This is a genomic window from Skermanella mucosa (genome assembly GCF_016765655.2).
Taxonomy (GTDB): domain Bacteria; phylum Pseudomonadota; class Alphaproteobacteria; order Azospirillales; family Azospirillaceae; genus Skermanella; species Skermanella mucosa.
Map to the genome: position 1 here is coordinate 1,962,127 of NZ_CP086106.1, position 112,717 is coordinate 2,074,843.

The window sequence follows — 112,717 nt, forward strand, 5'->3', positions numbered from 1 at the left end:
GCGTTCGAGACGCTGGCGCGCCAGGCCGCGGCCTGTCCCAACCGGCTGGCGACTTTGATGCTCTGCATCGGACGCTCGGTCGGGATGCCGTTCGGCATCGTGGCGGGGCAGGCGTGGGAGAGCGAGCCGCGGGTCGATCTCGCCCGCTACCACAGGGCCAAGACCGGCGCGCTGTTCGCGGCCGCGACGGTCGGCGGCGCCGCGGCGGCCGGCGTGGAATCGGCGCCCTGGCGCTCCCTGGGCGAGAAGATCGGCGAGGCGTTCCAGGTCGCGGACGACATCCGCGACGTCGCCGGGAACCCCGACGAGCTGGGCAAGCCGGTGGGGCGGGACGCCGCCCTCGGCCGGATGAGCGCCGCGCGCGAGCTGGGCATCGACGGCGCCCTCGACCGCCTCGACCTGCTGATCGGGGAGGCCGCCGAGTCGATCCCGCGCTGCCCGGGCGCCGCCGAGCTTCGGGCGCTGATCCGCCTGGAAGCCGAGCGCTTCCTGCCCAAGGAACTGGTGAGGGTTGCAGCATGAGCCAAAGCGATATGCATCACGCCGGCCACGCCCGCCGGCTTTCCCAGGTCTGCACGCCGCGGGTCGGCCTGGCCCAGGTCGGCTGGGGGCTGCCCCGGCTGGACCTCTGGATGGACCGCGTCTGGTCGGCGCGCGACCGGCTGATGGCGAGTCCGCGCTTCCGCCACTGGGCCGCGGCCTTTCCGCTGACCCGCCCGATCGCCCGGCGGCGCAGCCGCGACCTGTTCGACCTGTGCGCCGGCTTCGTCTATTCCCAGGTGCTGCTGGCCTGCGTCCGGCTCCGCCTGTTCGAGATCCTGGCGGAGCGGTCGATGACCGCGCATGAACTGGCCCGCCGCCTGGGCATGGCGGACGAGCCGGCCGAACGGCTGCTGCGGGCCGCCGTCTCGCTCCGGCTGCTGGCCCGGCGCGGCGATGACCGTTTCGGCCTCGGCCCCCTGGGGGCGGCGCTGGTCGGCAATCCCGGCCTGACCGCCATGATCGAGCATCACGCGATGCTCTACGACGACCTGCGGGACCCGGTGGCGCTGCTGCGCGGCGAGTGCCGCCGGACCGGACTGTCGGACTATTGGCCCTATGCCGGCGCCGAACGCCCGGCCGACCTGACCGGCACCCAGGTGGCGGCCTACAGCACCCTGATGGCGGCCTCGCAGCCGCTGATCGCAGAGGAGGTGCTGGCGGCGTATCCCCTGGACCGCCACCGCTGCCTGATGGATGTCGGCGGCGGTGACGGCGCCTTCCTGAGCGCCGCGGCTTCCCGCTTCCCCAAGCTGCGGGTGGTCCTGTTCGACCTTCCGGCCGTGACCCAGCGGGCCATGGAGCGGTTCCGGGCCGATGGCCTCGACCTGCGCGCATCGGCGGTGGGTGGCGATTTCCTGTCCGATCCCCTGCCTTCGGGCGCCGACATCGTGTCGCTTGTCCGCGTGCTCCACGACCATGACGACGAGGAGGCGCTGACGATCCTGCGGGCGGTGCGCCAGGCGCTCGGCCCCGACGGGACCCTGATGATCGCCGAGCCCATGGCGGAGGCCACCGGGGCCGAGCCGGTCGGCGACGCCTATTTCGGCTTCTACCTGCTCGCCATGGGCCGGGGCCATGCCCGGACCGCGCGCGAGATCACGGCCCTGCTGCGCCGCGCCGGCTTCGGCGGCGTCCGGCGGCACGCGACGGCGATGCCGTTGCTGACCGGCGTCATTACTGCCCGTCCGGCAGATTGACGTAAGTTTTTATTGACGTTCTATACTGTCAATATAAACTGACAAATAACCAAGGGCACCCAGCGTGCCGAAACAAACCCTTTGCCGGGGACCGGGATGGAAACGCTCGCAGTCGTGATCGAGGAGCCGGAACGGCTTGCTCTCCGGAGGCTCGACCTCACGCCGCCGGAATCCGGCGATGTCACCGTGGATGTCCTGTGGAGCGGCATCAGCACGGGGACGGAACGCCTGCTCTGGCTGGGCCGCATGCCGGTCTTCCCCGGCCTGGGATATCCGCTGGTGCCCGGATACGAGTCCGTGGGCCGCGTCATCCAGGCCGGCGCCGCTTCCGGCCGGCGCGAGGGCGAGCTGGTGTTCGTGCCGGGCGCCCGCTGCTTCGGCCCGGTCCGGGGACTGTTCGGCGGCGCCGCGGCGCGGCTGGTCGTCGCCGGCGACAGGGCCCTGCCGGTGGACGAGGCCCTCGGCGAGCAGGCCGTCCTGCTGGCGCTGGCAGCCACCGCGCACCACGCCATCGACGGCGGCCGCAGGCCCGACCTGATCGTCGGCCACGGCGTGCTGGGCCGGCTGCTCGCCCGCCTCGCCCTGCTGGAGGGCGGCGAGCCGCCCACGGTGTGGGAGCGCAACCCGATCCGCTGCACCGGGGCCGACGGCTACCGGGTGATCCATCCGGAGCAGGACGAGCGGCACGACTACCGCGCCGTCTACGACGTCAGCGGCGACGGAGCCTTGCTCGACTCCCTGATCGGCCGCCTGGCCCGCGGCGGCGAGGTGATCCTGGCCGGCTTCTATGCCGCCCCGCTGTCCTTCGCCTTCCCGCCGGCCTTCATGCGCGAGGCCCGCATCCGGATCGCCGCCGAATGGACCCCGCCGGACCTGCCGGCGGTCAGGGACCTGATCGAAACCGGCCGTCTGTCGCTCGACGGACTGATCACCCACCGCCTCGACGCGGGCCGCGCCGACGAGGCCTACCGGACGGCCTTCGGCGATCCGGCCTGCCTGAAGATGATCCTGGATTGGAGAAGCCGTTCATGACCGAGACGACCCTGATGGAACGCCTGCGGGCCGAGGCCTCGATCGAGCCCGACCCGGTTCCGACGGCGCCGCCCACCAAGGAGACGCAGATCATCGCGATCTACGGCAAGGGCGGCATCGGCAAGAGCTTCACCCTGGCGAACCTGTCCTACATGTTCGCCCAGCAGGGCAAGAAGATCCTTCTGATCGGCTGCGATCCCAAGAGCGACACGACATCCCTGCTGTTCGGCGGCCGGGCCTGCCCGACCATCCTGGAAACCTCGACCCGCAAGAAGCTGAGCGGCGAGCCGGTCCAGGTCGGCGACGTCTGCTTCAAGCGTGACGGGGTCTACGCGATGGAACTGGGCGGGCCGGAGGTCGGGCGCGGCTGCGGCGGCCGGGGCATCATCCACGGCTTCGAGCTGCTGGAGAAGCTGGGCTTCCACGACTGGGGCTTCGACTATGTCCTGCTGGATTTCTTAGGCGACGTGGTGTGCGGCGGCTTCGGCCTGCCGATCGCCCGCGACATGTGCCAGAAGGTGATCGTCGTCGGCTCCAACGACCTGCAATCGCTCTACGTCGCCAACAATGTCTGCTCGGCGGTCGAGTATTTCCGCAAGATGGGCGGCAATGTCGGCGTCGCCGGCATGGTCATCAACAAGGATGACGGCACCGGCGAGGCCCGGGCCTTCGCCGAGGCGGTCGGCATCCAGGTGCTGGCCTCGATCCCCGCCGACGACGACATAAGGCGCAAGAGCGCCAACTACCAGATCGTCGGCCGGCCGGGCGACCGCTGGGGACCGCTGTTCGAGGAACTGGCCCGCAACGTCGCCTGGGCACCGCCCGAATGGCCCAAGCCCCTGACCCAGGACGGACTGCTGGGATTGTTCAAGGGCGACGCGGTCGGCCGCGGCGTGGTGCTGGAGCCGGCGACGCTGGAGGACATGTGCGGCGTCGCGGCGGTCACCAGGCCGTCCCTCGAAGTGATCTACGACGATGTCTAGGAGCGCACCCGCCTGCGAGGGGAACTGGGGTCAGACCACCATTTCCCCCGAACCTCTCCACCGGCAAGACCGGATGGGAAATGGTGGTCTGACCCCAGTTCCCCGGTCCCGGCCGATAGTCTTCAAGGGTACCGCACCATGACCGCCGCTCCGATCGAGGCCGGCTGCCACGGCGGCAAGGCGGAACTCCGCGAGGCCGCCCGCGCCGCCGGGATGAACGAGACCATCGAGCGCTATGCCGCCGACTACCCCCTGGGGCCGCACGACCAGCCGCAGAGCATGTGCCCGGCCTTCGGGTCGCTCCGCGTCGGACTGCGGATGCGCAGGACGGCCACCGTGCTGTCCGGTTCCGCCTGCTGCGTCTACGGCCTGACCTTCACGTCCCATTTCTACGGCGCCCGCCGGACGGTCGGCTACGTGCCGTTCAACTCCGAGACGCTGGTCACCGGCAAGCTGTTCGAGGACATCCGCGAGGCGGTGTTCAAGCTGGCCGATCCCGATCTCTACGACGCCGTCGTGATCATCAACCTGTGCGTCCCGACCGCGTCGGGTGTGCCGCTGCGGCTGCTGCCGAAGGAGATCGACGGCGTCCGGATCATCGGCATCGACGTTCCGGGCTTCGGCGTCCCGACCCATGCCGAGGCCAAGGACGTGCTGGCCGGCGCCATGCTGGCCTACGCCCGTCGCGAAGCGGAGCAGGGACCCGTCCAGGCGCCCCGCGCCGGCAGGACGGAACGGCCGGCGCTGGCGCTGCTGGGCGAGATGTTTCCCGCCGACCCGGTCGGCATCGGCATGATGCTGGAGCCGATGGGCCTCGCGGCCGGCCCGGTCGTGCCGACACGGGAGTGGCGCGAGCTTTACGCCGCCCTGGACTGCCCGGCGGCGGCCGCGATCCACCCGTTCTACACCGCGTCGATCCGCGAGTTCGAGTCGGCGGGCCGCACGATCCTGGGCTCCGCCCCGGTGGGTTACGAGGGCACCGCCGCCTGGCTGGAGGCGGTCGGCTCGGCCTTCGCCGTGCCCCGCGCCATGCTGGACGCCGCCAAGGACAAGGCCCTGCCGCCGATCCGCGGCGCCTTCGAACGCGCGCCCGTCAAGGGCCGCATCACGCTGTCCGGCTACGAGGGCTCCGAGCTTCTGGTCGCCCGCCTGCTGGTCGAGAGCGGCGCCGACGTCCGCTATGTCGGGACCGCCTGTCCGCGCACCCCCTGGTCGGCGGCCGACCGCGACTGGCTGGAATCCCGTGGCGTGATGGTCCAGTACCGCGCCTCGCTGGAGCACGACCTGGCCGCCCTCAAGGAGTTCCGCCCCGACCTGGCGATCGGCACCACGCCGGTCGTCCAGCGCGCCAAGGAGATGGCGATCCCGGCGCTTTACTTCACCAACCTGATCTCGGCCCGCCCGCTGATGGGCGTCGCCGGCGCCGGCGCCCTGGCCCAGGTGGTCAACGCCGCCCTCGCAAACACCGCGCGCTTCGACGAGATGCGGGCCTTCTTCGGGGAGGCCGCCGCATGCTGATCCTGGACCACGACCGGGCCGGCGGCTACTGGGGCGCCGTCTACGCCTTCACCGCGATCAAGGGATTGCAGGTGATCATCGATGGCCCTGTCGGCTGCGAGAACCTGCCCGTCACGGCGGTCCTGCACTACACCGATGCCCTGCCGCCGCATGAGCTGCCGATCGTCGTGACCGGCCTCGCGGAGGAGGAGCTGGGCCGCCACGGCACCGAGGGCGCCATGAAGCGGGCGCACGGCACGCTGGACCCCAAGCGGCCCAGCGTCGTCGTCACCGGCTCGATCGCCGAGATGATCGGCGGCGGCGTGACGCCCGAGGGCACCGGCATCCAGCGCTTCCTGCCCCGCACCATCGACGAGGATCAGTGGCAGAGCGCCGACCGCGCGCTGAACTGGCTGTGGACCGAGTTCGGCCCGAAGCGCGGCGCCGTGCCCAAGCCGAAGCCGCGCAAGCCGGGCGAGAAGCCCCGGGTCAACATCATCGGCCCGATCTACGGCACCTTCAACATGTGGTCCGACCTCGCCGAGATCCGCCGGCTGGTCGAAGGCATCGGGGCCGAGATCAACCTGACCTTCCCGCTCGGCAGCCACCTCGACGACGTGCCCAAGCTGGCCCGGGCCGACGCCAATGTCTGCCTGTACCGCGAGTTCGGCCGCCTGCTGTGCGAGACGCTGGACCGGCCCTATCTCCAGGCGCCGATCGGGCTGCACTCGACCACCCGGTTCCTCCGCAAGCTGGGCGAGATCCTGGAGATCGACCCGGAACCCTTTATCGAGCGGGAGAAGCTGACCACCATCAAGCCGGTCTGGGACCTCTGGCGCTCGGTCACCCAGGACTTCTTCGGCACGGCCAGCTTCGGGATCGTCGCGAACGAGACCTATGCGAGAGGCGTCCGCCATTTCCTGGAAGAGGAGATGGGCCTGCCCTGCACCTTCGCGGTGGCGAGGCGTGCCGGGGCCAAGACCGACAACGAGGAGGTCCGCGACCTGGTCCGGACGCGCCCGCCGCTGATCCTGTTCGGCAGCTACAACGAGCGCATGTATCTCAGCGAGGCCGGGGGCAGGGCGGTCTATATTCCGGCCTCTTTTCCCGGCGCCGTCATCCGCCGCCACACCGGTACGCCCTTCATGGGCTATGCCGGCGCCACCTGGCTGGTGCAGGAGGTCTGCAACGCGCTGTTCGACGCGCTCTTCCACATCCTGCCGCTCGCGGCCGAGATGGACAGGGTGGAGGCGACGCCGTCCAGGCTGGAAGCGGAGCTTCCCTGGGACGACGACGCCAAGGCCGACCTGGACCGCCTGGTTGAGGCGCAGCCCGTGCTGATCCGCATCTCCGCCGCCAAGCGCCTGCGCGACGCCGCCGAACGCAATGCCCGCCGGCGCGCCGAGGACCGCGTCACGGCGGGCCGCGTCGCCGAGGCGGCCCTGGACGAGCAGATCGTCCAGCCGATTTCCCCCTCGATTTCTCCCTCCGCCCGGAGGGAGCCCGAATTCGCCGGCGCCCAAGACGTCCGGCGACCGCCGCGCGGTCCTCGCGCAGAACCGGCCGAACGGCTTTCATCAGGAGGTAGATAAATGTCCGACACCACGATGGGTGAACGACGCACGCCCAGCGAGAGGGGAACCCCCGACGCGTCGCTGTCCGGGTTGACCGACCCGGAGGCGAGGGAGTTCCACAAGATCTTCATGCAGAGCTTCGCCATCTTCGTCGGCGTGGCCGTGCTGGCCCACATCCTCGTCTGGCTGTGGCGTCCCTGGCTGCCCGGAGAGCAGGGCTATTCGTCCCTGATCGACGGGACCCTGCGCGACGGCGTCACCGTCGCGCTCGAATCCTTCAAGACCTTCGTCGCATAGGAGACCGACATGTGGCGCGTATGGTTGCTTTTCGATCCGCGCAGGACGCTGATCGCCCTGTTCACGTTCCTGTTCGCCCTGGCCCTGCTGATCCACTTCATCCTGCTCAGCACTGACCGGTTCAACTGGCTGGACGGCCCCGGCGCCGCCCGCGCCGGCGCCGTGGGCCAGCAGATGGCTCCCCTCCCACGATCCAATTGACGCCCTCGGCGATCGACTGGAGCGGCGCGTGGGACCGGGCTGCCGCCCGGCCCCGCCCGCCGCGGGTGGAGCTGGCGCTTCCTGACCGGGGCGCCTGATAGGGGATCCGACCATGGCCATGCTGAATTTCGAGAAAAAGTACCGCGTCCGCGGCGGGACGCTGATCGGAGGCGATCTTTTCGACTTCTGGGTCGGGCCGTTCTATGTCGGCTTCTTCGGTGTCACGACGATCTTCTTTTCGATCCTCGGCACGGGCCTGATCCTCTACGGGGCGGCCATCGGGCCGACCTGGAACGTCTGGCAGATCAACATAGCGCCGCCGGATCTGAAATACGGGCTGGGAGCGGCACCGCTGCGCGAAGGCGGGTTGTGGCAGATCATCACGATCTGCGCCATCGGCGCCTTCGTCTCGTGGGCGCTGCGCCAGGCCGAGATCGCGCGCAAGCTGGGCATGGGGCTGCATGTCCCGGTCGCCTTCGGCGTCGCGGTGTTCGCCTATATCTCGCTCGTCGTGATCCGCCCCGTCCTGCTGGGCGCCTGGGGGCACGGCTTCCCCTACGGCATCCTGAGCCATTTGGACTGGGTGTCGAACGTGGGTTACCAGTACCTGCATTTCCACTACAACCCGGCGCACATGCTGGCCGTGACCTTTTTCTTCACGACCACCTTCGCGCTGTCGCTCCACGGCTCCCTGGTGCTCGCCGCGGCCAACCCTCCCAAGGGTGACCGCGTAAAGACGGCCGAGCACGAGAACACCTTCTTCCGCGACACCATCGGCTGGTCGATCGGGACGCTGGGCATCCACCGGCTGGGACTGTTCCTGGCGCTCAGCGCCGGGTTCTGGAGCGCCGTGTGCATCATCATCAGCGGCCCCTTCTGGACCCGTGGCTGGCCGGAATGGTGGAGCTGGTGGCTCGACCTGCCGATCTGGCGCTAAGGAGGCCGCGATGGCGGAATATCAGAACATCTTCACCCAGGTGCAGGTCCGCGGCCCGGCCTATGCGGGCGTGCCGCTGACCCGCGGGCCCTGGGTCCGTTCCTGGAAACCACGCTTCGTCCACCTGCTCGGCCGTTTCGGCGACGCGCAGGTCGGCCCGGTCTACCTGGGCTGGACGGGGCTCGCCTCGATCCTGTGCGGCATCATCGCGATCGAGATCATCGGGCTGAACATGTGGGCCTCGGTCAACTGGGACCCGGTGCAGTTCGTCCGGCAGCTGCCCTGGCTGGCGCTGGAGCCGCCGGCCCCGGGCTACGGGCTGCGGATACCGCCGCTGGCCCAGGGCGGCTGGTGGATCATGACCGGCTTCTTCCTGACCACCTCGATCCTGCTGTGGTGGCTCCGGACCTACCGCAGGGCGCGGGCGCTGGGCATGGGGACCCACGTGTCCTGGGCCTTCGCGGCGGCGATCTGGCTGTACCTGGTGCTCGGGCTGATCCGCCCCGTGCTGATGGGAAGCTGGGGAGAGGCGGTACCGTTCGGGATCTTCCCCCACCTGGACTGGACGGCGGCCTTCTCGATCCGCTACGGCAACCTGTTCTACAACCCGTTCCACATGCTCTCGATCGTCTTCCTCTATGGATCGACGCTGCTGTTCGCGATGCACGGCGCCACCGTGCTGGCGATCAGCCGGTTCGGCGGCGAGCGGGAGGTCGAGCAGATCACCGACCGCGGCACGGCCTTTGAACGCGGCGCGCTGTTCTGGCGCTGGACCATGGGCTTCAACGCCACGGCCGAGTCGATTCATCGCTGGGCCTGGTGGTTCGCGGTGCTTTGCCCGCTGACCGGCGGCATCGGCATCCTGCTGACCGGCACCGTCGTCGACAACTGGTACCTGTGGGGCGTCAAGCACGGCCTGGCGCCGATGTATCCGCAGGTCTTCCCGCCGGTGGTAGATCCCGCGCTCGTGACCGGGGGGCAGCCATGAACAAGCTCACCGACAAGGAAGCGTTCTGGGACCTGATCCTGCGCATCGGCCTCGTCGCGGTCGCGGTGTTCGGCGCGGGCATGCTGTTCACCATCGAGTATCCGCCGGTGGACAGCGTGCAGCGGGGCTATCGCGGCGTCGGGCTGGTGCAGACCTTCCAGCCCGAGACCGTCCAGGCCCAGCTCGCCGCCAACCAGGTGCCGGAGCCGCTGGAGCCGGCCGACCCGGACAGCGTTCCGGCGACCGAGATCTACGAGAACGTCCAGGTGCTGCGCGACCTGACCGACGCGCAGTTCATCCGGGTGATGAGCGCGATCACCGAGTGGGTGTCCCCGGAGCAGGGCTGCGCCTACTGTCATGCCGAGGGCGAGCCGCTGTCGTCCGACAGCCTCTACACCAAGGTGGTGGCCCGCCGCATGCTCCAGATGACGCGTGACATCAACGTCAACTGGGAACCCCACGTCGCCCAGACCGGCGTCACCTGCTACACCTGCCACCGCGGCCAGCCGGTGCCCGCCAACGTCTGGTACAATAATCCGGGGCCGCCCCACGCGGCGGGCGTGCTGGGCAACAACGGCGGGCAGAACGGCGTGTCCTATGCCGCCGGCCTGACGTCGCTGCCGTTCGATCCCTTCACGCCGTTCCTGTCGGGCGGCGGCACGGACGCCGACATCCGCGCCCGGGCCGACACGGCGCTGCCGACCGGAAACCGCAGCTCGATCAAGCAGACCGAGTGGACCTACGGCCTGATGATCCACATGTCGGAATCATTGGGGGTCAACTGCACCTACTGCCACAACAGCCGCTCCTTCCGTGACTGGGAGCAGAGCTCGCCGGTCCGCGTGACCGCCTGGCACGGCATCCAGATGGTCCGCGAGCTCAACGACGAGTACATCGATCCCCTTCAGAGCATCTTCCCCAGCCACCGCCTCGGGCCGCTGGGCGACCCGCTGAAGGTGAACTGCACGACCTGCCACGCCGGCGTTTACAAGCCCTTCTTCGGAGCCGGCATGGTCAAGGACTATCCCGAACTCGACGTCGCGGCCGGCATCACCGCCGCGCCGATGGAACCCACCCCGGCGCTGATCCCGGTGCCCGGGACGGACGGCCAACCGGCGCCTGCGCAGTGAGGGTGCTTCTCGAACCCCGGCAGGGCCTTCAAGGCCGTGCCGGGGCTTTTCCCTGTCCGGCGAACAGGGACGTTTGGCGATCCCGTCGCTGAAATCTGCGGTTCCCGATGCGGTCGATGGCCTGTTGCGCCCGGGCAAGGCATCGGCATAGTTTGGCATATGCCTGCATCAGGATCGGAAGGTGAAGGGTGCAAACCGTACCGCGGCATGTCCGCCTTTTCCGCAATGGCCGGAACCAGGCGGTCAGGATCCCGGTCGAATTCGAACTTCCCGGTGACGAAGCGATCATGCGTCGCGCCGGCAACCGGCTGATCATCGAGCCGGTGCCGAGCCAGGGACTTCTCGCCCTTCTCGCCACGTGGGAGCACCTGGACGAAGAGTTTCCCGAGATTGACGACGAACCGGTCAAATCCGAGGATGTGTTCTGACGGCGATGATGGCCGAGGTCTCGATGACCATCAGCGCGGCAATCCATGTTCAACATAGCCAAGGATCTCGTCGGCGCTTCTCGTGTCGAGGTCCGGCAGAGCACTGCAGCGTGCGCCGATCTCCTTCAACTCATCGGCCAGCCTCTTGCCGGACCTTGCGGCAGTCACAGCTTTTCCCGTGACCGCGTCGAGTTCATGAACGTTCTTTTCAGTACCCGGATCCTTGTTGTTCAACGGCATTGCGGAAATCCCGGCTGATTTTATCTTCGCAGATAGCTAAATCGGGTTCGTGGAGAAGGCAACGGCGCATGCGCCGTCGCCCCCCGGTTACTCCGACCGCCAGCCGATCGCCTCGCGCAGGAAGCGGTAGCCCAGCGCCGTGAAGGATGCCCGCTCCGAGTTGTCCTTGCCGTAGCCGTGGCCGCCGGCGGCCGGCTCGTAGAAATGGGCGTCGTAGCCCATGGCCAGCAGCTTCGCCGCCATCTTGCGGGCGTGGCCGGGGTGGACGCGGTCGTCGCGCCGGCTCGTCGCGATCAGGATCGGCGGATAGGGTTTGCCTGGCTCCGCGGTATGGTAGGCCGACAAGGGGCCGAGGAATTCCCAGTCCGCCGGATCGTCGGGGTCGCCGTACTCGGCCACCCAGCTCGCCCCGGCCAGCAGCTTCGAATAGCGCCGCATGTCGATCAGCGGGATCGTGCAGAACAGGGCGCCGAAGCGCTCCGGGTAGCGGGTCAGCATGTTGGTGATCAGGATGCCGCCGTTCGATCCGCCCTCCGCCGCGATGCGGCCCGGCCGGGTAACACCGCGCCGGACCAAGTCTTGCGCGACCGCCGCGAAATCGTCGTGGGACAGCCGCTTGCCCTCGCGCCGCCCGGCCTCGTGCCAGGCCGTGCCGAACTCCCCGCCGCCCCGGATGCAGGCGATCACGCTGGTGCCCCCGCGCTCCAGCCACAGCTTGCCGATGGCGGAATTGTAGGACGGCAGCATGGAGATGGCGAACCCGCCGTACCCGTAGAGATGGACCGGCGCTTCCCCGGTTTGGCCGGCCGGGCCGACCTGGAAATAGGGGATCAGGGTGCCGTCGCCGGACGGAGCCTCGTGGCGGGTCACCACCAGCCCCGCCGGATCGAACGCGCGCGGCGCCCGCTTCAGAAGCTCCGGCGCCTTGTCCGGCCGGATGAGATAGAGGGACTGCGGCGTCAGCGGGTCCTGGGCGTTGGCCAGCAGGTCGCCGTTGGACTCATCCTCCTCCACGTCCAGGGGCCAGACGCTGGCGACGCCCATGTCGGGCAGCCCCGTGATCCGCGTGTGGGTCCATGGGTCCGAAGCGGGCGGGGAAGGGGGCGTCCACACTTCGAACACCGGGCGCAGGTCGTCCAGGATCGACAGCACCAGCCGCCCGGCGGGCATGAAGTATCCCTGGAGCGACCGACGCGGCGCCGGCTTGAACAGGGTCGTGAACTCCCGGCTTCCGCCAAGGAAGTCACTGAGCCGGATCGCAAACACGCTGTCCGCCTCATGCGTGGCGCCGCCGACCTCCCAGGGAACCCGCGGCTTCACCACGAGCCAGCCGCGGTGCCACTGGATCCAGGCGTCGGTCGGCAGGTCGAGCCGCGTTTTCGCGCCGGTGCGGTCGCCCATCCATTGGGTCGCGTTGAAGAAATCGACCTGCTCGGTGAACCAGAGCGTTTCCGTGTCAGCGTCGCGTTCGACGTCGCCCCAGACGCTCATGCGGTCCTCGGTCGTCTCGAAGATCACCGGCGCCGCGAGGGGATCGGTGCCGCGCCGCCACAGCCGCACCGTCCTGCCATAGCCGGAGCGGGTCGCCATGCCCTCGCCCAGGGAGGAGAAGATCAGCAGCGTGTCCCGGTCGAGCCATGCGGCCCCGCTCTTGGCCTCGTCCAGGTGGAAGCCACCGGTCACGAAATCCCGGGTCGCCAGGTCGAACTCCCGCAGCACGGTCGCATCGCCGCCGCCCCGCGACAGGCTGAGGATCGCCAGGTCATGGCTGCCGGGCAGGGTGACCGGCGCGCCCCAGACCCAGTCCTCGCCCTCGGCTTCCGACAGTTCGTCGAGGTCGAGCAGCACGTCCCACTCGGGCTTTTCGGTGCGGTAGCTCTCCAGGCTGGTGGTCCGCCAGAGCCCGCGCGGGTTCGCGGCATCCTTCCAGAAATTGAACAGCCTGTCGCCGCGCCGGGCGACGAACGGGATATTGTCCGGCCGGTCCAGGATCGCCGCCAGCGCGTCGCGGTCCCGCTCGAACGCCGCGTCGCCGAACCGTCCCAGGATCTCGGCGTTCCGCGCCTCCACCCACTCGACCGCGCGGGTGCCGTCGACCTCTTCGAGCCACAGGTACGGATCGTCGTCGGGCGCGTCGAGGGTCGGGCGCGGATCGGGAACAGCCATGGCGGTCACTCTCGCATCGGTTCGTCGGAGGCTGAGAGCGTCCGGCAGGATTGCCAGCGGGTGCAACTGATAAGAATTGGGATAAAACCGTTCTATCTTCTGATGCGAAGGCTTAAGGATCACGGATGAACGGGATAGGCACGGATGGGCACGGATGGCGGGGAAAGTCGATGCAGCCGCGAGCGGGCTGGCTGAACAGATCATCGGCGGGGCTTTTGATGTGTCAAACAATCTGGGGCACGGCTTCCTTGAAGCCGTGTACAGGAACGCCCTGGCCGTCGAACTGGAATTCCGCGGCTTGTCGGTCGCGAAGGAACAGTCTTTTCCCGTTCACTATCGTGAAAAGAGGGTCGGATTCTACATTGCCGATCTTGTCGTCGAGAACATCGTGATCGTCGAACTGAAAGCCGTCGATGCGCTGACCCAGTCCCACACATCACAAGTATTGAACTATTTGAAGGCCAGCAATCTCCCGGTGGGTCTTCTATTCAACTTTGGAAAGCCGAGACTCGAGTTCAAGCGTCTGCTTCCGTAGAATCCGTGTCCATCCGTGGATATCCGTGTTCATCCGTGATCCTGAGCGTCACCAAACCACCCGCTCAAGCCGCCTGCCGAAGCCCGATCTCCGCCCAGATCGCCGACAGCGCGTTGACCAGGTGGTCGATGTCGGCGTCGGTGTGCAGCGGCGACGGGGTGATGCGCAGGCGCTCCGTGCCGCGCGCCACGGTCGGGTAGTTGATCGGCTGGACGTAGATGCCGTACCGGTCCAGCAGCATGTCGCTGATCAGCTTGCACAGGACGGGGTCGCGCACCATCACCGGAACGATGTGGCTCGGGTTGTCCAGCATCGGGATTCCGGCGGCGTCCAGCTTCCGGCGCACCGTCGCGACGCGGTCCTGGTGGCGCCGGCGTTCCGCGACGCTGGCCTTAAGGTGGCGGATGCTGGCGAGCGCCCCCGCCGTCACCGCCGGGGGCAGGGACGTCGTGAAGATGAAGCCGGAGGAGAAGCTGCGGACGAAGTCGCACAGCGAGGCCGACGCGGTGATGTAGCCGCCGACCACGCCGAAGGCCTTGCCGAGCGTTCCCTCGATCACCGTCAGACGGTGCGCGATGCCTTCCCGCTCCGCGATGCCGCCGCCGCGCGGGCCGTACAACCCGACCGCGTGGACCTCGTCCAGGTAGGTCATGGCGCCGTGGGCGTCGGCCACGTCGCACAGTTCGGCGATCGGGGCGATGTCGCCGTCCATGGAGTAGACGGACTCGAACGCCACCAGCTTCGGCACGTCGGGGTCCAGGGCCGACAGCCTGCGGTCCAGGTCTTCCGGATCGTTGTGGGCGAAGATGTGCCGCTCGGCGCGGCTGTGCCGGATGCCCTCGATCATGGAGGCATGATTGCCGGCGTCCGACAGCACGACGCAGCCGGGGATGCGCGACGCCAGCGTTCCCAGGGCCGCCCAGTTGGAGACGTAGCCCGAGGTGAACAGCAGCGCCGATTCCTTCCCGTGAAGGTCGGCCAGTTCGCGCTCCAGCAGCACGTGGTAGTGGGTGGTGCCCGAGATGTTGCGGGTCCCGCCGGCACCCGCCCCGCAGCGGTCGATCGCCTCGTGCATCGCCGCCAGGACGGACGGATGCTGGCCCATGCCGAGATAGTCGTTGGAGCACCAGATCGTCACCGTTCCGGCCCGCTCGCCGTCGACGTAATGCGCCGCCTTGGGAAACTCGCCGGCCCGCCGCTCCAGCTCGGCGAAGATACGATAGCGTCCCTCGTCCCGGAGGCCGTCGAGCTGGTCGCGGAAATAGCCTTCGAATTCGAAACTCATCATTGCCTCCGGTTTGTCGAAATCTGGGTCGGGATCGCTGATGGCAGGGTGACGCCGCCCTCGCGGGCCGACAGGTACCAGGACCACAGCGCCGCCGCGGGCAGCGGCAGCACCAGCAGCCAATGCTCCAGCAGCGCCAGCGCCATCAGGGTCGCGAGGAAGGTGAAACCCGCGGCGGTGAAGCCGTCGGCGTCCGGCGCGCCCGCCGCCTGGATCAGCAGCAGCATGGCGACGGTCGCACCCGTCACCGACACCGGGAAGAAGACGTTCATCGGCCGCTTGCGGAAATACGTCGCCAGGTACTTCAGGTGGTCCGGCAGGAACTCCTGGCCCAGGTTCGGCACGCCCAGGAAGACGTTGACCTTGGCGCTCAGCCGCAGGACCCACAGCAGCAGGAAGGTCCACAGCCCGACCTGGTTCTCGCCGCCCCAGGTCAGGGCCGCGATCAGGGCCGCCGACGCCGCGATGGAGACCTCGTGGTATGCCACCACGGCGACGGCGTTCCGCAGGTGCGGCCAGCCGGTCGCCCCGGGCGGGCTCGCGATCCGGCGCGGTCCCGTGACCAGTCCCATCAGGAAGCTGATCTCGTTCCAGCCCCAGACCGCCAAGGCGCAGGTAAATGCGATGAAGGCGCCGGAAACGCTGGTGTCCGACCGCCCCTCCGCCAGCCCGTACAGTGCCAGCACCGCCAGCGCCCCGGCGCCCGCCAGGCTCCAGCGGAAGGTCCGGGGAGCCAAGCCGTCGAGATAGACGATCAGCCCCGTGCTGAACCACCACAGGAACAGCGTGTAGAGCACCGGGAGCGCATGTTCGGACACGGGCGAGACCTCCGCTCTACCAGGCCGGGGCCAAGTGGATGTCCCGCGGCAGCGTATTGGACCGGGCCGGCAGCATGTAGAGCCGGGCGAAGGTCGCCGCCCCCGCCAGTCCCAGCGCCGCCCGCTTCAGCTTGCCGCCGAGTCCGCCCTGCCGCGCCGCAGCCGCGCGGGCGTTCGATATCTCGATCAGCCGCTCCAGACCCGCGCGGAACTTCGGATTGTCGAGGTCCAGGGTCAGCGGGAAGACCTGCTTGGAAATCTCCGTCGTGATCCGGAACACCGTGAAATCATATTCGGTCGGATCGAGGCCCAGCGCCTTGTGGAATTCCGGCCGCATATGGTCCCGGACGAACATCGTGGCGAAAACCGCCAGCAGGAAGAACTTGATCCACAGCTTGTTGCCGCCGCTCAGCAGCGACGGGTTGGCCCGCATCAGCAGGGCGAAGGCCTCGCCGTGGCGGAACTCGTCGTTGCACCACTTCTCGAAGAACTTGAAGATCGGGTGGAACCGCCGGTCCGGGTTGCGCTCCAGCTGGCGATAGATCGTGATGTAGCGGGCATAGCCGATCTTCTCCGACAGGTACGTGGCGTAGAAGATGAACTTCGGCTTGAAGTAGGTGTATTTCTTGGCCTTGGTCAGGAAGCTCATGTCCACGCCGATGCCGAAATCCTTCAGCGTGTCGTTGATGAATCCGGCGTGCCGGGATTCGTCCCGGGCCATGAAGGCGAACAGCTCCTGGATATCCGGGTTCTTCACCCGCTTCTTGGTCTCGGCGTAGAGCACGCAGCCGGAGAACTCCGCCGTCAGCGAGCTGACCAGGAAATCGACGAACTCCTTCCGCAGCCCCTCCGGCATCTCGTCGAGGTTATTGGTGAACTCCGGCGTCCGGGTGAAGTGCTTCCGGTTGTCGTCGCGGCGCAGCTCGGCCATGACCGTGTCCCACTCGGCGCGGACGGCATCGACGTCCAGCTTGTCCATCGCCTCGTAGTCGGTCGTGTAGAAGCGCGGGCTCAGCATCGTGTCTTCCTGGGCCATGCGCGTGCTGGTATTGGGGGCGCCACCGCCTTCCATGGGGATCATTGCGTCCTGCCTTCGGAAAATCCGACTTCATAGAGTTCGGTCAGTTCGAGATACCCCGCGAGCCGGGCCCGCAGGCGTTCCATCGGGCCGGCGCGCACCACCGTGGCCCGGCGATAGTAGAAATGCTGGGTGCCGAACGGGACCATGGCCGGCGCGTCGTGGACGATCACCTCGTCGCCCGGACCGACCTCGATCCCGTCCAGCTCCACATAGGCGTGGACGCTGTCGGGCGTGATCTCGATATCGACGGTGCAGGGCACTTCGATGGTGCGGGGACTGCCGCTCCAGGCTGTCATCATGGCCTGCTTCCTCCAGCGTTCAGCATATTCGCGAAAGCCTCGGCGTTGGTCGGGCCGAAGGCTTCCAGGTTGATCACCCTGCCGGTCGCGGGATCGTCCAGGGACAGGCGCCCGTCGGCCCAGCGGGTCAGCACGAAGGGCGGCTCGATCCCGACGCCCTGGCGCTTGCGTTCGCGGGCGAGGCCGCGCAGCGCGCCGCGCACGAAGCCGTTGGTGCCGGGTTCCACGACGCCGGCGATCCGGCCGGTCCGCGCGTCGGTGATGGCGATGGAACCGTCAGTCCTGTCCTCGAAGCGGAGCTGCCGGCTTTCGACGGAAGCCGCCTCGGGCATCTGCACGGTTCCCAACCCGCTCACCCGCGCCACGGTCGCCGCCGACACGGTGAAGGCGAGCAGGGCGGCGGCCCCGATCAGCGCTCCGCGCGGGAAGACGGGATCGGCCGGGCCGGTGTCCATGCCCCGGGATCTCATGTCGATGCACTCCCCAGCGCGCCGACCCGCTGGGCCTTGCGGCGCCGGGCGACGGTCGGAAGGGGGGCAGGAAGGGCGGCCGCCGTGTTCGCGGCGGGGACGCCCGCGGTGGCCGAGGTCAGCGCGTCGGCCAGGATGCCGGCCACGCGGGATGCCTCGGGGATCGCGCGCAGCATCGGCTCGGGACGGCTGACCCGCCACGGGCGGGCGTGCGGCCACAGCAGGAGCCAGGCGATCCGGTTGCCCTCGGTCAGCGCCAGCGGGATGTCGCCGCTGCCGTCGGCATGGACCTTCAGCCCGGCGGAGCCGACCAGGCGGAACGGGATGTTCAGCGCCATCGGCAGCGCGATGCCGAACCGCATCACGATCCGCCTGTCGGTCACGGTGTACATCGTGGAGCGCGCCGATCCCCAGGCGAACAGCAGCACCAGCCCCAGCGCGCAGGCCGCCCAAGGCACGAAGCCCAGCGTGGACAGGACGGCATCCAGGGGAGCCACGCCGTCATGGACCTGGACCACGCCGCGCCAGACCAGAAGCACACCGAAATAGGCCGCCAGCTTGTTGACATGGAGCCCCCGGCGGGCCAGCGACTTCCAGTCCGGCCGGCCCTGCCACAGCATCCGTTCCCCCGGTGGCAATGGGGCGGGCAGGCCCGGCACCGGTTCGGTGTCGTATTCCGTGTTCATATCAGCGGCTCCTGGCGCTGGGGCGTGGCGTAGAGATGCCCGCTGGCGTAGTAGGCCGTGATCTTGTCCTCCTCCAGCTTGGTGATCTGGTTCGGGTTCTTGATCGCGGGCACGTCGGCGAACTGGTGGGACAGGATCGACTTGACCTTGACCTTGCGGTTCCAGGTATCGATCCGGCAGAACCGCATGGGTAGCAGGACGATCCTGTGCCCGGTCGCGGAGGGGATCTCGACCTCGAGGTAATGGATCGCCGGCTCCGACCGGTCTACCCAGGCCTCGCGCACGTCGCCGGCGACGTAGCCGTCGGCCGCGACCACTTCCATGCCGATCGGGTTGGGATCGCGGCTCGGGATGAAGAAGTCGGGGGCGACCCGCAGCGGGACGATGCGGTTCTCGTCCTCGGCCGTCAGTTCCGGCTTGTCCTCGCGCATCGCCCAGGCTGCCGGGCCGACGCCGTCGACCATCGGGTTGCCGGTCGGCACCAGGGGCGCTCCCGGCCACAAGCCCGAGGGGAGGGCGGCGATCTCGCGCTCGTCCGGATTGCCCGGAGGCGCCGAATAGGTCGAGCCGTCGCGCATGGTGAAGATCTTGGGCGCCGGGATCGGCGGGTAGCCCTGGACCTTGACGCGCGGCGACCGCTCCGACCGGTCGGACACCAGCGGGTAGCCTTCCCGCTTGTCCTCCTGGTGCAGGTAATAGATCAGGCCGGCGAAGAAGATCCAGAACGCGTACAGGACGACCTGGGCCACGTCGATGTAGCTCGTGATGGCTCCTGTTTCCATCGGTGACCTCCGCACGTTTACGTTGTTGACCGGGACGGGTTAACCGGGGAATTCGGCGAGGCCGAATGCCGCGGGTGGTTGGGGTCTGGCCTGCGCGGTACTGCGGACCAGCGGTCCGATGGCGGCCAGGGTGGCGAACAGCAGGATGATCTCCAGGTAGTAGACGGCGCCGTAGCCGACGGACGGGTCGGTCAGGGCGGGACCCAGCAGCCCCTGGGTGCCGAGGCTCGACACCAGGTCGCGGATGCCGCCCCCCGCCGCGATCGCGACGCCGGCCGCGGTCGCCTGGACCGCTCCCCAGGCGCCCAGCGCCAAGCCGCTCTCGCCCTCGCGCGCCAGCGCCATGGCGGCGGTCAGCGTGCCGACCACGAACAGCCCGCTGCCGAAGCCGATCAGAACGGCGCCGATCCGGACCAGCAGCGGCGATTCCAGGGGGGCGGAGAAGATGATGCAGGAGAAGGCGGCGAGCCCGACCAGCACGCCCAGTGCCGCCAGCCGGTAGGGATCGGCACCCCGGTTCAACCGCCGGGCCGCCAGCGCGAAGCCGCCCAGCGTGCCGCCCGCCAGCAGCGCGGTCAGCGCGGTGGTCTCGCCGACGCTCAGGTTCAGGATCTGACCGCCATAGGGCTCCAGCAGGATGTCCTGCATGCTGAAGGCCGCCGTCCCCAGCCCGACCGCCACCAGCACCCGCCCGGCGCGGCCCGCCTGCCGGAAGGTCCGCCAGGATTCCGCGAAGCCGGGACGGGGGCGGTCCGGCGCCGTGGCCGCCGGGTTGCGCGGCTCCTGTTTCCACAGCGCAATCACGTTAAGGAGCATGGTCGTGACGGCGGCCCCCTGGATCACCTGGATCAGGCGGAGCTGGGAGAATTCCGCCAGCAGCCAGCCGAACACCAGCGCGCTCGCGACCATCCCGGCCAGCAGCATCACGTAGAGCAGGGCCACCACGCGCGGACGGGTCTCGGGAGTGGCGAGGTCGGTCGCCAGCGCCAGCCCGGCGGTCTGTGTCGTGTGCAGCCCCGCACCGACCATCAGGAAAGCCAGCGCCGCCCCGGCATGGCCGGCATAGGTCGGCGTGGTGCTGTCGCCCGACAGGATGATCAGGGCGAAGGGCATGATCGCGAAGCCGCCGAACTGGATCAGCGTGCCGAACCAGATATAGGGCACCCGCCGCCATCCCAGCACGGAGCGATGGTTGTCCGAGCGGAAACCCACCAGCGCCCGCAGCGGCGCGAAGACCAGGGGCAGCGCCACCATGACCGCGACCAGCCAGGTCGCGACGCCCAGCTCCACCACCATGACCCGGTTCAGCGTGCCGTTCAGCAGCACGATCGCCATGCCCACCGACACCTGGAACAGCGACAGCCGCAGCAGCCGCCCCAGCGGCAGTTCCGGCGTCGCGGCGTCCGCGAACGGCAGGAGGCGCGGTGTCAGGAATGTCCAGACGCGGTATTGGCGCTTAATGATCATGGGGCACCAGCTCCAGCGCCTGGGAGGTGTAGAACCCGCAGGCCACCCGCTCGGTCCGCGATGGCCGCCAGCGGCCGACCTCCGACGCCAGCAGGCGCCGCAATCCCGCTTCGCGCACCGGCTCGATCGCCGGCGCCCTGTTTCCCCGGGGAAACAATTTGCCCACCGCGTGCATCGTTGCCAGCGCCGGGGTCCGCGGCGCGAAGGTGAACAGCACCGACGCCCGCGTCCGATCGGCCAGCGCCTTCACCGCCCGCGCCATGTCGGGCGCCCGGTAGTGGATCAGCGAGTCCATCGCCACCACATGGTCGAACCGGCCCAGGCCGGGGTCCAGCATGTCGCCGACCCGGAAATCCACATCAAGCCCGGCCGGCATCCGCTCCCGCGCCAGCCCGACCAGCGTCGGCGACAGGTCGATCGCCACCACCTCGGCGCCCCGCCGGGCCGCCTCCAGCGCCAGCATGCCGGTGCCGCAGCCGGCATCCAGCAGCCGGCACCCCGTCATATCCTCCGGCAGCCAGCCCAGCAGCGTGTTCCGCATGCCGTCGCGGCCCTTCCGCACGGTCGCCCGGATGCGCCCGACCGGCGCGTCGGAGGTCAGGCGGGACCAAGCCTCCACCGCGGTGCGGTCGAAATAGGTTTCCAGCCGGTCGCGGCGTTCGATGTAGGAGACGCTGTGCATCAGTCGAACCCCAGCAGATCGAAGATGTCCCGGTCCTTCATGGGTTTGGGCGCCAGCGGCTCGGTGCCGGTCCAAAGCGTTGCCGCCAGCCGCAGGTACTCCGCCTGGACCGCCTCCAGCTCGGGCGAGGGCTCCATCTCGAACAGGGTCGCCTTCTTCAGGCGGCTGCGCCGGATCACGTCCAGATCGGGGAAGCGGGCCAGGGTCTCCAGCCCGACGACATCGTTGAAGCGGTCGATCTGGTCGGTCCCGGCGCTCCGGTTGGCGATCACGCCGCCCAGGCGGACGTCGTAGTTGCGCGCCTTGGCGTGGATCGCCGCGACGATGCGGTTCATCGCGAAGATGCTGTCGAAATCGTTGGCGGTGACGATCAGCGCCCGGTCGGCATGCTGGAGCGGGGCCGCGAAGCCGCCGCACACCACGTCGCCCAGCACGTCGAAGATCACCACGTCGGTGTCGTCGAGCAGGTGATGCTCCTTCAGGAGCTTGACCGTCTGGCCGACGACGTAGCCGCCGCAGCCGGTTCCCGCCGGCGGCCCGCCGGCCTCGACGCACATCACGCCGTTGTAGCCCTCGAACACGAAATCCTCGGGCCGAAGCTCCTCCGAATGGAAGTTTACCGTCTCCAGGATGTCGATCACCGTCGGGACCAGCCGCTTGGTCAGCGTGAAGGTGCTGTCGTGCTTGGGATCGCAGCCGATCTGGAGCACCCGCTTGCCCAGCTTGGAGAAGGCGACGGACAGGTTGGACGAGGTCGTGCTCTTGCCGATGCCGCCCTTGCCGTAGACCGCGAAGACTTTCGCCCCCTCGATCCTGACGCTCGGGTCCAGCTTGACCTGGACGCTGCCTTCGCCGTCCGGGCGCCTTAGGAGAGTGGTGGTCATGCCGCTGCCTTTTCGCTGATGCCTTCGAGGCGGTCTTCCAGGGTCTCGCCGGCCTGCCGCAGGGCCGCCAGCATGGTTTCGTCCGGCGACCAGTAGCGCCGCTCGTGCGCCTCGATCAGGCGGTTGGCGACCCGCGCCGACGCCTTGGGGTTCAATTCGGCGAGGCGATCGCGCATCTCCTCGTCGAGCAGGTAGGTCTGGGTGAGCTGCTGGTAGACCCACGGCGCTACCTGTCCGGTCGTCGCCGACCAGCCCAGGGTGTTGGTCACGTGGGCCTCGATCTGGCGCACGCCTTCGAAGCCGTGCTTCAGCATGCCCTCGTACCATTTGGGGTTCAGCACGCGGGTCCTGACCTCCAGCGCCACCTGTTCGGACAGGGTGCGCACGGTGCCCTCGCCGCGGGTCTGGTCGCCGATATAGACCGGCACCGTCGTCCCGGTGGCCCGCCCGACCGCCCGGCTGATGCCGCCGAGATTGTCGAAATAGTGGTCGATCGTGGTGACGCCGAGCTCGACCGATTCCAGGTTCTGGTAGGCGAGATCGACCCCGGCCAGCAGCGTCTGCATCAGCTCCGCTTGGCGGACCGGGATGCCCGACCGCCCGTAGGCGAAGCATTTCCGCCGGGTGAAGGCTTCGGCCAGCTCGTCCTCCTCGGTCCAGCAGCCGCTGTCCACCATGTGGTTCAGGTTGGAGCCGTAGGTGCCGTCGGCATTGCTGAAGACCCGGAGCGCCGCCGTCTCGAAGTCGCAGCCGTGGGTCCGCTGATGCTCCAGGGTATGCTTCCGCACGAAGTTCAGGTGCGGCGGCTCGTCGGCGCCGGCCGCCAGGAAGCAGGCTTCGGCCAGCAGCTTGATCTGCAAGGGCAGCAGGTCGCGGAAGATGCCGGACAGGGTCAGCACCACGTCCAACCGGGGCCGGCCCAGTTCGTCGAGCGGGATCAGCTCGGCGGCGCACAGCCGACCGTAGCTGTCGAACCGGGGCCGCGCGCCGATCAGCGCCAGCACCTGGGCGATCGGGCCGCCCTCGCTCTTCAGGTTGTCGGTCCCCCACAGCACGAAGGCGACGGTTTCCGGGAAGCCGTTGCCCTCCGCCTGGTGGCGGGCGAGCAGGCGGCCCGCCTGCCGGGCGCCGTCGGCCACCGCGAAGGCGCTGGGGATGCGGTAGGGGTCGAAGCCGTGGATGTTGCGGCCGGTCGGCAGGATCGCCGGGGTCCGCAGCAGGTCGCCGCCCGGCGTCGGCCGGATGAACCCGCCGTCCAGCGCATGCAGGATCGAGGCGAGCTCGTGGTCTTCCGCCAGCAGCAGGTCGCTCGCCGCCAGGTCGCGGTACAGCGCCAGCGCGGTCTGGTCCTGCGTGATCTCCTCCGGCGGCCGTCCCGCCACCAGCGCGTCGATGTCGGCGCGGGCCGGGCTGGCGCCGTGGGCCGATTCCGCCATGGCGAGCAGCAGGTCCACCCGCTCGGGAGCGGACGGCGGTTCGCCCACCACGTGGAGGCCGTAGGGGATCAGGGTATACTCCATCTCCAGGATCGCGTGGGTCAGCGCCGCGATTTCCCGCTCCGGATCGGTCCAGGCCGGTTCCGCCTGGGCGAGGTCCACGGCGGCGGCCTGCGCCTGGATCACCCCGGCCAGGTGCCCCCGGTCGGCCTGGATCTCCGGAGTCAGCGCCCGCCAGCTTTCGATCGAGGATTTCAGCTCCAGCAGCCCGCGATAGAGGCCGGCCTGGGCGATCGGCGGCGTCAGGTAGCTGATCAGGGTCGCTGCCGTCCTGCGCTTGGCGATCGTGCCTTCCGACGGGTTGTTGGCGGCGTACAGGTAGAAGTTCGGCAGTTCGCCGAGCAGCCGGTCCGGCCAGCACCCGGACGAGAGCGCGGTCTGCTTGCCCGGCATGAACTCCAGCGCGCCGTGGGTCCCGAAATGAAGCACCGCATGGGCCGCGAAATCCTCCCGCAGGTAGCGGTAGAAGGCGGAGAAGGCGTGGGTCGGCGCGAAGCCCTTCTCGAACAGCAGCCGCATCGGGTCGCCCTCGTAGCCGAAGCCCGGCTGCAACCCGACCAGCACGTTGCCGAACCGCTCGCCGAGGACCATCAGGCTGGACCCGTCGGTCTGCTGCCGCCCCGGCGCCGGCCCCCACTGGGCCTCGATCTCGCCCAGCCAGCGTTCCCGCCGGACATGGTCGTCCACGGGGATGCGCGCCTGCACGTTGGCATCGGCGCCGAACCGGGCCGAATTGCCCAGGATGATCCGGTCCCGCAGGGCATCGACCGTCTCCGGCACCTCGACCGTGTAGCCTGCCCGCGCCAGCCCCTTCAGCGTGTTGTGCAGGGATTCGAAGACGCCGAGATAGGCCGCGGTGCCGACCGCCCCGGCGTTGGGCGGGAAGTTGAACAGGACAACCGCGATGCGGCGCTCCGCCGCCGGCGTCCGGCGCAGGGTCACCAGCCGCTCGACCCGGGCGGCAAGCGCCGCGGCGCGCTCCGCATGGACCTGCATGTCGCGCGCCTTCTCCAGCGGTGCCGCGGCCGACCGCCCGCCGAACAGCATGGCGCCGGTGCCGCCGTCCAGTTCCGGGATCGCGACCATCATCGTCGCCTCGACCGGCATCAGCCCCCGGTCCGAGGACTCCCACTGCTCCAGTGTCTGGAACTCCACCGCGTGGGCCGCGACATAGGGCACGTCCAGCCCCGCCAGCATCGTTTCCGCCGCCTTGGCGTCGTTGTAGGCGGGGCCGCCGACCAGGGAGAACCCGGTCATCGACACGACCGCGTCGACCACCGGCTTGCCGTCCTTCAGGAAGAACAGCTCGACCGCCGGCCGGGCGTCGAGCCCGCTGGCGAAGGCGGGGATCACCCGCAGCCCCCGCGCTTCCAGCGCCGCGATCACGCCGTCATAGTGGGCCGTGTTGCCCGGCAGCAGGTAGGAGCGCATCACCAGCAGCCCGACGGTGCCCCGGCAGCCGGCCGGCGCGGCGGGCAGCTTGGCGACGCTGTCCGCCATCTGCGGCCTCATGGCGGGGTGATAGACGCCGACGTCCGGATACTCGACCGGCGGAGCCGCCTTCAGCGTGCCGCGCAGGTGCCGGCGCTCGCCGTCGGCGTAGCGGTCGATCAGGAAGCGCAGCATCTGGGCCACGTTCTCGTCCGACCCGCACAGCCAGTATTGCAGCGTCAGGAAATACGCCCGCACGTCCTGGGCGGCGCCGGGGATGAACCGCAGGATCTTCGGGATCCGCCGGAGCATCGCCATCTGCCTGGCGCCCGAGCTGCCGCCCTCTTTCTTGGCGCCGCGCAGGCGCTTCAGGAAGGCCAGCGGGCCGCGCTCGTTGCCGGTCATGGTGAAGCGGCCGATCCGGGTCAGCCGGATCACCTCTCCCGCCGACATGCAGACCACCATGGCGTCGCATTGGTCGCGGCGGGCCTGAAGGGCGGGGAGGACCGCCTGGATATGGTCCTCCATGAACAGCATGTTGGCGATCACGATGTCGGCTTCGGCGATGTCCGCCCGGCACCGCTCGACCGATCCCGGATCGGTGCCCCACTCCGCCGCGGCGTGCAGGGTCACCTCCAGGCCGGGGACTTCCCGCGCCACGCTTTGCCGCGCTCGCTCGGTCGCTCCCGCCAGGTGGTTGTCCAGCGTGACGATCACGATGCGGACTGGGACGGTGTCAGGAGCTGAAATGGGCTTTGGCATGGTACAGCGTCTCGACGGTGATGAGCGCTATGCCCTGCTCGCGGGCGAAGCGTTCGGTGTTGCGGCGGGCCTTGCCGCGGACGAAGAACGGCACCTTTCGAAGCTCCCGCTCGGCGTCGGGAGCCCAGCCGGAGGATTGCGGGGCGGGTTCCGGTTCCGGCCCCCGATCAGGTGTTGCGGCGGTGCCGAGATGGGACGGCGCCGCCTCGCCATGGAACTCGAAGTCCTCGCGGAACATCGTCAGCAGATGCTCCTCCAGGCCCATCATCAGGGGATGGACCCAGGTGTCGAAGATCACGTTGGCGCCCTCGAACCCCATCTGGGGGGAGTGGCGCGCCGGGAAGTCCTGGACATGGACGGGGGCGGAGATCACGGCGCAGGGGACGCCCAGCCGCTTGGCGATGTGCCGCTCCATCTGGGTGCCCAGCACCAGGTCGGGCTGAAGCTCCGCGACCTTGGCCTCGACCTCCAGGTAGTCGTCGGTCACCAGCGCCTCGACGCCGTACCCCGCCGCCGCCTCGCGCACCTCGCGGGCGAACTCCCGGCTATAGGTGCCCAGACCGGCGACGGCGAAGCCCAGCTCGTCCCGGGCGATCCGGGCCGCCGCGATCGCGTGCGTCGCGTCGCCGAAGACGAAGACCCGCTTGCCGGTCAGGTAGGTGCTGTCCACCGAATGGGAGTACCAGGGCAGCCGCGACGCTCCCGCCGCCACGTCGGGCGGGACGGTGATGCCGGCCACCTTCGCCACCTCGGCGATGAAGTCGCGGGTGGCGCCGACGCCGATCGGCACCGTCGCCACCATCGGCTGGCCGAAACTCTTCCGGAGCCACCGGGCGGCGGTGGAGGCGATCTCGGGATACAGGACGACGTTGAAGTCCGCCTCGCCCAGCCGCGCCAGGTCGGCGGGCGAGGCGCCCAGCGGCGCCACCACCCCGACCTCGACGCCGATCCGGTCGAGCAGGGCGGCGACCTCGGTCACGTCGTCGCGGTGCCGGAAACCCAGCGCCGCCGGACCCAGCAGGTTGCAGCGCGGACGCCCTCCGGCGTGGCGCGGGCAGGCCGGGTCGGCCAGCGCCCGGACCAGCCGGTAGAAGGTCTCCGCGGCGCCCCAGTTCTCCTTCTTCTGGTAGGCCGGCAGCTCCAGCGGGATCACCGGCACCGGCAGGTCCAGCGCGCGGGCGAGGCCGCCCGGATCGTCCTGGATCAGCTCCGCCGTGCAGGAGGCGCCGACGATCAGCGCCTGCGGGCGGAACCGCTCGTAGGCCTCCGCGACCGCCGTCTTGAACAGTTCGGCGGTGTCGCCGCCGAGGTCGCGCGCCTGGAAGGTCGTGTAGGTCACCGGCGGGCGCCTGGCCTGCCGCTCGATCATGGTGAACAGCAGGTCGGCATAGGTGTCGCCCTGCGGCGCGTGGAGCACATAGTGGACGCCCTCCATCGCGGTGGCGATCCGCATGGCACCCACATGGGGGGGAGCCTCGTAGGTCCAGAGCGTCAGCTGCATGCCGCGACTCCTCCGGCTGCCAGGGCTTTTCTGCGGCGCAGCGGCCGGGCGAACAGTCCGGCCAGGTCGGCGGCCTGCTCGTAACCGTGGATCGGGGTGAAGACCAGTTCGATCGACCACTTGGTCGTCAGCCCCTCCGCCTCCAGCGGGTTGGCGAGGCCGAGGCCGCAGACGGTGATGTCCGGCTTGGCCGCCCGGCAGCGGTCGAGCTGGCGTTCCACGTGCTGGCCCTCGCTGAGCATGGTGCCGGGGGGCAGCAGCGCCAGTTCCTCCGCCAGGTGCCGGCGGTGCAGATAGGGGGTGCCGACTTCGACCAGCTCCATGCCCAGCTCGGTCGCGAGGAAGCGGGCGAGCGGCACTTCGAGCTGGCTGTCGGGAAAAAAGAAGACGCGCTTGCCCGCCAGTTCGGCACGATAGCGGGCAAGCGCGTTCCGCGATCTTTCGCGGCAGGGGGAGATCACGTCCCGGAAGCGGCTGGGCTCGACCTGCCACGCGGCGGCGGCCGCGGCGAGCCATCCAGTTGTGCCCTCCGCGCCGAGCGGGAAGGGCGCTTCGAGCCTGGTCGCACCGCGCTCCTCCAGGGTCCGCGCGGTTTCTCCGAGAAAGGGCTGCGCCAGCAGGAACGAGGTGCCCGGCCCGACCGGCGGCAGGTCTTCGGCCCGGCGGGGCGGCAGGAAGCGGACCGGCCCGATGCCCAGATCCTCGAAGATCCGCCTGAACTGGTCCTCGACGACCTCGGCCAGCGCGCCCACCACCAGCAGCGACCGCCCGTCCTCCCGGGGGAGTTCCGGGACCAGGGCGGCGAGGCAGGCATCCTCGCCCTGGGTGAAGGTCGTCTCGATCCCGCTGCCGGAATAGCTGAGGATCCGGACCGCCGGCCGATGCCGGAGCGACAGGCGGGCCGCGGCCCGGCCGAGGTCCAGCTTGATCACCTCCGACGGGCATGACCCGACCAGGAACAGCAGCCTTATGTCCGGTCGCCGCGCCAGGAGCTGGTCCACCACCCGGTCCAGTTCCTCGTTCATATCGGCGAGCCCGGCGAGGTCGCGCTCCTCGATGATGGCGGTCGCGAAGCGCGGCTCGGCGAAGATCATCACCCCGGCGGCGGACTGGATCAGGTGAGCGCAGGTCCGGGACCCGACCACCAGGAAAAAGGCGTCCTGGATCTTGCGGTGCAGCCAGACGATCCCGGTCAGACCGCAGAACACTTCCCGCTGGCCGCGTTCGCGCAGCACGGGGACGGAGTCCGCCACGGCCGCCGTCATGAGGCGGCTCCCGCATGCTCGAACTTCGCGCCCGCCGCCTCGTCGCGCCGGGCGGCGCGGAGCTTCAGCAGGAACTGGGTCGCGTTGATCACGTATGTCGCATAGGCCGCGAGCGCCAGGAACATCTGCCCGCGGACATCGAGCGCCCCGGTCACCAGGGCCGCGAGGTAGGCGGTGTGGAGCGCCAGCACCAGGATGCTGAACACGTCCTCCCAGTAGAAGGCCGGTGCGAACAGGTAGCGCCCGAACACTTCCCGTTCCCAGATCGAGCCGGTGATCATGATCGCGTAGAGCGTCAGCGTCTTGACGACGATGGAGGCGGAGGCCACCCCCTCGCCCTCGCCGGTGGAGAGATAGCGAAGCACCAGGGCCAGGCTGACCAGGAAGACCACGAACTGCACCGGAGCCAGGATGCCCTGGACCAGGGTCCAGGGGGACGCGTCCCGTTTCAGCCGTTCTTCGGCGGTGTAGAGAGGCTGCCCCCGACCGTGCCGGGTTCGAGAGGCAGGCCCAGGATGGTGCCCGGGTTGGTGCATGGCGTTTCTCCCACTGGAACCGGCCGGCTGACGCCCGGAGCGGGTTTTCGCCCGCCCTCGACCTGTTCCCTTGCTTGGATTGAAACGCTAAACCTTATCCTTGACAGCGTCAACACAGATATACGTCAATCTTAATTGACATAAACGACCGGCGGCTTGGCCGGGGGGCGGCTTTCCAACATGTGATCTATATCGAGGATAATAACCTTACCGGAATTGTGGTTGAGGGGTATTAATCATGAGCGTAGGCTCGTCCCAATCCTCAGGGAGCAAAAAATGAATGACTCGCTCGAACGGGTCGTTTCAGGGAGGGCCTGGGAAGAGGTCGAGTGTGTTCCGGTCACCGAGAGCACAGCAATCGACTCTCGGGTCGTCGCGGGGCACGGCCGGTCCGGCCAGCTTATGGCCGGTTTGATTGACACCGTCGAGGCGGAGATTGTTCCGCGCCTGATCCTGGCACGCCGATCGTCCCCGGAACCGCTGATGGTTCCGGCGCCGCTTGCAGCCGCTCCGGAGCAGGCACCGTGCGTCGACGACGTGCTGGAGCTCTCATCGCTCCTGCTCAAGGACCAGTTCCAGACAGCGTCGTCGTTCGTGCGATCCATACAGTCCCGCGGCGTTCCCCTTGAAACGGTCTATCTGGATCTGCTGGCGCCGACAGCCCGGCACCTGGGCGATCTCTGGACCAACGACATCTGTCATTTCGGCGACGTCACCATCGGCCTGTGCCGGCTCCAGCAGGTGCTGCGCGACTTCAGCCCGGCCTTCCTGAACGAGGCATCGACGCGCGACGACGGGCGACGGGCGCTGCTGATGAGCGTTCCGGGCGGCCAGCACACCTTCGGCATCTCCATGGTCGCCGAGTTCTTCCGGCGGGCGCGGTGGGATGTCACGACCGGAGCCCCCGTGGCGCGCGACGAGCTGATCAGGATCGTCCGGAGCCAATGGTTCTCCGTCGTCGGGCTGTCGGTGAGCTGCGAGGTCCAGGTCGAGCTCCTGGTCTCCACCATCCGGCTGATCCGCCGGGCGTCGCGCAATCCCGCGGTCGGCATCCTGGTCGGGGGACCCGTCTTTGTCACACACCCCGAGATGGTGGCCCTGGTCGGAGCCGACGCGACCGCCATCGATGCCCGGCAGGCCCCTGTCCAGGCCGAAAATCTTCTTGCGCTTATCGCAAAACAAAGCTGAAACTGTCTTGATGGTCAGACCGTTAACAAGATGGAGCTGAACCAGATTTCAATGAAGTGCGGGGCGGGATTGTGGTTTCCACTGTCAATAAATTTTTACGTCAACCTTACTTGACAAATTTTGCCGGGATGGCCTAAATGGTGAGATCAAAGGCGTCAGCCGAACTCGCCGGACCGCTTGACAGTCAAGTTGCAAGTCAAGTTGACAGTCAAGCCGGCCTCAAGCCCGCAGGCGCTGACTTCAATCCTTCGGGCCCGAAGGTCTCGCCTCCCGTGAAGCACTTCAAAGCTCCAAAGGAGTCCTTCGATAAGCTGGATGCCGAGGCCGTGGCGGCTCTCGTGGCGTCCGCCGGGGACATCGCGCTGGTCCTTGACTCCAAAGGCGTCATCCGCGACCTGACCTACGACAACGACGACCTGCCGCGCGACTGGGCGGACCAGTGGATCGGCCGTTCCTGGCTCGATACCGTGACCGTCGAGAGCCGCATCAAGGTCGAGGCCATGCTGCGCGACGCCCTGGCCGGCACGCCGCCGCGCTGGCGCCATGTCAACCATCCGGTGCCGCGCAGCGCCGACATCCCGATCCAGTACTCCGTCGTGCGGATCGGGGGCGAGGGCAGGATGGTGGCGGTCGGCCGCGACCTTCGCCCGTCCGCGGCCCTCCAGCAGCGCCTGGTCGAGGCGCAGCAGTCGATGGAGCGGGATTACTCCCGCCTGCGCCATGTCGAGATGCGCTATCGCCTGCTGTTCCAGATGACGCACGAGGCGATCGTCATCGTCGACGCCAATACCTACAAGATCCTCGAGGCGAACCCCGCCGCCGACGCCCTGCTGGGCCATGCCGTCGGCGGCGTCGCCGGACGGACGCTGACCGAAACCCTCGACGCCGCCGACACCCCGGCGCTCCAGCTCCTGCTGGCCGGCGTGCGGGCGACCGGCAGGGCGGACGAGGGGCAGGCCCGCTCCGGCTTCGGCCGGGAACTGCAGGTGACCTGCTCGCTGTTCCGCCAGGATGCCGCGTCGCTCTTCCTCGTGCGCCTGATCCCCCTGACGGCGGAGCGGTCGGAGTCGCCGGTGATCCTGCCGCACCATCTGCAGATCGTCGAAAGCATGCCCGACGGCTTCGTCGTGACCGACGCCGAAGGCCGGATCATCGACGCGAACGCCGCCTTCCTCGACCTGGCCCAGCTGGCCGCGGAGGAGCAGGCGCGTGGCCAGTCGCTGGAGCGCTGGCTGGGCCGGCCGGGCGTCGATCTCGGCGTGCTGATGGCGAACCTGCGCCAGCACGGCTCCGTCCGTCTGTACGCGACCACCTTCCACGGCGAGTACGGCGCCGGAACCGATATCGAGGTCTCGGCCGGCAGCGTGCCCAGCGCCGGGCAGCCCTGCTTCGGCTTCGCCATCCGCGACGTCGGCCGGCGGCTGGCCACCGAGACCCGCAAGAAGGAGCTGCCCCGCGCGGTCGAGCAACTGACCGAGCTGGTCGGCCGCGTGCCGCTCAAGGACTTGGTCCGCGAGACCACCGACGTGATCGAGCGCCTGTGCATCGAGGCCGCCCTGGAGCTGACCGGCGACAACCGCGCGTCCGCCGCCGAGATCCTCGGCCTCAGCCGCCAGAGCCTCTACGTCAAGCTGCGCCGCTACGGGCTGGGAGACCTGGAAAGCGGGGAGTGATCGCCGGAACCCAACCTCGATATTGCCCACTTGGCTGCGGGTGTGGCCAAGTCGGGATCGCCGACGAGCGTCCGGTGAACGTACTCAGGGGATCGATCCATGAGCAGCTTCACACTGTGCATTCCTGAAGACTTGAAGAATGAGGCATCCGCTCAGGCGGAAGCCGCCGGCGTCAGCCTCAACCAGTATATCGCGACGGCGCTGGCGTCGCGGGTCGGGGCTCAAGCAGAGGCAGCGCGTTACTTCGCTGCCCGCGGTTCCCGTGCCGAACGCGGCGGGGCCAAGGAGATCCTGGCTCGCTCCGGTGTCGGAAACCAGCCCCGCGACGATGACAGACTCGATCCTGCTTGATCGAGCCCGGCGCGCCCGATCAGTTCCGTAGGTCGGCCTTCGCCCGTCAGGGCGAACGCCGACGCGCTGCATCAACGCTCCGGCCACACTGTCGGCGTCGGCCTTCGGCCGAGGCCGACCTACGATCATCCGTCATGACTTCTCGCTGTCCATGTGGGCGAGTTGCTCGCTCGGATAGCGCTCGCCCGCCGCGGAGCCGGGTGGCAGGGCTTCCGCCAGGGACTTCAGGTCCTCCGCCGACAGCGCCAAACCCGTGGCGCCCAGCGCTTCCTCCAGCCGGTCGCGCCGCCGGGCGCCGACCAGCGGGACGATGTCCCGGCCCTGGGCCGCGACCCATGCGATCGCGACCTGCGCCACCGAGGCGCCGATCCGTTCCGCGATCGCGCGCAGCCGCTCGACCAGGGCCAGGTTGGCATCCAGGTTTTCTCCTTGGAAACGGGGGCTGATGGCGCGGAAATCCCGCCCCATGGCGCGCGCCTTCGACCAGTGGCCGCTGATCAGGCCGCGCGACAGAACGCCGTAGGCGGTGATTCCGATGCCCAGTTCCCGGCAGGCCGGCAGGATCCTGTCCTCGATCCCGCGCGAGATCAGCGAGTATTCGATCTGAAGGTCGCTGACGGGGTGGACCGCGGCGGCACGCCGGATCGTGTCGGGTCCGACCTCCGACAGCCCGACATGGCGGACGTACCCGGCCTTCACCAGATCGGCGATGGCCCCGACCGTGTCCTCGATCGGAACGTCGGGGTCCAGCCGGGCGGGGCGGTAGATGTCGATATGGTCGGTTCCCAGACGGCGCAGCGAATAGGTCAGGAAGTTCTTCACCGCCTTCGGCCGCGAGTCGTAGCCGGACCATTCCCCCTGCGGTCCGCGCAGCGCGCCGAACTTGACGCTGATCAGCGCCTTGTCGCGGTCGCAGCCCCTCAGCGCCTCGCCGATCAGCATCTCGTTGTCACCCATGCCGTAGAAGTCGCCGGTGTCCAGCAGCGTGATTCCGGCATCCAGCGCCGCGTGGATCGTCGCGATGCTCTCCGCCCGCTCGGCCGGACCGTAGAGGTCGGACATGCCCATGCAGCCGAGGCCGATCATGGCGGTGTCGGGACCGGTCGTCCCCAGGGTGCGGTGTTCCATCCTTCTTTCCTTTCCCGTTTCGGCGGCGCCCGCTGGGCGCCATCCCTGGCCGGAAGATGACTCGCCGCCGCCCATCCGATAAGCTGGATAATCCTGAATGGCTTGTTCGGCAGGGTGAACAATGGACGAGTCCGACCTCCGCGATCTCCACGCCTTCGCCGCCGTGGCGCGCCACCGAAACTTCCGCCGCGCCGCCCTGGAGCAGCGGATTTCCGTCTCCAGCCTCAGCCAGCGCCTGCGCGACCTGGAGGAACGGCTCGGCCTCCGCCTCCTCAACCGCACGACCCGCAGCGTCGCTGCCACCGAGGCGGGCGAAAACCTGCTGCGCCGGATCGGCCCCGCCCTGACGGAGATCGCCGACGCCGTGACCGAGGCGCGGGGTCGGCAGGGGCGCCCCACGGGCCGGCTGCGGATCAACGCGCCCGCTCCCGCCGCCCAGCTCGTCCTCGCCCCCATGGTGGCGCCGTTCCTGAAGCGCCATCCCGGCATCGACCTGGAGATCGTCACCGACACCGCGCTGATCGACATCGTCGCCGAAGGCTTCGACGCCGGCGTCCGGTTCGAGGAGAACCTGGCGCTCGACATGGTCGCGGTCTCGCTCGGCCCGCCGCAGCGCTACGCCGTCGTGGCCGCTCCCGATCTCATCGCCGCCCACGGTGTTCCGGAGAAGCCCGAAGACCTGCTCGGCGCTCCCGCGATCTCGACCCGCTTTCCCAGCGGCATGATGCTGCCGTGGGAGTTCGAGAAGGATGGGCGCGCCGTCAGGATCGCGCCGGACTGCCGTTTCACCTCCTCCCACGTGGGGACCCAGCTCCGGGCCACGCTGGACGGGCTCGGCTTCATGCTGACCTTCGAGGGCTACGTGGAGGAGGCGGTGAAGCAGGGACGGCTGGTCCGGGTGCTGGACGACTGGTGTCCCGACTTCCCCGGGCCTTTCCTCTATTATCCCAGCCGCCGCCGGCCTCCCGCCGCGCTCGAAGCCTTCCTGGCCTTCGTCCGGGAATGGCGGCGTCCGGGAATGGACCCGAACTGACGGAAGGAGCCGGCCTTGGACAACCGGGCGGGAGAGATGCAGGTGTTCGTGCGCGTGGTCGAGGCGGGCAGCTTCTCCGAGGCGGCGCGCCAGCTCATGATGACGCCGTCCACCGTCAGCAAGCTGATCGTCCGCATCGAGGAGCGGCTGGGCGTGCGCCTGCTGGAGCGATCGACCCGCCGCCTGTCCCTGACCGACGAGGGCCGGCTCTACTACGAGCGGAGCGGCGCCCTGCTGGCCGAGCTGGACGATGTCGAGCGCGAACTGGCCCAGGGCGCCGGGAGCGCGCGCGGCACCCTGCGGGTCAACGCCTCGGTCGCCTTCGGCACCCACGGCATCGTGCCGCTGCTCCCGGACTTCTGGGCGGCGCACCCCAACGTCACCGTCGATCTCTCGCTGTCCGACGAGATCGTGGACCTCTATCTCGACCGCACCGACATCGCTTTCCGGGTCGGCGAGCTGGCCAGCTCGACCCTCGTCGCCCGCAAGATCGGCTCCGCCCGGCGCAAGATCGTGGGATCGCCCGGCTACCTGGCCCGCCGCGGCACGCCGGAGACCTTCGACGACCTGGCGCATCACGACTGCCTCAGCTTCAACTTCCGCCGGGCGGCGCCGGTCTGGCCGATCCGGGAGGGCGGAAGGGTCGTGGACCGGGTCGTCCAGGGCAGCCTGATCGCCAACAACGGCGAGACGGTGCGGGAGATGGCGCTCCGCGGCGTCGGCCTCGCCCGGCTCGCCGATTTCCACGTCGATCCCGACATAGCCGCCGGCCGCCTGGTCGAGGTGCTGGGCAACGGCGGGGGCAGCGACCAGCCCGGCGACGCGGAGGATGTCCATGCGCTCTATCTCGGCGGCCGGCGCGTGCCCCAACGGGTCCGCGCCTTCCTGGACTTCATGGTGCCCAGGCTCCAGGCCTTCATGAAGCGCGATCCATGAAATCAATTCACAAGTCCTGAGCGGAACGCCCGGATTATCGCGCCCGTCCCTTCGCCTCATATTCCGGGCCGAAACCTGATCAACCCAGCGCCCGCCCCGCCGCAAGGGGAGGGAAGGGACATGCCATGCCTTTAGCCTTGTTCGCCCTGACGATCGCCGCCTACGCGATCGGCACGACCGAATTCGTGATCGTCGGCCTGCTGCCGACCGTCGCGACCGACCTGGGGATCACCCTGCCGCTCGCCGGCCTGATCGTCAGCGTCTATGCCCTCGGCGTCACCTTCGGCGCCCCGGTCCTGACCGCCCTGACCGGCCGCATCGACCGAAAGCCCCTGCTGCTCGGCCTCATGGGCCTGTTCGTCGTCGGCAATGCCGCGGCGGCGCTCAGCCCCAGCTATGAACTGCTGCTTGCCGCGCGGGTGCTGTCCGCCTTCGCCCACGGGGTCTTCTTCTCCGTCGGCGCCACCATCGCCGCCGACCTGGTGCCGGAGAACCGCCGCGCCTCGGCGATCGCCATGATGTTCGCCGGCCTGACCGTCGCGATCGTGACCGGCGTGCCGCTCGGCACCTTCATCGGCCAGACCTTCGGCTGGCGCGCCACCTTCTGGGGCGTCGCGGGACTGGGCGCCGTCGCCCTCGCCGGCATCGCGGCCCTGCTTCCGTCCAACCTGAGCAAGGCTCCCCCGGCTTCCCTGATGGACCAGGTGCGGGTGCTCGGCAGCGCCCGGCTGCTGATCGTCTTCGCCATGACGGCGCTGGGCTATGGCGGCACCTTCGTGACCTTCACCTACCTCGCCCCCGTCCTTCAGGAAATCTCCGGCTTCGACGCATCGAGCGTCAGCCTGATCCTGATCCTCTACGGCCTCGCCATCGCGGTGGGCAACATCGTCGGCGGCCGGATCGCCGACCGCGATCCGGTCAGGGCGCTGACGGTCCTGTTCGCCCTCCAGGCGGTCGTGCTGGTGCTGTTCAGCTTCACCATGATCTCGCCGGCCTGGGCCCTGGTCACGCTGGCGGCGCTGGGCTTCCTCCAGTTCGCCAACGTTCCGGGCCTCCAGCTCTACGTCGTCCAGCTCGCCCGCCTGCACCGGCCCGGCGCGGTGGACGTGGCGTCGGCCCTGAACATCGCGGCCTTCAACCTGGGCATCGCGGCCGGAGCCTGGATCGGCGGCCTGGTCGTCGAATCGCCCCTCGGCCTGCCCGCGACTCCCCGGGTCGGCGCCGTCCTGGTCGCCGGCGCCCTGGGTCTGACCGTCTGGAGCGGCGCGCTGGACCGGCGCCCCCGGGGGGCTCTCCAGGCGGCATGATCCCAGCGATACCGAACCATGGCTTGAATTTCTTCCGCGGGTCCAACACCCTGGCCGCTTCGGGGGGAAACTCGAACAACGAAACGAAGGAGACTTGCCATGGATCTCGGACTGAGCGGACGGAACGCCGTCGTATGCGCGTCCAGCCAAGGCCTCGGCCGCGCCTGCGCCCTGGAACTGGCGCGCGCCGGATGCACCGTCGTGGTGAACGGGCGCGACCAGGCCGTCCTCGACCGGACCGCCGAGGAGATCCGGAAGGAAACCGGCGCCACCGTCATCGCCGTCGCCGCCGACGTCAGCACCCGCGAGGGGCAGGACGCCCTGCTCGCCGCGGTGCCGACCGTCGATATCCTGGTCAACAACAACGGAGGCCCGCCGCGCCGTGACTTCCGCGAGATCGACCGCGACGCCATGGTCACCGGGGTGGTCGGCAACATGGTGACCCCGATCGAGCTGGTCCAGCGCGTGATCGACGGCATGGTCGAGCGGAAGTTCGGCCGGATCGTCAACATCACCTCCGCGTCGGTCAAGATGCCGCTGACCGGGCTGGACCTGTCGAGCGGCGCCCGCGCCGGCCTGACCGGCTTCCTCGCCGGCGTCGCCCGCTCGGTGGCCCATGCCAACGTGACGATCAACTTCGTCCTGCCGGGCTCGTTCGACACCCGCCGGCTCCGCACCGGGCTGGAAGGCGGGGCGAAGGCCCAGGGCGTCGCGGTGGAGGACTTCGCCGACCAGCGCCGCGCCGAGATCCCGGCCCGCCGGTTCGGCGACCCGTCGGAGTTCGGCAAGGCCTGCGCCTTCCTGTGCTCCGCCCACGCCGGCTACATCACCGGCCAGAGCCTGCTGATCGACGGAGGCGCCTACCCCGGCATCCTGTGATCGCCGATCAGGAAATTTTCATGGGATGAGAACAGGACGCGGTTCGTACGCATTGGAACAGTGCGTAATCGAACCGACAGGGAACTTCCCATGAGAACCGAACCCTTCCCGCCGGGCCCATGACGGTCGTCTGGCTCAAGACCGCCCATATCGCGTCGCTGGTCGTCTGGTGCGGCTGCCTGCTCGTGCTCCCGGGCCTGTTCGCCCAACGCCACGGCGTGACGCACGATCCGACCCGCTTCGACCTCCAGCGGCTGACCCGTTTCCTGTTCGTCACCATCGCCTCCCCGGCGGCGTTCGTGGCGATCGGGACGGGGACGGCGCTGATCTTCGCCCGCGAGGTTTTCACCGCCTGGTTCGCCCTGAAGCTGCTGGTGGTCGGCGGGCTGGCGGCCCTGCATGTCCGCCACGGCTTCGTGGTGCTGCGCGTCTTCGAGCCGTCCGGTTCCTACCGGCCCTTGCGCAAGGTCGTCATGACCGGCCTGACGCTCGGGCTGATCTCGGCGATCCTGTGGCTGGTCCTGGAAAAGCCGGCGGTCGACCTGGCGCTCCTGCCGGACTGGCTGCACCGGCCCGGCGGCCTGCGCATCATGGTCGAGGATCTCATCCGTCGCTGGATATCATGAGGCCGATGCCATGATCGAACACCAGCTTGCCGCCGTGCCAGCCGGCGATGCCGACGAAGACGGCGCTCAGGCCCGACAGCGCCAGGCCGAGCGGCAGGATGACCGTCTCGTCGGCAGACAGGCGAAGTCCCCAGTTCATCCCCAGGATGGACAGCAGCATCATCGCCGCGACGGCGTGGGTCCAGCTTGCCGCCCGGTTGCGGATGCCGGGCACGAACAGCAGTTCCGCCGTGCCGGCGATCCCCGCCGCGATGCCGAGCCAGAACGCCGCCCCGCAGGCCCAGAGGCCGGCCCTCGCCCAGAAAGCGTCCCCGGTCCACCAATAGAAGACGTCGCTGCCCAGCGTCGCCATGGTCAGGGCGATCGGGAAGGCCACCATCATGGCATGGATCGGGTGCCCGGCCACGGCCACCAGGGATTCGGTGCCCTTTTCCGCGACCTGGCTGAGCACGGGGTTGTTCTCTTCGACCGGGTTAGGCATGGGTCGGGATCCGTTTCCGTCATGAAAGCATTGTTTCCGTCACTTAACCCGGCGTTCCGGCCGTTCAAGGGACTTGCCGCCGTCACGGCGCTCGCCGGCTGCGGCGGGCCGTTCTCGACGCTCGATCCCGCCGGACCCGCCGCCCAGTCCATCGCGACGCTGTGGTGGGTGATGCTGGCCGGCTCCGTCGTGCTGTTCGGCCTGGTCATGGTCCTGTTCGGCTTCGCCTTCCTGCGCCGGCATCCGGCCGGCGATCCGGATCGGCCGGTGGGGCAGTCCTTCGTCCTGTGGGGCGGGCTGGTGATGCCCGTGGCCGTGCTCTCGGCATTGCTCGGCTATGGGCTGTTCATGGGCGAGAGGCTGGTCCCGCGCCCGGGCGAGGGCGTGCTCCGCGTCGAGGCCCATGCCCGCCAGTGGCAATGGGACTTCGCCTATCCCGACGCGGCGGGCGCCCCGGGAACGACCGATATCCTGCATATCCCGGCCGGGCGCCCGGTCGATATCCACGTCACCAGCGCCGACGTGATCCACAGCTTCTGGGCGCCCCGGCTAGGCGGCAAGATCGACGCCATCCCGGGCCATACGAACGTGATCCGGCTCTTCGCCGACCGGCCCGGCATCTATCACGGCAAGTGTTCCGAGTTCTGCGGCACCGGCCACGCCGTGATGGGCTTCACCGTGGAGGCGCACGACGCAGCCGCCTATTCCGCCCGCCTCGCGGACCCGCGGGACAGTTCCACAGGACATGGCCAGTGACTGAAATCCGAGAAACCCGGGACTTTCCGGCAAGCCCGGAACGTTCCCCCGACATGTCCGCGGCAGGGGCTCCGTCCTCCGACCTGGCGATGCGGCTGCACCGGGACCTCGACCGGATCTGGGGCACGCCGCCCGGCGTCGGCCGGCTGTCGGCGGTGAACCACACCATCGTCGGGCGCCGCTTCATCATCGCGGCCTTCGTGTTCTTCACCATCGGCGGGCTGCTGGCGATGCTGATCCGCGCCCAGCTGGCGACGCCGCACGGCGCCTTCGTCGGGCCGGAGCTGTACAACCAGATCTTCACCATGCACGGCTCGGTGATGATGTTCCTGTTCGCGATCCCGATGTTCGAAGGGGTCGCGATCTACATGCTGCCGAAGCTGCTGGGCGCGCGCGACCTGGCCTTTCCCCGGCTGACCGCCTACGGCTTCTGGTGCTATATTTTCGGCGGCTCGATCCTGGTGGTGGCGATGTTGCTGGGAGTCGCCCCGGACGGCGGCTGGTTCATGTACACGCCCCTGTCGTCCAATGCCTATTCCCCCGGGATCAACGCCGACGTCTGGCTGCTCGGCATCACCTTCGTCGAGATCTCGGCGATCTGCGCCGCGGTCGAGATCACCGTGACCATCCTGAAGATGCGGGCGCCGGGCATGACCATCGACCGGATGCCGCTGTTCGCCTGGTACATCCTGGTGACCGCCGGCATGATGCTGGCCGGGTTCCCGCCGCTGATCCTGGGCTCGATCCTGCTGGAGGCCGAGCGCGCCTTCGACCTGCCGTTCTTCGACCCGACGCGGGGCGGCGACCCGCTGCTGTGGCAGCACCTGTTCTGGCTGTTCGGCCATCCCGAGGTCTACATCATCTTCCTGCCCGGGGCCGGCATGGTCTCCACCATCCTTCCCGTCATGGCCCGGCGGGAGATCGTCGGCTACACCTGGATCGTGGTCTCGGTCGTGGCGGTGGGGTTCCTCAGCTTCGGCCTGTGGGTCCATCACATGTTCACGACGGGCATCCCTCACCTGGCGCTGGGCTTCTTCTCCGCCGCCAGCACGCTGGTCGCGATCCCGACCGGCGTGCAGATCTTCTCCTGGCTGGCCACGCTGATCGACGGGCGGCCCCAGCTGAAGCTGCCCATGCTGTACCTGTTCGGCTTCTTCGTCGTGTTCGTCGCCGGCGGGCTGACCGGCGTGATGGTCGCGGTGGTGCCGTTCGACTGGCAGGTCCACGACACCCACTTCGTCGTGGCGCACATGCATTACGTGCTGGTCGGCGGCTTCGTCTTCCCGCTGCTGGCCGCGGCATATTACTGGCTGCCGCACGTCAGCGGCAAGGTCGCGCGCTATCCCCTGGGCCACGTGGCCTTCTGGCTGATCTTCATCGGCTTCAATGTCACCTTCTTCATCATGCACCTGACCGGCCTGCTGGGAATGCCGCGCCGCGTCTTCAGCTACGAGCCGGGATGGGGCTGGGACCTGCCGAACCTCATCTCCTCCTTCGGCGGCTTCCTGATGACGATGGGCTTCGCGCTGTTCGTCGTGGACGTCCTGCTGCATGTCCGCTTCGGCCGGACCGCGCCGCGCAACCCTTGGGGGGCGAGCACCCTGGAATGGGCCACGGCCACTCCGCCGGCGTCCTACAACTTCGCTTCGCTGCCGACGGTGTCGGGCCGCCATCCCCTGGGGGACGCGCCGGAACTGCCCAGCGATCTGGCCGGGGGCAGGGGATATCTGGGTTTCGCCCGCGAGGGGCGGCAGGAGACGCTGGGAACCCACATGACGGCGGCGACCCCGGACCAGGTCATCGTCCTGCCGGGGCCGACATACCTGCCGCTCTACACCGCGCTGGCGACGGGCGTCGTGTTCCTGGGCCTGCTGTTCAAGGTCTACTGGCTGGCTCCGGTGGGGGCCGCGCTGATGCTGGCGCTGTTCATGCTGTGGACCCGGGACACCGGCCAGTTCCAGGACCGCGGCCCCCTGCCGATCGGCAGGGGGGCTTCCGCCCCGGCCCATTCGGAAGCCGCCGGGCCGCCGTCCTGGTGGGCCATGGTCTTCACGCTGGTCGCCGACGGGGTGCTGTTCTCCTCCCTGGCATTCGGCGCGCTGTTCCTCTGGGTATCGGCGCCCGGCTGGCCGCCGCCCCAGGTGCTGGAGGCCCCGTGGTGGAAGCCCGCGCTGGCCGGGGCCGGGCTGGTCGCGGCGGCCCTGGCGGGCCGGCGCGCGGTCGCGGTGAACGGAAAGGCCGATGCCTCCCGGTCCGCCGGCCGGGACCCGTGGCTCCTCCTCGCCGCCGCGGGCCATGCCTTCGCCCTGGTCTGGCTGGTCCTGCTCGCCCTGGGAACGCCCGGCCCGACGCTGCACGCCTATGGCGCCGTCACGGTGGCGCTGCTGTCCTATGCCGGTTTCCACGCCGCCCTGGGCTGCGTATTCGCCCTGTTCGGCCTGTGGCGGTCCCGCGCCGGCTATATCTCGGCCGCGCGGAGCCTGGACCTCCGCATCGGCGCCCTGTGGCACGGCTACACCGCGGTCACGGGAGCCGCCGCGCTGCTCCTGGTCGCGACGCTGCCCCGGCTGGTGATGCCATGAGCGAGACGGCAAGGCCCGGCAAGCTGCTGCTCCTCGTCACCGGATTCCTGCTCTGGAGTTCGGCCTTCGTCGTGCTCTACGGGGTCCAGGGTCTCGGCTGCCGCCTCGGCTGGGACGATGTGGGCCTCGGTCCGGTTTCCCTGAACCGCGGCGCCCTGCTGGCGGTCTGGGCCCTCCATGTGGGACTGATCGCGGCCATGGCCGCTATCCAGGTGCGCCGGCGTTCCGCCGATCGGGGGGCCGCCGATCGGGGCACCGCCTTCATCGACCGGGCGGGGCTGGCCCTGACCTTCTGCGCGCTGGTGGCGACCATCTGGACCGGGATACCCATACTCACCGCGGGATCGACCTGCAGCTGAGTCCGGGGCAGGGCTGTTTGACCGACATGAACATCGTCACCGCCTGGTTCCGCCGCACCTTCGCCAACCCGCAGGTGGTGCTTCTCGCCGGCCTGCTGATCGCGGGATTCGGCACCCTGGCCCTGGCGGCGGACGTCCTGGCGCCGCTGATCGCCAGCATCGTCATAGCCTATCTGCTGGACGGCCTGATCACCATGCTGGAGCGCCGCGGGATCCCGCGGGGCATGGCGATGGGTCTGGTCTTCAGCCTGTTCCTCGCCATCCTGCTGGGGATCTTCCTGGTCCTGCTGCCGCTTCTGCTCAGCCAGATCGCCCAGCTCATCCAGCAGCTTCCGGCTATCCTGTCGCGGACCCAGGACCTGATCCTGGGGCTGCCCCAGCGCTATCCCGAGATCTTCGAGGACCAGCAGATCCTCGACTTCCTGGCCAGCCTGCGCAACGACCTGATCCTGATCGGGCAGCGCATCCTGAGCGCCTCGGTCGCCTGGCTGCCGGCCCTGGTCAACCTGGTCGTCTACCTCGTCCTGATGCCGATGCTGGTGTTCTTCTTCCTGAAGGACAAGGAGCGCATCCTGGCCTGGGTGCTCAGCTTCCTGCCGCCGGAACGGCGGCTGGCCGAGCAGGTCTGGCACGAAGTGGATGCCGAGATCGGCGGCTATGTGCGCGGCAAGATCTATGAATTCCTGATCGTCGCCGTGGTCACCTATGCGGCGTTCCTGATGCTCGACCTTCAGTTCAGCGCCCTGCTGGCGATCACCACCGGCCTGTCCACCCTGATCCCCTATATCGGCGTCGTGCTGGCCGCGGTGCCGATCGCCGTGATCGCCTATGCCCAGTGGGGCACCGGGCCCGATTTCCTGTGGGTGATGGGCGCCTACGCGGTGATCCAGCTGCTCGACGGCAACATCCTGGCCCCGCTGCTGCTGTCCGAGGTCGTCAACCTGCATCCGACCGCCGTCATCGTGGCCCTGCTGGTGTTCGGCAGCATCTGGGGATTCTGGGGCATCTTCTTCGCGATCCCCCTGGCGTCCCTGGTCCACGCCGTGCTGAACGCCTGGCCCAGGACGCCGCACGCTCCACGGCCCTGAACCTTACCGGGCCTGTCGCGAATACCACTATTTGTCGGGTTTGTCGCAAAGGACGTTCCCTCTGGCATTGCGGCCGCTCGTCCTGAATACACGAAACCGCTGACATATATAATATTTATCCCCACGGAATGGAATTTGCAAAAAGACCCGGCGCCGGCCTTCGAAATTGTCGCCGTCGGGCTGAAGTCGCCCTTCTGTCATCCAACTGTCAGAATACTTGGGATTCCGTCCGGAGATTTTGACCGAACGGTCGGTATTTATTTGATGGGTGATCTTCACCCGGCTCCAGAAAAAGGAAAAAAGCTTTGGCAAACGTGACCTTCCGGTCTCCGGCGATGGCCAAGGACATCACCCTGTACGCCGTCGCGGGCGACCGTGGAACTCTCCTGACCCTGGCCAAGGATCACAAGATTCCGATTCCGTTCGATTGCGGCGACGGCGAGTGCGGCTCCTGCCTGGTGGAGGTCGAACTCCTGAGCACCAACAAGCCCTACGGCATCGCCCTGACCGAAAAGGAAAAGGAGATGCTGCGGCAGCTCGGCAAGATCACCCCGGCCGAGATCGAGAACGCCGAAACCAACGACATGCCTCCGCGCCACCGGCTGGCCTGCCAGTACTTCGTGCGGAACGAGGACATCGCGGTGATCTTCCCGGGCGACGAGACGTTGCCCAAGGCGAGGCCCGCCCTGTCCACGGCGGTGAAGACCTACAAGGGCGGCCTCGAGATCGCCTCGGTGGAGGAATTCCTCGGCTACGCCATCAAGGTGGAGGAGGACGCCGCCATCCACTTCGAAGAGCTTTCCGCGGAAATGGCCAAGGTCGGCAACACGGAGATCGCCGAGCTGTTCGCGAAGCTGGGCGAATACTCCCGTCTGCACCTGGCGGAAGCCAAGGCGCGGGCCGGCTCGACCGACGTCACCTGCTACATTCCGGGCGACCATGTTTGGCCGACCCTGGAAACCCCGGAGCGCACGGCCCTTTGGGCGGGCGACCCGGCGTTGTCGCGGCTGGACGCGCTGAAGGCGGCGCTCCAGGGCGAGAAGCTCGGCTTCGAGTTCTACCTGACCGTCGCCGGCCACACCAAGAACGCCGACATCGCCGAACTCGCCAACGAGTTCGTCAAGGAGGAGAGCGAGCACGTCGCCATCCTCGAGCGCTGGATCGAGCGGGAAGAAGCCGCCCGCAAGGCCGCCGCCCAGGCGTAAAGCCGGCATAGCCGCAAGCCTGTCAGGCACCGGGCGCCTCGCGCGCCCGGTGCCCTCAGCATGTCCACGGATCGACGACGGTGATTCCGCAATCCAGGAAATCGGCAGTGTTCCTGGTTGCCAGCACAGCGTTTCGTGAGTGGGTTATGGCAGCGATCTGCGCATCGAAAGTGCTGGTTGGCCTGCCTTGTCGGCGTCTTGCCGCCGCGATGGAGGCGAATACGACAGCCGCCGCACCATCGAATGGCAACATCCGATTCACGAAATCCTCCGCGAACATCGACTGCGCTGCCATGAGCAGGTCGCTCCGGCGTCTGCCGTCCGGCAGGAGGGCGAGGCCGAACAGGATCTCCGCCTGTGTGACCGTCGTCGTGTAAAGGCTGCCCGCACTCTGCCCGGCAACCCAGCGGACAACAGCTTCCGAAGGCGACGGGCGCATCAACTCCGAAAGCACGTTGGTGTCCAGCACGAACATCATTCGAAGTCTGGAGGGTCACGCAGAATTTCACGGCCCGGATCAGGCAGTTCGACTCCTCCGAAGGGCTCGAACCGTCGCCGGATCGACTCGCCGAGATGCACCGGCGATTGTCCTTCTTCCGTCAGGGCCGCACGCAGGATGTGCCGGGCCTCTTCCTCCATGGAACGGCCGTGATGAGCCGCGCGCACCCGCAACCTTGCCTTCATGGCGTCTTCCAGGTTCCGGATCGTTATGGTGGCCATGGAGCGCTCCCGTCACTGCCAGCGGGAGCAGGTTAGCATTGATGGCGATGAATGCAATGACAGCGTAATCGGGTCGGCTATCGCGGCCTCGTGAAGAGCCGGTACTCTTCTCCGGGCGGGGGAAGGCGGGACGGGGAGCAACCGCCGCGAAAGCGATCGATCCCCGCAGCCACCCTGCCTCAGCCGAAGGCCTGGATGCCGGTCTGGGCGCGACCCAGGATCAGGGCGTGGATGTCGTGGGTGCCCTCGTAGGTGTTGACCGCCTCCAGGTTCATGACGTGGCGGATCACGTGGTACTCGTCCGAGATGCCGTTGCCGCCCAGCATGTCGCGGGCGACCCGGGCGATGTCCAGCGCCTTGCCGCAGTTGTTGCGCTTCATCAGGCTGATCGCCTCCGGCGGGGCGCGGTGCTCGTCCTTCAGCCGGCCCAGCCGCAGCGCGGCGTGCAGGCCCAGCGTGATCTCCGTCTGCATGTCGGCCAGCTTCTTCTGGATCAGCTGGTTGGCCGCCAGCGGCCGGCCGAACATCTTGCGCTCCAGCACGTAGTCGCGCGCCTGGTGCCAGCAGAACTCCGCCGCCCCCATGGCGCCCCAGGATATCCCGTAGCGCGCGTTGTTCAGGCAGCCGAACGGTCCCTTCAGACCCTTGACGTTGGGCAGCAGGTTATCGTCCGGAACGAACACCTCGTCCATCGCGATGCCGCCGGTGATCGAGGCGCGCAGGCTGAACTTGCCCTCGATCTTGGGGGCGCTCAGCCCCTTCATGCCCTTCTCCAGCACGAAGCCGCGGATGTCGCCGGCATCGTCCTTGGCCCAGACCACGAACACGTCGGCGATCGGCGAGTTGGTGATCCACTGCTTGGAGCCGCTGACCGAGTAGCCGCCGTCGACCTTGCGCGCCCGGGTCTTCATGGAGCCGGGATCGGAGCCGGCGTCCGGCTCGGTCAGGCCGAAGCAGCCCACCCACTCGCCGCTGGCGAGCTTGGGCAGGTATTTCTGCCGCTGCTCCTCGGTGCCGTAGGCGTGGATCGGGTGCATGACCAGCGAGGACTGGACCGACATGGCGGAGCGGTAGCCCGAGTCCACCCGCTCGACCTCGCGGGCGATCAGGCCGTAGCTGACATAGCCGACGCCGGCGCAGCCGTAGCCCTCGATGGTCGGCCCGAGCAGGCCCAGCTCGCCCATCTCGGTCATGATCTCGCGGTGGAAATGCTCGTGCCGGTTCGCTTCCAGCACGCGCGTCATCAGCTTGTCCTGGCAATAGCTCCGCGCGCTGTCGCGGACCATGCGCTCTTCCTCGGAAAGCTCCTCCTCCAGCAGCAACGGGTCTTCCCACTGGAAGGCCGCGGGGCCGGAAGCCTTGGATTTCGTTTCGGCGATGGTGATGGTATCTCCGGTCATATAGGTTACACCCGTTCTAGGACGGCGGCGATTCCCTGGCCGACGCCGATGCACATGGACACGACGGCATAACGGCCGCCGCCGCGGTGGAGTTGCCGGGTCGCAGTCAAGGCGAGCCTCGCGCCGGAAGCGCCGAGCGGATGCCCGACCGCGATGGCGCCGCCATTGACATTGAGCCGGCTGTCGTCGGCCGACAGTCCCAGCCCATGCAAGCAGCCCAGGACCTGGGTCGCGAACGCCTCGTTGATCTCGATCACGTCGACATCGCCCAAGCCCAGCCCGGCGCGTTCCAGGGCCTTCCTGATGGCCGGCACCGGCCCGAGACCCATGACGCGCGGCTCGACCCCGGCGACGGCGCCCGACACGATCCGGGACAGCGGCTTCGCCCCGGCGCGCTCGCCGGCCTCGCGGCTTCCGATCAGCAGCGCCGCGGCCCCGTCGTTGATGCCCGACGCGTTGCCGGCCGTCACCACGCCGTCGCGGAACAGCGGCTTCAGCTTGGCGAGCCGTTCCATCGTGGTCTCGGGCCGGGGATGCTCGTCGGTCGCGACCGTCTCGACGGCGCCCCGCCTGCCCGGAACCCCGACCGGCACCAGTTCGCCGTCGTAATAGCCGTCGGCCAGCGCCGCCGCATATTTCCGCTGGGACTCCAGGGCGAAGCGGTCGCTCGCCTCGCGGGTGATCTGGAGGTCCTGGCCGATATTGTCGGCCGTCTCCGGCATGGAGTGATTGCCGTGCTCCTCGACGATCCGCGGGTTGGTGAAGCGGGCGCCCATGGTGGTGTCGAACGCCTTGATCTCGCGGGAATAGGCCGATTCCGACTTGCCGATCACGAAGGGTGCGCGGCTCATGCTCTCGACGCCGCCGGCCACGATCAGGTCGCCCTGGCCGACCGTCACCGCGCGCGACGCGTCCAGCACCGCCGACAGACCGCTGCCGCACAGGCGATTGACCGTCAGCCCCGGCACCTGGAACGGCAGCCCCGCCAGCAGGCCGGCGTGCCGCGCCACGTTGCGGCTGTCCTCGCCGGCCTGGTTGGTGCAGCCGGCGATGACGTCCTCGATGTCCTCCGGCCTGAACGGCCCGCGCTCGACCACGGCCTTGATGACGCCGGCCAGCAGGTCGTCGGGACGCACGCCCGCCAGCGCTCCCGCATGGCGGCCGAACGGCGTCCGCAGGCCGTCGTAGATATAGGCTTCGAGCATCGGCTCACTCCCCCTCGGATGTTATCGCCCCGCCGCGCAGCTTCGATGTTTCGCTAAGCGGAACTCAATTTTGCATTCTTGACCTGACCATAATACGAGCGTATGGTCCGTGTAAAGCGTGCAAGGGAGATGAAATTCATGGCCGGCGATGTGGAGGACCTGGAAAGCCCGGTATCGGCGCCCGTCGCCGATGTCGAAGCCGCCGATCAGCTGGCATCGGACGAAATAAAGGATCGTCAGTTCGTGGTCGCCCTTGCACGGGGTCTTGAGGTTCTTCGAGCATTTACACAAAAGGACAGCGTACTGGGCAACCAGCATATCGCGGCCATTACCGGATTGCCGAAGCCGACCGTCTCCCGGCTGACCCACACGCTGACGCGCCTGGGCTATCTGTCCTACTCGGAACGGCTCGGCAAGTACCAGCTCGGCACCGCCGTCCTGTCGCTGGGCTACGCGGCGCTGGCCAACGTGGGCGTCCGCCAGATCGCCCGGCCGTTCATGCAGGAACTTGCGGACCATGCCGGGGCGTCCGTCTCGCTCGGCAGCCGCGACCGCCTCAGCATGGTCTATGTGGAGCATTGCCGGTCCGACGCGACGGTGACGCTGCGGCTCGACCTCGGCTCCCGCATCCCGGTGGAGACCACCGCCATGGGCCGCGCCCTGCTGGCGGCCCTGCCGGACAGCGAGCGCCGCTACCTGATGGACCGCGCGGCGAAGCGCGATCCCGGGAACTGGCCGCGCATGGAAGCCGGGATCGAGCAGGCGGTGGAGGACTACCGCACCCGGGGCTTCGTGATCTCCGCCGGGGATTGGCAGTCCGACGTGCATGCCGTGGGCGTGCCGCTGATCCCGCCCGACGGCTCGCCGATCCTCGCCTTCAACTGCGGCGGCCCGGCCTTCCTGTTCGACCGGCGGCGCCTGACCGACGATCTCGGCCCCCGCCTGGTCAATCTCGTCCGGAACGTCGAAGCGGCCCTGCTGCGCCGCTGAACCAAGAAAATTCTTCAAGGGAAACAGCTCAGAATGGCACTGGACCAGGATACCCTCAGCCAGTTGATCGACACCGTCGGCCGCTTCGTGCGCGAACGCCTCGTCCCGAACGAGGAGCGCATCGCCGAGGAGGACTCGATCCCGGCCGACATCGTCACCGAAATGCGCGAGCTGGGCCTGTTCGGCCTCTCCGTCCCGGAGGAATACGGCGGCCTCGGCCTCAACATGACCGAGGAGGTCCAGGTCGCCTTCGAGCTGGGCCAGACCTCGCCGGCCTTCCGCTCGCTGATCGGCACCAACAACGGCATCGGCTCCCAGGGTATCGTGATCGACGGCACCGACGAGCAGAAGCGCAAGTACCTGCCGCGCCTGGCGTCGGGCGAGATCATCGGCTCCTTCGCCCTGACCGAGCCGGGCTCCGGCTCCGACGCCGCCAGTCTGCGCACCTCGGCGCGGCGCGACGGCGACGACTACCTGCTCAACGGCACCAAGCGCTACATCACCAACGCGCCGGAAGCCGGCCTGTTCACCGTGATGGCCCGCACCGACCCGCAGGACAAGGGGGCAGGGGGCATCACCGCCTTCCTGGTCGAGGCGGGGACCCAGGGCCTCCATATCGGCCCGCACGACAGGAAGATGGGCCAGAAGGGCAGCCACACCGCCGACGTGATCTTCGAGGATTGCCGCGTGCCGGCCTCCGCCATCATCGGCGGCCGCGAGGGGCAGGGCTTCAAGACCGCCATGAAGGTGCTCGACCGCGGTCGCCTGCACATCGCCGCCGTCTGCGTCGGCGTTTCCGAGCGGCTGATCCGCGACAGCCTGCGCTACGCCATGGAGCGCCAGCAGTTCGGCAAGCCGATCTCCGACTTCCAGCTGATCCAGGCGATGCTGGCCGACAGCAAGGCGGAATCCTATGCCGCCCGCTGCATGGTCCTCGACGCGGCCCGCCGCAAGGATGCCGGCGAGGTGGTGAGCACCGAGGCGTCGTGCTGCAAGCTGTTCGCCAGCGAGATGGTCGGCCGGGTCGCCGACCGCGCGGTGCAGATCCATGGCGGCGCCGGCTACATCGCCGACTATGGCGTGGAGCGCTTCTACCGCGACGTCCGCCTGTTCCGCCTGTACGAGGGCACCAGCCAGATCCAGCAGATCGTCATCGCCCGCAACATGGTCCGGGAGGCGAGCTGACATGCGTCCCGCCGAGCCTGCCGAGAAGGAGTGGACGCCGGAGCGTGCCGCCCAGGCGCTGTCCCGGATACCCCGGCGGATCAGCCACATCATCCGCCCCTGGGCCGAGACGGCGCCCGACCATCCGGCCCTGGTGGAGGGCGGCACGATCTGGACCTACGGCCAGCTCGCGGCCCACATCGCCTCGACCCGTGCGACGCTCGCCGAACTCGGCGTGCAGCCCGGCGACCGGGTCATGATCGTCAGCGAGAACAGCCTGGCTCAGGCCGTGCTCCTGCTGGCCGCCGCCGAGATGGACGCCTGGGGCGTGATCGTCAATTCCCGCCTGTCCGCCCGGGAGATCGACCAGATCCGCGACCATAGCGGCGCCCGCCGGGTGTTCTACACGGTCGGCGCCTCCGGCCCGGCGGCGGCCCATGCGGAACGCCACGGCGCCAAGCCGGTCGAGATCGCCGGACTGACCGGCGCCGTCGCGGTCGGCCCGCCGATCGCCGAACCGCTGCCCGAACCAGTCCACGCCGACGGTGCCGACCAGGTCGCCGTGCTGATCTACACCTCGGGCACGACCGGGCACCCCAAGGGCGTCATGCTGACCCATCGGAACGTGCTGTACATCGCCGCCATCTCCGGCGGGATGCGCAGGCTGGACTGGGACGACCGCGTCTACGGCGTGCTCCCCATCACCCACGTGTTCGGCTTCGCCTCGGTCTTCCTGGGCACCCTGTTCCACGGTGCCACGCTGTTCCTGAACCCCCGGTTCGATCCCGCCGCCGTGGTGGACTCCCTGGAGAAGGACCGGCTCACGGTCTTGCAGGGCGTCCCGGCCATGTTCGCCCGGCTGATCGAGCATCTGCGGATCACCGGCCAGGAGACCGTGCCCCATCCGGCGCTGCGCTTCCTGTCCGCCGGCGGCTCGCCGCTGGACCCCGCGATCAAGGCCGAGGTGGAAGCGGTGTTCGGTCTGCCGCTCAACAACGGCTACGGCCTGACCGAGTGCGCGCCGACCATCGCCCAGACCCTGATCGAAAAGCCGTGCGCGGATTGCTCGGTCGGCCCGATCCTGACCGGGATCGAGGCGAAGCTGGTCGGCACCGACGGTTCCCCCGTCCAGCCCGGCGGCATCGGCGAGCTGTGGGTCCGCGGCCCGACCGTGATGAAGGGCTATTACCAAGCCCCCGACGAGACCGCCGAGGTGCTGACCCCGGACGGCTGGTTCAACACCCGCGACCTCGCCCGGTTCGAGGACGGCAACCTCCACATGGTAGGCCGTTCGAAGGAGCTGATCATCCGCTCCGGCTTTAACGTCTACCCGCCGGAGGTCGAGGCCGTGCTGAACGCGCACCCGCTGGTCACCCAGTCCGCCGTGGTCGGCCGCAGCGTCGCCGGCAACGAGGAGGTGGTCGCCTTCGTCCAGCTCCAGCCCGGCGCGAAGGTGACCCCGGAAGCCATATCCGCCTTCGCGGCGGAGCGCCTGGCCCCGTACAAGCGCCCGTCCGAGGTCGTGCTGCTCGAAACCCTGCCGGCCAGTGCTACCGGCAAGGTGATGAAGAGCCGCCTCGCGGAGTTGGCGCAGGCCGGAAGCGGGTAACCCGGCGCCGGCGCGCCGGCCACGACAAAGTCCAGGCAAAACTGGCCGAAAAGAACATACCGGAGGAGACCCCATGAACCATCCAGCCCGGCATCTCGCCTGCGCCGCGGCGGCTCTCGCGCTGCTGCTCCCAGCCGCCGACCTGTCCGCCGCCGAGTTCAGGCTCGGCTCCCAGATCGCCATGAGCGGCGCGCTGGCCCGCGTCGGCATGGCGACCAACGAGGGCGTCAACGTCGCGGTCGAGATGTTCAACCGCGTCCACCAGGGCAGGCACACCGCCAGCCTGATCACCGTGGACGACGAGTCCAACCCGGCCAAGGCGGTCGCCGCGATCGAGCAGATGGCCCCCCAGGTCCAGGCCTTCTCCGGCGGCTACGGCTCCAACATCATCGGCCCCGCGTCCGAGACCGCCGAACGCGCCGGCAAGGTCTACATGACCTCGGGCGGCGTCGCGTCCGAACTGGTCAAGCGCGGACTGACCAACTTCTTCCGGATCAACAACGGCGAGGGCTATTCCCGCGCCCTGGTGGGCATGCTCAACGACCTCGACATCAAGTCGGTCGCGATCCTGCATTCCACCAAGGACGCGACCCAGGAGGTCGCCCATCAGGTCGAGGAGGGGCTGGTCGCCAACGGCACCAAGGTCAGCTTCCACGCCTTCGACCCCGCGATCAGCGATTTCAAGCCGATCCTGCACAAGGTCAAGGTCCTGGACAAGCCGGACGCGATCGTGATGGTCGGGTACGAGAACGACTATGTCGGCATCCTGCGCGCCGCCCGCGTCATGCAGCCCGGGATCAAGCTGATCGCCGGCGTGTGGTCGCTCGCCACGGGCAAGATGGCAAACGACTTCCCCGAGCTGATGCAGAACGTCGTCGGCACCTCGACCCTGCCGTATCCGGTCGCCTTCACCGACCCGGAGGCGCAGGAGTTCGCCAAGGTCTACAGGGACCTCTACAAGAAGTCGCCCGACTATCTCGGCGTCTTCGGCTATGTCCAGACCCGGCTGCTGCTCGACGCCATGCTGCGGGCGGAGGAGGCCGGCGCCCTGGACCAGCCCGGCGCCGTCGCGGCCGAACTGCGGAAGTCCCTGAACGACACGCTGATCGGCCCGGTCCGCTTCGACGAGACGGGAGACAACCCGGAATTCACCCACCGCATGGGCCAGCACCAGGGCAAGCAGGTCGTCCTGGTCTGGCCGGAGAAGGCCGCGACCGGCCCGGTGAAGTTCCCCGCGACGCCCTGGACCACGCCCCGGGTCGCCTCCGAGTAAGCAGCCCCAAACACGCGAGCGGAAATCCATGTTCGAACTCGTCCTGCAATCCCTCTACGCGGGATTGCTTGCCGGGGGCTATTACGCCCTGATCGCCCTCGGCCTCACCCTGATCTTCGGCACCATGAAGGTGATCAACCTCGCCCACGGCGAGATGGTGCTGCTGGCCGCCTATATCGCCTATACCGCCGAGAGCGTCTACGGCATGAACCCGGTCATCGCGATCCCCTTCGCGGTCCTGGTGGTCGTGCTCACCTCGGTCGCGGTTTACGGGCTGGTCAGCCGCATCCGCCAGGATCGGGAGCTGAACTCGCTGATCCTGACCTTCGGCATCGGCATCGTGCTGACCAACTTCGTCCTGATGGTCTGGTCGGCCGACATCCGCTCGACCAACGTGCCCTGGTTCAACGAGCCCGTAGTGATCGCGGGCACGCTCTACAGCACCAGCGCGCAGGTGCTGTTCTTCCTGTCGGGCGTGGCCCTGACCGCCGCCCTGTGGTGGTGGCTGAACCGGAGCTGGTACGGCCGCTCCCTCCGCGCCGTCGCGTCCAACCGCAACGCCGCCATGCTGATGGGCGTCAACCCGCGCACGACCGAGGTGATCTCCTTCGTGATCGCCGGCCTGCTGGCGGGCATCGCCGGAATCGCGATCTACACCGTCACGGTGATCCATCCCGACCTGGGCCACCACCTGACCATCAAGGCCTTCGTCATCACCGTGCTTGCCGGCCTGGGCTCGATCCCCGGCGTGCTGCTCGGCGCCATGCTGATCGGCGTCGCGGAGTACCTGACCATCACCCTCGCCAGCTCCGCCCTGCAGGAACTGACCGGCATGGTGCTGTTCCTGCTCGTCCTGTTCATCCGGCCCTCGGGCCTGTTCGGTTCCCGCGGGAGGGTCGGCTGATGCGCGCACTTCCTTACGTCGTCATCGCGGCCTGCTACGCGGTCGTCCCGTTCGCCCTGGGCGGCAACGACTATATCATGAGCCTTGTGGTGGCGGCATTGACCCTGGCCGGCATCGCCCTGTCCTGGGCGCTGCTCGGCAACCTGGGCGGCATGGTCAGCTTCGGGCACGCCGCCTTCTTCGGCGTCGGCGCCTATACCTCGGCCATCCTCGCCAAGGACATGGGGTTGCCGGTCTTCCTGGCGATGCTGGCGGGCGGCATCGGCGCCGCCCTGATCTCCGTCGTGACCATGCCGGCGCTGCGGCTGCGCGGCCCTTACTTCGCGCTGGCGATCCTGGCCTATGCCCAGATCTTCCGGATCCTGGCGAACGAGATGACCTGGCTGACCGGCGGGGCGGGGGGCATCCTCAGCATCCCGCCGCTGCCCACCGTCTTCGGCTTCGACTTCTCCGGCAAGACCGGCGCCTATCTGGTGATCCTGACGCTGCTGGTCCTGGGCGTGCTGGCCTACAAGCTGATCCGCGACAGTTACTGGGGCCTGGCGCTGAAGGCGATGCACGACAGCGAGGACGCGACCCGCGTGATCGGTGTTCCCAGCACCCTGCTGAAGGCGGCGATGCTGGTGGTCTCCGCCTTCATGGCCGGCGTGGTCGGCGCCTTCAACGCCCATGTCATCGGCTTCCTGGAACCCGACTACGCCTTCGCCGGCACCTGGTCGGTCATTCCCGTGGTGGCGGCGATCTTCGGCGGCTACCGCACCCTGTCCGGCCCGATCCTGGGAGCCCTGGTGATCTATCTGCTGGACCAGCTGCTGTTCAAGAACCTGATGCCCCAGGGCCACCAGATCATGTTCGGCGTGCTGCTGGGCGCCATGATCCTGTTCAGCCCGTCCGGCCTGCTGCCGCTCCTGACGCGCCCCTTCGCCCGCTCCCGGCGTGAGGCCACCACCACCCCGACCACGGAGAAGCGCCATGCTGCTGCGGCTTGAGGACATCACCGTCCGCTTCGGCGGCATCACCGCCCTGACCGGGGTCAATCTCCAGGTCGAGGACGACAGCGTCGTCGGCCTGGTCGGCCCCAACGGCGCCGGCAAGACCACCCTGTTCAACGTGATCTCCGGCCTGGTCCGCCCGACCGGGGGGACGGCCCGCTTCGGCGACACCGACCTGGTCAAGGGCAGGATCCACGAGCGCGCCCGCGCCGGCATCGGCCGCACCTTCCAGATCCCGCAGCCGCTGCACGAGTTGACGGTGCGCGAGAACCTGGTGGTCGCCCAGCGCTTCGGCGCCGGCAAGTCCGACCCGGCGCGCATCGCGGAGATCCTGGACTTCCTGAACCTGAGCCACAAGGCCGACGCCCACGCCGCCACCGACTTGGCGCTGAGCGAGCAGAAGGCGCTGGAGGTCGGCAAGGCGCTCGCCACCGAGCCTAAGCTGCTGATGTTGGACGAGGTCCTGGCCGGGCTGGAGACCAGCGGCAAGCGCGCCTTCATGGGGATGCTGGCCCGCCTGCACCGGGAGTGGCGCCTCGCCATGATCGTGATCGAGCACGACATCGAGACGATCTCCCGCCTGTGCCAGCGCTGCGTCGTGCTGAACTTCGGCAAGGTCATCGCCGACGGCACGCCGGACGCCGTGTTCAGCGACCCGGAAGTCCGCCGCAGCTACACCGGAACCGGAGCCGACCATGCCTGAAGCCAATATGCTGGAAGTCGAGAACCTCCGCGCCGGCTACGGCGCCATCAACATCCTGTGGGACCTGTCCCTGACCGTTCCCGAGGGCCGGACCACCGTCATCGTCGGCCCCAACGGCGCCGGCAAGACGACGCTGCTGCGCGCCGTCATGGGCCTGGTGAAGCCGACCAAGGGCGACATCCGCCTCCAGGGCAAATCCACCGCCGGCCGGCCCACCTGGGACATCGTGCATGACGGCGTCGTCATGATCCCGGAGGGCCGGATGGTCTTCCGCGACATGACGGTGGAGGACAACCTGCTGATGGGTGCCTTCCCCCGCCCGTGCCGCGCCCGCGCCAAGCAGAACCTGGCGATGGTGTTCGACCTGTTTCCCCGCCTGGCCGAGCGCCGCGGCCAGCCCGCCGGCTCGCTGTCGGGCGGCGAGGCGCAGATGGTCGCCATGGGCCGCGGCCTGATGGAGGAACCCAAGGTCGTCCTGATCGACGAGCCCTCGCTGGGCCTCGCCCCGGTCATCGTGGACGAGATCTTCAGGATCATCGCCCGCCTCAAGCAGGAAGGCCGGACCATCGTCCTGGTGGAGCAGAACACCCACCGCGCCCTGGCCGTGGCCGACCATGTCCACCTGATGCAGAGCGGCCGCGTCGTCCTGTCGGAGCCGGCCTCCGCCGTGAACCTCGACCGCCTGCACGACCTCTATTTCGCCGCCGAAGCCGCGCCCGCCTGACCGGTGTTCCGGCCATGGGAAGCCGTGCCGGGCGGCCCCTCTTGCAAGGGGCCGCCCTTCCGGAACTGTAGTGGGCCGTCAGGACTTGCCGAGATCGAAGCGGTCCAGCTCCATCACCTTGGTCCACGCCGCGACGAAGTCGTTGACGAAACGCTCCTGCGCGTCGCCGGCACCATAGACTTCGGCGATGGCGCGCAACTCGGAGTTCGCGCCGAAGGCGAGATCGACTCGGGTGGCCGTCCACTTCATCTCGCCCGTGGCGCGGTCCCGCCCTTCGAACAGCATCTCGTCCTCGGAGACGGGCTTCCACACCGTGCCCATGTCGAGCAGGTTGACGAAGAAATCGGTGGTCAGCGCGCCGGGACGCGACGTGAAGACGCCGTGCTTCGCATCGCCATGGTTGGCACCCAGGACGCGCAGGCCGCCGATAAGCACCGTCATCTCCGGCGCGGTGAGCGTCATCAGCTGCGCCTTGTCCACCATCATCTCCTCCGGCGAGACCGGAACCTCGTGCTTGAGGTAGTTCCGGAAGCCGTCGGCGACCGGTTCCATCACCGAGAAGGAATGGACGTCCGTCTGCTCCTGCGTGGCGTCGGTCCGGCCGGGGGTGAACGGAACCTCGACCGCGCTTCCGGCTTGCCTGGCGGCCTGCTCGACCGCGGCCGAGCCGCCGAGGACGATCAGGTCGGCGAGCGAGACCTTCTTGCCGCCCGCTGCCGCCCCGTCAAACTCCGCCTTGATGCCCTCCAGCACGCCCAGCACCCTGGCGAGCTCTGCCGGCTGGTTGGCTTCCCAGTCCTTCTGCGGGCTGAGGCGGATGCGCGCCCCGTTGGCCCCGCCGCGCCGGTCCGAACCGCGGAAGGTGTTGGCCGATGCCCAGGCGGTCCGGATCAGTTCCGCGGGCGAAAGGCCGGACGCGAGGATCTTCGCCTTCAGCCCGGCGATGTCCTGCGCATCGACCAGGGGATGATCGACGGCCGGCACCGGGTCCTGCCAGATCAGGTCCTCGGCCGGAACCTCCGGACCAAGGTAGCGCACGCGGGGTCCCATGTCCCGGTGGGTCAGCTTGAACCAGGCGCGGGCGAAGGCGTCGGCGAATTCCCCGGGGTTCGCATGGAAGCGCCGGGAGATCGGCTCGTAGATCGGGTCCATGCGCATCGCCATGTCGGCGGTCGTCATCATCAGCCGGACCCGCTGGCCCGATCCGTCGACCTGCGGCGCGTGGTCCTTCTCCTCCAGGTCCTTCGCCGCCCACTGCCAGGCGCCGGCCGGGCTCTTCACCAGTTCCCACTCGTAGCCGAACAGGACGTCGAAATAGCCGTTGTCCCAGGTCGTCGGGTTGGGGGTCCACGGCCCCTCGATGCCGCTGGTGATGGTATGGACGCCCTTGCCGCTCTCGAAGGCGCTTTGCCAGCCCAGCCCTGCCAGCTCCATCGAGGCGCCCTCGGGCTCGCGGCCGACATGGGCGGGGTCGCCGGCGCCGTGGGCCTTGCCGAAGGTGTGTCCGCCCGCGACCAGGGCCACCGTCTCCTCGTCGTTCATCGCCATGCGGGAGAAGGTCTCGCGGATGTCACGGCCGGAGGCGACCGGGTCGGGCTCGCCGTTCGGGCCTTGCGGGTTGACGTAGATCAGGCCCATCTGCACCGCGGCCAGCCGGTTTTCCAGCACCCGGTCGCCGGTGTAGCGCATGTCGCCCAGCCACTCGGCCTCGGGACCCCAGAAGATGTCTTCGCCCGGCTCCCAGGTGTCCGCGCGGCCTCCCCCGAAGCCGAAGGTCTTGAAGCCCATCGATTCCAGGGCGCAGTTGCCGGCGAGGATCATCAGGTCGGCCCAGGAGATCCGGCTGCCGTATTTCTGCTTGATCGGCCAGAGCAGCCGCCGCGCCTTGTCCAGGTTGCCGTTGTCCGGCCAGCTGTTCAGCGGGGCGAAGCGCTGCCCGCCGGACGAGGCGCCGCCCCGGCCGTCATAGGTGCGGTAGGTCCCGGCGCTGTGCCACGCCATGCGGATGAACAGCGGGCCGTAATGGCCGTAATCCGCCGGCCACCAATCCTGGCTGTCCGTCATCAGCGCGTAGAGATCCTGCTTCAGCGCCTGCAGGTCCAGTTTCTTGAACTCTTCGGAATAGTCGAACCCTTTCCCCATGGGGTCGCTGAGGGAAGAGTGCTGGCGCAGGATCCGCAGGTTGAGTTGATTGGGCCACCAGTCCCGGTTCGTCCGGAACACGGTGGGGGTGCGCTTCCCGCTTCCTCCCGTGAAGGGGCAGGCGACATCATCCGGCATGCTTTATCCTCCCTAGTGATACGTTTAGCCCGTGCTTCATGATCCATGCCGTTATGCGGCATTCTTGATTGACGGAGATCGGCCGCAGGAAGCTTGGAAGGACGACTGAAGCGGTTGCGTGCCGTTCCGGGGCGACCACGTCGATCCCCATTGGCGGGGCACCCCAGGCATATCCGCTTCGACGTTCTCCCGCTCGGACCTCCGGCCGTCTCCGTACAATGAACCAGAAATGCTGCCGAACGATGCTTCATTCAAGCCTGGAGGAAGCGATGTCCGGCGATGTCGGGGAAGACGGTCGCGACGACGGCGCGCGCGGCCTGTCCGGTTGTACGAAAGTTGCACGCGACTTGATATTTTCCCTCCGGCATGCGAAGTTGCATCCGGTCCGGAGTGAAAGCCGGATGCGTCCGAAGGCCATCGATTATGAGAAACCTGCTCAGCACCGTCTTGTTGGTCAGCGCGATCTTCTTGGCTTCGGGATGCGCAACTACCGGAGAGCCCTATTCATCCGGCAAGAGTGGGTCGGTAGATTGCGATAATTTTCGCATACAAAGTACCCGAAGCGATCTGAAGCCGGCGACGGAGAAAAACTGCTGGTCGGGCAATGTCGACTCGGTCGAATATGTTGCGACCAACTATGCCCGGCATTTCGAAAGCGGCACTGGTTACATGAACGCCTTGCTTCAAGTGGCGGGACATAATACCCTTGTAGTCCACAGGGAGACCCAAGCGCTCTTGAGCGGCTTCGAGCGGGTGAGGAAGGAAGGGACGGGGTGGCAGGAACTTCCGTCCCTGGAGTCGAACGGCCGGAAATACAGGCTATCGAAATTCTCTCTTGCCAGATCTATGCATGATTGCATCGGATATTCCGCTTTTGGCAACTCCTTCGAGCATGGCTACAGAAGTATCTTGTTCGGCTATTCATGCAAGCTGCCGCAACAGGGCAGGATGCAGGTCGAGGATCTCCAGAAGGATCTCGATGGGTTGCAGGTCCGGATGTAGTTCGGGGAAGGCGGTTTGGGCCGGGTCGCCGTCCTCCGAGTGATCTGATTCCAAGCGTTGGGCCACGGCCCAACGCATCGCGACGAGTGGAAGGGCAGGCCGTAAAAATAGGCGTCGTAAAAATAGGGGTCAGAGTCAATAAAGCTGACTTTCGAGGATGGCTCAAATCCTCGGAGATATGGGCTGCCTGTGCTGCAAGCCCGGTGACAGCGCTTCCGAGTCCTGAATTCCTGTTCCATGACACGGTCCGGGCCGACGTGCCGCATGGCGGCGGTGTTCTGGTCAATGTCCAGACAATGACCATTCCTCCTGCTCCCGGCGGCGGGGGAGGCTGCCGCCGGGAGCTTCGAAGGCGGGCTCCTGGGGAGAACCCGAACTCAGGCGCTGCCTTTGAGGGAAAGCCCTGTGCAGCCTTCCCGGCGCGCGTGCGCGAGCCGCGCGCCGCCGGCTCAGTCCGCCGCCCGCTCCTCCGGGCCGCCGTCCGGCCCCATGACCCTGCCGGCCGGCAGCCGGACCGTGACGGAGGTTCCCCGTCCCTCGGCGCTGGAGATCGTAAGCGTCCCGTCGTGGCGCTCGACCAGGGTCTTGGAGATGAACAGGCCCATGCCGCTGCCCTGGTAGCGCCGGGACATCACGTTCTCCACCCGGCTGAACGGCTTGCCCAGGTCCGTCAGGCGGCCTTCCGGGATGCCGATGCCGCTGTCGGAAATGGTGATCTCCAGGTCGCCGCCGGCGGGGTCGCGCCGGACGGCAAGGTCGATGCACCCTTCCTCGGAAGTGAACTTGGCGGCGTTGCCGAGCAGGTTGATCAGCACCTGCTTCAGCGCGCGGCGATCCGCCCGGAGCACCGGCGCCGGGTCCGGCAGCGTTTTCGTCACGGTCTGGCGCGTCTCGCCGGGGGAAAGGCGGGTCAGCCGCAAGGCCTCGTCCACGATCTCGGACAGGGTCACGGCCTCCTCCTGGAACTCCATCTGGCGGGCCTCGATCCGGGCCATGTTCAGCAGGTCGCTGATCAGGTCCAGCAGATGCTGGCCGCTGCGGTGGATGTCGCTGGCATAGTCGCGGTAGCGCTCGCTCAGGGGACCCAGGATCTGCTCCTTCAGGACCTCGCTGAAACCCATGATGGCGTTGAGCGGGGTGCGCAGCTCGTGGCTCATGCTGGCGAGGAATTCCGACTTGGCGCGGCTCGCCGCCTCGGCCGCGTCCTTGGCGGCGCGCAGCATCTCCTCCGTCTTCTTCTGCTCGGTGATGTCCCGGCAGACACCGAACACCTGGGCGACTTCGCCGGACTCGTCCTGGCTGAACTGCCACTGCGCCCAGACATGCCGCTCCTCCCCGTCGGGGCGACTGATGCGGAATTCCATGGCCGAGCGGCTTTTCTCCGCGGCGGAGCGGGTCAGCCTGCCCATCACCGCCTCGCGCTCGTCCGGGTGGACGAAGGAAAACACGTTGTCGAAGTTTGGGACGAAGCTCCGGCGGTCCACGCCGAAGATCCGGTAGGTCTCGTCCGACCATTCGACCCGCCCGCCGTCCACGTGCCACAGCCAGTCGCCCGTCCGGGCGATCCGCTGCGCTTCCGACAGCTCGCGTTCGCGGGTGCGCAGCGCCTCGGCCGAATTGCGCTCGGCGGTGATGTCGGTCCCGGTCCCGCGATAGCCCCGGAACACCCCGTGCTCGTCCAGGATCGGCCGCGACTTGATCCGGAAATGCCGCAGTTCGCCGCCCGGCGGCCGGTGGGAGAACTCGAAGCGGTCGATCGGCCGGCGGGCCTCCAGGTCCTCGTAGTAGCGCCGCCATTTCGGCGTCGCGGTGTTCTCCGAGACCATTTCCCGCAGCTGCCGCCCCATCATGTCCGCCGGGGCGATGCCGAGCGTATCGACGGCCCGGCCGGAAACATAGGTCACCCGGAAATCCGTGTTGCTCTCCCACAGCCAGTCCGACGCCACCTCGGTGAAGTCCCGGAAGCGCTGCTCGCTCCGGCGCAACGCCTCGACCACTTCGATCTTCTCGGTCACGTCCAGGATGCTGCCGGCGATGCGGACCGCCCGGCCGGCGGCGTCCCGCACCGCCTCGGCGCGCGACTGCATCCAGCGGAGCGCCCCGTCGGGCCGGCGGATGCGGAACGTCACGTCATAGGGCGTGCCGTGGGCGAGGTGGGATTCATAGGCCGCCGCGACCGCCGCCAGGTCCTCCGGGAGGATCAGCCGCTCCAGCGTTTCGCCCAGGATCCCGAATCCCGTGTCGGCGACCGGATCGGCGGACGGGTCCAACCCCAGCATCTGCTTGTGGAGAGGGCTCCAATGGACGGTCCCGCCGACCAGGTCGACGTCCCAGATGCCGACATGGCCGCCGCGGACCGCGACGGCGTAGCGTTCCTCGCCGACGCGCAGGGCCTCGTCGGTCCGGCTCCGGATGATCGCGATCGCGGCCAGCTTGGCGAGGCGGCCCGCCGTCTCCAGCTCGTCGCCGTCGGGTCCCCGGGCGACGCCGTAATAGGTGCCGAAGGTGCCCAGGACGACGCCGTCCGCGATGATCGGGAAAGACCAGCAGGCACGCAGCCCGTGGCGCAGGGCGCTGTCGCGATAGTCCTCCCACGACGGGTCCGACGCGATGTCCGGGACGATCACCGGCGTGCCGGTGAAGGCCGCCCTGCCGCACGATCCCGCTCCGACGCCTATGGCGACGCCGTCGATCGCGGCATTATAGTCGTTCGGCAGGCTCGGGGCGGCGGCGACGCCGAGATGGGTGCCGTCGCGGTCGAGCAGCAGGATCGAACAGCGGCTCTGCCGGGTAAGCTCCTCGGACAGCAGGCAGATCCGGGAGAGGACGGAGTCGAGCGGCGCGCCGGCGACGATCGCTTCCAGGATCGCCTGTTCGCCCCGCGTCGCCGCGTCGGCCTGCCTGCGCGCCGTGATCTCCACCATCGAGCCGTAGCTGCCGGTCAGCCGGCCCTCGCCGTCGCGCTCCAGCGTGACGCTCACGTCCACCCAGCAGCGCGATCCGGCGGCGGTCCGGAAGCAGACCTGGTGCCGGTAGCGCGTCTCCCGCCCCCTGGTCAGCCCGGTGAAGCGGATCAGGGAGCCCTGCCGTTCCTCCGGTGCCACGAAGTCAAGGTACGGGCGCCCGATGCAGTCCTCGACCGGCAGGCCGGTCATCCGCGACCACGCCGGGTTCAGGTAGGTCCACCTGCCGTCGGCATCGGCCGCGAACACCACTTCGGGCATCGTGGCGAGGACCTTGACGGGCAGCGGGAGGGATGCGTCCTCGGCCGGTTCCGGCCGCGGCGCGGATGAGGGGGAATACGTCGCGGAGGGCAATGTCGGACCGGTCGGTTGGGTAATCAGCGTTCTGATCAATCATCCGATAACAGTGGTTAAAGGACTCCTTTTCAACATGAAGCGCCTTCTATAAAGGCGCTGTTCATAAGAGATGAAAACCCGGGACGGCGAAGCTTCCGGGTCAGGCGCCCCGGATGCCGCCCTCGCGCGCGATTCCGTCGCGCGGGCCGGTGTCCGGCACGATGCTTTCGGGCATCATCTTCAGGATCGTGCCACCGGGTGCGACGGCGGGAGCGGGGCGCAGGGCGGTGACGTCGGCCGTCGGTCCTGCGGGGGTGTTCAGCAGGAGCGGCATCGCCGGGCAGGAATCGGGGGCGTCGATCGCGGCGCCGATCATCGCGGTCATCCGGCCCAGCGCCTCCTGGGTCAGCGCGAAGCCGTAGAGCACCGCCCCCGCGACCAGGGCGAAGCCGGAAACCAGGACGATCAGCATGCGATGGTCGAGCAGGGCGGACACGAGCCCGTAATTGATCAGCCGGTCGAGACCGCTTCCGGTGCTGAACTCGAGGACGGCGCCGGCGGTGAGGCCGAGAAAGCCGGCGGTGGACAGCAGGAGTCCGGTGATCTTCATTTCAATCCCATTGATGATTGGTCGAGTGCGTCTTCGGGCATTGTAGTAAAAATCCCTGGGTCCCTACCTCGCCCGGTAGGGGTGCCGGCGCGGTACTCCGCCCTACGCCGTTGGATGACTTAGGGGAAAGTCGGGGTGGTGCCTCGGGGCTGGCAGCAAGCGTGGGTTCTTTGTCATTGCTGCCAGCGCCCCGGCGGCTCGATAATGCCGCCATGACGACGATCCTTCGCCCCCGCATGGCCGTTCTGGCCTATCCCGATGTCCAGATCCTCGACGTGGCCGGACCGCTCCAGGTGTTCTGCCATGCCGGATACCCGGTCGAGATCATCGGGCTGGAGGCCGGTCCGCTGCGCACCTCGTCGGGGATGCAACTGGTCGCGGAGCGCGGCTTCGCGGAGGTCTCCGGCGGGATCGACACACTTCTGGTGGCGGGCGGCGTGGGCGTCGGAACGCCTGCCTCGGATCCCCGCGTCCTGGACTGGCTGCGCGGGATGCGCCCGCGCGTGCGGCGACTCGGGTCGGTCTGCTCCGGCGCCTTCGTGCTGGCCGCGGCGGGGGTGCTCGACGGACGCCGGGCGGTGACCCACTGGGCCCGGTGCGACGAATTCCGGGCGGCGTTCCCGCGGGTGCGGCTGGAGCCGGACGCCTTGCATATCCGCGATGGCGACATCTACACCTCCGCCGGGGTGACCGCCGGCATGGACCTGGCGCTGGCCATGGTCGAGGAGGACCGCGGCCACCGGGCGGCGCTGGAGATCGCGCGGCAGCTCGTGCTGTTCCTCAAGCGGCCGGGCGGGCAGTCGCAATTCAGCAGCCACGTGATGGCGGAGGCCGGCGCCGGGTCGCCGGTCCGCGCCGTGCAGGACTGGATTGTCGCGAACCCGTCGGCGGACCTCCGGGTCGAGGCGCTGGCGGACCGCGCCGGCATGAGCCCGCGCAACTTCGCCCGCGTCTTCCAGCGGGAGACCGGCACGACGCCCCAGAAATTCGTCGAGGGCGCCCGCCTCGACGCCGCCCGCGCCCGACTTGAACGCACCCGCGACCCGGTGGAGCGGATCGCGGAGGCGGCGGGCTTCGGCACGGCCGAGACCATGCGCCGGACCTTCCTGCGCCGGCTGGGCGTGACGCCGCAGGATTACCGCAGCCATTTCCGGGCCGAAGCGGCGGTGCCGGCGGCCTGAAACGCATTCATCGAGGGGGAACAGCATGTGGATCCTGCGTGAGGGCCGCGACGCCCTGATTCTCTGCGTCTGCCAGGCGCTTTTCTGGGCCGGCCTGATGATCAGCATCACCCTGACCGGGCTGATCGGCCAGATCATCGCGCCGGCCGCGGCGCTCGCGACCTTTCCCGTGGGCCTGCTGATGGTGTCGAACATCGCGCTGGCCCGGCCGATCTCGCTGCTGATGCAGCGGCACGGGCGCCGGGCGGGCTTTTCCGCCGGGGCGCTGGCCGGGGCGGCCGGGGGCGTGATCTGCGCGATCGGCATCTTCCGCGCCGACTTCCTGATCTTCTGCCTGGGCAACCTCGTCCTGGGAGCGCATCAGGCGGCGGCCCAGTACTACCGGCTGGCGGCGGTGGACCGGGTGGAGCCGGAGCGGCGCGGCCGGGCGGTTTCGCTGGTGCTGGCCGGCGGCATCGCCGCGGCCCTGGTGGCGCCGCCGCTGGCGCTCTGGACCAAGGACCTGTTCGCCCCGGTGCTGTTCGCCGGCTCGTTCCTGGCCCTGTCCGCGCTGAGCGTCCTGACGCTGGTCCCGCTGGCCCTGATGGCGCCCCGCGGGGCGCAGGCCGCCGAGGTGGCGGGGCAGGGGCGGCCGATGGCGGAAATCGCCCGGCAGCCGGTGTTCCTGGCGGCCCTGGCGAGCGCCGCGGTCGGCCATGCCGTGATGGTGCTGGTGATGCACGCCACGCCGCTGGCCATGGTCGCGTGCAACCTCACCGTCGGCGACGCGGCCGGCACGATCCGGGCCCACGTGCTGGGCATGTTCGTGCCGTCCTTCTTCACCGGGCGCCTGATCGACCGCCTGGGGGCGCCGGCAATCTCGGCCCTGGGCGCCGTCATCCTGGGGCTGAGCGCCGCCGTCTCCGCCTGGGACCAGCAACTGCTGCACTTCCAGGCCGGGCTGGTGCTGCTCGGCGTAGGGTGGAACTTCATGTATATCGCCGGAACCACCCTGCTGACCCGGTCCTATCGCCCGGAGGAACGCGGCAGGGTGCAGGGCTTCGCCGAGACCACCATCGCGGCCTGCGCCGCCGTCGCCTCCTTCGGGTCCGCCGGCCTGCTGGGCGCGCTGGGCTGGCAGGCGGTCAATTACGGCGCCCTGCCGTTCCTGGCGGCGGCGCTGGCTGTGACGCTGTGGTACGCCGCCGGTTCCCGGCGGGAGCGGCGGACGGTGCTTCCATAGCTATCTAACCTGTCCATCATGCTGGACGGCTGGACTGGACGGGTTATTGGTCATACCGCTTTTGGCCGGGAGCATGCCGACTTCTTCCAAGCTAGGTTACGGCCGCCGGCGCCTGGAAAACAGGCGCTGCCCGGGAAATCATCATGCCGGGTTTCCCGGAGCAAATAAGAAATGTCCGCACCGCCGCCGATAACCCGTGTGGCATGTGGGTTGCTTGAGGTGGCGGCGCGATGATGCCGGTTGCGAGGGGCTGACGGAATGGGGAAGTCGATGGAACGGATGATCGGGCGGCGGGCCGTGCTGGCGGTGGCTGGAGCCCTGGCGGGCGCGGTGGCCCTGGGGAGCGGCGCCGCCGGCGCCCTGGCGCAGGCGAAGGTCAAGGTCGCGGGCGTTTACACCGTTCCGATCGAGCAGCAGTGGGTCGGCCGCATCCATAAGGCGCTGAAGGAAGCCGAGGGCCGCGGCGAGATCGAGTATGTCTGGGCCGAGTCCGTCGCCGCGACCGACTATGAGCGGGTGCTGAGGCAATATGCCGAGGGCGGCCAGCAGCTGATCGTCGGCGAGGCCTTCGCGGTCGAGCGGCCGGCGCGCGCCGTCGCCAAGGACTATCCCAAGACGGCCTTCCTGATGGGGTCCAGCTTCGGGCCGGTGGCGAACAACTTCTCGGTCTTCGACAACTATATCCAGGAGCCGGCCTACCTGACCGGGATGATCGCGGGCGCCATGTCCAAGTCGGGCATCATCGGCATGGTCGGCGGCTACCCGATCCCCGAGGTCAACCGCCTGATGAACGCCTTCATGGACGGCGCCAAGGAGGTCAAGCCCGACATCAAGTTCATGGTCAGCTTCATCGGCTCCTGGTTCGACCCGCCCAAGGCCAAGGAAGCCGCCTTCGCGATGATCGACCGGGGCGCCGACATCCTTTATGCCGAGCGCTTCGGCGTGTCGGACGCCGCCAAGGAGCGCGGCAAGCTCGCCATCGGCAACGTCATCGACACCCAGCCGCAGTACCCGGAGACTGTGGTCGCCAGCGCCCTGTGGCACATGGAGCCGACCATCTTCCGGGCCATCGCGGCGGTGCGCGAGGGCAAGTTCATCGGCGAGGACTACGGCCAGTTCAGCACCATGAAGTTCATGGGGTCGAGCCTGGCGCCGCTCGGCACCTTCGAGGGCAAGGTCCCGGCGGAGGCGGTGGCGAAGGTCAGGGAGCGCGAGCAGCAGATCCGCGCCGGGACCTTCGCCGTCAAGGTGAACGACGGCGAGCCCAAGTCGTCGATGTAGGCGGTTCTTTGTGTCGCAGTCCACTTCCACCGGCGAGCGGGACGTCGTCCTCCGGCTCGCCGGCATCACCAAGCGTTTCGGGCCGCTGGTCGCCAACGACGATGTCTCGCTGGAGCTTCGCGGCGGCCAGGTGATGGCCCTGCTGGGCGAGAACGGCGCCGGCAAGACCACGCTGATGAACATCCTGTTCGGCCACTACGTGGCCGACGCGGGGCATATCGAGGCGTTCGGCCGGCCGCTGCCGCCGGGCTCGCCCAAGGCGGCCCTGGCCGCCGGCATCTGCATGGTCCATCAGCATTTCACGCTGGCCGACAACCTGTCGGTCCTGGACAACGTGATCCTGGGGACGGAGCCGCTCTGGCGCCTCCGGTCGGACCGCGGCCGGGGCCGGCGCAGGCTGGCGGAGCTGGCGGAGCGGTTCGGCCTCGCGGTTGATCCCGACGCCCGGGTGGGATCGCTGTCGGTCGGCGAGCGCCAGCGGGTCGAGATCCTGAAGGCGCTGTACCGCGACGCCCGCATCCTGATCCTGGACGAGCCGACCGCCGTCCTGACCCCTCAGGAGAGCGACCGGTTGTTCGCGACCCTGAAGCTGCTGACGGCGGAAGGCCTGGCGGTCATCTTCATCAGCCACAAGATGAACGAGGTCATGGCCGCCAGCGACGTGGTCGGCGTGTTGCGCGGCGGGCGCCTGGTGGCGCTCCGGCGCACCGCGGAGACCAGCCGGGGGGAGCTGGCCGAGCTGATGATCGGCCGCACCCTGAAGGCCCCGACCGTCGAGCCCCTGGACGCCGGGGAGCCGGTGCTGGTCCTGTCAGGCGTCACCGTGGCGGCGGGAGGCAAACCCGCGCTGGACGCAGTCGACCTGACCGTCCGCCGGCACCAGATCGTCGGCATCGCCGGTGTCTCGGGCAACGGGCAGTCCGTCCTGGCCGACCTGGTCAGCGGCCTGATCGTCCCCGGCGCCGGGCGGCTCCAGGTGCTGGGCGACGAAGTCCGATCGGCCGCGCCGGGCGACATGATCCGCCGCGGGGTGGCGCGCATCCCGGAGGACCGGCACGCGACCGGGCTGGTCGGCGACATGGCGGTGTGGGAGAACCTGATCGCCGAGCGCTACCGGCTGCCGGAATTCTCCCGCCTGGGATTCCTGAAGCGGGGGGCCGCGCGCGAGCGGGCGGAAAGCGTCATCCGGGACTACGACGTGCGCTGCCCGGGGCCGGACGCGGTGTCGCGCCTGCTGTCGGGCGGCAACATGCAGAAGCTGATCCTGGGCCGGACGCTGAGCTACGGCCCGGGGCTGATCCTGGCCAACCAGCCGACCCGGGGCCTCGACGTCGGCGCCGTGGCCTATGTCCACGAACGGCTGCTGGACGCCCGCGCCGCCGGGGCCGGCGTACTGTTGATCTCGGAGGACCTGGACGAGATCCTGTCGCTGGCCGACCAGGTCGCCGTGATCCACCGCGGCAGGCTGTCTCCCCTCCAGCCGCGCGCCGGAGTTACTATCCGCCGATTGGGGCTGGCGATGGCCGGGCATTGGGAAGAACTGTCGGAAGCGAATTGAATATGCTGCCTGAAAATGCTTTTTGAACCGAGGGCGCATCCGTCCGCGGCCTTGCGAGTGCTGGCCCCGGCCGGGGCGGTCGTCGCGGCGCTGGCGCTGTGCGCGGCGCTGATCGCCTGGACCGGGACCGGCGTGGGGGAGGCGTACGCGCTGCTGTTCCAGGGCGCGCTGGGCAGCCAATTCGCCTTGGCCGAGACGCTGACCCGGGCGACGCCGCTGATGCTGACCGGGCTGGCGGCGGCGGTGGCGTTCCGCGCCAAGCTGTGGAACATCGGCGCCGAGGGGCAGCTCTATGCCGGGGCTTTGGTCGCCGTCATCCTGGGCGGCGGGTTGGTGGACCTGCCGGGCTGGGCGCTGCTGCCGGCCGCGCTGCTGGGCGGCGCGCTGGCCGGCTCGGCCCTGCTGGTCGGCCCGACGGTGCTGAAGACGAGGCTGGGCGTGGACGAGGTGGTGACCACGCTGCTGCTGAACTTCATCGTGCTGCTGTTCGTCTCCATGATGCTGGAAGGGCCGCTGAAGGACCCGATGGGCATGGGCTGGCCGCAGAGCGCCCCGGTCCTTCCGGAAGCGGAGCTGCCGCGCCTGCTGGAGCGGTCGCGGCTGCATGCCGGGCTGGTCCTGGCCTTGGTCGCGGCGGTCGCGCTGTGGATCATGAACACCCGGACGACATGGGGCTACGAGATCAAGGCGGTGGGCGCCAACCCGGCGGCGGCGGGCTTCGCCGGCATCCCGGTCAACCGGGTGATGCTGAAGGTCGCCGTGCTGTCGGGCGGACTGGCCGGGCTGGCCGGCGCCGCCGAGATCGCCGGCCTCCGGGGCTATCTGACCCTCGACCTGTCGCCCGGCTTCGGCTACAGCGGGATCGTGGTCGCGATGCTGGCGCAGCTCCACCCGCTGGGGGTGGTCGCGGCCTCGGTGTTCGTGGCGGCGGTCTTCGTCGGCGCCGACGCCATGAGCCGGACCGTGGCCGTGCCGAACTATATCGCGGAGGTGCTGGTCGCGGTCAGCCTGCTCTGCGTGCTGGTGTCGTCCTTCCTGGTCCGCTATCGCATCCGGCGGTCGCCGTGAACCGCGGATTGGAGAACCGGCCATGATGGGCGAGATCGCCGACCTGCTGCTGTCCGCCACCTTCTGGGCGGCGACGCTGCGCATCGCGACCCCCTATATCCTGGGCACGCTGGGCGAGCTGGTGTGCGAGCGGGCCGGGGTGCTGAACCTCGGCATCGAGGGGATCATGACGCTGGGCGCGCTGGCCGGCTGGATGGCGGTCTACCAGGGCGCCGGCCTGTGGACCGGCGTGCTGGTCGCGGCTCTGGCGGGCGCGCTGCTCGGGCTCCTGCACGCGCTGCTGACGGTGCCGCTCGGGCTGTCGCAGCATGTCACCGGGATCGGCGTGACCCTGCTGGGCACCAGCCTGTCCTATTACGTCTATCGAATGGCGCTGCCCCAGGTCTCGACCCCGCCCACGGTCGAGCCGTTCCAGCCCTTCGCCGTGCCCGTGCTGTCCGACATCCCGGTGATCGGGCCGGCGCTGTTCACCCAGACGCCGCTGACCTACGCGGCGCTGGCGGCGGTGGCACTGGTCGCCTGGGTGCTCTACCGGACCCCGGCGGGGCTGGCGGTGCGCATGGTCGGCGAGAACCCGGCGGCGGCCGAGGCGCAGGGGATCGACGTGACCGCGGTGCGGGTCGGCGCCGTGATGTGCGGAAGCGCGCTGATGGCGGTCGGCGGGGCCTTCCTGACGCTGTCGGCGTTCAACGCCTTCTTCTTCAACATGATCAACGGCCGGGGCTGGATCTGCATCGCGCTGGTGGTATTCGCGTCCTGGCGGCCGGGCAAGGCGCTGCTGGGCGCCGTGCTGTTCGCCGCCTTCGACGCATTCCAGCTTCGGCTCCAGCAAATCGTCGGGCCGGCCCTGCCGTACCAGGTGTTCCTGATGCTGCCTTACCTGCTGAGCATCCTGGCCCTGGTGGTGATGTCCCGGCGCGCGGCCTATCCGCGGGCGCTGATGATCCCGTTCCGCAAAGGGGAGCGACACTGATGTTCGACCTGATCGTCCGCAACGCCAACCTGCCCGACGGCAGGACCGGCATCGATATCGGCGTGGCCGGCGGTCGCATCGCCGCCGTGCAGCCGGCGCTCGACGCCCAGGCCGGGGAGGAGATCGACGCGACCGGACGGCTGGTGACGCCGCCCTTCGTCGATGCCCACTTCCACATGGACGCGACGCTGAGCTACGGCCTGCCGCGGGTCAACCGCTCCGGCACGCTGCTGGAGGGCATCGCCCTGTGGGGCGAGCTGAAGCCGCTGCTGACCCGCGAGGCGCTGGTCGAGCGGGCGCTGGAATACTGCGACTGGGCGGTCGGGCGCGGGCTGCTGGCGATCCGCAGCCACGTGGACATCTGCGACCCGCGCCTGCTGGCGGTGGAGGCGCTGCTGGAGGTCCGGCAGCGGGTGGCGCCCTATATCGACCTTCAGCTCGTGGCCTTCCCGCAGGACGGCTATCTCCGCTACGCGAACGCCCCGGAACTGCTGGAGCGGGCGCTGGACATGGGCGTCGACGTGGTCGGCGGCATCCCGCATTTCGAACGCACCATGGCGGACGGGGCGGCGTCGGTCCGAATGCTGTGCGAGATCGCGGCCGAGCGCGGCCTGCGGGTGGACATGCATTGCGACGAGACCGACGACCCCCTGTCGCGGCATGTCGAGACCCTGGCCTACGAGACCCGGCGGCTCGGCCTCGGCGGCCGGGTGGTGGGCTCGCACCTGACGTCCATGCACTCGATGGACAATTACTATGTCAGCAAGCTGATCCCGCTGATGGCCGAGGCCGGCCTGGGCGTGATCTCCAACCCGCTGATCAACATCACCATCCAGGGCCGCCACGACACCTATCCCCGGCGCCGCGGCATGACCCGGGTGCCGGAGCTGATGGCCGCCGGCCTGACCGTCGCCTTCGGCCATGACTGCGTGATGGATCCCTGGTACTCGCTGGGTTCCGGCGACATGCTGGAAGTCGCCCACATGGGGCTCCACGTCGCGCAGATGACCTCGGTGGACGGCATGAACGCCTGCTTCCGCGCCGTGACCGAGAACCCGGCGCGCCTGATGGGCCTGGAGGGCTACGGGCTGGAAGTGGGCTGCAACGCCGACATGGTGGTGCTCCAGGCCCGCGACCCGGTCGAGGCGATCCGCCTGAAGGCGACCCGGCTGTTCGTGCTGCGGCGCGGCCGTGTGATCAGCCGGACGGCCCCGGCGGAAGCGCTGCTGAGCCTGGACGGCAGGCCGGAGCGGGTGGGGTTCGCGACGGGCGTGCGGTGATGGCAATTTGAGACCAGCTCAGTGGGATTCAACCGTAGGTCGGCTAGAGCGAAGCGGCAGCCGACAAAGCCGACGCGATGGTGTCGGCTGCCGCTTCGCTCTAGCCGACCTACGGGTGCGTGACGCCCTCATCGGTGGTCATCGCCAATTGCCCCTGCCATTACACGAAAAACGGCCCCGGCCCTTGGGAGGGGCCGGGGCCGTTTCGCCGCGACAGTAAGCTGAACGACGTTCAGCGAACCAATCACTTCTTGCCGGTCAGCGCGTCCTTGATGCCGCCGATGACGTTCTGGATCTTGCCTTCGGCCTTGTCGGACTTGCCCTCGGACTGGAGCTTGCTGTCGCCGGTCAGGTTGCCGGCGCCTTCCTTCAGATCGCCCTTCATCTTCTTCATCGAGCCTTCGGTCCGGTCGTCGGTCATACTGATTTCCTTGATCTTGATGTGCCGCGCCCGCAAACGCGATCGTATACAGGACAACAGGTGTCGACGGGATTCGTCCCGCAGGGGGAGGAAACAATCTTGACCGGGTAGCGTTGGGAAGGCGACTTGCCGCCTGTCCCGCCAGATCCGGAGATCGCGACCATGCCCAACGAGAGCGCCCTTACGCCGGGCCGCTTCACCCGCCTGCTGCTGGTAACCGTGCTGGTCGCCGGCCTTGCCCTGATGGCGTGGCAGATCGTCCAGGTGCTGCTGCTTGTGTTCGGCGCGATCCTGCTGGCCGTGCTGCTGAAGCGCTCCGCCGACTGGCTGGCGGCGCATTCCCCGCTGTCGGGCGGCTGGGCGCTGGCGGTGGTGCTGATGGCGATCATAGCCGTCCTGGTGATCTGCGGCTGGCTGTTCGGCGCGCAGGTGTCGAGCCAGGTGGAGCAGCTGACCAGGGTCGTCCCGGAGGCGTGGGGACGGGTCCGGGAACAGCTGGAGGGTTCTTCCTGGGGACGGGCGGCGCTCGACGCCGTCAGTGGGGTCGATCCCGCCAGCGTCTCGGGCGGCATGGTCCGCGAGGCCGGGAGCCTGATCATGACGGTAGTCGGCGGGCTCGGCAACGTGCTGCTGCTGGTCGCGGGCGGCGTCTACCTCGCGGCTCAGCCGGGGCTTTACCGGGAGGGCGTCGTGGCCCTGATGCCGAAGTCGGCGGAAGCGCGGGCGCGCGAGGTCCTGGACGCCATGGGCGAGGCGCTGGGCAAGTGGCTGAAGGGCCAGTTCATCTCGATGCTGATGGTCGGGGCGCTGACCAGCCTGGGCCTGTGGCTGCTCGGCGTGCCGTCGGCCCTGGCGCTGGGCCTGCTGGCCGGCCTCGGCGAGTTCGTGCCGCTGATCGGTGCCTTCGCGACCGCGATCCCCGCCCTGCTGGCCGCCTCCACCGTGGACATGTCCACGGTCGTCTATACCCTGGTGCTGTACGTCGTGATCCAGCAGATCGAAGGCAACCTGATCATGCCCATGGTGGAGCGCCGGATGGTCTCGCTGCCCCCCGCGCTCGCCCTGTTCGCGGTGGTCGCCTTCGGCCTGATGTTCGGCATCCTCGGCGTCATCTTCGCGACGCCGCTGACCGTCGTGGCCTATGTCGCGGTGAAGAAGCTGTACGTGGAGGACGCGCTGGGAAAGCGGGAGCCGGCGTCCTGAGCCGGCCCCGCTCCGGGACTCACGCCCTGAGGCGATCCATGTACTGCTTGCGGACCTTCGAAACCTTCGGCGCGATCACGACCTGGCAATAGGGCTGGGCCGAGTTGCGGGCGTAATAGTCGTCGTGGTACGCCTCCGCCGGGTAGAAGACGGGCAGGGGGGCCAGCTCGGTCACGATCGGGCGGTCCCAGATCCGCCGCTCGCCGAAGGACTTCATCACCTCGCGCGCGGTCTGTGCCTGCTCCGCGTCGTGGTGGAAGACCACCGAGCGGTACTGCGGGCCGACATCGTTGCCCTGGCGGTTCAACGTCGTCGGGTCGTGGGTGGTGAAGAACACTTCCAGCAGGTCGCGGTAGGAGATCACCTCCGGGTCGTAGGTGATCCGGACCACCTCGGCATGCCCGGTCCGGGCGGTGCAGACCTGCTCGTAGGTGGGGTTCTCCACATGCCCGCCGGCATAGCCGGACTGGACCTTCTCCACGCCGCGGAGCTGCTGGAAGACCGCTTCGGTGCACCAGAAGCAGCCGCCGCCGAAAGTCGCCTGTGCCAATTGCCGATCTGCGGCCATCATGCTTCATCCTCTTGAGTCGTCGCTACTCCCGCCATGTGGTGCCTCCGGGCGCCGCCGAACACCCGGGAGGCCATTCACAATGGCGAGAGCGCGGTTCAGGCGGTCTTCGCAGGCTCCAGCTTCAGCTCCTCGACCATCTTCTGCCGCATGATGAATTTCTGGATCTTGCCGGTCACCGTCATGGGGAAGCCGTCCACGAAGCGGATGTAGCGCGGCAGCTTGTAGTGGGCGATGCTGCCCCGGCAGAACTCCAGCACCTCCTCCTCGGTCAGCGTCTCGCCGTCCTGGACATGGATCCAGGCGCAGAGCTGCTCGCCGAACCGCTCGTCGGGGACGCCGAAGACCTGGACGTCCTTGATCCGCGGATGGGTGTAGAGGAATTCCTCGACCTCGCGGGGATAGATGTTCTCGCCGCCCCTGATCACCATGTCCTTGATCCGGCCGACGATGTTGCAATAGCCCTCGGCGTCGATGGTGGCGAGGTCGCCGGTGTGCATCCAACGGCCGGCGTCGATCGCCTCGCGGGTGCGCTCCTCGTCGCCCCAATAGCCCAGCATCACCGAATAGCCGCGGGTCAGCAGTTCGCCGGGCGTGCCGACCGGGACGATCCTGCCCTCGGCGTCCACGACCTTGACCTCCAGGTGCGGCTGGATGCGGCCGACGGTCGAGACGCGCCGCTCCAGCGGATCATCCACCGAGCTCTGGAAGCTGACCGGGCTGGTCTCCGTCATGCCGTAGGCGATGGTGATCTCGCCCATGTTCATCTCATCCGCGACCCGCTTCATCACCTCGGTCGGGCAGGGCGAGCCCGCCATGATGCCGGTGCGCAGCGTGGTCAGGTCGAACTCCCCGAACCGGGGATGGTTGAGGATGGAGATGAACATGGTCGGCACGCCGTGCAGGCCGGTGCAGCGCTCCTCCTGGACCGTGGACAGGACGGCCTCGGCGTCGAAGCCCTCGCCCGGGATCACCATGCAGGCCCGGTGCGTGACGCAGGCGAGGTTGCCCAGCACCATGCCGAAGCAGTGGTAGAACGGCACGGGGATGCACAGCCGGTCCCGCTCGGTCAGCCGCATCGCCTCGCCGATGAAGAAGCCGTTGTTCAGGATGTTGTGGTGGGTCAGCGTGGCGCCCTTGGGATTGCCCGTGGTGCCGCTGGTGAACTGGATGTTGATCGCCTCGTCGAACTGGAGCGCGTCGCGCAGCCGCTCCAGCTCCGCGAAATGCTCGTCCCGGGCGCCGGCCGCGATGTCGGCGAAGTTGAACATGCCGGCAGTGCGCTCGTCCCCCAGCCGGATCACCGTCCGCAGGGCCGGCAGCTTGTGCGAGTCCAGGTGCCCGGGCGCGCAGCGGTCCAGCTCGGGCGCGACCTGCCGCAGCATGCCGAGATAATCGCTGCTCTTGAAGGACGCCGCCAGGATCAGCGCCTTGCAGCCGACCTTGTTCAGCGCGTATTCCAGCTCGTGGGTGCGGTAGGCCGGGTTGATGTTGACCAGCACCAGCCCGGCCTTGGCCGTGGCGAACTGGGTCAGCACCCATTCGGAATTGTTCTGCGACCAGATCCCGATGCGGTCGCCCGGCTTCAGTCCCAGCGCGATCAAGCCAGCGGCCAGCCGGTCGGTCTCCGCCTTGAACTGGGCGTAGGTCAGCCGGACGCCCTGATGCCGGACTACCAGGGCGTCGGCGTCCGGCGACAGCTCCGCCATGCGGTCCAGATGGACGCCGATGGTGTCGCCGATCAGCGGCGTAGGCGACGCGCCGTGGACATAGCTGTGGGTCAGCAGGGGGGTCTGGGTGGGTTCGGCCATCGTTTCCTCCGCACGGCACCGTCGGCCACGGTGCCTTCTTCGTCTTGGTCCTTCTCCGGCGCACTTCGGCGCGCGGGCAGATGACTACAACGATCCAGTCGGAGGGCAAAATGGCGCAAACGAAGGCGCCGGAATTCGAACAACGTTTGATCTGACGGCGAAAGTCAAACGTCGAGATGAAAGGACACGGTCCTCACACCATATAAGTCAGATGACGTGAATGACCGCCTGGCTTGCGGCGCCGACCGTCACGGCAAGGAATACCATGCGGGCTACGAAGCGTTCTGCGGGCGACCAACGCGCCCAGTCCTTAGAAAAGCTGTTCCACATGACAGCACCATCTTGGAGGTTTCGCGAGCTTGGCTGATGACCTCCACCCTGAACGACCGTGGTTATTATCCAGTTAACATTATGGTTAACGGCAGCTGGCGGGTTTTGTTCCGTGATGATGTCACAGATGTCCGGCATTTGGTCGTTTTCCCCGCCTGAGAATCATGATCGTTGAGGCATTCCGATGAGAACTTTGCTAGAACATCCCCATGGAATGGACTGACGAGGCGATCGTGTTGTCCGCCCGGCCGCACGGCGAGGCGGCGGTGGTGGCGACCCTGCTGACCCGCACCCATGGCCGGCATTCCGGCCTGGTGCAGGGCGGCCGTTCGTCCCGGCAGCGGGGCAACCTGCAACCCGGCAATCGGGTGAGCGCGCGTTGGCGCGCCCGGCTGGCCGACCATCTCGGGACCTTCACGATAGAGCCGATCCACAACAACGCCGCCGGCATGCTGGACGACCCGCTACGCCTGGCGGGGCTGGTGTCCGCCTGCACCGTGACGGAAGTCGTCCTGCCCGACCGGGAGCCGCACGAGCCGGTCTTCCACGGGCTGGCGGCGCTGCTGGAGGCGTTCGAGACGCCGTTGTGGGCGCCGGCCTATGTCCGGTGGGAGCTGGGGCTGTTGCAGGAGCTGGGCTTCGGCCTCGACCTCGCGTCCTGCGCCGCCACCGGCAGCAACGACGCGCTGGCCTATGTCAGTCCGCGCACCGGCCGGGCGGTCTCGCTGTCCGCCGGCGAGCCCTACCGCGACAAGCTGCTGCCCCTGCCGGGCTTCCTGGCCGGGCAACCCGGCTGGAGCGAGGCGGAAGTGCTTGCCGGGCTCGACCTGACGGGGCATTTCCTCGAACGCAACGCGCTTGCCCATGCCTCCGCCCAGGCGGTCGCGGCTTTGCCGGCGGCCCGTACCCGTTTTATAGAACGCTATCGCAAAATGGCTACCCTTCCTGGTAGTAGATAAGACATGACCGACCCTGCACTCGACATCCACGACAAGCCGCTCTCCGAGGCGCTCGGCGAGCGGTATCTCTCCTACGCGCTGTCCACCATCATGGCGCGCTCGCTGCCCGACGTGCGCGACGGGCTGAAGCCGGTCCATCGCCGGCTGCTCTACGCCATGAGCCAGCTGAAGCTGGAGCCGGACACGCCGCCCAAGAAATGCGCCCGCGTCGTCGGCGACGTGATCGGTAAGTTCCACCCCCACGGCGACACCGCGGTCTACGACGCGCTGGTCCGGCTGGCGCAGGATTTCGCGGTCCGCTACCCGCTGATCGACGGGCAGGGCAATTTCGGCAACATCGACGGCGACAACGCCGCCGCCATGCGGTACACCGAGGCCCGGCTGACCGACGTGGCCCGCGCCCTGCTCGAAGGGATCGACGAGGACACGGTCGATTTCCGCGGCACATACGACGGCGAGGGCGAGGAGCCGATCGTGCTTCCCGCCGCCTTCCCGAACCTGCTGGCCAACGGCTCGCAGGGCATCGCGGTCGGCATGGCGACCTCCATCCCGCCGCACAACGCGGAAGAGCTGTGCGACGCCCTGAGCCACCTGATCAAGAAGCCCGACGCCACGGTCGAGGATCTGATCAGGTTCATCCCCGGCCCGGATTTCCCGACCGGCGGCACCCTGGTCGAGCCGGTGGCCTCGATCGCCGAGGCCTACCGCACCGGGCGCGGCAGCTTCCGCCTGCGCGCTCGGTGGGAGGTCGAGAAGCTGGGGCAGGGCACCTGGCAGATCGTCGTCACCGAGATCCCCTACCAGGTCCAGAAGAGCCGGCTGATCGAGAAGATCGCCGAGCTGCTGGCGGCGCGGAAGCTGTTCCTGCTGGACGACGTGCGCGACGAATCGGCGGAGGACATCCGTCTCGTCCTGGTGCCGAAGAACCGCAACGTCGATCCCGACGTGCTGATGGAATCCCTGTTCAAGACCACCGACCTGGAAACCCGGTTCGGCTTGAACATGAACGTGCTGGACAAGGACAACGTCCCGCGCGTCATGAACCTGCGCGAGGTCCTGCAAGCCTTCCTGGCGCACCGGATCGAGGTGCTGGAGCGACGCTCGCGCCATCGGCTGGGCAAGATCGACCACCGGCTGGAAGTGCTGGGCGGTTATCTGATCGCCTACCTGAACCTGGACGAGGTGATCCGCATCATCCGCGAGGAGGACGAGCCCAAGCGCTCGCTGATGAAGACCTTCGCGCTGAGCGACGTCCAGGCCGAGGCGATCCTGAACATGCGGCTGCGGTCGCTCCGCAAGCTTGAGGAGTTCGAGATCCGCAAGGAGCATGACAGCCTGTCGGCCGAGCGCGCCGACCTGCTCGACCTGCTGGAGAACGAGCCCCGGCGCTGGAAGGCGATCGCCAAGCAGATCGCGGAGACGCGCAAGCGGTTCGGCAAGGCGACCAAGCTGGGCGCCCGCCGGACGGTGGTGGCCGACGCCCCGTCCGCCGTCATCATCCCGCTGGAGGCCATGGTCGAGCGCGAGCCCGTCACGGTCTTCTGCTCGGAGAAGGGCTGGATCCGGGCGGTCAAGGGACACCAGGCCGATACCTCCGAGATCAAGTACAAGGACGGCGACCGCGAGCGCTTCGTGCTCCGGGTGGAGACCACGGACAAGCTGATCGTGCTGGGCACCAACGGCCGGTTCTACACGCTTGGGGTGGACAAGCTGCCGCGCGGCCGGGGCTTCGGCGAGCCGTTGCGGCTGATGATCGACCTCGCCAACGACGCCGAGCTGGTCACCCTGTTCAAGCACCAGCCGGGGCGCCGGCTGCTGGTGGCGGCGTCCAACGGCCGCGGCTTCCAGGTCGAGGAGGACGAGGTGATCGCCCAGACCCGCGGCGGCAAGCAGGTCATGACCCTTGGTGACGGCATCGAGGCGAAGTTCTGCATCCCGGTGGAGGGCGACACGGTCGCGGCGATCGGCAACAACCGCAAGCTCCTGGTCTTCCCGCTGGAGGAGGTGCCCGTGATGACCCGGGGGCGCGGCGTCATGATCCAGAAATACACCGACGGCAGCCTCGCCGACCTGACGACCTTCAGGTTTTCGGAAGGGCTGTCGTGGAAAAGCGGCGACCGCACCCGGCTGGAGACGGACATGACCCCCTGGAAGGGCAACCGGGGCACGTCGGGCCGGCTGCCGCCCAACGGGTTCCCGAAGAACAACCGCTTCACCTGATCCCGATACCTGCTTCCGATAAAGGCGTCCCGCGGAGGAACACTCCGACCGTCGTTTCGTTCTTCGTCCCACAAAGGCTCGGCATCGACGATGTCGGGACGATAGACGACTGTCGGAGAGTGGGATGCGCAAGAGCTTGATGATGACGACCGCCGCGCTGGCCGCGTGGTCCTGGGCTTCGGCCGCGGGTGCGCAGCAGCCCGACCGCGTGGTGGAGCCGCCGGGGCCGGAGATCAACGTCCAGCAGCCCCCGGCGTCGGTCGACGTGCAGCAGCCGGCACCGGAAGTGACGGTGGAACAGCAGCCGCCGGAGATCATCATCGAGCAGCAGGCGCCACAGATCATCGTCCGGCAGGCACCGCCCCGGATCATCGTGCGCCAGCCGCCGCCCGAGATCACGGTCCGCCAGTTCCAGCCCCAGGTCATCGTGCGGCAGCGCGAGCCCGAGGTGATCATCGAGCAGGCGGATCCGGAAATCCAGGTCGAGCAGCCGGAGCCCCGCGTGACGGTGCAGCAGGCGCAGCCCCAGGTGGACGTGCAGCAGGCCCAGCCGCAGGTGGTCATCGAGCAGCCCGAACCGCAGGTCGAGGTCCAGCCGCTCGTGCCGGCCCCCGTACCGGCTCCCACTCCCGCCCCCGAGCCGGCACCCGCACCCGTCGCCGAGGCGCCCGAGGCGGCGCCCGCCGACGCTCCGGTGGCCGGGGTGGCGCCGGAACAGATGATCGGGCGCCCCGTGGTCAATGCCCAGGGCGAGCAGGTCGGGCAGATCCGGGATTTCCTGCTCGGGCCGGCCGGAACCGTGGAGACCGCCATCGTCGACGTCGGCGGCTATCTCGGCGCACCCAAGGAGATCGCGGTCCCGTGGGGACAGGTTAACGCCGAGCCGCAGGAGGGGCCGGTCACCCTGCCGATGGACCGGCAGCAGCTCGAAGCCGCTCCCGGCCACGACTATGCCGAAGGCGCCAACGCCGTCGTCGGCCCCGCCCGCTGAACCCGCGCCGCAATCAGGAGTAAAACCCATGAAGAGACAGCTTCTCCTGGCGCCGGCCCTGGCGCTTTCCTTGGCCGCTCCGGCTTTCGCCCAGGACCAGGCGGCCCCGGCGCCGCCGCAGCAGCAGGCACCGGCCGGCGCCGTCGTCCGCGGCCAGGGCACGGTCGAGGTCCGGCCGGCCGAACCGGAGATCCGGATCGAATCGGCGCCCGCCGAGGTGCAGGTCGAGACCACCGGGGAGCCTCAGATCCGCGTCGTCGAGGTCCCGACCATCGCGGGCCGCATGCCGGAGGACGTGGTCGGCTGGAACGTCCGCAACGCCGCCGGCGAGGACATCGGCGAAGTCCGCGATTTCGTGACCGAGCCGGGCAGCCCGGCGATAACCAGCCTGGTCATGTCCCGGACGCGCCTGCTCGGCCTGGGGGAAGAGCTGGTCACGCTGCCGTGGGACCGGGTCCAGGTCGATCCGCAGGGGAATGCCCTCATCGCGACCCTGAACGAGGAGGAACTGGATAACGCGCCGGAGTTCGAGTACGGCGCGGAAGCCGGGACGATCATCGGTCCGGAGCGGAACGACCAGTGACGGCCGGCAGTCCACGGGAAGAGCGAAAGAGTTCGGGTAGGAGGCAATGAAGATGTACAGGACGTCCGTTTCCCTCGCGGCCCTGGCGATGCTCGCCTCGACCGCGGGAGCCGCGCAGGCGGAGATCCAGGTCGGCGTCGTGACCGCCGTGACGGGTTCCATGGCATCCTTCGGCGAGCAGATGCGCAGCGGCGTCGAAGCCGCCGCGAAGGAGATCAACGCCAAGGGCGGGATCGACGGCGAGGAGATCAGCGTCAAGGTCTATGACGACGCCTGCGACCCGAAGCAGGGCGTCACGGCCGCCAACCAGATCGTCAACGACGGCATCCAGTTCGTCATCGGCCACATGTGCACCGGGCCGTCGGTGCCGGCCTCCGACGTCTATTCGGAGGAAGGGATCATCATGATCTCGCCGACCGCGACCGCGCCGGTGCTGACCGAGCGCGGCCTGGACAACGTCTTCCGGGTGGCGGGGCGCGACGACCAGCAGGGCCGGGTGGCCGCCGACCATATCGCGGCGCATATCGAGAACCCGAAGGTCGCGATCCTCCACGACAAGCAGGCCTACGGCAGCGGCTTGGCCGAGGCCACGACCAAGCGGCTCGCCGAGAAGGGCATCGAGCCGGTCATGACCGGCTCGGTCAATCCCGGCGAGAGCGACTTCTCCGCCCTGGTCACCAAGATGAAGTCGGAAGGCGTCAACACGGTCTATTTCGGCGGCTACCACGCCGAGGCCGGCCAGATCGTGCGCCAGATGGGCAACGCCGGCATGGACGCCGTCCTGGTCGCGGGCGATGGCCTGTCCAACCCGGACTTCTGGGCGATCACCGGCGAGAACGGGGCCGGCACCCTGTTCACCTTCAGCCCGGACCCGACCGCCAATCCGAACGCCGCTCCCGTGGTCGAGCAGCTCCGCGCCGACGGCATCGATCCGGCTTTCTTCACGCTGTACAGCTACGCGGCCTTGCAGGTGCTGGCCCAGGGCATCGAGGCGGCCGGCGAACCGGAGCCCGACGCGGTGGCCGACGCGCTGCGCGAGGGGACTTTCGAGACGGTGATCGGATCGCTGGACTTCGACGACAAGGGCGACCTGACCGAGCCGGCCTATGTCATGTATTCCTGGCAGGACGGGAAGTACCGGCAGGTTTCGGCGCGATAGCCGGGGAGGGTGCGCGTCCCGCGCACCTTGGGCGGCGGGACGCCGCCCCTCCGCTGGAAGGGCTTCCATGGGATGGTCGGGCGCCGGCGCTGTTGTCATGGGAATCCTATCCAAGACAGAAAGTCCATCCCATGCGCAGCCTGCGGAACTCCACGATCGTCATCACCGGTGCATCGAGCGGCATCGGCCGGGCGACCGCCGTCGCCTTCGCCCGGCAGGGCGCCAACTTGGCCCTGGCCGCCCGGCGCGACGAGGCGCTGTATGAGGTCGCCGCCGAGTGCCGGAGCCATGGCGCCGATGTGATCGCCCTTCCGTCCGACGTGACCGAACTGGACGACATGCGCCTGCTGGCGGAGGAGGCGGCCGAGCGGTTCGGCGAGATCGACGTCTGGATCAACAATGCCGGCATCGGCCTGGTCGGCCCGTTCGCCGACGTGCCCATGGCCTCGCATCGGCAGGTGATCGAGACGAACCTGTTCGGCAGCATGAACGGCACCCATGCCGTGCTGCCCTATTTCCTGGAGCAGGGCCACGGCACGCTGATCACCAACATCTCCTTCGGTGCCTGGATCGCGCCGCCCTTCGCCGCCGCCTATGCCGCGAGCAAGTTCGGCCTGGAGGGCTTTACCCAGAGCCTGCGGCTGGAACTGGAGGAGTGGCCCGACATCCATGTCTGCAACGTGTTCCCCGCCGTGATCGACACGCCGGGGTACCAGCACGGCGGCAACTACATGGGCAAGGAACTGAAGCCCGGATCGCCGCTGGTGCCGCCGGAGCGCGTGGCCGACGCGATGGTCGGGCTGGCGCTGCGTCCCCGGCGCGGCGTCAGCGTCGGCGCCCTGGCGCCGCTGACCAAGCTGGCCCATACCATGGCGCCGGCCCTGACGGAGGCAGTGATGGCGCGCGGCCTGCGCCGTTACTTCAAGCGGGCGGCGCCGTCGCCCTATACCCACGGCTCGCTGTTCCGGCCGGTGCCTCAGGGGACCGCCGCGTCCGGCGGCTACCGGCAGCAGACGAGCGGATCGCCCCTGATGCTCGCGGGGCTGGCCGCGGCCGGACTGGTCGCAGCCGGTGTGTTCGCCGCGCGCCGCTGAGGCGGGTCTCACCAGAGGAGGCCGTAGACCTCGGCCATGCGGTCCATGCGGCGGCGGAAGCTGAACTCGGCCTCGATCCGCCGCCGGGCCGCGCCGGCGAGCCGGTGGCGCAAAGCGGGGTCTCCGGCCAGCCGGCACAGGCCGCCGGCCAGGGCTTCGGCCGAACCGGCTTCGACCGTCAGCATGTCGGAGCCGTCGCGGGCGAAACCGTCGATGCCGCCGCACCGGGTCGCCAGAACCGGGACTTCCATCGCCATCGCCTCCAGCACCACGTTGGGCAGGCCCTCGCGCAGGCTGGACAGGCAGAACAGGTCGAAGCACTCGAACAGGGCGACCGTGTCGGACCGGAAGCCCGTCAGCCGGATGCGGTCGCCGTGTCCCGTGGCGGCAGCCTGCGCCTCCAGGGCAGCCTTCTCCTCGCCCTCGCCGGCGATCCACAGTTCCAGGTCCAGGCCCTCGTCGATCAGCGCCGCAACCGCCCGGATCAGCAGGTCGAACCCCTTCTCCGGGGACAGCCGCCCGACGGCGCCGACCAGAAGGCGCCCGGGGGGCAGACGGCCGCGCTCCGCGGCCAGGGCGGCGGGGCCTGAACGCCGGAAATCCTCGGTGTCGATGGCGTTCTCGATCAGGTGCAGCCGGTCCTCCGGGACGCCGCCGGCGCGGCAGCGCTCGTACAGGTCGGACGACACGACGATCACCTGGTCGTGGCGCGGCAGCGTCCAGCGGTCGATCGCGTAATAGAGCGGCGTCTTGGGCGTGTGCTTGACCCAGCCATGGACCGTCGTCACCAGCTTGAAGCCGAGCAGCGGCTTCAGCAGCACGCCGAACAGGTTCGTCTTGTAGTCGTGGCCGTGCCAGACCTTGACGTCGTTCTCCCGGCATATGGCCGCCAGGCGGCGCAGGCTGGCCGGGCTGAAGGCGGAGGCGTCGTCCACCTCGATCAGGGGGCAGCCCTTGGCGGTGGCCCGTCCGCGCAGCACCTCGAAGCCGGGATCGCCGGGCGGCCGCAGGTAGCAGGCCAGCTCGCGGTAGCCGGTGCCGCGCATGTATCGGGGCGAGTTGAAGATGGTCTTTTCCGGTCCGCCGCCGGTCCCGGTCACGATCCGGGTATGCAGCACCGTGACATCGTCGGCGGGGGTCTCATCAAGGGGGGTGATGATGTTCATGACGATGCGGTGATCCAGCGTTCGAACTGCGCCGCCTTGGCGTCCCAGCCTTCCCCGGCAAGGCGGGTGCGGGCCAGCGCCTGGGCCTGCGGCAGCGAGCGGCGCGCCCGGGCCAGGCAGAGGGAGGCGAACCGGGTCGGATCGGCGGTCAGGTCCATGGCGTCGGCCCAGGCCCGGTTGGCTGGCAGGGGAGTGGCCACCACCGGCAGGCCGGTCGCCAGGTATTCCTTCAGCTTCAAGGGTTGCATGGCGCGGGTGACGGGCAGGTCGGCGTAGGGCATCACCAGGACGTCGGCATCCTCCGCGAGGCCCGGCAGACGGTCGTAAGGGACGGGACCCAGCCAGGTGACCGCCGGGCTGCGGGCCAGCCGCTCGTCCACGTCGTGGTGCCGGCCGGCCATCCTCAGGTCGCAGGTCTCGGTCAGGGTCAGGCAGATGTCGGCGTCCAGCCTGCGGTCGGCGAGTCCCCAGTAGAGCGCGATGGGCCGCCGGCCCGGCCCGCAGAGCGGCCGGCGGCGCACGCCGCTCCAGTGGTCCCGGTCGATCCCGTGGGTCAGGAGCCGGGCGTCGAAGCCCAACCGGGACAGGCGCTGGCGCAGCACTTCGGAAACGCAGATCACGCCGGAGACATGGGGCAGCAGGTCACGTTCCAGCGTTCGCAGCGTTCCGCCGTCCAGTCCCGGCCACTCGGCGAAATCGTCCACGCAGTAGTAGATCCAGTTCAGGCCGGGGAAATCGGCGGCCAGATCGGCGGTTATCGGCACCGTGGTGATGACGGCCGCCGGGGCGGGGTCCCGCTCCAGGACAGGTGCCAGCGCCCTGCGGAGCAGCCGCCGGTTCAGCGCGCGCTCCGCCCGTGTCTTGAAGCCCGGCCAGTGGGCCGGCGCATGGACCCGGGGAGCCGGGCCTTCCGGCACTTCAGGCTTGGCGACGCCGGCGGGCCGGGTCCATGACACCGCCTTCTCCAGCGCCCGCGCCAGATCGGCGCGCGACAGGGTGGGGCGGCGGGTGCCGATCGTGTTGACCCAATCCACGTCGAAGCGCTCCAGGAGATGCCGGACCAGATGCTGTGCGCTGCTGGGATGACGGCCCCAGTCGTCGCTGAAGACGACGAGGCGCGCCCGCGGCGGGATGATCCGCGGCGGCTTGGGTAATGTCGGAGATGGGTCCCGATGCATGGCTGCACCCTGAAATCCCCCAGGGGGGCATGAAGAACGTCAGCTCCGGAATTGCTGATCCCGGACTGCGGGAAGTACGTACCTGAACCGGGACGTACCGCAAGCCTCTCCATAGAGGATTAACACCAACGTATTAGGCGTGCGTGTCAGTGCCGGTGCATCGGGATAGGCGGTTGTCCCTGCGCAGAGTGAATGAATTTTTCCGGTATTCCTTCGCGTTCTTCAGATATCAGGGCTCAGGCGCGATAATCGCGAATGAGCACTTGATTGTGTAAAATCCATTACTCTCTAGGAATGTCTGATGGACGAAAATCCGGTCGTTCTGGTCACCGGCGGCGCCGGCTATATCGGATCCCATGCCGTGCTGGCCTTGAAGGATGCCGGTTTCCCGGTCGTCGTGTTCGACAATCTCTCGACCGGCATCCGGTCGGCCGTGCCCGACGGCGTCCCGCTGATCGAAGGCGACATCGCCGATACCGAGCATGTCGCCGAAGTGATCCGCGGCTTCCAGGTCGGCGCAATCATGCATTTCGCGGGCAGCATCGTCGTCTCGGAGTCGGTCGAGAAGCCGCTGAAATACTACCGCAACAACACGCAGAACAGCCTGGGGCTGATCGAGACCTGCGTGCGCCTGGGCGTCAAGCACTTCATCTTCTCCTCGACGGCCGCCGTCTACGGCGAGCCGGAGGCTTATCCGATCGACGAGGAGTCGCCGACGCGGCCGATCAATCCTTACGGCCAGTCCAAGCTGATGACCGAGCACATGCTGCGCGACGCTTCGGCGGCCCACGGGCTGAACACCGGCATCCTCCGCTACTTCAACGTGGCGGGCGCCGACCCGGCCGGCCGGGCCGGTCAGAACACCCCGGCGGCGACGCACCTGATCAAGGTGGCGGTCCAGGCGGCGCTGGGGCTGCGCCCCGCAATCTCCGTGTTCGGCACCGACTACGACACGCCCGACGGCACCTGCATCCGAGACTATATCCATGTCTCGGACCTCGCCGACGCCCATGTGCTGGCGTTGCGCCACCTGGTCCGGAAGGGCGGAAACCTGCTGGTCAACTGCGCCTATGGCAGGGGCTTCTCGGTGCGCGAGGTGCTGAAGGCGGTGGAGAAGGTGATCGGCCGTCCCCTGCCGGTCAACGACGCGCCGCGCCGTGCCGGCGATCCGCCGGCCCTGGTCGCCAAGGCCGACCGGATCCACCAACTGCTGGGCTGGAAGCCGGCCCACGACAGCCTTGAGGAAATGGTGGAAACAGCCCTCGCCTGGGAACGGCGCATGGCCGAGGACACCAAGGCGCGCCGGGCTTCCTGACATGTCGATCCAGGATTTCGCGTTCGGCGCCCGCGCCGGGCGGTTCGACCTGAGCGACGAGGAAGCCCGCGCGGAGCGCCGCGTGCGGGAGGTCCTGCGCCTGACGCGGGACCTGCGGGAGCTTTTCCCCGGCTCCAGCGGAATCCTGGACATCGCGGTCGGCAATGCGGAGGCGGTGCCCTGGTATCGCAGCCTGTTCCGGGGCGTCCGCCTCGTGTGCCTGGAGCCGGAGCGCCCGGCGCCCGCCCTCGCGCGGTTCGGCGGGTTGGCCCACTACCGGCGCTTCGACGGGATCAAGGTTCCCTATGCCGGCGACAGCTTCGATGTCGTCACCGGCTTCGGCGCCCTGACGCAGGCTTCTTCCGAACACCGGCCGCCCCTCCTGGAAGACCTCCTGAGGGTGCTGAAGCCGGGCGGACTGCTCGTCCTGTTCGAGCCGACCGGCGGGGAGGGGCCGTTCGGCGCGCGGGAGGCCCGCCGAACGGTCAGGGATGCCGGTTTCTGGAACGTGGCGGTCCGGTACGGCGGGGCCGTTCCGTTCCTGCCGTTCGGCCCGGAATACGCCGTGATCGGGTGCAAGCTCTGAAATTCCGGTGATACACCGCGATCCGGCCATCCTCGACGCCGTCCTGCCAGACGCCGCGGACGGCGACTTCTACGATACCGCCGCCTGGTATCGGGTCTTCGCGGAGACGTGCCTGGATCCCGGTGACCGCCTGTCGGTGGAAGCCACCCCGGAAGGTCTTGTCCTGCCGCTGCGCGAGCGGCCGGACGCCATTGGGCCGTTCCGGGGCGTCCAGCTGTCCTGGCTCGGCAACTACTACACCTGCCGTTTCGGGCCGATCCTGTCCGGAACGGCGGATGTGGCCGAGGCATTCGCGGCCTGGGGACGGGAGGTCCGCCGCCGCGATCCGCGCCCCGCGCGGCTGGTGTTCTCGGCGCTGGACGGGGGAACCGCCGCGCTCGATGGACTGCGGCGGGGACTGGGCCGCGCCGGGTACCTGGTCGAGACGGTCGAGGATTTCGGCAACTGGTTCAGTCCCGTCGCGGGCAGTTTCGAGGATTACTGGAAAGGGCGCGGCGCCCGCCTGCGCAACACCGTCGAGCGCAAGGAGCGGGCGCTGCGGCGCGACCATCGGGTCGACCTGGAGATCTTCCGGTCGGCGGCGGACTCGGAACGGGCGACCGCCCTGTACGAGCAGGTGCACGCCCTGTCCTGGAAGGAGCCGGAGCCCTATCCGCTCTTCGTTCCGAGCCTGATCCGCGCTGGGCTGGAAGTGGGCGCCGTCCGGGTCGGCGTGCTGCTGGCGGACGGCGAACCGGTCGCCGCCCAGCTCTGGATCGTCTGGCGGGGTCGCGCCACCATCTTCAAGCTGTCCTATGCCGAGAACCGCCGGAAACTGTCCGCCGGTTCGATCCTGACCCGCCACATGGTGCGCGAGGCGTTCCGGGCCGGCGACATCAAGGAGATCGACTTCGGCTGCGGCGACGACCCTTACAAAAGGGAATGGCTGCCGGAGCGGCGCCAGCGGTGGACCGTCACCGCGTATGATCCGACGACGGCGTGCGGTGCCGCCCATACGCTCCGGCGCTACCTGCCGCGCCTGATCCGCCGCCGGCTGCTGGGGCGGTGATGAGGTTCCGGGAGGGTGGTGGAGGAGCCAGGATTTGAACCTGAAACTGCTGTCCCGGAGGACAGGGCTTTCCCGATTAAGCTACTCCCCCGATGTTCCGGCCGTCAGGCGGCGTAGAGCGCCTCGCCGTAGGTCTTGGCGAACAGCGTCTGAAGCTCCTGGAAAAGCTGCTCGACTTCTTCGTCCCACGCCTGGCCGACGCCGTCGGTCCGCCGGACATTGTAGAGGTCGAGCGCCGTGACCAGCAGCCGCGCGTCGTCGCGGGACAGGTCGAACTTCTTCGTCCGCATGCCCTGCTCCAGCGCTTCGATCAGGGCATCGTACCGGGCGGTGGTGCGCCGCTCCCCGATCGTGGTGACGCGGAACCCGCCGGCATCCGTCCCGTGACCAATTCGGGCCGCCGCATCGAGCGTCCGGATAACCTGTTCGAGCTTCTTGCGGCTTGTCCGCGGGTGGAACATCGTGCCTCCTGACTTGCCGCGACCCTAGCCAAAGAAGAGACGCCGTGACAATCGCCGATCGGGCCGCATCTCCACAGTTCCACCCAAATGTTCCCGAGGTGGTAACCCGCGATCCATCGCATTTATTTCATGTCTTTTCTTCCTTCGAGGTGGGCGGGCAGCAGATACGGTTCGCCAAGATCGTGAATCGCCTGGGGCGCCGATACCGGCATACCATCGTCGCGGTGGACGGCAATACCGATTGCCTGGACCGGCTGGACCCGGGGCTGGACGTGACGGTGCTTCCGGTGGAGGTCGGGAAGGGCAGGGCCTTGAGCCTGGGCAACCTGTTTCGCTTCCGAAGGGTGCTGAAGGACGGGCGGCCCGACCTGCTGCTGACCTATGCCTGGGGAGCCGTCGAATGGGGGCTGGCGAACCGCTTTCCCGCCCGCTGCCCCCACCTGCATTTCGAAGACGGGTTCGGGCCGGACGAGGCGGTCGGGCGGCATTTCCGCCGGCGCATCTGGTTCCGCCGGGTGGCTCTGGCCGGTCCCACGGAGGTGATCGTGCCGAGCCGTCTGCTCGAAGGGATCGCGCTGGAGAGCTGGCGGATCCCGCGCCGGCGCGTCCGCTTCATCCCCAACGGGATCGACTGCGCCCGGTTCGCCGCCGCTCCCGACGGGACGGCGCTGCCGCCGCGCCGTCCCGGCGAGTTGCTGGTCGGGTCGGTCGGGACGCTCCGCCGCGAGAAGAATTTCGGTCGCCTGCTGCGCGTCTTCGCGGCGTTGCCGCCGGAGCCGGCGGCCCGGCTGGTCCTGATCGGCGACGGTCCCGACCGTCCCGCCCTGGAGACGGCCGCCCGTGACCTCGGCATCGGGGACCGGGTCGATTTCGCGGGCAACATGATGAATCCGGAGCGGGCGCTCGGCCTGCTCGATGTCTTCGCGATCTCGTCCGATACCGAGCAGATGCCGCTGAGCCTGCTGGAAGCCATGGCGGCGGCCCGGCCCGTCGTCTCGACGGATGTCGGCGACGTGAAGGCCATGGTGACCGACGAGAACCGCCCGCTCGTGGTGGGCCGGGACGACGAGCCGGCGTTGACCGCGGCGCTCCACCGCCTGCTGACCGACGCGACGCTCCGCCGACGCCTGGGCAACGCCAACCGTGCCCGCGTCGCCCGGGAATATGACGAAAGTGGGATGCTGGAGACCTATGACCGGCTCTTCGAGGACTTCAGCCGTCGAGTGCCGGCGGAACGTGCGGCTTGACGCCCCGGCCTCACCCCTTAAGCTCGGCCCGACAAGGGGAGGATACATGAAAGAGAACAGACTTCGCTCGATCTGGCGCGACGGCGGCAGTGCCTTGAACTGCTGGCTGTCGATCCCGGACGGGTACGCGGCGGAAACCATGGCGCATCAGGGCTGGGACAGCCTGACCATCGACATGCAGCACGGCGTGATCGACTACCGCGCCTCGGTCGCCATGATGACCGCGATCTCGACCACCGCCGTGGCGCCGCTGGTTCGGGTGCCCTGGCTGGACGAGGGCTACATCATGAAGGCGCTGGACGCCGGCGCCGCCGGCATCATCTGTCCCATGGTGAACAGCAGGGCGGAAGCCGAGCGCCTGGTCGGCGCCTGCCGGTATCCGCCGCAGGGCTACAGGAGCTTCGGGCCGAACCGGGCGATGCTGACCTCGGGCGGGGACTATCCCGAGCATGCCAACGCCAGCGTCGTCGTCTTCGCGATGATCGAGACGAAGGAGGCGCTGGAGAACCTGGACGACATCCTCGGCACGCCGGGGCTGGACGCGATCTATATCGGTCCGGCGGATCTCTGCTACGCGCTGACCGGCAAGTTCGGCTTCGACCATACGGAGCCGCCGCTCTACGATGTGATCGTGGACATCCGGGAGCGGGCCGCGGCGCGCGGCGTCATGCCGGGAATCCATTGCGGTTCCGCGGCTTACGCCCGGCGGATGGTCGAACTGGGCTACCGGTTCGTGACCGCCGCCTCCGACGTCCATCTGATGGCGGCCGGCGCCCGAGCGGCGGTGCTGGAAGCGGCCGGGCAGGGGACCTCGTCGGAGGTGCCGTCCGACGGAAAAGCGGTCGGCCTCTACTGAGCCGGGCTCCGGATGGAAAAAAGGCGCCGCCGACCCGGTCGGTCGGCGGCGCCCCTCTTCGTCGGCTAGGTCAGTCCGGCAATCCGCCTCAGGCGTTGCCGGTCTTCTCCTCGGCGCGCTTCTGCATCTGCTCGGCGGTCAGGCCCTGCTTCTGGGCCTCGTCCTGGCCGGCATCGCGAGCGGCTTCCACTCCCGCCTCCGCGGCGGTGCGGACCACGCTGGTGGCACGGTCGACCGCCTCGCTGCCGTACTCGCGGGCACGGTTGTAGAATTCGTCGCTGTATTCGCCCAGCAACTCGTTCTCATAGCGGCTGGCCGGAATGCTGGCGCCCAGCACCGCGCCGACCGCGATGCCCATGATGCCGGCCATCAGCGGATGCTCGTCGACCAGCCCCATGACGCTTCCATAGCCCTGACGGGCACGCCGCGAAGCCTTGTCGCCGTACTGGCGGGCCCGCTCCCGATATTCGGTCTGCCGGCCGGAGCCGCCGCCGGAATAGTCGGAGAAGCCCTGCCCCTGGCCGCCGCTCCGGCTCTGCACGCGGTCACGCATGGACTGGGCGGTGTTTCCGGCCTGGTCGCGCCATTCGGACGCGCGGTTCGTCGCCTCGTCGCGCCACTCGGACGTGCGGCTCGCGGCCTGGTCGCGGAACTCCGAAGCCCGGTTGAGGGCCTGGTCGCGCAGTTCCTCCGCCCGGTGCAGCGCGGTGTTGCCGTACTGGCGGGCGCGCCGGCGGGCGTCGCGGATGCGGGAGTCGACGCCGGGATGGCTGGTGTTGCTCCACACCAGCCATCCCACGCCGAGGCCGATCAGCGCCAGCGGCACCGGGCTGCTGAGGATCGAGCGGTCATCGTCGTCGTGGGGATGGTTGCCGTAGCTCTCGTAATAGGTTCTGTTCATGATGTTCCGCCTGATAGGTTGCGGGCTGCGGCGCCGCCCCGGAATGGGGCAGGCGCGCCCTTGTGGAGTGTTCGGCCAGGCTGTCCCGGCCGGCGGGCCCGTCAGCGGCCCATCTGCGCCTTAGCCCAGTCCTTGTCGTCCTGGAGGGTCGAAATGGTGCGGTGCGGCTGGAGGTTCTTGGCCGCCAGCTTGCTCTTGCCCATCGACACCAGGATGATTCCGATCACCGTCACGACGCCGCCGACGATCAGCGCGGCCAGCCACTGCTCCATCAGCGTCGCCAGATAGTAGGTCAGGGCGAGCAGCAGGAAGATGACGCCCGCGAAGGCGACCATGCCGCCCGCGGCCAGCGAGACCGCTCCGGTCGTGGCCTGGTTGACCTTCTCGGACATCTCGACCTTGGCGAGCTCGACCTCCTTCCGGACCAGGGTGGTGGTCTCGTTGGCAAGCTCGGTCAGCAATCCGGTCAGCGGCCGGTCGCCACCAGCCCGCTGCGGATCATCCTGTCCGCGGAAGCTGTCGTCCGGCCTGCCGGTCATGGCGTGGTCCCCCGCGGCGGGGTCGTCCCCTTGGTTTCGGTATCCGGCTTCACCGTCGAAGCGGTGCTGGGGGAAGAAGGAACCGCGGTGCCGAGGGAGCTGGTCGAGCGCTCATCACGCGCCGAGGTCCCGACGACGCCGGTGTTCCGCTGCATGGCGCCCGCGCCGCCGGCATTGCCGGTTCCGACGCCAAGACCGGAGCTGCCCGCCCCCATGCCCGAAACTCCGGCCGTTCCGGCGGGGGAGCCGGTCGTGGCCGCGCCCGCGGAACCGGACACGGTTCCCGAGGAGCTTCCGGCGGAGGTGCCGCCGACGCCCGACGGCGAGGTGCCGGTGCCCGTCGAATAGCCGCGGCTGCCGGTTTCGCGCCGGGCGAACTCGCTGGCGCTGCCGCCGTATCCGCCGGTCTGCCGGCCATAGCTGCCGCTACCGTAGCTGCCGCCGTAACCGCCCTGGCCGGTGCTGCCGCGGTACTGCGCCGAGCGGCTGCCGGAAGTGCGCAGGAAGCGGGCGATGGCGAAGCCGACCACGACCGCGCCGCCGAGGAACAGCTCCGGCTGGCGGCGCGCGAACTGCTCGGCCTGGCCGATCAGGTCGTCCAGGTCGCGGTCGCGCAGGCTGTCGGCGAATTGCTCGATGCGCTGGGCCGCCGTGTCGGTGTAGCGCGCAACCATGTCCTCGTTCCGCTCGCTGAGCTGGTCCGCGGCCTGGTGAAGCGCCTGCGCCACGCTGCCGATGCTGTCGGCGACGCGATTCTGCTGATGCTCGAATGCCGAGCGGGCGCGGGTGCGGGCGGCGCCGGTGAGCCGGTTGCCCTCTTCCCCGGCCTGCTGCTTAGCCTGTTCGACCGTGTTGGATGCGGTCTCGCGGATCGATCCGCCGGTGGAGGCGCCGCTGCGGGAGGCGCCCAATCCCGACCCGGTGGAACTGCCCGGGGAACCGCCCAGGGACCCATTCGTGTCGCGCGTAGCCATATTCAGGACCTCCTCATGACGCTGTTCTTCATTGCGCTCGTTCACGCATTCTGACTTAAGTTCTCCCAAGGAACAGCGGGCGACGGATTTGAGTTCCAAAGGGGTGCCGGATGGCAGGGGCGCCTTGCCCGGCCCGGAACCTTTCTTCGAACGGGCTAGGTCTGCACCGAATGCGTAAACCTTTGGCGTCTCCCAAGGCTTGACCCGTCCTGTCACTATCGACAGTATAGGACCGTCAAGCGGTGGATTGTTGCGGCGCGGTGCTCACTCCCGCCTCAGGAACCCAGCCGCCTGACCAGCCCGGCGCGCGATGTCGCCGGCCGGGAACGCGGTCGGATATCCCGATGGCAAAGCCTCCGCGGCGTGTCCGACGGATTGGAACGTGCTTTTGCCCATCCGACTGGGAGGCGGCGGGATCGACGGAAGTCGGCCCCGCCGCCTGATTGACGGTGCCGCGCCGCCTTTGCCTGTCGTTTTCCCCAGCGCAATGGTGGTAAGGGTGCCGAATTGGGAAAAATCTTAAGCTTCTATTCACCAGTTTGCCCTTCATTAGTCATACGATGTATACAGCGTGGATGGTGAAGCCAACGCCGAACGTAACGCTGTATAACTTTGGGCGACAAAATGCAGATACGCACAACCTGTACCTCGACAAAAGCATTTGTCGTGCCGGTGTGCTGCATGCCTTGGACTGGACAAGCGGGGGAGTCTCCGCTCGGGGGCATTCATTGCGTATTTTAGCGGCTATTGTCTCGATGTCGGCTATTATGCTGACTGGTTGCGTTGAGCAGGGGAAAACCGTGCCGCTCCTGATCACCCGTGCGGAGCCGCCCGCCGCCGCAGAGGTCTCCCAAACTCCCGTACCCAGGCCCAAGCCGAAGCCGCCGGCTTCGGCCGCCCCGGCCGCCGGCGTTCCCGCCAGCCGCAAGCCGGTGCCCGACGCAGCCGATTCGAGCCGGGGCACCGCTTTCGCGCCCGACCCAGGCGTCTCCGCGGAGCGCCGGGGCGCTCCGGAAGAGTCGGAGGCGAACGGCGGCTCCGTCGTCATGGTGCCGCCCGCGGCCCCCTTGCCCGAGCCGTTGCCGGCGCCCGCCGAGGCCCTGCCGTCCCCGGCCACTCCCGCTTCCCCGGATCCGTCGGCGACCGCCCCGCCTTCCGACCATCCAGGCCCCAAGGCCCTGGTCGGCCTGGACGAACAGGCCACCGTCCGGCTTCTCGGCGAGCCGTCCTGGACCGAGGACGTCCCGCCCGCGAAATACTGGCAATACGCCACTCCCTCCTGCGTCTTGCGCGTCTTCTTCTTCATGGAGATGACCACGCAGAACTTCCGTGCCCTTTCCTATGAACTGACGAGCAGCGACGATGCCCCCAATGTCCATGAACGGTGCTTCGCACAACTCCTCGCCCAGGCTTCAGGCCGTCAGACGGCCCATGGCAACCGTATCAACTAACCCGGCTGCCGGCGCCGTGCCGTCCAAGGTCGCCTTGGTCGATGACGACGACCTTTTCCGGGAGTCGCTGGGCATGAACCTGGCCGACGAGGGATACGAGGTCATCCCCTTCGACCGCGGCGCCCCGGCGCTCGACTATTTCCTGCGCGGCGGCAACGCGGACGTGGTCCTGCTCGACTGGCGCATGCCCAAGATGGACGGCATCGACGTGCTGCGCCAGCTCCGGGCCAGCGGCATCGAGGTTCCGGTGATCTTCCTGACCGTGCTGTCGGACCAGATCTACGAGGAGGCCGCCCTGGCCGGCGGCGCCGTCGATTTCGTCGAGAAATCCCGGTCGCTGCCGATCCTGCTGAAGCGCATGCAACTCATCCTGGGCGGGCGCAAGACCGGCCCGGACGAGGGCGATCCCGCCGCGGCGCCGGGTGCGCAGGCCGGCGCGGCGCCTGCGGGCGGCGGCAACCCCAACCTGTTCAACCGCGGCGAGCTGGAACTGCGTCTGGACGGCAGCCGGGCCTTCTGGAAGGGCACCCGGGTCGACCTGACCCTGACCGAGTTCAACATCGTGCGGCTGATGGCGACCCGGCCGGGCGAGGACATCTCCTACCGCGAGATCTACGACCTGGTGCATGGCAAGGGATTCGTCGCCGGCTACGGTCCGGCCGGGTACCGGGCGAACGTCCGCGCCTTCATCAAGCGCATCCGCCAGAAGTTCAGGATGGTGGACGGCGATTTCGACCTGATCGACAACTATCCCGGGTTCGGCTACCGCTGGAGCGACGATCCGGTCGGCGGCGAGATGGACGGCGACGACGACCTGCGGGGGCATGCGGGAGGCTTGAGTTGACGGGGCGCCCACGGACGGAGACGGGAGCGGAGTCCTGATGGCGCAGCCGCGGGCGAAGACCGGCGGCCGTTGGCTTCTGCGCTCGCTGGCCAGCCGGCTGGTGCTTGTCTCGGTCGTCTTCATCGCCGTGCCCATCCTGATCTACCAGCAGTTCCGGGCGGCCGACGAGGACAAGCAGACGCTGCTCCTCCAGAGCGCCCAGCAGCAAGGCCAGCTGATCGCCCGTGCGCTGGAGCCGCTGCTCGCCAAGGCGGACGCCAGCCTGCTGACGCGCCTAGGGGAGGAACTCGCCCGGTTCGCCGACGAGAACACCCGGCTGAAGCTGCTGCTTCGGCCGAAAGGGGTTCCGGGAGCCCAGGGCTTCTACTATGTCGGCGCGGCGCCGCAGGCCCCCAACGCGAACCTGGACATCGAGCGCCAGCGCCTGCTGGAACAGGGCATCCTGGCCCGCCTGGCGGATACCTGCAGCGGCAACCAGCCGCTGGCGATCCGGCTCCAGACGGCATCGGGCGCGCTGGAGGTGCTGACCTCCATCACCCCGATCAACAGCCCGTTCGGCTGCTGGGCCGTCGTGACGTCCCATTCGACGCCGACATATCTCGGGTCCTCGATCGGCCAGCCCTACTGGCAGACGCCGGAGGTCCAGGCGGCGGCGCTGATCTACCTCGCCATGGCGGCGCTGGTGCTGCTGCTGTTCCTGGGGGTCTGGAGCAACCTGCGGCGCTTCGGCCTGCTGGCTCGCCAGATCGGGAACCATGACGGCAACGGCCGGTCCTCCTTCGCCGAGCAGAATACCGTGCCGGAATTGCGCAGCGTCGCCGAGGACTTCGACCGGCTGGTCGACACCCTGCGCAGCTCGGCCGACAACCTGCGCCGCGCCGCCGAGGACAACGCCCACGCGTTCAAGACGCCGATCGCGGTGATCCGCCAGTCGCTGGAGCCCCTGAAGCGGATCATTCCCGGCAGCGACGGACGGGGGCCGCGGGCCATCGACATGATCGACCGTTCGCTCGACCGGCTGGACGGCCTGGTGTCCTTCGCCCGGCGCATGGACGAGGCAGCGGCCGACCTGCTGGAGCCGCCGCGCCGCAAGGTGGACCTGTCGGAGCTGCTGGAGGACATGCTGAGCGGATATGCCGGCCTGCTTGCGGAACGGCGCCTGCACCTGAGGCTGCTGATCACGCCGCACGTCGTCGTGCGGGCCGGCGAGGACCTGCTGGAAACCGTCGTCGAGAACATCGTGGAGAACGCGATCAGCTTCTCCCCGGTCGACGGCAGCATCCAGGTGCGCCTGGCGCGGTCCGGCACCATGGCGGTGCTGACGGTCGAGGACGAGGGTCCCGGGGTCGATCCCGCCAATATCGAGCGTATCTTCGAGCGGTATTTTTCGCAGCGCGACGCGACCGACGCGGCGGAACACCGGACGCTGGACGCGACGGGCACCGACGGCGGCCGGACGGTCGTTCCCTTCGACCAGCCGGTCCAGCCGGCGGGGACCGGCGACTCCCTCCATTTCGGGATCGGCCTGTGGATCGTCCGGCGGAACATCGAGGCGATCGGCGGCCGGGTCACGGCGAGGAACCGGGACGCCGGAGGATTGTTGATCAGGGTCGACCTGCCGATGGCGCTATAGGGTTGCGCCGGAAGCGGTAACACAGGAGGTGTCTGTGCGCGCCGGCCATATCACAGCTTTGCCACATGACCGCGATGGGGATACCCCTATATCGTGGCAGCTAACGTATACCGAACGGATGGACTGTCATGTCCCTGCCTGATAGCGATGAGACCGGAGTTCAAAAGCCCACGGTATATCAGTACAGCTTCACGCGCGGATCGCGGCAGCCGGCCGAGGGGGGAACGGAAACGGCCGACATGGCCGAGCTCGCCCATTCCCTCGAACTGCTGCGCAGCACGAGCCTGCACCTGTCCCTTTTCAAGATCGTCCTGACCGACGTCGACGCCGAGCAGGGGGCGATGGCCGTGCAGCGGGCCTTCGGCAAAAGCGGCATGTTCGCGTCGCTGGCCACCGGGGGATTCGCGCTGCTGCTGATCGGGACCGACATCGACAGCCGGATCACCAACGCGATGACCGTCCAGTCGATCTATGCGGCACTCGCCGCCCTTGGGTTGCGCTCGCGCCTGGAGGTGGCCGCCATCCACAGCCCGGCACCGGAGATCGGCGATCCGGACGATATCCTGCTGCATCTGGCGAACCTGCCGACCGTCCAGCATCCCTTCGGCCGCGCCGCCTGACGGGGCCCGGTCGCCGGGTCACCGCCGCCGGTTGACCAGCGCTACGCCGCCGACGGCGAGCGCCATCCCGGCCAGCGCCGGGATGCCCAGGCGCTCGTCGAACATCAGGTAGGCGATGACTGCCGTCGCCGGAGGCACGAGGTAGAACAGGCTGGCGACCTGCGCCGCGGCGCCGCGCCGGATCAGTATGTAGAGCAGGAACACCGCGCCGACCGATAGCACCAGCCCGAGCCAGGCGAGGGCGAACAGGAACTCTCCGGTCCAGCGGACCTCCATCGTCTCGAATCGCATCGCCAGGACCAGGAGGACGACGCTCGTGGCGGCGTACTGGAGGGCGGTGCCGCTCCGCAGGTCCATCCCGCCGCAGAACCGCTTCTGGTACAGGGTTCCCACGGAGATCCCGACCAGGGCCGCGACGCACAGCGCCACGCCGGACAGGTAGCCGGCCTGCAGCGACAGGTTCTCCCAGACGACCAGCAGGACGCCGCACAGCCCGAGCGTCAGGCCGAGCCACTGCCTGGCGCTGACGGTTTCGCCCAGCACCCGCCCGGATGCCGCCGCGGTGAGCAGGGGCTGGAGGCCGACGATCAGGGCCGCCACGCCGGCCGGCAGGCCGTTGGCGATGCCGGTGAATACCCCGCCGAGATAGACGCCGTGGACCAGCAGGCCGGCCACCACGATGTGGAGCGCGTCTCTCCAGCGGCGCGGCCAGGGCGCGCGCGTCACCAGCGCTACCGCGGCCAGCACGGCCGCCACCAGCGAGAGGCGGATCAGCAGGAAAGTCAGGGGTTCCGCGTAGGGCAGCCCGAACTTGGCCCCGATGAAGCCCGTGCTCCAGAGGAGGACGAAGACCGCCGGGATCAGCCGCATCCATGCCGGGCGGCCGGTCGGGGCAAGTGAGGCTTGTGCCATTGCGCGTTTCCTGTCGCGGACCGGAACGGGACGCCCGGCGCAGGCAGCAGGGCTAGCGCCCCGCCACGGGTTTGGCAATGGCGGGATGCTCTGCCGGCCGGGGTGCCGGGCGCGGCGCAGGCCGGGGATCAGGCGACGTGGCGGCCCCGGCGCACGACGCGCCACAGCGGCAGCCGGACCGTGACATGGGTGCCCGCATGCTCTTCGCTGCGCAGGACCATGGTGCCGCCGTGCAGGCGGACCAGGGACCGGGTCAGCGGCAGCCCGAGGCCGGTTCCCGAGGTTTCCTGCTGGAGCTTGCCGTCGACCTGCCCGAACGGCTCCATGACCCGGGCAAGGTCCTTCCGGGCTATGCCTATCCCGGTGTCGCTGACGGTGATCGCCACGCGGCCGTCCGGCTCGCATTCCAGCTTCAGATCCACGGAGCCGCCGCGCGGCGTGAACTTGACGGCATTGGACAGCAGGTTGAGCAGCACTTGGCGCAACACCCGCTCGTCGCCGCGCAGGATGGGCAGGTTCGGCGGGATATGGGTGTTGAACTTCAGGCGCTTGTCATGCACCGGCTTCTGGATGAAGCGGCCGGCCGCCAGGGCGATCACGGCCAGGTCGATCTCCTGCTCGTTCAGTTCGTACTTCCGGGCCTCGATCTTCGAGAGGTCGAGCAGGTCGTTGATCAGGTTCAGCAGATGGGTCCCGCTGGCGTGGATGTCGGTGATGTACTCGCGGTACCGCTCGTTGCCCAGCGGGCCGAAGACCTCCTGGTTGATCATCTCGGAGAAGCCGATGACCGCGTTCAGCGGCGTGCGCAGCTCGTGGCTCATGCTGGCCAGGAAGTGCGACTTCGCCTTGTTGGCCTTTTCCGCGGCCTCCTTGGCGACCCGCATGTCCTGCACCGCTTTTTCGCGCCGCCTGGTCTCCACCCTGACACGTTCGAGCACGCGGTTGTACAGCGTGGCGATCTGCCCGGCCTCGGTCTCCGCGTCTACCTGGACCGGGCGGGAGAAGTCGCCGTCGCGCCTCTGCCGGTCCATCTCCACCAGCAGCCGCAGCAGGGCGGTGTTGGCCCCGTGCTCGGCCACGTTGAGGCCGATCCGCTCGTCCTCCTGCGACACCCGAAGCGGATAGAATCGGTTGATCAGCCACAGGAGCGCGAGGCCGCCGCCGAACGAGAAGGCGCCGATCGCGCCGACGCCGCCGAGCTGGATGAGGAACTGCTCCCAGCGGGTATGGCCGTTGTTCCACAGCTCCGGCCGGCCCACCAGGGCCACCGCCAGCGTTCCCCAGATCCCGCACATCAGGTGGACGGGGACCGCCGACACGGCGTCGTCGACGCGGACTTCCTCGAGCACCCGCATGCCGACGAACAGGATGATCCCGGAAACCGCACCGATCGCCAGGGCCCCTCCGGGACCGACCACATGGCAGGGAGCCGTGATGCCCACCAGGCCGGCCAGCACGCCGTTCATGATGATCTCCACCTTCGGCTTGCGGTGGACGCCCCAGGTGATCAGCAGGGCCGCGAGGCCGCCCGCCACGGGCGCCAGGACGGTGTTGATCAGGATGCGGGGGATCTCCGGGCTCAGCCTGAGCGTGCTGCCGGCATTGAATCCGAACCAGCCGACCCACAGCAGGAAGACGCCGAGCACCGCGACCGGCAGGTTGTGTCCCTCGATCTCCTTGATTCCGGAGCCGGGCTCGGGACCGAAGCGGCCGGACCGCGGGCCGATCACCAGGATGGCCGCCAGCGCGATCCAGCCGCCGACGCTGTGAACGACGGTCGATCCGGCGAAATCTATGAAGCCCAGGGACGCGAGCCAGCCGAAGGCCTGGCCCGTCTCCAGGCCCGCCCAGCTCCAGTGTCCGACCACGGGATAGATCAGGGTGGACAGGATCGCGGCGCACAGGAAATAGCCCGCGAAGCGCATCCGCTCCGCCACCGCTCCCGAAACGATCGTCGTGGCGGTGCCGCAGAACATCATCTGGAAGAAGAAGAAGGCTCCCGACCAGGGCGTCTCGCCTCCGTCGAACAGGAATCCGCTGGTGCCGATCAGGCCGGCCCAGCTCGCCCCGAACATCAGGGCGAAGCCGATCAGCCAGAAGCTGAAGGCGGCGATTAGGAAATCGACCAGGTTCTTGATGACGACGTTGATGCTGTTCTTGGCGCGGACGAGGCCCCCTTCGAGGCACGCGAATCCGGCCTGCATCAGGAAGACGAGGATGGCGGCGACGCTGAGCCAGAGCACGTCCATGTATTGACCCGCCGGATCCATGGTCAGGAGTTCCGTCCGCGGCTTCGTGAAAGCATTCTGTCGAAGTATCCTGGATGCTTGGAGGAACGGCTGTCCGGGCCGGCTTGGCCGGGGATGAACCCTGTCGCGGTTCGCTCCCGGACAGATCATGACAGCTTACCCTAAAGATGATTTCCTGTGCCGCAAAATTTTGCCGCACCTGCGAAGAAAAAAACCGACCGGATCATGAAATCACCATTAAAGCAACGTTAACCAATTGTTGGCTAGTGTCGGTCATGCTCCGCATACCTGTGCCACCATTCGTTCTGCTGCTGATCCTACTTGCCGCAACTTGGGGTTCTTCCGTCGCGGCGGCGCCGCTGTCCGAGATGTCCGGGAGCGGCAGCGCGATGGAAGGGGACCTGCTCACGCTGAACGGCACCATGGTGCGCTTGCGCGGGATCGATGCCCCGGATGCCGGGCAGATCTGCCGATCCCTGCGAGGGGTCGAGTACGACTGCTTCGCCGCGGCGCGCGACCAGCTGCAATCCATGCTGGATCTGGGGCCGGTGACCTGCAGGGTCAGCGAGCTGGATCGTTCGCAGCAGCGGGTGGGCGTCTGCAGGGTCCTGGGGAAGGATCTGGCGGCGGCGATGCTCGTGCGCGGCTGGGCCTTCGCCTATAGCCATCTCAGCCATGACTACTATGGGCTCGAAGCCCGGGCGCAGTCGCGCCGCGCGGGCATGTGGGCCGGACGGGTCGAGGCGCCCTGGCTCTGGCGGACGCGCAAGCTCAACGAGAAGGGTGTCTCGGAACGTTAAACAAACTTAACTTGATGACAGGGCTTGCTTCGGTGCCTAATGTGTCCTCCGCTCAGCGGTGGAAGGACCGAGGAAAGCAAGGCCAATGCGTGTCTATGCACGGGAATTGAACGAGCATCTGCCGAGCCTCCGACGCTACGCGCGCGCCTTGACCGGGTCGGTCGAGCGGGGTGACGACCTGGTGACACGCTGCGTCGAGATCGCCGTCATGGCGCCGACCCGCTTCGGCGTGCCGCTGGCTTCCACGGGCGGTCTCTATGCTCTCCTGCACGCGCTGTTCGACCGGGACGGGGAGGGCAGGCCGGACAGGTCGCCGCACCCGATCGAGCGGGCGCTGGCTCGCCGGCCGGAGATCGAACGCCGGCTTTACCTGCTGGTCGCCCTGGAGGATCTCCCGGTGGCCGAGGCCGCCAAGCTGGTCGACCTGACCGTGGCCGAGGCGACGGAGAAGCTGACCGCGATCCGGGAGTTCCTGCGGCTGGCGATGACCGCGAGGGTCCTCGTGGTCGAGGACAATGCCCTCGCCGCGGTGGATCTCAGCGAAATGATCAGCGGCATGGGCCATGTCGTCTGCGGGTTGGCCGCGACGGAGCCCGAGGCCCTGGCGCTGGCCAACGCGGAAAGCCCGACCCTGGCCGTACTCGACATCCGCCTGGCGCGCGGGGGAAGCGGCATATCGGTGGCGCGCATGTTGCGCGAAAGGTTCGCCGTCCCCGTGATCTTCGTGACCGCCTATGCCGGCGATCTGCGCTTTCTCGACGAAGAGGGCCTGGGTCCGGTCATCCGGAAACCCTACACGAGCAACGCGGTCCAGGATGCCATCTCTCAGGCGGTGTTCGCGCCTTTGCCCGAGATGCTGCTGCACTGATTACCAGGGGGTATAACGAAAACGGACCGCTCCGGCCTGGGCCGGAGCGGTCCGATGTCCGTCGCCCGCCGGAAGCGTGCGTCAGGCCGCCCGCGAGCGGCCCGCGATCATGCGGTAGATCGCCAGGATGATGACCGCCCCGACCACGGCGCCGATGAAGCCCGCCCCTTCGCCGGCCCGATACCAGCCGATGGCCTGGCCAAGATAGGTCGCGACGAAAGCTCCGGCGATGCCGAGCAGGATCGTGATGATGAAGCCGCCGGGGTCGCGGCCCGGCATCAGGAATTTGGCGACGATGCCGGCCAACAGGCCGATAATGATTGTACCGATGATGCCCATGATGTCGATCCCTTTGGATTTGCCCCTTCGATGATCCAGTAACGGCTGAACAGGTCGCGGAGTTCAAATCCAGGGCGCATGGCTGCTCCGGCTATGGCGGGGTAACATCGTCGGGAACACCCGGCGGGCGTCGGCGGCGGCACGCGTCGGAACAGTACTTCACCTCCTCCCAGACGGCGGCCCATTTCCGCCGCCAGGCGAACGGCCGGCCGCAGACGGCGCAGGGCTTCGTCGGCAGGTCGCCCTTGCGCCGCATGGGGCCGGTACGCCGGACGGCGGGCATGGCGGTCAGGATCGTCCGGGCGGGAGCGCAATGGGATGCTGCATCTCGTAGGCGCGTGCCGCCCGCAGCACGAGGTCGTCCCGGTGCATCGGCCCCACGATCTGCAGCCCGACCGGCAGGCCCGCCGCGGTCAGGCCGCAGGGGATGGAGGCGGCGGGCTGCTGGGTGAGGTTGAACGGATAGCTGAACGGTGTCCAGTCGATCCAGCCGGTCTCGTCCGGACGGCTGGGTTCGTTCTGGCCGGCCTCGAAGGCCGGGATCGGCATGGCCGGCGTCAGCAGGATGTCGTAGCGCCGGTGGAAGAGGCTCATCTGCATGCCGAGGCGCGCGCGCGCCAGGACTGCCTGCTGGTAATCGAGCAGCGAAAGCGACGCGCCCGCGCTTTCGAACCCGCGGAGATGCGGGTCCATCATCGCCTTCTGCTCTTCGGTGAAGCCGGCCATCACCGTTGCGGCGCCGGCCGACCAGTGGGCGAAGAAGACGTCGGTGGTGCCCGGCAGGTCGAGCATCACCTCCTCGACCTCGGCGCCCAGGTCCGTGAACTCCGTGGCCGCGCGCCGGACGAGGGCGGCGACCTCCGGGTCCACCGGCGCGCCGTTCAGGGTAGGCGCGAAGGCGACCTTCAGTCCGGCGACGCCGCCGTCCAGTCCCGCCAGATAATCCTTGTCGACGGGGGGCAGGGCGTACCAGTCGCGCGGATCGGGACATGCCAGGACCCGGAGCATCAGCGCCGCGTCGGGCACGGTCCGGGTCATCGGACCGACATGGGATACCGTGCCGAAGGGGCTCGCCGGGTAGGCCGGAACCCGGCCGAAGCTCGGCTTCAGCCCGAAGATGCCGGTGAACGACGCGGGAATGCGGATCGATCCGCCGCCGTCGGTGCCGACATGCAGCGCTCCCATGCCGGTGGCCGCCGCCACCGCGGCGCCTCCGCTCGACCCGCCGGGCGTCATGGCCGGATTCCAGGGATTGCGGGTGATGCCGGTCAGCGGGCTGTCGGTCACCCCCTTGTGCCCCAATTCGGGAGTCGTCGTCTTGCCCAGCAGGATCGCACCCTGCTCGCGCAGCCTGGCGGTCGCCGGCGCATCCTCCTCCCACGGCTGGTCGGGGCTGATCGCCTTGCTGCCCCTGAGCGTCGGCCATCCCTTCGTCAGGAGCAGGTCCTTGATGGTCGTCGGAACGCCGTCCACCAGGCCAAGCGGCTTGCCTTTCAGCCAGCGCTCCTCGCTGGCGCGCGCCGACTCCATCGCCGCGTCGCCATCGACCAGGGTAAAGGCATTGAGTTCGGCATCGACGGCAGCGATGAGGTCGAGGCAGGCTTGGGTGACTTCCACGGGGGAAAGCCGGCGGCTTCGATAGAGAACCAGAAGTTCAGTGGCGGAGAGCAGGGCCGGATCATTCTTCATAGTGGAGTATGCCGATATCTGTGCGGAACGGGGGGTGCGTCATTTAGTCTAGTTCCTGGATGCTGATGTCACCAAGCCGTAATCGTTCCGTGCATTGAAGCATTAACAAACCTCGCCTATGCTGCGCTGCACAATCAAAACGCGGGTCGATAAGGAGCCTGAATGTCGCTCATTACCTTGGAAGGCAAGCGCGGCCTTGTGGTCGGCATTGCCAATGACAGCAGCATCGCTTACGGCTGCGCCAAGGCCTTCCGGGCGCTCGGCGCCGAGCTGGCGGTGACATATCTCAACGCCAAGGCCGAACGGCACGTCAAGCCGCTGGCCGACGAGCTGGAAGCCTCGCTGTTCCTGCCGCTCGACGTTCGGGAGGAAGGCGAGCTGGAAGCGGTATTCGCCGCGATCCAGGAGAAATGGGGCAAGCTCGACTTCGTGCTCCATTCCATCGCCTTCGCCCCGAAGGAGGATCTGCACGCCCGTGTCGTCGATGCCTCGCGCGAGGGTTTCCTGCTGGCCATGGACGTCTCCTGCCACTCCTTCGTGCGGATGGCCAAGCTGGCGGAGCCGCTGATGACCGACGGCGGCTGCCTGCAGACGGTGTCCTTCTACGGCGGTGAGAAGGTGGTCGAGCACTACAACCTGATGGGGCCGGTCAAGGCCGCGCTGGAAAGCGTGACCCGGTACATGGCGGCCGAACTGGGAACCAAGGGCATCCGCGTCCATGCCCTGTCGCCCGGCCCGCTGGCGACCCGCGCGGCATCCGGCATCGATCGCTTCGACGAGCTGATGGCCCGTGTCACGGAACGCGCCCCGACCCACCATCTGGTCACCATCGAGGATGTCGGCGCCTACGCGGCGTTCCTGGCGAGCGACGCGGCCAAGTCGCTGACCGGGTCGGTCGCCTTCATCGACGGCGGCTACAACATCGTCGGCTGAACCTCCGGCGGCTGATGATAATCTCCCCTCTTCCCAGCCCGGGGAGAGGGGAGAACCATGACCGCTGAACCGCGCCTCGCGCAGATTCTCGATTTCCTGCTGCTGATCGACCGTTTCAAGACGATCGAGCGGCGGGGCTACATAGCCGACGGCTCGCGGCGCGAGACGGACGCGGAGCATACCTGGCACATGGGGCTGTTCGCCCTGCTGCTTCACAGGGAACTCGGGTTCGAGGTCGACCTGGGGCGCGTCCTCACGCTCGTCCTGGTCCATGACCTGGTCGAGATCCATGCCGGGGATACCTATGCCTACGACGAGGCCGGCTGCGTCGGGCAGGCCGAGCGGGAGATCGCGGCGGCGGAACGCCTGTTCGCCGAACTGCCCCCTGACCTGGGAGCCAGCCTGCATGCGTGGTGGCGCGAATTTGAGGCCGGGGAAACTCCCGAGGCCCGTTTCGCCAAGGCGATCGACCGGCTCCAGGGCTTCGCGCAGAACTACAATTCCGGTGGACGGGCGTGGCGGGAGAACGGGATCGCGCGGGAACGGACCTACCAGCGGACCGACCTGCCGATGGCGATCGATCCGGCGCTTAGAAGCGTCGTGGAGGAATTGTACCGACGCGCCGACCGGGAGGGATTGTGGCCCGGTGAGGCTTCCTCGCCGGAACGGGTGGGTGGGACCGGCCAGGCCGGGACTTGATGCCGCGCGGCCGGTCCGTGGGACCAGCGCTCGGATTCGATGACAGGGCAGGGAGGACCCTGCTTCCTGGATGCTTTCGCGGATGACGGGCAATGCTCGCTCAGCCCCACTTCGCCAAGCCCCGTGATGCCACCGCCACGGCCAGGCCGAAGGCGGCGAAGCCGATGAAGGCGGCGGTGTAGCCGCCGGCGTCGATGATCCAGCCGGACAGCGGGGAGCCCACTGCTTGGCCGATAGTGGTGGCCAAGAGCGGCATGACGGGACCGAAAGCCGGCCGGTCGGCCATGATCCGCACGCCCTGGACCAGATAGAACCCGGTCAGGGTCATGTACGAGGCCCCGAAGGCCGCGGCGGAGATCAGTGCCAGATACAGCACATTGGGCGCCGCGGCAGCCAAGCCCAGGGAACAGGCCATCAGCGCCAGCGCCAGCGCGTGGGTCCGGCTGGAGCCCAGGCGGTCGATCAGATCGCCGGCCGCGCTGCCCGTCAGGCCCATCATTCCGATCGCCAGCCACATCCAAGCGCTGTGCCCCGTGGACAGCCCGCCCTGGCGAACCACCAGGTCGGGGGCGAAAACCCAGTAGATGCTGCTGACCAGTCCCATGCAGCCAGCCAGCGCACTGAGCCGCCCGATTGCCCGCCACTGCTCGCGGCTGACCGCCGGCAGTGGCTCGCCCTTGCCCGGCGCAGCCTCCGTAGCCGGGCGCTGCGGAAGGTATGCCAGTGCTGCCAGCGCCCCTACCGCTGCCAGAAGCGCAAAGACCATGTACGCGGAGCGCCAAGCCCCGAGCAACCAGGCCATGGCCGGCATGCCCAAAGCGACCCCCAGGCTCGTGCCCGCATTGTGGATGGCATTCACCCGCCCGCGAAGGGCAGGGTGCACGGCTTGGTGCACGGCCTGGGCCATGACCGGCGACGACAGCCCGGTGCTGATGCCGCAGATGACGACACCTATGCCCAGCACCATCACGCCAGGGGCATTGGCAATGGCCAACAAGCCTGCCGCAGCCAAGCCCGCAGCCAACCCCGCGGCTCGCCGCGGGCCCAGCCACTGACACACCGCCGGTGCGATAAGAATGGCGCCAATGAAGCTGACGAAGGGCAGGGCACCGATGATCCCGGCGCCGGTGGCGTCGAGCCCGAGATCATCGCGGATTGCCGGCAGGAACAGCCCAAACACGAACCGGGCCAGACCGTAGGTGATGGCGATGATGCCGCTGCCGAGCACAGCGATGCCGAGGGTGGAAGGATGGCGCAAAACGAACTGGCCCTTGCCAAGGGTTTCGGTGATCCGGCGGCCAGAGCCGTCGCCCAGGCTCCGGGTGTGCTGCTGCCGGAAGTCGGCATCGATCAGCGTTTCACTAGCGAACTGACGCAGTCAACCCGGGGTCATTACCGCCCTGTGACCGCAGCGTCGCGTCATCGTCACTTTTTTCCTTGCGCCATGAGGCCGGGATGTATGAGGCAGCCGCCGGGGCCAAGCGAGCGCAGTTGCGCTTCCGTCATAAACACACGTTGGATAAGGTGCTTTCCACGGCGTTTGTTCCGGGATCGGGCTAACGGCAGTTTAGAGCGTTCACCGGTCAGCTTGACCCGCCCGGAACAGGCGATTCGATGCGTTGGGCCACGGCCCAACCTACGGTTTACGCGGAGCGAAGGTTGCGCGGACCGTCGATCGTAGGTTGGGCCGTGGCCCAACGCATCGCGACGAGTGGAGCGGCAGGTCGTGTGGAACGGGTCAACCTGGTCAGAAACCGCTCCGCCGGAACTATCCAGCCGCTCCCAATCTCTGCCTGAACCTTGTCAACGCAAGCAGGTTCGATGATCTATGACTGCCGCATCTCAATAATACGCCACGCGCTGCCGCCGGCCTTCGGCATGCTCCCACGACCACTCCACCAAGGCCGATACGAAACGCTCCAATACGGGCCGAACTGACGCGGCAAGGTCGCTGCGGTACCGGAAAGGCGGCGTTTCATCCATGTAGGTGCCCTGGTTTATCTCGAGCTGGATGACATGGATGTTGTCTTCCGGCCGGCCGTAGTGGCGGGCGATGTAGCCGCCCGCCGATCGCGGGTCGAACAGGGACGTGAAATTGTCCGTACAGGCGAGGACGTTGGACAGGCGCCTGGAGAGATGGGGGCTGGCGCTGGTGTCGTCGACCGTGGCCAGGCTGAAGTCGTTCCGGCCGAGACGCCGGGCATCGCCGGAGGCCCTGGCCGAGTGAGCGTCCAGAAGGACCGCGATGCCGAAGCGATCCTTCAGGGCGGCCAGTTCAGCCTGAAGCTGGCGATGGTAGGGTTGCCAGTAGGTCGCGATGCGGCGCCTGACCTCCACCGCGTCGGGCTGGCAACCGTCCAGGTAAAGGGGAAGGTCGTCGGCCGTGCCGATAGGGCACAATCCGGTGAAGCCGCGACCGCCGGAAAGCCCGTTCCGTGACGGATCGCGGTTGAGGTCTATGACGTAGCGCGACTGGGTCGCCGCGAGAAAGCCAGCGCCGAGGGCCGGGGCGAAATTATAAAGGCGATCCAGATGCCAATCCGTATCCGGCACCTGATGCGCCCAGTCGGTCATGCCGACGGCGATCTCCCGGGGAAGGTCGGTGCCCACGTGGGGCAGGCTGATAAGTACCGGAGTCTCTCCGGGCTGGAATCGGTAACTCTCCATCGGTTCCTCACATCCCCGCGATCCCCCGGGTCGGGGCGGGGCGGTCAGAAGGCTTGCCGGGTCGTCGGCAGCGGCCATGCAGATCCGCTATCCGGCTATGACAAAAGCACTATCGATGAAGATCGTTCGGGGGTCAAACGATATGTAGATTTTGTTGCGCGGTTGCGGGACTTCCCGGAGGGCCATGCCGCCGCGTTCAGGCCTCCAGATCCGGTTCGCTTTCGGCGACGTGGTCGACCATATCGGACAACACCCGGCGGATATGCTCGTCGGTGATCAGGTAGAAGACGCGGTTGCCGCGCCGCTCGGCCTGGATCAGGCGCCCGGCCCGCAGGAGACGCAGGTGATGGCTGACCAGCGACGCCGAAAGCCCGAGCTGGCTCGCCATGTCGCCGACCGATGCGGGGGTCTCCAGGCAGGCAAGGATGATCCGCAGCCGGCTCGGGTCGCTCATCAAGCGGAACATGTCCGCCAGTTCGGTGGTCTGGTCCTCCGAAAGGCGCAGGTGGGCGGGAAGATCCTTGGCGGAGGTATGCTTCAGCATGGAATGGGTCCGATCCGGCGGTTCAATAGTTAGAAATCATGTTTCCGCCGCCCGGTATCAAGGCCGGCGTCGCAGGCATCAGTCGACCAGGAGAGACCAGGTGCGGTCGCTCAAAGGCATCGCCCCGGCTACGGCGGCTACGGTTTCGCCGGCCGCCGCCATCTTCATCTGCGTTCGCGACCACAAAAGACCGGAGGTGCGGCTGACCAGGGGAGTGCGCGCCGCCTGCGGATCTTCCGCCGTCGGGTCGACGATTTCGGCGACCACCTCGCCGTTCCTGACGAAATCACCGATTTCCCGCCGGAAGGCGACGATCCCCGGCAGAGGCGCGATCAGGCGGTCGACGCCCGACAAAGGCGTCGCCGCACAGCGTGCCGGCGGGACCGGGCCGGGAGTTCCGGCGACCAGGCCTCGGCGCTGGAGGAAACGGAGGATGTTATCCGCGTCGGAAGCGGCGATCCCATCCTGCACGTCGGACTTCCCGCGCAGCTCCACCGTCGCGGAGAGGCAGGCGGACGGTATCGGGAACCGCTCGCCGAAGCGGAGCCTGAGCTTCCACCAAGGCATGGAACACGCCTCGTCGAACGGATCGCCGCCGCTGTCGCCGGCCAGCATCACCGCCCGGCAGCCCAACTGGGCCGCGAGGTCGGCGGCCGCCGGCCAGAGATCGTCGGACACATACATGTGCATCAACGAGTCGAGGTCGCAGTGCAGGTCCAGGACGATGTCGGCGTCGATCGCCAGGGTCAGCAGCGTCCGGCGCAGTTCCTGGACGTCGCTCCCGGTGCGGATTTCCCCGAGCGCCTCGAGCAGCGCCGCGCGGATGGCGGCGACGTTGTCCGCCGAGTCGGTGCCGAGTCTGTCTTCGAGCCGTGGCGCCACCGTCTCGACCAGATCCGCGAAGCCGCGATTGAAATTCTGTCCATGCTCCAGGGAGCTGCGGCCGTGGAGGCGGCCGGCCAGGTACTGGTCCAGCCCGATCGGGTTCGCGACCGGGACGACGATGATCTCGCCCCGGATGGCGCCGCTCCGGTCGGCCTCGTCGAGTCGCGCGATCAGATGGTGCGCGACCAGCATGCCGGGGATTTCGTCAGCATGCAGCCCCGCCTGGATATAAGCCTTGGGCCGCGCGCCGGGTGTGCCGTACCGATGCACGGTGACGTGTCTTGCCGTTCCGAGATGCTGTGCGGGCAGCGGGAGGGCGACGGTGGTCTTGGCCATGGATCATCCGATACGGGTTCTTCTATCCCGGCAATCTAAGCGGTGCCGCTCGTCCGGGCACAAGGAGGATTTTTGGACAATGGCGGATGAGGACGGGGCGGTCTGATCCGAATGTCCTGCTCGGAACCATCTGGCCAACGAAAACGATGGTCTGAGCGTAAGGGAAATCATCACGGCCCGCGGCGGTGACGACACGATCGCGGGAGGTGACGGGAACGACATCATCGACGGTGGCGAGGGCGCCGGCTTCGATCCGCTCGCCCGCCTGAGGCAGGAGGCGTCCGGAACTTCCCTGGAGCCTGGGCGGAGGTCACGAGATCCTGTTCGTCGGCCTGCTCGACTTCGAGTTCGATGCGGCCAATTTCTGCACTGCGTAACGGCGCCCGCGACGGCGTGGTCGGAGACGCGCAGTTCGAACCGGGCGTCGTCTAAGGCGAAAATGACTCGAGTGCCCGACGGGACGCCTCGAACAGCACCTCGACCTCCCGAAGTCTGGCATTGACCTGTTCTGTATCGACGTCGCCCGCTCCGGTATCTTCGGCCTCCTCCCTCAGGCCCGAGGCGACCGCTGCGAGCCGGGCGAGTCCCAGGTTGGAGGCGGCTCCCTTGAGCTGATGGGCATGACGGTCGAGGCTCTCGGAGTCGCCGCTCTCCGCCGCTTCGCGAAGCGCACCGAGGGTTGCCGCATGGCTGCTGAAGAACTGGCCGGCGAGCCCGCGGTAATCCTCCACCCCGATCACCGAAAGCAGTTCCCGGATCCCATCCTCGTCCAGCAGGTCCGGCGGCGGCTCGGCGCCGTCGCCCCCCGGGGCGGACCGGTCGTCGGCATGCGATGTGGCGAAGCCGATCGACCCCCATTTCTCGATCATGTCCACCAGGATCTGCTGGTGGACCGGCTTGGCGATATAGTCGTCCATGCCGGCGGCCAGGCAGCGTTCGCAATCGGACGGAAGCGCGTTCGCGGTCATGGCGATGATCGGGATCCGCCGCTTCTCACCGGGCAGGCTGCGAATCGCGGCGGTCGCCTCGAAGCCGTCCATCTCGGGCATCTGCACGTCCATCAGGACGATGTCGTAGGTGTTCGACCGCACCATCTCCACCGCCTCGGCACCATTGTTCGCGATGTCCACCGCGTGGCCCATCTTGCGGAGCCGCCGCGCCGCGACCTGCTGGTTGATCAGGTTGTCCTCCGCCAGAAGGATGGCGAGGAGCCGCTTCGGCGTGCCGGGCGCCGCGGTTGCCGGGCTGTCCGCCTTCGGGGAGGAGGCCACGGCCGCCGGTCCCGCCGGCGGGGGATGGGCGCCCCGGGACATCTGGTCGAACAGGTAGTGGCACCGGATAGGCTTCATCACCGTCGCCGCGGCTCCCGCCGCCTGGGCGAGGACGCGCAGTTCCTCCGAACCGTCGCTCGACGCC

General features: G+C 68.4%; 108 protein-coding genes and 1 tRNA gene (2 of these 109 running past the window's edge). 63 read left to right on the forward strand and 46 right to left on the reverse strand.

What is annotated here, in order from left to right:
* From JL100_RS08875 to JL100_RS08930, 12 genes are all read left to right on the forward strand, one after another.
* Positions 1–522: the 3' portion of a polyprenyl synthetase family protein gene (locus JL100_RS08875; protein WP_202683450.1), read on the forward strand. 348 nt of this gene lie to the left of the window's left edge; the window shows 522 of its 870 coding nt (coding positions 349–870); the start codon falls outside the window, past its left edge; its stop codon occupies positions 520–522.
* Positions 519–1,739 (forward strand): acetylserotonin O-methyltransferase, encoded by a 1,221-nt coding sequence (locus JL100_RS08880; RefSeq protein WP_228421155.1) that lies wholly within the window; start codon positions 519–521, stop codon positions 1,737–1,739. The genes JL100_RS08875 and JL100_RS08880 overlap by 4 nt, the downstream gene beginning before the upstream one ends.
* A gap of 96 nt (positions 1,740–1,835) precedes the next feature.
* Positions 1,836–2,771 carry a chlorophyll synthesis pathway protein BchC gene (bchC, locus tag JL100_RS08885; protein ID WP_202683449.1) on the forward strand — a complete coding sequence of 312 codons (936 nt, stop codon included), beginning with the start codon at positions 1,836–1,838 and terminating at the stop codon, positions 2,769–2,771.
* Positions 2,768–3,754 carry a chlorophyllide a reductase iron protein subunit X gene (locus tag JL100_RS08890; protein ID WP_202683448.1) on the forward strand — a complete coding sequence of 329 codons (987 nt, stop codon included), beginning with the start codon at positions 2,768–2,770 and terminating at the stop codon, positions 3,752–3,754. The genes bchC and JL100_RS08890 overlap by 4 nt, the downstream gene beginning before the upstream one ends.
* A gap of 138 nt (positions 3,755–3,892) precedes the next feature.
* Positions 3,893–5,272 carry a chlorophyllide a reductase subunit Y gene (bchY, locus tag JL100_RS08895; RefSeq protein WP_202683447.1) on the forward strand — a complete coding sequence of 460 codons (1,380 nt, stop codon included), beginning with the start codon at positions 3,893–3,895 and terminating at the stop codon, positions 5,270–5,272.
* The gene (bchZ, locus tag JL100_RS08900) at positions 5,266–6,843 is read left to right on the forward strand and encodes a chlorophyllide a reductase subunit Z (protein ID WP_202683446.1); all 1,578 of its coding nucleotides are present in this window, start codon (positions 5,266–5,268) and stop codon (positions 6,841–6,843) included. The genes bchY and bchZ overlap by 7 nt, the downstream gene beginning before the upstream one ends.
* Positions 6,844–7,122, forward strand: coding sequence for a light-harvesting antenna LH1, beta subunit (gene pufB / locus JL100_RS08905; RefSeq protein WP_323378454.1), 279 nt, complete (start codon positions 6,844–6,846; stop codon positions 7,120–7,122).
* A gap of 9 nt (positions 7,123–7,131) precedes the next feature.
* Positions 7,132–7,323: a light-harvesting antenna LH1, alpha subunit gene (pufA, locus tag JL100_RS08910; RefSeq protein ID WP_158044755.1), complete on the forward strand. Its 192-nt coding sequence runs from the start codon at positions 7,132–7,134 to the stop codon at positions 7,321–7,323.
* A gap of 112 nt (positions 7,324–7,435) precedes the next feature.
* On the forward strand, positions 7,436–8,260 hold the full coding sequence (pufL, locus tag JL100_RS08915) for a photosynthetic reaction center subunit L (protein ID WP_202683445.1): 825 nt from the start codon (positions 7,436–7,438) through the stop codon (positions 8,258–8,260).
* Between the two features lie 10 nt (positions 8,261–8,270).
* Positions 8,271–9,248 carry a photosynthetic reaction center subunit M gene (pufM, locus tag JL100_RS08920; RefSeq protein WP_202683444.1) on the forward strand — a complete coding sequence of 326 codons (978 nt, stop codon included), beginning with the start codon at positions 8,271–8,273 and terminating at the stop codon, positions 9,246–9,248.
* The gene (gene pufC, locus JL100_RS08925; RefSeq protein ID WP_202683443.1) at positions 9,245–10,378 is read left to right on the forward strand and encodes a photosynthetic reaction center cytochrome PufC; all 1,134 of its coding nucleotides are present in this window, start codon (positions 9,245–9,247) and stop codon (positions 10,376–10,378) included. The genes pufM and pufC overlap by 4 nt, the downstream gene beginning before the upstream one ends.
* Before the next feature lie 188 nt (positions 10,379–10,566).
* Positions 10,567–10,806, forward strand: a complete 240-nt coding sequence (locus JL100_RS08930; RefSeq protein ID WP_202683442.1) for an antitoxin — start codon at positions 10,567–10,569, stop codon at positions 10,804–10,806.
* A 30-nt stretch (positions 10,807–10,836) separates the two neighbouring features.
* Here JL100_RS08930 and JL100_RS36665 read toward each other — a convergent pair whose 3' ends face one another.
* Both JL100_RS36665 and JL100_RS08940 read right to left on the reverse strand, forming a co-directional pair.
* Positions 10,837–11,046 (reverse strand): type II toxin-antitoxin system VapB family antitoxin, encoded by a 210-nt coding sequence (locus JL100_RS36665; protein WP_202683441.1) that lies wholly within the window; start codon positions 11,044–11,046, stop codon positions 10,837–10,839.
* A gap of 87 nt (positions 11,047–11,133) precedes the next feature.
* Positions 11,134–13,212 (reverse strand): prolyl oligopeptidase family serine peptidase, encoded by a 2,079-nt coding sequence (locus JL100_RS08940; protein WP_202683440.1) that lies wholly within the window; start codon positions 13,210–13,212, stop codon positions 11,134–11,136.
* 154 nt (positions 13,213–13,366) lie between these two features.
* Between JL100_RS08940 and JL100_RS08945 the strand changes: the two genes are divergently transcribed.
* Entirely contained in the window at positions 13,367–13,747 is a 381-nt protein-coding gene (locus JL100_RS08945; protein ID WP_202683439.1) for a GxxExxY protein, read from the forward strand.
* A 64-nt stretch (positions 13,748–13,811) separates the two neighbouring features.
* Here the strand turns inward: JL100_RS08945 and hemA are convergent, their stop codons facing one another.
* Genes hemA through bchF form a run of 14 tightly spaced genes read right to left on the reverse strand, consistent with a single transcriptional unit; the run spans position 13,812 to position 29,192 of the window.
* Positions 13,812–15,032, reverse strand: a complete 1,221-nt coding sequence (hemA, locus tag JL100_RS08950; protein WP_202683438.1) for a 5-aminolevulinate synthase — start codon at positions 15,030–15,032, stop codon at positions 13,812–13,814.
* Positions 15,032–15,850 (reverse strand): putative photosynthetic complex assembly protein PuhE, encoded by an 819-nt coding sequence (gene puhE / locus JL100_RS08955; protein WP_202683437.1) that lies wholly within the window; start codon positions 15,848–15,850, stop codon positions 15,032–15,034. Before puhE ends, hemA begins: the two co-directional genes overlap by 1 nt.
* 16 nt (positions 15,851–15,866) lie before the next feature.
* Positions 15,867–16,931, reverse strand: coding sequence for a magnesium-protoporphyrin IX monomethyl ester (oxidative) cyclase (acsF, locus tag JL100_RS08960; RefSeq protein ID WP_228421156.1), 1,065 nt, complete (start codon positions 16,929–16,931; stop codon positions 15,867–15,869).
* Positions 16,928–17,230: a hypothetical protein gene (locus tag JL100_RS08965; protein WP_202683436.1), complete on the reverse strand. Its 303-nt coding sequence runs from the start codon at positions 17,228–17,230 to the stop codon at positions 16,928–16,930. The genes acsF and JL100_RS08965 overlap by 4 nt, the downstream gene beginning before the upstream one ends.
* Complete coding sequence (puhC, locus tag JL100_RS08970) at positions 17,227–17,700, reverse strand: photosynthetic complex assembly protein PuhC (protein WP_202683435.1); 474 nt, start codon at positions 17,698–17,700, stop codon at positions 17,227–17,229. The genes JL100_RS08965 and puhC overlap by 4 nt, the downstream gene beginning before the upstream one ends.
* A complete protein-coding gene (puhB, locus tag JL100_RS08975; RefSeq protein WP_202683434.1) occupies positions 17,697–18,386 on the reverse strand; it encodes a photosynthetic complex putative assembly protein PuhB in 690 nt (229 codons plus the stop codon). The genes puhC and puhB overlap by 4 nt, the downstream gene beginning before the upstream one ends.
* Positions 18,383–19,168, reverse strand: a complete 786-nt coding sequence (puhA, locus tag JL100_RS08980; RefSeq protein WP_202683433.1) for a photosynthetic reaction center subunit H — start codon at positions 19,166–19,168, stop codon at positions 18,383–18,385. Before puhA ends, puhB begins: the two co-directional genes overlap by 4 nt.
* 39 nt (positions 19,169–19,207) lie before the next feature.
* Positions 19,208–20,635, reverse strand: a complete 1,428-nt coding sequence (locus tag JL100_RS08985; RefSeq protein ID WP_202683432.1) for a BCD family MFS transporter — start codon at positions 20,633–20,635, stop codon at positions 19,208–19,210.
* On the reverse strand, positions 20,625–21,317 hold the full coding sequence (gene bchM / locus JL100_RS08990; protein WP_202683431.1) for a magnesium protoporphyrin IX methyltransferase: 693 nt from the start codon (positions 21,315–21,317) through the stop codon (positions 20,625–20,627). Before bchM ends, JL100_RS08985 begins: the two co-directional genes overlap by 11 nt.
* Positions 21,317–22,201, reverse strand: a complete 885-nt coding sequence (gene bchL, locus JL100_RS08995) for a ferredoxin:protochlorophyllide reductase (ATP-dependent) iron-sulfur ATP-binding protein (protein ID WP_202683430.1) — start codon at positions 22,199–22,201, stop codon at positions 21,317–21,319. The genes bchM and bchL overlap by 1 nt, the downstream gene beginning before the upstream one ends.
* Positions 22,198–25,890 carry a magnesium chelatase subunit H gene (locus tag JL100_RS09000; protein ID WP_202683429.1) on the reverse strand — a complete coding sequence of 1,231 codons (3,693 nt, stop codon included), beginning with the start codon at positions 25,888–25,890 and terminating at the stop codon, positions 22,198–22,200. The genes bchL and JL100_RS09000 overlap by 4 nt, the downstream gene beginning before the upstream one ends.
* The gene (gene bchB / locus JL100_RS09005; RefSeq protein ID WP_202683428.1) at positions 25,865–27,391 is read right to left on the reverse strand and encodes a ferredoxin:protochlorophyllide reductase (ATP-dependent) subunit B; all 1,527 of its coding nucleotides are present in this window, start codon (positions 27,389–27,391) and stop codon (positions 25,865–25,867) included. The genes JL100_RS09000 and bchB overlap by 26 nt, the downstream gene beginning before the upstream one ends.
* The gene (locus JL100_RS09010) at positions 27,382–28,656 is read right to left on the reverse strand and encodes a ferredoxin:protochlorophyllide reductase (ATP-dependent) subunit N (RefSeq protein WP_202683427.1); all 1,275 of its coding nucleotides are present in this window, start codon (positions 28,654–28,656) and stop codon (positions 27,382–27,384) included. The genes bchB and JL100_RS09010 overlap by 10 nt, the downstream gene beginning before the upstream one ends.
* The gene (gene bchF / locus JL100_RS09015) at positions 28,653–29,192 is read right to left on the reverse strand and encodes a 2-vinyl bacteriochlorophyllide hydratase (RefSeq protein ID WP_202683426.1); all 540 of its coding nucleotides are present in this window, start codon (positions 29,190–29,192) and stop codon (positions 28,653–28,655) included. Before bchF ends, JL100_RS09010 begins: the two co-directional genes overlap by 4 nt.
* Before the next feature lie 276 nt (positions 29,193–29,468).
* Between bchF and JL100_RS09020 the strand changes: the two genes are divergently transcribed.
* The 3 genes from JL100_RS09020 to JL100_RS09030 all read left to right on the forward strand — a co-directional run bounded on the left by JL100_RS09020 (position 29,469) and on the right by JL100_RS09030 (position 32,404).
* Positions 29,469–30,380: a cobalamin B12-binding domain-containing protein gene (locus JL100_RS09020; protein WP_202683425.1), complete on the forward strand. Its 912-nt coding sequence runs from the start codon at positions 29,469–29,471 to the stop codon at positions 30,378–30,380.
* Between the two features lie 272 nt (positions 30,381–30,652).
* On the forward strand, positions 30,653–32,053 hold the full coding sequence (ppsR, locus tag JL100_RS09025; protein WP_202683424.1) for a transcriptional regulator PpsR: 1,401 nt from the start codon (positions 30,653–30,655) through the stop codon (positions 32,051–32,053).
* A gap of 99 nt (positions 32,054–32,152) precedes the next feature.
* Positions 32,153–32,404: a toxin-antitoxin system HicB family antitoxin gene (locus tag JL100_RS09030; protein ID WP_202683423.1), complete on the forward strand. Its 252-nt coding sequence runs from the start codon at positions 32,153–32,155 to the stop codon at positions 32,402–32,404.
* Between the two features lie 132 nt (positions 32,405–32,536).
* Here JL100_RS09030 and JL100_RS09035 read toward each other — a convergent pair whose 3' ends face one another.
* Positions 32,537–33,532, reverse strand: a complete 996-nt coding sequence (locus tag JL100_RS09035; protein ID WP_202683422.1) for an aldo/keto reductase — start codon at positions 33,530–33,532, stop codon at positions 32,537–32,539.
* Between the two features lie 121 nt (positions 33,533–33,653).
* On the opposite strand from JL100_RS09035, the gene JL100_RS09040 reads away from it, so the two are divergent.
* From JL100_RS09040 to JL100_RS09060, 5 genes are all read left to right on the forward strand, one after another.
* The gene (locus JL100_RS09040; protein ID WP_202683421.1) at positions 33,654–34,565 is read left to right on the forward strand and encodes a LysR family transcriptional regulator; all 912 of its coding nucleotides are present in this window, start codon (positions 33,654–33,656) and stop codon (positions 34,563–34,565) included.
* 15 nt (positions 34,566–34,580) lie between these two features.
* Positions 34,581–35,501 carry a LysR family transcriptional regulator gene (locus tag JL100_RS09045; RefSeq protein WP_202683420.1) on the forward strand — a complete coding sequence of 307 codons (921 nt, stop codon included), beginning with the start codon at positions 34,581–34,583 and terminating at the stop codon, positions 35,499–35,501.
* A 125-nt stretch (positions 35,502–35,626) separates the two neighbouring features.
* Positions 35,627–36,808 carry an MFS transporter gene (locus JL100_RS09050; protein ID WP_202683419.1) on the forward strand — a complete coding sequence of 394 codons (1,182 nt, stop codon included), beginning with the start codon at positions 35,627–35,629 and terminating at the stop codon, positions 36,806–36,808.
* A 99-nt stretch (positions 36,809–36,907) separates the two neighbouring features.
* The gene (locus JL100_RS09055) at positions 36,908–37,687 is read left to right on the forward strand and encodes an SDR family oxidoreductase (RefSeq protein WP_202683418.1); all 780 of its coding nucleotides are present in this window, start codon (positions 36,908–36,910) and stop codon (positions 37,685–37,687) included.
* A 119-nt stretch (positions 37,688–37,806) separates the two neighbouring features.
* Positions 37,807–38,313 (forward strand): CopD family protein, encoded by a 507-nt coding sequence (locus tag JL100_RS09060; protein WP_202683417.1) that lies wholly within the window; start codon positions 37,807–37,809, stop codon positions 38,311–38,313.
* On the opposite strand, the gene JL100_RS09065 is transcribed toward JL100_RS09060, so the two are convergent.
* Positions 38,291–38,794, reverse strand: coding sequence for a DUF2231 domain-containing protein (locus JL100_RS09065; RefSeq protein WP_202683416.1), 504 nt, complete (start codon positions 38,792–38,794; stop codon positions 38,291–38,293). The genes JL100_RS09060 and JL100_RS09065 overlap by 23 nt on opposite strands.
* Before the next feature lie 21 nt (positions 38,795–38,815).
* Here JL100_RS09065 and coxB point away from each other — a divergent pair, with 21 nt between their 5' ends.
* The 5 genes from coxB (at position 38,816) to JL100_RS36670 (ending at position 44,784) form a co-directional block, all read left to right on the forward strand.
* On the forward strand, positions 38,816–39,550 hold the full coding sequence (gene coxB / locus JL100_RS09070; protein ID WP_202683415.1) for a cytochrome c oxidase subunit II: 735 nt from the start codon (positions 38,816–38,818) through the stop codon (positions 39,548–39,550).
* A gap of 53 nt (positions 39,551–39,603) precedes the next feature.
* Positions 39,604–42,132: a cytochrome c oxidase subunit I gene (ctaD, locus tag JL100_RS09075; protein WP_202683414.1), complete on the forward strand. Its 2,529-nt coding sequence runs from the start codon at positions 39,604–39,606 to the stop codon at positions 42,130–42,132.
* A complete protein-coding gene (locus JL100_RS09080; protein ID WP_202683413.1) occupies positions 42,129–42,491 on the forward strand; it encodes a hypothetical protein in 363 nt (120 codons plus the stop codon). Before ctaD ends, JL100_RS09080 begins: the two co-directional genes overlap by 4 nt.
* Positions 42,492–42,517: 26 nt before the next feature.
* On the forward strand, positions 42,518–43,579 hold the full coding sequence (locus JL100_RS09085; protein ID WP_228421332.1) for an AI-2E family transporter: 1,062 nt from the start codon (positions 42,518–42,520) through the stop codon (positions 43,577–43,579).
* A 314-nt stretch (positions 43,580–43,893) separates the two neighbouring features.
* Entirely contained in the window at positions 43,894–44,784 is an 891-nt protein-coding gene (locus JL100_RS36670) for a ferritin family protein (RefSeq protein WP_323378539.1), read from the forward strand.
* A gap of 55 nt (positions 44,785–44,839) precedes the next feature.
* Here the strand turns inward: JL100_RS36670 and JL100_RS09100 are convergent, their stop codons facing one another.
* The 4 genes from JL100_RS09100 to JL100_RS09115 form a co-directional block, all read right to left on the reverse strand.
* The gene (locus JL100_RS09100) at positions 44,840–45,262 is read right to left on the reverse strand and encodes a type II toxin-antitoxin system VapC family toxin (protein WP_323378456.1); all 423 of its coding nucleotides are present in this window, start codon (positions 45,260–45,262) and stop codon (positions 44,840–44,842) included.
* On the reverse strand, positions 45,259–45,504 hold the full coding sequence (locus tag JL100_RS09105; protein ID WP_202683410.1) for a FitA-like ribbon-helix-helix domain-containing protein: 246 nt from the start codon (positions 45,502–45,504) through the stop codon (positions 45,259–45,261). The genes JL100_RS09100 and JL100_RS09105 overlap by 4 nt, the downstream gene beginning before the upstream one ends.
* A 179-nt stretch (positions 45,505–45,683) precedes the next feature.
* A complete protein-coding gene (locus tag JL100_RS09110; RefSeq protein ID WP_202683409.1) occupies positions 45,684–46,904 on the reverse strand; it encodes an acyl-CoA dehydrogenase in 1,221 nt (406 codons plus the stop codon).
* A 5-nt stretch (positions 46,905–46,909) separates the two neighbouring features.
* On the reverse strand, positions 46,910–48,109 hold the full coding sequence (locus tag JL100_RS09115; RefSeq protein ID WP_202683408.1) for a 3-oxoadipyl-CoA thiolase: 1,200 nt from the start codon (positions 48,107–48,109) through the stop codon (positions 46,910–46,912).
* A 138-nt stretch (positions 48,110–48,247) separates the two neighbouring features.
* On the opposite strand from JL100_RS09115, the gene JL100_RS09120 reads away from it, so the two are divergent.
* From JL100_RS09120 to JL100_RS09155, 8 genes are all read left to right on the forward strand, one after another.
* Entirely contained in the window at positions 48,248–49,099 is an 852-nt protein-coding gene (locus JL100_RS09120) for an IclR family transcriptional regulator (protein WP_202683407.1), read from the forward strand.
* Positions 49,100–49,132: 33 nt separating this feature from the next.
* A complete protein-coding gene (locus JL100_RS09125) occupies positions 49,133–50,284 on the forward strand; it encodes an acyl-CoA dehydrogenase family protein (protein WP_202683406.1) in 1,152 nt (383 codons plus the stop codon).
* Between the two features lies 1 nt (position 50,285).
* Complete coding sequence (locus tag JL100_RS09130) at positions 50,286–51,872, forward strand: class I adenylate-forming enzyme family protein (protein ID WP_202683405.1); 1,587 nt, start codon at positions 50,286–50,288, stop codon at positions 51,870–51,872.
* Between the two features lie 73 nt (positions 51,873–51,945).
* A complete protein-coding gene (locus JL100_RS09135; protein WP_202683404.1) occupies positions 51,946–53,145 on the forward strand; it encodes an ABC transporter substrate-binding protein in 1,200 nt (399 codons plus the stop codon).
* A gap of 28 nt (positions 53,146–53,173) precedes the next feature.
* A complete protein-coding gene (locus tag JL100_RS09140; RefSeq protein WP_202683403.1) occupies positions 53,174–54,049 on the forward strand; it encodes a branched-chain amino acid ABC transporter permease in 876 nt (291 codons plus the stop codon).
* Positions 54,049–55,038: a branched-chain amino acid ABC transporter permease gene (locus JL100_RS09145; RefSeq protein ID WP_202683402.1), complete on the forward strand. Its 990-nt coding sequence runs from the start codon at positions 54,049–54,051 to the stop codon at positions 55,036–55,038. The genes JL100_RS09140 and JL100_RS09145 overlap by 1 nt, the downstream gene beginning before the upstream one ends.
* Positions 55,022–55,744, forward strand: coding sequence for an ABC transporter ATP-binding protein (locus JL100_RS09150; protein WP_202683401.1), 723 nt, complete (start codon positions 55,022–55,024; stop codon positions 55,742–55,744). The genes JL100_RS09145 and JL100_RS09150 overlap by 17 nt, the downstream gene beginning before the upstream one ends.
* Positions 55,737–56,468 (forward strand): ABC transporter ATP-binding protein, encoded by a 732-nt coding sequence (locus JL100_RS09155; protein WP_228421157.1) that lies wholly within the window; start codon positions 55,737–55,739, stop codon positions 56,466–56,468. Before JL100_RS09150 ends, JL100_RS09155 begins: the two co-directional genes overlap by 8 nt.
* 78 nt (positions 56,469–56,546) lie before the next feature.
* Here the strand turns inward: JL100_RS09155 and katG are convergent, their stop codons facing one another.
* Positions 56,547–58,748 carry a catalase/peroxidase HPI gene (gene katG, locus JL100_RS09160; protein WP_202683400.1) on the reverse strand — a complete coding sequence of 734 codons (2,202 nt, stop codon included), beginning with the start codon at positions 58,746–58,748 and terminating at the stop codon, positions 56,547–56,549.
* A gap of 423 nt (positions 58,749–59,171) precedes the next feature.
* Here katG and JL100_RS09165 point away from each other — a divergent pair, with 423 nt between their 5' ends.
* Positions 59,172–59,750, forward strand: coding sequence for a hypothetical protein (locus JL100_RS09165; protein ID WP_202683399.1), 579 nt, complete (start codon positions 59,172–59,174; stop codon positions 59,748–59,750).
* Positions 59,751–60,199: 449 nt separating this feature from the next.
* On the opposite strand, the gene JL100_RS09170 is transcribed toward JL100_RS09165, so the two are convergent.
* Both JL100_RS09170 and JL100_RS09175 read right to left on the reverse strand, forming a co-directional pair.
* Positions 60,200–62,974 (reverse strand): PAS domain S-box protein, encoded by a 2,775-nt coding sequence (locus JL100_RS09170; RefSeq protein WP_202683398.1) that lies wholly within the window; start codon positions 62,972–62,974, stop codon positions 60,200–60,202.
* A gap of 235 nt (positions 62,975–63,209) precedes the next feature.
* Positions 63,210–63,659, reverse strand: a complete 450-nt coding sequence (locus tag JL100_RS09175) for a hypothetical protein (protein ID WP_202683397.1) — start codon at positions 63,657–63,659, stop codon at positions 63,210–63,212.
* A 212-nt stretch (positions 63,660–63,871) separates the two neighbouring features.
* Here JL100_RS09175 and JL100_RS09180 point away from each other — a divergent pair, with 212 nt between their 5' ends.
* From JL100_RS09180 to JL100_RS09210, 7 genes are all read left to right on the forward strand, one after another.
* Complete coding sequence (locus tag JL100_RS09180; protein ID WP_202683396.1) at positions 63,872–64,840, forward strand: GlxA family transcriptional regulator; 969 nt, start codon at positions 63,872–63,874, stop codon at positions 64,838–64,840.
* Between the two features lie 25 nt (positions 64,841–64,865).
* Positions 64,866–66,062, forward strand: coding sequence for an MFS transporter (locus JL100_RS09185; protein WP_202683395.1), 1,197 nt, complete (start codon positions 64,866–64,868; stop codon positions 66,060–66,062).
* Between the two features lie 270 nt (positions 66,063–66,332).
* Complete coding sequence (locus JL100_RS09190; RefSeq protein WP_202683394.1) at positions 66,333–67,343, forward strand: BMP family protein; 1,011 nt, start codon at positions 66,333–66,335, stop codon at positions 67,341–67,343.
* 10 nt (positions 67,344–67,353) lie between these two features.
* The gene (locus JL100_RS09195) at positions 67,354–68,901 is read left to right on the forward strand and encodes an ABC transporter ATP-binding protein (protein WP_202683393.1); all 1,548 of its coding nucleotides are present in this window, start codon (positions 67,354–67,356) and stop codon (positions 68,899–68,901) included.
* A gap of 15 nt (positions 68,902–68,916) precedes the next feature.
* Positions 68,917–69,969 (forward strand): ABC transporter permease, encoded by a 1,053-nt coding sequence (locus JL100_RS09200; protein ID WP_202683392.1) that lies wholly within the window; start codon positions 68,917–68,919, stop codon positions 69,967–69,969.
* A gap of 25 nt (positions 69,970–69,994) precedes the next feature.
* The gene (locus tag JL100_RS09205) at positions 69,995–70,942 is read left to right on the forward strand and encodes an ABC transporter permease (RefSeq protein WP_202683479.1); all 948 of its coding nucleotides are present in this window, start codon (positions 69,995–69,997) and stop codon (positions 70,940–70,942) included.
* Positions 70,942–72,222: an amidohydrolase family protein gene (locus tag JL100_RS09210; protein ID WP_202683391.1), complete on the forward strand. Its 1,281-nt coding sequence runs from the start codon at positions 70,942–70,944 to the stop codon at positions 72,220–72,222. Before JL100_RS09205 ends, JL100_RS09210 begins: the two co-directional genes overlap by 1 nt.
* Before the next feature lie 244 nt (positions 72,223–72,466).
* Here JL100_RS09210 and JL100_RS09215 read toward each other — a convergent pair whose 3' ends face one another.
* Complete coding sequence (locus tag JL100_RS09215; RefSeq protein WP_202683390.1) at positions 72,467–72,643, reverse strand: CsbD family protein; 177 nt, start codon at positions 72,641–72,643, stop codon at positions 72,467–72,469.
* Between the two features lie 162 nt (positions 72,644–72,805).
* On the opposite strand from JL100_RS09215, the gene JL100_RS09220 reads away from it, so the two are divergent.
* Positions 72,806–73,846, forward strand: coding sequence for an AI-2E family transporter (locus JL100_RS09220; protein WP_202683389.1), 1,041 nt, complete (start codon positions 72,806–72,808; stop codon positions 73,844–73,846).
* Positions 73,847–73,865: 19 nt separating this feature from the next.
* Here the strand turns inward: JL100_RS09220 and msrA are convergent, their stop codons facing one another.
* From msrA to JL100_RS09235, 3 genes are all read right to left on the reverse strand, one after another.
* The gene (gene msrA, locus JL100_RS09225; protein ID WP_228421158.1) at positions 73,866–74,417 is read right to left on the reverse strand and encodes a peptide-methionine (S)-S-oxide reductase MsrA; all 552 of its coding nucleotides are present in this window, start codon (positions 74,415–74,417) and stop codon (positions 73,866–73,868) included.
* A gap of 95 nt (positions 74,418–74,512) precedes the next feature.
* On the reverse strand, positions 74,513–76,225 hold the full coding sequence (locus JL100_RS09230; protein WP_202683388.1) for an AMP-binding protein: 1,713 nt from the start codon (positions 76,223–76,225) through the stop codon (positions 74,513–74,515).
* A 207-nt stretch (positions 76,226–76,432) separates the two neighbouring features.
* Positions 76,433–76,693: a hypothetical protein gene (locus JL100_RS09235; protein ID WP_202683387.1), complete on the reverse strand. Its 261-nt coding sequence runs from the start codon at positions 76,691–76,693 to the stop codon at positions 76,433–76,435.
* A 71-nt stretch (positions 76,694–76,764) separates the two neighbouring features.
* Here JL100_RS09235 and recO point away from each other — a divergent pair, with 71 nt between their 5' ends.
* The 6 genes from recO (at position 76,765) to JL100_RS09265 (ending at position 83,561) form a co-directional block, all read left to right on the forward strand.
* On the forward strand, positions 76,765–77,514 hold the full coding sequence (recO, locus tag JL100_RS09240; RefSeq protein WP_202683386.1) for a DNA repair protein RecO: 750 nt from the start codon (positions 76,765–76,767) through the stop codon (positions 77,512–77,514).
* A 3-nt stretch (positions 77,515–77,517) separates the two neighbouring features.
* Complete coding sequence (gene parC, locus JL100_RS09245; protein WP_202683385.1) at positions 77,518–79,734, forward strand: DNA topoisomerase IV subunit A; 2,217 nt, start codon at positions 77,518–77,520, stop codon at positions 79,732–79,734.
* A 124-nt stretch (positions 79,735–79,858) separates the two neighbouring features.
* The gene (locus JL100_RS09250; protein ID WP_202683384.1) at positions 79,859–80,725 is read left to right on the forward strand and encodes a PRC-barrel domain-containing protein; all 867 of its coding nucleotides are present in this window, start codon (positions 79,859–79,861) and stop codon (positions 80,723–80,725) included.
* Positions 80,726–80,753: 28 nt separating this feature from the next.
* A complete protein-coding gene (locus tag JL100_RS09255; RefSeq protein ID WP_202683383.1) occupies positions 80,754–81,308 on the forward strand; it encodes a PRC-barrel domain-containing protein in 555 nt (184 codons plus the stop codon).
* A gap of 52 nt (positions 81,309–81,360) precedes the next feature.
* Positions 81,361–82,467 carry an ABC transporter substrate-binding protein gene (locus JL100_RS09260; RefSeq protein WP_323378459.1) on the forward strand — a complete coding sequence of 369 codons (1,107 nt, stop codon included), beginning with the start codon at positions 81,361–81,363 and terminating at the stop codon, positions 82,465–82,467.
* A 131-nt stretch (positions 82,468–82,598) separates the two neighbouring features.
* Entirely contained in the window at positions 82,599–83,561 is a 963-nt protein-coding gene (locus JL100_RS09265) for an SDR family oxidoreductase (RefSeq protein WP_202683381.1), read from the forward strand.
* Positions 83,562–83,569: 8 nt separating this feature from the next.
* Here JL100_RS09265 and JL100_RS09270 read toward each other — a convergent pair whose 3' ends face one another.
* Together JL100_RS09270 and JL100_RS09275 are read right to left on the reverse strand one after the other, a co-directional pair.
* Entirely contained in the window at positions 83,570–84,727 is a 1,158-nt protein-coding gene (locus JL100_RS09270) for a glycosyltransferase family 4 protein (protein WP_202683380.1), read from the reverse strand.
* A complete protein-coding gene (locus JL100_RS09275) occupies positions 84,724–85,905 on the reverse strand; it encodes a glycosyltransferase (protein ID WP_202683379.1) in 1,182 nt (393 codons plus the stop codon). The genes JL100_RS09270 and JL100_RS09275 overlap by 4 nt, the downstream gene beginning before the upstream one ends.
* Positions 85,906–86,206: 301 nt before the next feature.
* Between JL100_RS09275 and galE the strand changes: the two genes are divergently transcribed.
* Genes galE through JL100_RS09290 form a run of 3 tightly spaced genes read left to right on the forward strand, consistent with a single transcriptional unit; the run spans position 86,207 to position 88,854 of the window.
* Positions 86,207–87,220, forward strand: a complete 1,014-nt coding sequence (galE, locus tag JL100_RS09280; protein WP_202683378.1) for a UDP-glucose 4-epimerase GalE — start codon at positions 86,207–86,209, stop codon at positions 87,218–87,220.
* A gap of 1 nt (position 87,221) precedes the next feature.
* Entirely contained in the window at positions 87,222–87,806 is a 585-nt protein-coding gene (locus JL100_RS09285; protein ID WP_202683377.1) for a class I SAM-dependent methyltransferase, read from the forward strand.
* A gap of 7 nt (positions 87,807–87,813) precedes the next feature.
* Positions 87,814–88,854 carry a GNAT family N-acetyltransferase gene (locus tag JL100_RS09290; RefSeq protein ID WP_202683376.1) on the forward strand — a complete coding sequence of 347 codons (1,041 nt, stop codon included), beginning with the start codon at positions 87,814–87,816 and terminating at the stop codon, positions 88,852–88,854.
* Positions 88,855–88,870: 16 nt separating this feature from the next.
* On the opposite strand, the gene JL100_RS09295 is transcribed toward JL100_RS09290, so the two are convergent.
* Positions 88,871–88,945, reverse strand: a tRNA-OTHER gene (locus tag JL100_RS09295).
* A gap of 13 nt (positions 88,946–88,958) precedes the next feature.
* The gene (locus JL100_RS09300; protein WP_202683375.1) at positions 88,959–89,315 is read right to left on the reverse strand and encodes a hypothetical protein; all 357 of its coding nucleotides are present in this window, start codon (positions 89,313–89,315) and stop codon (positions 88,959–88,961) included.
* A 182-nt stretch (positions 89,316–89,497) separates the two neighbouring features.
* Between JL100_RS09300 and JL100_RS09305 the strand changes: the two genes are divergently transcribed.
* Positions 89,498–90,562 (forward strand): glycosyltransferase family 4 protein, encoded by a 1,065-nt coding sequence (locus tag JL100_RS09305; RefSeq protein ID WP_202683374.1) that lies wholly within the window; start codon positions 89,498–89,500, stop codon positions 90,560–90,562.
* 46 nt (positions 90,563–90,608) lie between these two features.
* Positions 90,609–91,418 (forward strand): HpcH/HpaI aldolase family protein, encoded by an 810-nt coding sequence (locus tag JL100_RS09310; RefSeq protein ID WP_202683373.1) that lies wholly within the window; start codon positions 90,609–90,611, stop codon positions 91,416–91,418.
* Between the two features lie 88 nt (positions 91,419–91,506).
* Here JL100_RS09310 and JL100_RS09315 read toward each other — a convergent pair whose 3' ends face one another.
* From JL100_RS09315 to JL100_RS09325, 3 genes are all read right to left on the reverse strand, one after another.
* Entirely contained in the window at positions 91,507–92,319 is an 813-nt protein-coding gene (locus JL100_RS09315) for a hypothetical protein (protein ID WP_202683372.1), read from the reverse strand.
* Positions 92,320–92,420: 101 nt separating this feature from the next.
* On the reverse strand, positions 92,421–92,858 hold the full coding sequence (locus JL100_RS09320) for a phage holin family protein (RefSeq protein ID WP_202683371.1): 438 nt from the start codon (positions 92,856–92,858) through the stop codon (positions 92,421–92,423).
* Positions 92,855–93,832 carry a hypothetical protein gene (locus JL100_RS09325; protein WP_202683370.1) on the reverse strand — a complete coding sequence of 326 codons (978 nt, stop codon included), beginning with the start codon at positions 93,830–93,832 and terminating at the stop codon, positions 92,855–92,857. The genes JL100_RS09320 and JL100_RS09325 overlap by 4 nt, the downstream gene beginning before the upstream one ends.
* Positions 93,833–94,632: 800 nt before the next feature.
* On the opposite strand from JL100_RS09325, the gene JL100_RS09330 reads away from it, so the two are divergent.
* The 4 genes from JL100_RS09330 (at position 94,633) to JL100_RS09345 (ending at position 98,380) form a co-directional block, all read left to right on the forward strand.
* Entirely contained in the window at positions 94,633–95,283 is a 651-nt protein-coding gene (locus JL100_RS09330; RefSeq protein WP_202683369.1) for a hypothetical protein, read from the forward strand.
* On the forward strand, positions 95,264–96,127 hold the full coding sequence (locus JL100_RS09335) for a response regulator transcription factor (RefSeq protein ID WP_228421160.1): 864 nt from the start codon (positions 95,264–95,266) through the stop codon (positions 96,125–96,127). The genes JL100_RS09330 and JL100_RS09335 overlap by 20 nt, the downstream gene beginning before the upstream one ends.
* A 37-nt stretch (positions 96,128–96,164) precedes the next feature.
* Positions 96,165–97,760 (forward strand): sensor histidine kinase, encoded by a 1,596-nt coding sequence (locus JL100_RS09340; RefSeq protein WP_202683367.1) that lies wholly within the window; start codon positions 96,165–96,167, stop codon positions 97,758–97,760.
* Between the two features lie 239 nt (positions 97,761–97,999).
* The gene (locus JL100_RS09345; RefSeq protein WP_202683366.1) at positions 98,000–98,380 is read left to right on the forward strand and encodes a hypothetical protein; all 381 of its coding nucleotides are present in this window, start codon (positions 98,000–98,002) and stop codon (positions 98,378–98,380) included.
* A gap of 18 nt (positions 98,381–98,398) precedes the next feature.
* On the opposite strand, the gene JL100_RS09350 is transcribed toward JL100_RS09345, so the two are convergent.
* Entirely contained in the window at positions 98,399–99,292 is an 894-nt protein-coding gene (locus JL100_RS09350; protein ID WP_202683365.1) for a DMT family transporter, read from the reverse strand.
* Positions 99,293–99,420: 128 nt separating this feature from the next.
* Complete coding sequence (gene amt, locus JL100_RS09355; protein ID WP_202683364.1) at positions 99,421–101,562, reverse strand: ammonium transporter; 2,142 nt, start codon at positions 101,560–101,562, stop codon at positions 99,421–99,423.
* A 368-nt stretch (positions 101,563–101,930) separates the two neighbouring features.
* Between amt and JL100_RS09360 the strand changes: the two genes are divergently transcribed.
* A complete protein-coding gene (locus JL100_RS09360; protein WP_202683363.1) occupies positions 101,931–102,341 on the forward strand; it encodes a thermonuclease family protein in 411 nt (136 codons plus the stop codon).
* An 85-nt stretch (positions 102,342–102,426) separates the two neighbouring features.
* A complete protein-coding gene (locus JL100_RS09365; protein ID WP_202683362.1) occupies positions 102,427–103,209 on the forward strand; it encodes a response regulator in 783 nt (260 codons plus the stop codon).
* Between the two features lie 81 nt (positions 103,210–103,290).
* Here JL100_RS09365 and JL100_RS09370 read toward each other — a convergent pair whose 3' ends face one another.
* From JL100_RS09370 to JL100_RS09380, 3 genes are all read right to left on the reverse strand, one after another.
* Positions 103,291–103,548 (reverse strand): GlsB/YeaQ/YmgE family stress response membrane protein, encoded by a 258-nt coding sequence (locus JL100_RS09370; protein ID WP_202683361.1) that lies wholly within the window; start codon positions 103,546–103,548, stop codon positions 103,291–103,293.
* A 91-nt stretch (positions 103,549–103,639) separates the two neighbouring features.
* Complete coding sequence (locus JL100_RS09375; protein WP_407696973.1) at positions 103,640–103,831, reverse strand: DUF2256 domain-containing protein; 192 nt, start codon at positions 103,829–103,831, stop codon at positions 103,640–103,642.
* Between the two features lie 5 nt (positions 103,832–103,836).
* Entirely contained in the window at positions 103,837–105,237 is a 1,401-nt protein-coding gene (locus tag JL100_RS09380; protein ID WP_202683360.1) for an amidase, read from the reverse strand.
* A gap of 162 nt (positions 105,238–105,399) precedes the next feature.
* Between JL100_RS09380 and fabI the strand changes: the two genes are divergently transcribed.
* Entirely contained in the window at positions 105,400–106,170 is a 771-nt protein-coding gene (fabI, locus tag JL100_RS09385) for an enoyl-ACP reductase FabI (protein ID WP_202683359.1), read from the forward strand.
* Between the two features lie 57 nt (positions 106,171–106,227).
* Positions 106,228–106,869, forward strand: a complete 642-nt coding sequence (locus tag JL100_RS09390; protein WP_202683358.1) for an HD domain-containing protein — start codon at positions 106,228–106,230, stop codon at positions 106,867–106,869.
* Between the two features lie 100 nt (positions 106,870–106,969).
* On the opposite strand, the gene JL100_RS09395 is transcribed toward JL100_RS09390, so the two are convergent.
* The 4 genes from JL100_RS09395 to JL100_RS09410 form a co-directional block, all read right to left on the reverse strand.
* On the reverse strand, positions 106,970–108,127 hold the full coding sequence (locus JL100_RS09395) for an MFS transporter (protein ID WP_202683357.1): 1,158 nt from the start codon (positions 108,125–108,127) through the stop codon (positions 106,970–106,972).
* A gap of 584 nt (positions 108,128–108,711) precedes the next feature.
* A complete protein-coding gene (locus tag JL100_RS09400; RefSeq protein ID WP_202683356.1) occupies positions 108,712–109,536 on the reverse strand; it encodes an N-formylglutamate amidohydrolase in 825 nt (274 codons plus the stop codon).
* 196 nt (positions 109,537–109,732) lie between these two features.
* On the reverse strand, positions 109,733–110,080 hold the full coding sequence (locus JL100_RS09405; protein WP_202683355.1) for an ArsR/SmtB family transcription factor: 348 nt from the start codon (positions 110,078–110,080) through the stop codon (positions 109,733–109,735).
* Positions 110,081–110,158: 78 nt separating this feature from the next.
* Entirely contained in the window at positions 110,159–111,301 is a 1,143-nt protein-coding gene (locus JL100_RS09410; protein ID WP_202683354.1) for a succinylglutamate desuccinylase/aspartoacylase family protein, read from the reverse strand.
* 196 nt (positions 111,302–111,497) lie between these two features.
* On the opposite strand from JL100_RS09410, the gene JL100_RS36795 reads away from it, so the two are divergent.
* Positions 111,498–111,803, forward strand: coding sequence for a hypothetical protein (locus JL100_RS36795; RefSeq protein ID WP_407697013.1), 306 nt, complete (start codon positions 111,498–111,500; stop codon positions 111,801–111,803).
* On the opposite strand, the gene JL100_RS09415 is transcribed toward JL100_RS36795, so the two are convergent.
* Positions 111,730–112,717, reverse strand: the final stretch of a protein-coding gene (locus JL100_RS09415) for a response regulator (protein WP_202683353.1). Its footprint extends 2,531 nt past the window's final position; only the last 988 of its 3,519 coding nucleotides appear in the window; its start codon lies off the right edge, out of view; its stop codon occupies positions 111,730–111,732. The genes JL100_RS36795 and JL100_RS09415 overlap by 74 nt on opposite strands.

Coding starts and splice junctions, on each gene's coding strand:
- JL100_RS08890 (WP_202683448.1), top strand. CDS start 2,768: ATGACCGAGACGACCCTGATGGAACGCCTGCGGGCCGAGGCCTCGATC.
- JL100_RS09410 (WP_202683354.1), bottom strand. CDS start 111,301: ATGGCCAAGACCACCGTCGCCCTCCCGCTGCCCGCACAGCATCTCGGA.
- bchC (WP_202683449.1), top strand. CDS start 1,836: ATGGAAACGCTCGCAGTCGTGATCGAGGAGCCGGAACGGCTTGCTCTC.
- JL100_RS08945 (WP_202683439.1), top strand. CDS start 13,367: ATGGCGGGGAAAGTCGATGCAGCCGCGAGCGGGCTGGCTGAACAGATC.
- JL100_RS09200 (WP_202683392.1), top strand. CDS start 68,917: ATGCTTTTTGAACCGAGGGCGCATCCGTCCGCGGCCTTGCGAGTGCTG.
- JL100_RS09320 (WP_202683371.1), bottom strand. CDS start 92,858: ATGACCGGCAGGCCGGACGACAGCTTCCGCGGACAGGATGATCCGCAG.
- JL100_RS09205 (WP_202683479.1), top strand. CDS start 69,995: ATGGGCGAGATCGCCGACCTGCTGCTGTCCGCCACCTTCTGGGCGGCG.
- JL100_RS09065 (WP_202683416.1), bottom strand. CDS start 38,794: ATGCCTAACCCGGTCGAAGAGAACAACCCCGTGCTCAGCCAGGTCGCG.
- JL100_RS09150 (WP_202683401.1), top strand. CDS start 55,022: ATGCTGCTGCGGCTTGAGGACATCACCGTCCGCTTCGGCGGCATCACC.
- JL100_RS09235 (WP_202683387.1), bottom strand. CDS start 76,693: ATGCCGGACATCTGTGACATCATCACGGAACAAAACCCGCCAGCTGCC.
- JL100_RS09360 (WP_202683363.1), top strand. CDS start 101,931: ATGGAAGGGGACCTGCTCACGCTGAACGGCACCATGGTGCGCTTGCGC.
- JL100_RS09145 (WP_202683402.1), top strand. CDS start 54,049: ATGCGCGCACTTCCTTACGTCGTCATCGCGGCCTGCTACGCGGTCGTC.
- JL100_RS09165 (WP_202683399.1), top strand. CDS start 59,172: ATGAGAAACCTGCTCAGCACCGTCTTGTTGGTCAGCGCGATCTTCTTG.
- pufL (WP_202683445.1), top strand. CDS start 7,436: ATGGCCATGCTGAATTTCGAGAAAAAGTACCGCGTCCGCGGCGGGACG.
- JL100_RS09270 (WP_202683380.1), bottom strand. CDS start 84,727: ATGAACATCATCACCCCCCTTGATGAGACCCCCGCCGACGATGTCACG.
- ctaD (WP_202683414.1), top strand. CDS start 39,604: ATGTCCGCGGCAGGGGCTCCGTCCTCCGACCTGGCGATGCGGCTGCAC.
- JL100_RS09180 (WP_202683396.1), top strand. CDS start 63,872: ATGACGACGATCCTTCGCCCCCGCATGGCCGTTCTGGCCTATCCCGAT.
- JL100_RS09210 (WP_202683391.1), top strand. CDS start 70,942: ATGTTCGACCTGATCGTCCGCAACGCCAACCTGCCCGACGGCAGGACC.
- bchZ (WP_202683446.1), top strand. CDS start 5,266: ATGCTGATCCTGGACCACGACCGGGCCGGCGGCTACTGGGGCGCCGTC.
- bchY (WP_202683447.1), top strand. CDS start 3,893: ATGACCGCCGCTCCGATCGAGGCCGGCTGCCACGGCGGCAAGGCGGAA.
- JL100_RS09135 (WP_202683404.1), top strand. CDS start 51,946: ATGAACCATCCAGCCCGGCATCTCGCCTGCGCCGCGGCGGCTCTCGCG.
- JL100_RS09335 (WP_228421160.1), top strand. CDS start 95,264: ATGGCAACCGTATCAACTAACCCGGCTGCCGGCGCCGTGCCGTCCAAG.
- JL100_RS09185 (WP_202683395.1), top strand. CDS start 64,866: ATGTGGATCCTGCGTGAGGGCCGCGACGCCCTGATTCTCTGCGTCTGC.
- katG (WP_202683400.1), bottom strand. CDS start 58,748: ATGCCGGATGATGTCGCCTGCCCCTTCACGGGAGGAAGCGGGAAGCGC.
- JL100_RS09230 (WP_202683388.1), bottom strand. CDS start 76,225: ATGGCCGAACCCACCCAGACCCCCCTGCTGACCCACAGCTATGTCCAC.
- bchM (WP_202683431.1), bottom strand. CDS start 21,317: ATGCACAGCGTCTCCTACATCGAACGCCGCGACCGGCTGGAAACCTAT.
- JL100_RS09380 (WP_202683360.1), bottom strand. CDS start 105,237: ATGAAGAATGATCCGGCCCTGCTCTCCGCCACTGAACTTCTGGTTCTC.
- JL100_RS09105 (WP_202683410.1), bottom strand. CDS start 45,504: ATGGCCACCATAACGATCCGGAACCTGGAAGACGCCATGAAGGCAAGG.
- JL100_RS09215 (WP_202683390.1), bottom strand. CDS start 72,643: ATGACCGACGACCGGACCGAAGGCTCGATGAAGAAGATGAAGGGCGAT.
- JL100_RS09055 (WP_202683418.1), top strand. CDS start 36,908: ATGGATCTCGGACTGAGCGGACGGAACGCCGTCGTATGCGCGTCCAGC.
- acsF (WP_228421156.1), bottom strand. CDS start 16,931: ATGATCCCCATGGAAGGCGGTGGCGCCCCCAATACCAGCACGCGCATG.
- JL100_RS08965 (WP_202683436.1), bottom strand. CDS start 17,230: ATGATGACAGCCTGGAGCGGCAGTCCCCGCACCATCGAAGTGCCCTGC.
- JL100_RS09365 (WP_202683362.1), top strand. CDS start 102,427: ATGCGTGTCTATGCACGGGAATTGAACGAGCATCTGCCGAGCCTCCGA.
- JL100_RS09120 (WP_202683407.1), top strand. CDS start 48,248: ATGGCCGGCGATGTGGAGGACCTGGAAAGCCCGGTATCGGCGCCCGTC.
- pufB (WP_323378454.1), top strand. CDS start 6,844: ATGTCCGACACCACGATGGGTGAACGACGCACGCCCAGCGAGAGGGGA.
- JL100_RS09170 (WP_202683398.1), bottom strand. CDS start 62,974: ATGCCCGAAGTGGTGTTCGCGGCCGATGCCGACGGCAGGTGGACCTAC.
- fabI (WP_202683359.1), top strand. CDS start 105,400: ATGTCGCTCATTACCTTGGAAGGCAAGCGCGGCCTTGTGGTCGGCATT.
- pufC (WP_202683443.1), top strand. CDS start 9,245: ATGAACAAGCTCACCGACAAGGAAGCGTTCTGGGACCTGATCCTGCGC.
- coxB (WP_202683415.1), top strand. CDS start 38,816: ATGAAAGCATTGTTTCCGTCACTTAACCCGGCGTTCCGGCCGTTCAAG.
- JL100_RS09310 (WP_202683373.1), top strand. CDS start 90,609: ATGAAAGAGAACAGACTTCGCTCGATCTGGCGCGACGGCGGCAGTGCC.
- JL100_RS09190 (WP_202683394.1), top strand. CDS start 66,333: ATGGAACGGATGATCGGGCGGCGGGCCGTGCTGGCGGTGGCTGGAGCC.
- puhC (WP_202683435.1), bottom strand. CDS start 17,700: ATGAGATCCCGGGGCATGGACACCGGCCCGGCCGATCCCGTCTTCCCG.
- JL100_RS09315 (WP_202683372.1), bottom strand. CDS start 92,319: ATGAACAGAACCTATTACGAGAGCTACGGCAACCATCCCCACGACGAC.
- JL100_RS09325 (WP_202683370.1), bottom strand. CDS start 93,832: ATGGCTACGCGCGACACGAATGGGTCCCTGGGCGGTTCCCCGGGCAGT.
- JL100_RS09375 (WP_407696973.1), bottom strand. CDS start 103,831: ATGCCCGCCGTCCGGCGTACCGGCCCCATGCGGCGCAAGGGCGACCTG.
- JL100_RS09100 (WP_323378456.1), bottom strand. CDS start 45,262: ATGATGTTCGTGCTGGACACCAACGTGCTTTCGGAGTTGATGCGCCCG.
- JL100_RS09030 (WP_202683423.1), top strand. CDS start 32,153: ATGAGCAGCTTCACACTGTGCATTCCTGAAGACTTGAAGAATGAGGCA.
- JL100_RS09260 (WP_323378459.1), top strand. CDS start 81,361: ATGTACAGGACGTCCGTTTCCCTCGCGGCCCTGGCGATGCTCGCCTCG.
- msrA (WP_228421158.1), bottom strand. CDS start 74,417: ATGATGGCCGCAGATCGGCAATTGGCACAGGCGACTTTCGGCGGCGGC.
- JL100_RS09115 (WP_202683408.1), bottom strand. CDS start 48,109: ATGCTCGAAGCCTATATCTACGACGGCCTGCGGACGCCGTTCGGCCGC.
- JL100_RS09080 (WP_202683413.1), top strand. CDS start 42,129: ATGAGCGAGACGGCAAGGCCCGGCAAGCTGCTGCTCCTCGTCACCGGA.
- JL100_RS09020 (WP_202683425.1), top strand. CDS start 29,469: ATGAATGACTCGCTCGAACGGGTCGTTTCAGGGAGGGCCTGGGAAGAG.
- JL100_RS08940 (WP_202683440.1), bottom strand. CDS start 13,212: ATGGCTGTTCCCGATCCGCGCCCGACCCTCGACGCGCCCGACGACGAT.
- JL100_RS09405 (WP_202683355.1), bottom strand. CDS start 110,080: ATGCTGAAGCATACCTCCGCCAAGGATCTTCCCGCCCACCTGCGCCTT.
- parC (WP_202683385.1), top strand. CDS start 77,518: ATGACCGACCCTGCACTCGACATCCACGACAAGCCGCTCTCCGAGGCG.
- bchL (WP_202683430.1), bottom strand. CDS start 22,201: ATGACCACCACTCTCCTAAGGCGCCCGGACGGCGAAGGCAGCGTCCAG.
- JL100_RS09110 (WP_202683409.1), bottom strand. CDS start 46,904: ATGACCGGAGATACCATCACCATCGCCGAAACGAAATCCAAGGCTTCC.
- amt (WP_202683364.1), bottom strand. CDS start 101,562: ATGGATCCGGCGGGTCAATACATGGACGTGCTCTGGCTCAGCGTCGCC.
- recO (WP_202683386.1), top strand. CDS start 76,765: ATGGAATGGACTGACGAGGCGATCGTGTTGTCCGCCCGGCCGCACGGC.
- JL100_RS09255 (WP_202683383.1), top strand. CDS start 80,754: ATGAAGAGACAGCTTCTCCTGGCGCCGGCCCTGGCGCTTTCCTTGGCC.
- bchF (WP_202683426.1), bottom strand. CDS start 29,192: ATGCACCAACCCGGGCACCATCCTGGGCCTGCCTCTCGAACCCGGCAC.
- JL100_RS09125 (WP_202683406.1), top strand. CDS start 49,133: ATGGCACTGGACCAGGATACCCTCAGCCAGTTGATCGACACCGTCGGC.
- JL100_RS09400 (WP_202683356.1), bottom strand. CDS start 109,536: ATGGAGAGTTACCGATTCCAGCCCGGAGAGACTCCGGTACTTATCAGC.
- JL100_RS09050 (WP_202683419.1), top strand. CDS start 35,627: ATGCCTTTAGCCTTGTTCGCCCTGACGATCGCCGCCTACGCGATCGGC.
- JL100_RS36665 (WP_202683441.1), bottom strand. CDS start 11,046: ATGCCGTTGAACAACAAGGATCCGGGTACTGAAAAGAACGTTCATGAA.
- JL100_RS09275 (WP_202683379.1), bottom strand. CDS start 85,905: ATGCATCGGGACCCATCTCCGACATTACCCAAGCCGCCGCGGATCATC.
- JL100_RS09300 (WP_202683375.1), bottom strand. CDS start 89,315: ATGTTCCACCCGCGGACAAGCCGCAAGAAGCTCGAACAGGTTATCCGG.
- JL100_RS09350 (WP_202683365.1), bottom strand. CDS start 99,292: ATGGCACAAGCCTCACTTGCCCCGACCGGCCGCCCGGCATGGATGCGG.
- JL100_RS09035 (WP_202683422.1), bottom strand. CDS start 33,532: ATGGAACACCGCACCCTGGGGACGACCGGTCCCGACACCGCCATGATC.
- galE (WP_202683378.1), top strand. CDS start 86,207: ATGGACGAAAATCCGGTCGTTCTGGTCACCGGCGGCGCCGGCTATATC.
- JL100_RS09000 (WP_202683429.1), bottom strand. CDS start 25,890: ATGCCAAAGCCCATTTCAGCTCCTGACACCGTCCCAGTCCGCATCGTG.
- JL100_RS08985 (WP_202683432.1), bottom strand. CDS start 20,635: ATGATCATTAAGCGCCAATACCGCGTCTGGACATTCCTGACACCGCGC.
- JL100_RS09010 (WP_202683427.1), bottom strand. CDS start 28,656: ATGACGGCGGCCGTGGCGGACTCCGTCCCCGTGCTGCGCGAACGCGGC.
- JL100_RS09130 (WP_202683405.1), top strand. CDS start 50,286: ATGCGTCCCGCCGAGCCTGCCGAGAAGGAGTGGACGCCGGAGCGTGCC.
- puhB (WP_202683434.1), bottom strand. CDS start 18,386: ATGAACACGGAATACGACACCGAACCGGTGCCGGGCCTGCCCGCCCCA.
- JL100_RS09040 (WP_202683421.1), top strand. CDS start 33,654: ATGGACGAGTCCGACCTCCGCGATCTCCACGCCTTCGCCGCCGTGGCG.
- JL100_RS09155 (WP_228421157.1), top strand. CDS start 55,737: ATGCCTGAAGCCAATATGCTGGAAGTCGAGAACCTCCGCGCCGGCTAC.
- JL100_RS09345 (WP_202683366.1), top strand. CDS start 98,000: ATGGCCGAGCTCGCCCATTCCCTCGAACTGCTGCGCAGCACGAGCCTG.
- bchB (WP_202683428.1), bottom strand. CDS start 27,391: ATGCAGCTGACGCTCTGGACCTACGAGGCTCCCCCCCATGTGGGTGCC.
- JL100_RS08880 (WP_228421155.1), top strand. CDS start 519: ATGAGCCAAAGCGATATGCATCACGCCGGCCACGCCCGCCGGCTTTCC.
- JL100_RS09175 (WP_202683397.1), bottom strand. CDS start 63,659: ATGAAGATCACCGGACTCCTGCTGTCCACCGCCGGCTTTCTCGGCCTC.
- JL100_RS09085 (WP_228421332.1), top strand. CDS start 42,518: ATGAACATCGTCACCGCCTGGTTCCGCCGCACCTTCGCCAACCCGCAG.
- hemA (WP_202683438.1), bottom strand. CDS start 15,032: ATGAGTTTCGAATTCGAAGGCTATTTCCGCGACCAGCTCGACGGCCTC.
- JL100_RS09370 (WP_202683361.1), bottom strand. CDS start 103,548: ATGGGCATCATCGGTACAATCATTATCGGCCTGTTGGCCGGCATCGTC.
- puhA (WP_202683433.1), bottom strand. CDS start 19,168: ATGGAAACAGGAGCCATCACGAGCTACATCGACGTGGCCCAGGTCGTC.
- JL100_RS09340 (WP_202683367.1), top strand. CDS start 96,165: ATGGCGCAGCCGCGGGCGAAGACCGGCGGCCGTTGGCTTCTGCGCTCG.
- JL100_RS09250 (WP_202683384.1), top strand. CDS start 79,859: ATGCGCAAGAGCTTGATGATGACGACCGCCGCGCTGGCCGCGTGGTCC.
- JL100_RS09220 (WP_202683389.1), top strand. CDS start 72,806: ATGCCCAACGAGAGCGCCCTTACGCCGGGCCGCTTCACCCGCCTGCTG.
- JL100_RS09285 (WP_202683377.1), top strand. CDS start 87,222: ATGTCGATCCAGGATTTCGCGTTCGGCGCCCGCGCCGGGCGGTTCGAC.
- pufM (WP_202683444.1), top strand. CDS start 8,271: ATGGCGGAATATCAGAACATCTTCACCCAGGTGCAGGTCCGCGGCCCG.
- JL100_RS09140 (WP_202683403.1), top strand. CDS start 53,174: ATGTTCGAACTCGTCCTGCAATCCCTCTACGCGGGATTGCTTGCCGGG.
- pufA (WP_158044755.1), top strand. CDS start 7,132: ATGTGGCGCGTATGGTTGCTTTTCGATCCGCGCAGGACGCTGATCGCC.
- JL100_RS09390 (WP_202683358.1), top strand. CDS start 106,228: ATGACCGCTGAACCGCGCCTCGCGCAGATTCTCGATTTCCTGCTGCTG.
- JL100_RS09060 (WP_202683417.1), top strand. CDS start 37,807: ATGACGGTCGTCTGGCTCAAGACCGCCCATATCGCGTCGCTGGTCGTC.
- JL100_RS09265 (WP_202683381.1), top strand. CDS start 82,599: ATGCGCAGCCTGCGGAACTCCACGATCGTCATCACCGGTGCATCGAGC.